118 protein-coding genes and 2 pseudogenes (1 of these 120 cut by a window edge) are annotated in these 115343 nt (G+C 39.3%); 72 read left to right on the forward strand and 48 right to left on the reverse strand.

The window, feature by feature from the left end:
* The 4 genes from rbbA to ahpF all read left to right on the forward strand — a co-directional run.
* Positions 1 to 304: the end of a ribosome-associated ATPase/putative transporter RbbA gene (gene rbbA / locus SJ312_RS04050; RefSeq protein WP_096863711.1), read on the forward strand. Its footprint begins 2453 nt before the window's first position; only the last 304 of its 2757 coding nucleotides appear in the window; its start codon lies off the left edge, out of view; the stop codon is at positions 302 to 304.
* A 5-nt stretch (positions 305 to 309) separates the two neighbouring features.
* Complete coding sequence (locus tag SJ312_RS04055; protein ID WP_164456325.1) at positions 310 to 1434, forward strand: ABC transporter permease; 1125 nt, start codon at positions 310 to 312, stop codon at positions 1432 to 1434.
* A 189-nt stretch (positions 1435 to 1623) separates the two neighbouring features.
* Entirely contained in the window at positions 1624 to 2187 is a 564-nt protein-coding gene (ahpC, locus tag SJ312_RS04060) for an alkyl hydroperoxide reductase subunit C (protein WP_004254784.1), read from the forward strand.
* Between the two features lie 117 nt (positions 2188 to 2304).
* Positions 2305 to 3879, forward strand: a complete 1575-nt coding sequence (gene ahpF / locus SJ312_RS04065) for an alkyl hydroperoxide reductase subunit F (protein ID WP_096863713.1) — start codon at positions 2305 to 2307, stop codon at positions 3877 to 3879.
* A 261-nt stretch (positions 3880 to 4140) separates the two neighbouring features.
* Here the strand turns inward: ahpF and SJ312_RS04070 are convergent, their stop codons facing one another.
* Together SJ312_RS04070 and SJ312_RS04075 are read right to left on the reverse strand one after the other, a co-directional pair.
* The gene (locus SJ312_RS04070; RefSeq protein ID WP_272514545.1) at positions 4141 to 5127 is read right to left on the reverse strand and encodes a tyrosine-type recombinase/integrase; all 987 of its coding nucleotides are present in this window, start codon (positions 5125 to 5127) and stop codon (positions 4141 to 4143) included.
* Between the two features lie 63 nt (positions 5128 to 5190).
* Complete coding sequence (locus SJ312_RS04075) at positions 5191 to 5490, reverse strand: helix-turn-helix transcriptional regulator (protein ID WP_198861374.1); 300 nt, start codon at positions 5488 to 5490, stop codon at positions 5191 to 5193.
* Between the two features lie 102 nt (positions 5491 to 5592).
* Between SJ312_RS04075 and SJ312_RS04080 the strand changes: the two genes are divergently transcribed.
* Together SJ312_RS04080 and SJ312_RS04085 are read left to right on the forward strand one after the other, a co-directional pair.
* Positions 5593 to 5859, forward strand: a complete 267-nt coding sequence (locus SJ312_RS04080) for a Cox family DNA-binding protein (RefSeq protein WP_076913935.1) — start codon at positions 5593 to 5595, stop codon at positions 5857 to 5859.
* Entirely contained in the window at positions 5856 to 6053 is a 198-nt protein-coding gene (locus SJ312_RS04085) for a hypothetical protein (protein ID WP_076913936.1), read from the forward strand. The genes SJ312_RS04080 and SJ312_RS04085 overlap by 4 nt, the downstream gene beginning before the upstream one ends.
* Before the next feature lie 178 nt (positions 6054 to 6231).
* Here SJ312_RS04085 and SJ312_RS04090 read toward each other — a convergent pair whose 3' ends face one another.
* Positions 6232 to 6666: a hypothetical protein gene (locus SJ312_RS04090; protein ID WP_181469267.1), complete on the reverse strand. Its 435-nt coding sequence runs from the start codon at positions 6664 to 6666 to the stop codon at positions 6232 to 6234.
* Between SJ312_RS04090 and SJ312_RS04095 the strand changes: the two genes are divergently transcribed.
* From SJ312_RS04095 to SJ312_RS04115, 5 genes are all read left to right on the forward strand, one after another.
* Positions 6665 to 6898, forward strand: a complete 234-nt coding sequence (locus SJ312_RS04095) for a hypothetical protein (RefSeq protein ID WP_181469268.1) — start codon at positions 6665 to 6667, stop codon at positions 6896 to 6898. The two genes, SJ312_RS04090 and SJ312_RS04095, sit on opposite strands and share 2 nt — an antisense overlap.
* Positions 6899 to 7120: 222 nt before the next feature.
* On the forward strand, positions 7121 to 7342 hold the full coding sequence (locus tag SJ312_RS04100) for a DUF2732 family protein (protein WP_076913939.1): 222 nt from the start codon (positions 7121 to 7123) through the stop codon (positions 7340 to 7342).
* On the forward strand, positions 7335 to 7556 hold the full coding sequence (locus SJ312_RS04105) for a TraR/DksA family transcriptional regulator (RefSeq protein WP_319867002.1): 222 nt from the start codon (positions 7335 to 7337) through the stop codon (positions 7554 to 7556). The genes SJ312_RS04100 and SJ312_RS04105 overlap by 8 nt, the downstream gene beginning before the upstream one ends.
* A 77-nt stretch (positions 7557 to 7633) precedes the next feature.
* Positions 7634 to 10294 carry a toprim domain-containing protein gene (locus tag SJ312_RS04110; protein ID WP_319867003.1) on the forward strand — a complete coding sequence of 887 codons (2661 nt, stop codon included), beginning with the start codon at positions 7634 to 7636 and terminating at the stop codon, positions 10292 to 10294.
* A 1434-nt stretch (positions 10295 to 11728) separates the two neighbouring features.
* The gene (locus tag SJ312_RS04115) at positions 11729 to 12223 is read left to right on the forward strand and encodes a DUF2971 domain-containing protein (RefSeq protein ID WP_319867005.1); all 495 of its coding nucleotides are present in this window, start codon (positions 11729 to 11731) and stop codon (positions 12221 to 12223) included.
* Positions 12224 to 12343: 120 nt separating this feature from the next.
* Here SJ312_RS04115 and SJ312_RS04120 read toward each other — a convergent pair whose 3' ends face one another.
* The gene (locus tag SJ312_RS04120) at positions 12344 to 14119 is read right to left on the reverse strand and encodes a P-loop NTPase fold protein (RefSeq protein WP_319867007.1); all 1776 of its coding nucleotides are present in this window, start codon (positions 14117 to 14119) and stop codon (positions 12344 to 12346) included.
* A gap of 520 nt (positions 14120 to 14639) precedes the next feature.
* Here SJ312_RS04120 and SJ312_RS04125 point away from each other — a divergent pair.
* Positions 14640 to 16073 carry a hypothetical protein gene (locus tag SJ312_RS04125; protein ID WP_319867008.1) on the forward strand — a complete coding sequence of 478 codons (1434 nt, stop codon included), beginning with the start codon at positions 14640 to 14642 and terminating at the stop codon, positions 16071 to 16073.
* Positions 16074 to 16129: 56 nt separating this feature from the next.
* Here SJ312_RS04125 and SJ312_RS04130 read toward each other — a convergent pair whose 3' ends face one another.
* Positions 16130 to 17185, reverse strand: a complete 1056-nt coding sequence (locus SJ312_RS04130; RefSeq protein WP_319867010.1) for a phage portal protein — start codon at positions 17183 to 17185, stop codon at positions 16130 to 16132.
* 2 nt (positions 17186 to 17187) lie between these two features.
* Positions 17188 to 18890: pseudogene (locus tag SJ312_RS04135) on the reverse strand (terminase large subunit domain-containing protein).
* 151 nt (positions 18891 to 19041) lie between these two features.
* On the opposite strand from SJ312_RS04135, the gene SJ312_RS04140 reads away from it, so the two are divergent.
* The 16 genes from SJ312_RS04140 (at position 19042) to SJ312_RS04215 (ending at position 29708) form a co-directional block, all read left to right on the forward strand.
* Positions 19042 to 19863 (forward strand): GPO family capsid scaffolding protein, encoded by an 822-nt coding sequence (locus tag SJ312_RS04140; protein ID WP_272686759.1) that lies wholly within the window; start codon positions 19042 to 19044, stop codon positions 19861 to 19863.
* Between the two features lie 55 nt (positions 19864 to 19918).
* Positions 19919 to 20956 (forward strand): phage major capsid protein, P2 family, encoded by a 1038-nt coding sequence (locus SJ312_RS04145; protein ID WP_272686758.1) that lies wholly within the window; start codon positions 19919 to 19921, stop codon positions 20954 to 20956.
* Between the two features lie 63 nt (positions 20957 to 21019).
* Entirely contained in the window at positions 21020 to 21796 is a 777-nt protein-coding gene (gpM, locus tag SJ312_RS04150; protein ID WP_272686757.1) for a phage terminase small subunit, read from the forward strand.
* A 109-nt stretch (positions 21797 to 21905) separates the two neighbouring features.
* Positions 21906 to 22394, forward strand: a complete 489-nt coding sequence (locus tag SJ312_RS04155; protein ID WP_272675061.1) for a head completion/stabilization protein — start codon at positions 21906 to 21908, stop codon at positions 22392 to 22394.
* On the forward strand, positions 22394 to 22597 hold the full coding sequence (locus SJ312_RS04160; protein WP_123381977.1) for a tail protein X: 204 nt from the start codon (positions 22394 to 22396) through the stop codon (positions 22595 to 22597). Before SJ312_RS04155 ends, SJ312_RS04160 begins: the two co-directional genes overlap by 1 nt.
* Before the next feature lie 18 nt (positions 22598 to 22615).
* Positions 22616 to 22903, forward strand: coding sequence for a potassium channel protein (locus SJ312_RS04165; RefSeq protein WP_153673430.1), 288 nt, complete (start codon positions 22616 to 22618; stop codon positions 22901 to 22903).
* Between the two features lies 1 nt (position 22904).
* A complete protein-coding gene (locus SJ312_RS04170; protein WP_319867014.1) occupies positions 22905 to 23441 on the forward strand; it encodes a lysozyme in 537 nt (178 codons plus the stop codon).
* Positions 23441 to 23974: a lysis system i-spanin subunit Rz gene (locus tag SJ312_RS04175; protein ID WP_272686755.1), complete on the forward strand. Its 534-nt coding sequence runs from the start codon at positions 23441 to 23443 to the stop codon at positions 23972 to 23974. Before SJ312_RS04170 ends, SJ312_RS04175 begins: the two co-directional genes overlap by 1 nt.
* On the forward strand, positions 23971 to 24141 hold the full coding sequence (locus SJ312_RS04180) for a hypothetical protein (RefSeq protein WP_004254667.1): 171 nt from the start codon (positions 23971 to 23973) through the stop codon (positions 24139 to 24141). The genes SJ312_RS04175 and SJ312_RS04180 overlap by 4 nt, the downstream gene beginning before the upstream one ends.
* Positions 24141 to 24593: a phage tail protein gene (locus SJ312_RS04185; RefSeq protein ID WP_004254663.1), complete on the forward strand. Its 453-nt coding sequence runs from the start codon at positions 24141 to 24143 to the stop codon at positions 24591 to 24593. The genes SJ312_RS04180 and SJ312_RS04185 overlap by 1 nt, the downstream gene beginning before the upstream one ends.
* Positions 24586 to 25224: a phage virion morphogenesis protein gene (locus SJ312_RS04190; RefSeq protein ID WP_272686754.1), complete on the forward strand. Its 639-nt coding sequence runs from the start codon at positions 24586 to 24588 to the stop codon at positions 25222 to 25224. The genes SJ312_RS04185 and SJ312_RS04190 overlap by 8 nt, the downstream gene beginning before the upstream one ends.
* The gene (locus SJ312_RS04195) at positions 25221 to 25850 is read left to right on the forward strand and encodes a phage baseplate assembly protein V (protein ID WP_272686753.1); all 630 of its coding nucleotides are present in this window, start codon (positions 25221 to 25223) and stop codon (positions 25848 to 25850) included. The genes SJ312_RS04190 and SJ312_RS04195 overlap by 4 nt, the downstream gene beginning before the upstream one ends.
* On the forward strand, positions 25847 to 26188 hold the full coding sequence (locus SJ312_RS04200; protein WP_141173610.1) for a GPW/gp25 family protein: 342 nt from the start codon (positions 25847 to 25849) through the stop codon (positions 26186 to 26188). The genes SJ312_RS04195 and SJ312_RS04200 overlap by 4 nt, the downstream gene beginning before the upstream one ends.
* Positions 26189 to 26190: 2 nt before the next feature.
* Positions 26191 to 27102, forward strand: coding sequence for a baseplate J/gp47 family protein (locus tag SJ312_RS04205; protein WP_319867018.1), 912 nt, complete (start codon positions 26191 to 26193; stop codon positions 27100 to 27102).
* Positions 27095 to 27790, forward strand: a complete 696-nt coding sequence (locus tag SJ312_RS04210) for a phage tail protein I (protein WP_319867019.1) — start codon at positions 27095 to 27097, stop codon at positions 27788 to 27790. Before SJ312_RS04205 ends, SJ312_RS04210 begins: the two co-directional genes overlap by 8 nt.
* Positions 27783 to 29708, forward strand: coding sequence for a phage tail protein (locus SJ312_RS04215; protein WP_319867243.1), 1926 nt, complete (start codon positions 27783 to 27785; stop codon positions 29706 to 29708). The genes SJ312_RS04210 and SJ312_RS04215 overlap by 8 nt, the downstream gene beginning before the upstream one ends.
* Positions 29709 to 29771: 63 nt before the next feature.
* Here the strand turns inward: SJ312_RS04215 and SJ312_RS04220 are convergent, their stop codons facing one another.
* The 6 genes from SJ312_RS04220 to SJ312_RS04245 are packed head-to-tail and all read right to left on the reverse strand — an operon-like array spanning position 29772 to position 35277.
* Complete coding sequence (locus SJ312_RS04220; RefSeq protein WP_272675365.1) at positions 29772 to 30203, reverse strand: phage tail protein; 432 nt, start codon at positions 30201 to 30203, stop codon at positions 29772 to 29774.
* Positions 30204 to 30206: 3 nt separating this feature from the next.
* Positions 30207 to 33077, reverse strand: coding sequence for a phage tail tape measure protein (locus tag SJ312_RS04225; RefSeq protein ID WP_319867021.1), 2871 nt, complete (start codon positions 33075 to 33077; stop codon positions 30207 to 30209).
* Positions 33074 to 33223, reverse strand: a complete 150-nt coding sequence (locus SJ312_RS04230; RefSeq protein WP_319867245.1) for a GpE family phage tail protein — start codon at positions 33221 to 33223, stop codon at positions 33074 to 33076. The genes SJ312_RS04225 and SJ312_RS04230 overlap by 4 nt, the downstream gene beginning before the upstream one ends.
* Complete coding sequence (locus SJ312_RS04235; RefSeq protein WP_123381962.1) at positions 33223 to 33525, reverse strand: phage tail assembly protein; 303 nt, start codon at positions 33523 to 33525, stop codon at positions 33223 to 33225. The genes SJ312_RS04230 and SJ312_RS04235 overlap by 1 nt, the downstream gene beginning before the upstream one ends.
* Positions 33526 to 33585: 60 nt before the next feature.
* Positions 33586 to 34098, reverse strand: a complete 513-nt coding sequence (locus SJ312_RS04240) for a phage major tail tube protein (protein ID WP_004254594.1) — start codon at positions 34096 to 34098, stop codon at positions 33586 to 33588.
* 12 nt (positions 34099 to 34110) lie between these two features.
* On the reverse strand, positions 34111 to 35277 hold the full coding sequence (locus tag SJ312_RS04245) for a phage tail sheath subtilisin-like domain-containing protein (protein ID WP_319867023.1): 1167 nt from the start codon (positions 35275 to 35277) through the stop codon (positions 34111 to 34113).
* Positions 35278 to 35435: 158 nt separating this feature from the next.
* Between SJ312_RS04245 and SJ312_RS04250 the strand changes: the two genes are divergently transcribed.
* Positions 35436 to 36542, forward strand: coding sequence for a phage late control D family protein (locus SJ312_RS04250; protein ID WP_319867025.1), 1107 nt, complete (start codon positions 35436 to 35438; stop codon positions 36540 to 36542).
* A gap of 45 nt (positions 36543 to 36587) precedes the next feature.
* Positions 36588 to 36836, forward strand: a complete 249-nt coding sequence (locus SJ312_RS04255) for an ogr/Delta-like zinc finger family protein (RefSeq protein ID WP_196715945.1) — start codon at positions 36588 to 36590, stop codon at positions 36834 to 36836.
* A gap of 23 nt (positions 36837 to 36859) precedes the next feature.
* On the opposite strand, the gene SJ312_RS04260 is transcribed toward SJ312_RS04255, so the two are convergent.
* Positions 36860 to 37873 (reverse strand): restriction endonuclease, encoded by a 1014-nt coding sequence (locus SJ312_RS04260; protein WP_272530821.1) that lies wholly within the window; start codon positions 37871 to 37873, stop codon positions 36860 to 36862.
* 181 nt (positions 37874 to 38054) lie between these two features.
* Here SJ312_RS04260 and SJ312_RS04265 point away from each other — a divergent pair, with 181 nt between their 5' ends.
* Positions 38055 to 39233 carry a phospholipase D-like domain-containing protein gene (locus tag SJ312_RS04265; protein WP_319867026.1) on the forward strand — a complete coding sequence of 393 codons (1179 nt, stop codon included), beginning with the start codon at positions 38055 to 38057 and terminating at the stop codon, positions 39231 to 39233.
* Positions 39234 to 39453: 220 nt separating this feature from the next.
* Here the strand turns inward: SJ312_RS04265 and tnpC are convergent, their stop codons facing one another.
* From tnpC to tnpA, 3 genes are all read right to left on the reverse strand, one after another.
* The gene (gene tnpC / locus SJ312_RS04270; protein ID WP_094961086.1) at positions 39454 to 40977 is read right to left on the reverse strand and encodes an IS66 family transposase; all 1524 of its coding nucleotides are present in this window, start codon (positions 40975 to 40977) and stop codon (positions 39454 to 39456) included.
* A gap of 84 nt (positions 40978 to 41061) precedes the next feature.
* The gene (tnpB, locus tag SJ312_RS04275) at positions 41062 to 41406 is read right to left on the reverse strand and encodes an IS66 family insertion sequence element accessory protein TnpB (protein WP_034167512.1); all 345 of its coding nucleotides are present in this window, start codon (positions 41404 to 41406) and stop codon (positions 41062 to 41064) included.
* Complete coding sequence (gene tnpA, locus SJ312_RS04280) at positions 41403 to 41699, reverse strand: IS66 family insertion sequence element accessory protein TnpA (protein ID WP_094961085.1); 297 nt, start codon at positions 41697 to 41699, stop codon at positions 41403 to 41405. The genes tnpB and tnpA overlap by 4 nt, the downstream gene beginning before the upstream one ends.
* A 796-nt stretch (positions 41700 to 42495) precedes the next feature.
* Between tnpA and SJ312_RS04285 the strand changes: the two genes are divergently transcribed.
* The 3 genes from SJ312_RS04285 to yajD all read left to right on the forward strand — a co-directional run bounded on the left by SJ312_RS04285 (position 42496) and on the right by yajD (position 45053).
* The gene (locus tag SJ312_RS04285; protein WP_110591694.1) at positions 42496 to 43473 is read left to right on the forward strand and encodes a DUF1852 domain-containing protein; all 978 of its coding nucleotides are present in this window, start codon (positions 42496 to 42498) and stop codon (positions 43471 to 43473) included.
* 29 nt (positions 43474 to 43502) lie between these two features.
* A complete protein-coding gene (locus tag SJ312_RS04290; protein WP_110591695.1) occupies positions 43503 to 44534 on the forward strand; it encodes a methionine synthase in 1032 nt (343 codons plus the stop codon).
* A 171-nt stretch (positions 44535 to 44705) separates the two neighbouring features.
* Positions 44706 to 45053: an HNH nuclease YajD gene (gene yajD, locus SJ312_RS04295; protein ID WP_004254555.1), complete on the forward strand. Its 348-nt coding sequence runs from the start codon at positions 44706 to 44708 to the stop codon at positions 45051 to 45053.
* A 197-nt stretch (positions 45054 to 45250) separates the two neighbouring features.
* Here the strand turns inward: yajD and SJ312_RS04300 are convergent, their stop codons facing one another.
* Positions 45251 to 45832: a YebB family permuted papain-like enzyme gene (locus tag SJ312_RS04300; protein ID WP_004254550.1), complete on the reverse strand. Its 582-nt coding sequence runs from the start codon at positions 45830 to 45832 to the stop codon at positions 45251 to 45253.
* A gap of 93 nt (positions 45833 to 45925) precedes the next feature.
* Positions 45926 to 47413 (reverse strand): PLP-dependent aminotransferase family protein, encoded by a 1488-nt coding sequence (locus SJ312_RS04305; protein ID WP_319867031.1) that lies wholly within the window; start codon positions 47411 to 47413, stop codon positions 45926 to 45928.
* Between the two features lie 103 nt (positions 47414 to 47516).
* Here SJ312_RS04305 and SJ312_RS04310 point away from each other — a divergent pair, with 103 nt between their 5' ends.
* Positions 47517 to 47975 carry a GNAT family N-acetyltransferase gene (locus tag SJ312_RS04310; protein WP_319867033.1) on the forward strand — a complete coding sequence of 153 codons (459 nt, stop codon included), beginning with the start codon at positions 47517 to 47519 and terminating at the stop codon, positions 47973 to 47975.
* 105 nt (positions 47976 to 48080) lie between these two features.
* On the opposite strand, the gene SJ312_RS04315 is transcribed toward SJ312_RS04310, so the two are convergent.
* The 4 genes from SJ312_RS04315 to SJ312_RS04330 form a co-directional block, all read right to left on the reverse strand.
* Positions 48081 to 48620, reverse strand: coding sequence for an NADAR family protein (locus SJ312_RS04315; protein WP_319867035.1), 540 nt, complete (start codon positions 48618 to 48620; stop codon positions 48081 to 48083).
* A 99-nt stretch (positions 48621 to 48719) separates the two neighbouring features.
* Entirely contained in the window at positions 48720 to 49442 is a 723-nt protein-coding gene (locus SJ312_RS04320) for an amino acid ABC transporter ATP-binding protein (RefSeq protein WP_004254533.1), read from the reverse strand.
* Positions 49429 to 50193, reverse strand: coding sequence for an amino acid ABC transporter permease (locus tag SJ312_RS04325; protein WP_004254530.1), 765 nt, complete (start codon positions 50191 to 50193; stop codon positions 49429 to 49431). Before SJ312_RS04325 ends, SJ312_RS04320 begins: the two co-directional genes overlap by 14 nt.
* Before the next feature lie 65 nt (positions 50194 to 50258).
* Positions 50259 to 51026 (reverse strand): basic amino acid ABC transporter substrate-binding protein, encoded by a 768-nt coding sequence (locus SJ312_RS04330; protein ID WP_004254527.1) that lies wholly within the window; start codon positions 51024 to 51026, stop codon positions 50259 to 50261.
* 298 nt (positions 51027 to 51324) lie between these two features.
* On the opposite strand from SJ312_RS04330, the gene SJ312_RS04335 reads away from it, so the two are divergent.
* The 6 genes from SJ312_RS04335 to SJ312_RS04360 all read left to right on the forward strand — a co-directional run bounded on the left by SJ312_RS04335 (position 51325) and on the right by SJ312_RS04360 (position 56796).
* Positions 51325 to 52233 carry an AEC family transporter gene (locus SJ312_RS04335; protein WP_094960602.1) on the forward strand — a complete coding sequence of 303 codons (909 nt, stop codon included), beginning with the start codon at positions 51325 to 51327 and terminating at the stop codon, positions 52231 to 52233.
* A 104-nt stretch (positions 52234 to 52337) separates the two neighbouring features.
* Positions 52338 to 53798 carry an AMP nucleosidase gene (locus SJ312_RS04340; protein WP_153673684.1) on the forward strand — a complete coding sequence of 487 codons (1461 nt, stop codon included), beginning with the start codon at positions 52338 to 52340 and terminating at the stop codon, positions 53796 to 53798.
* Positions 53779 to 54342, forward strand: a complete 564-nt coding sequence (locus SJ312_RS04345) for a GNAT family N-acetyltransferase (RefSeq protein WP_004254518.1) — start codon at positions 53779 to 53781, stop codon at positions 54340 to 54342. Before SJ312_RS04340 ends, SJ312_RS04345 begins: the two co-directional genes overlap by 20 nt.
* A 30-nt stretch (positions 54343 to 54372) precedes the next feature.
* The gene (locus SJ312_RS04350) at positions 54373 to 54795 is read left to right on the forward strand and encodes a helix-turn-helix domain-containing protein (RefSeq protein WP_153673411.1); all 423 of its coding nucleotides are present in this window, start codon (positions 54373 to 54375) and stop codon (positions 54793 to 54795) included.
* Positions 54796 to 54900: 105 nt separating this feature from the next.
* Entirely contained in the window at positions 54901 to 55860 is a 960-nt protein-coding gene (accA, locus tag SJ312_RS04355; RefSeq protein ID WP_319867038.1) for an acetyl-CoA carboxylase carboxyl transferase subunit alpha, read from the forward strand.
* Between the two features lie 45 nt (positions 55861 to 55905).
* Positions 55906 to 56796 carry a LysR family transcriptional regulator gene (locus SJ312_RS04360; protein WP_319867040.1) on the forward strand — a complete coding sequence of 297 codons (891 nt, stop codon included), beginning with the start codon at positions 55906 to 55908 and terminating at the stop codon, positions 56794 to 56796.
* On the opposite strand, the gene SJ312_RS04365 is transcribed toward SJ312_RS04360, so the two are convergent.
* From SJ312_RS04365 to SJ312_RS04385, 5 genes are all read right to left on the reverse strand, one after another.
* Positions 56797 to 57255, reverse strand: coding sequence for an RES family NAD+ phosphorylase (locus SJ312_RS04365; protein WP_110591697.1), 459 nt, complete (start codon positions 57253 to 57255; stop codon positions 56797 to 56799).
* The gene (locus SJ312_RS04370) at positions 57252 to 57713 is read right to left on the reverse strand and encodes an antitoxin Xre-like helix-turn-helix domain-containing protein (RefSeq protein WP_004254502.1); all 462 of its coding nucleotides are present in this window, start codon (positions 57711 to 57713) and stop codon (positions 57252 to 57254) included. The genes SJ312_RS04365 and SJ312_RS04370 overlap by 4 nt, the downstream gene beginning before the upstream one ends.
* Positions 57714 to 57801: 88 nt before the next feature.
* Entirely contained in the window at positions 57802 to 58269 is a 468-nt protein-coding gene (locus tag SJ312_RS04375) for a DUF1456 family protein (protein WP_110591698.1), read from the reverse strand.
* A gap of 187 nt (positions 58270 to 58456) precedes the next feature.
* A complete protein-coding gene (locus tag SJ312_RS04380; protein WP_094960595.1) occupies positions 58457 to 58771 on the reverse strand; it encodes an AzlD domain-containing protein in 315 nt (104 codons plus the stop codon).
* Positions 58768 to 59469 (reverse strand): AzlC family ABC transporter permease, encoded by a 702-nt coding sequence (locus SJ312_RS04385; RefSeq protein WP_004254495.1) that lies wholly within the window; start codon positions 59467 to 59469, stop codon positions 58768 to 58770. Before SJ312_RS04385 ends, SJ312_RS04380 begins: the two co-directional genes overlap by 4 nt.
* 473 nt (positions 59470 to 59942) lie before the next feature.
* Between SJ312_RS04385 and leuE the strand changes: the two genes are divergently transcribed.
* Together leuE and SJ312_RS04395 are read left to right on the forward strand one after the other, a co-directional pair.
* Positions 59943 to 60584, forward strand: a complete 642-nt coding sequence (gene leuE / locus SJ312_RS04390) for a leucine efflux protein LeuE (protein WP_004254492.1) — start codon at positions 59943 to 59945, stop codon at positions 60582 to 60584.
* Between the two features lie 351 nt (positions 60585 to 60935).
* On the forward strand, positions 60936 to 61409 hold the full coding sequence (locus SJ312_RS04395; RefSeq protein ID WP_096863737.1) for an NUDIX hydrolase: 474 nt from the start codon (positions 60936 to 60938) through the stop codon (positions 61407 to 61409).
* A 23-nt stretch (positions 61410 to 61432) separates the two neighbouring features.
* On the opposite strand, the gene SJ312_RS04400 is transcribed toward SJ312_RS04395, so the two are convergent.
* On the reverse strand, positions 61433 to 62047 hold the full coding sequence (locus SJ312_RS04400; protein WP_110591700.1) for a LysE family translocator: 615 nt from the start codon (positions 62045 to 62047) through the stop codon (positions 61433 to 61435).
* Between the two features lie 149 nt (positions 62048 to 62196).
* On the opposite strand from SJ312_RS04400, the gene SJ312_RS04405 reads away from it, so the two are divergent.
* Both SJ312_RS04405 and ddlA read left to right on the forward strand, forming a co-directional pair.
* Positions 62197 to 63081 carry a LysR substrate-binding domain-containing protein gene (locus tag SJ312_RS04405; RefSeq protein ID WP_110591701.1) on the forward strand — a complete coding sequence of 295 codons (885 nt, stop codon included), beginning with the start codon at positions 62197 to 62199 and terminating at the stop codon, positions 63079 to 63081.
* Between the two features lie 133 nt (positions 63082 to 63214).
* The gene (ddlA, locus tag SJ312_RS04410; protein WP_036957745.1) at positions 63215 to 64318 is read left to right on the forward strand and encodes a D-alanine--D-alanine ligase; all 1104 of its coding nucleotides are present in this window, start codon (positions 63215 to 63217) and stop codon (positions 64316 to 64318) included.
* Positions 64319 to 64365: 47 nt separating this feature from the next.
* On the opposite strand, the gene SJ312_RS04415 is transcribed toward ddlA, so the two are convergent.
* From SJ312_RS04415 to SJ312_RS04435, 5 genes and pseudogenes are all read right to left on the reverse strand, one after another.
* Complete coding sequence (locus SJ312_RS04415) at positions 64366 to 64917, reverse strand: hypothetical protein (protein ID WP_004254476.1); 552 nt, start codon at positions 64915 to 64917, stop codon at positions 64366 to 64368.
* Between the two features lie 117 nt (positions 64918 to 65034).
* Positions 65035 to 65808: a GNAT family N-acetyltransferase gene (locus tag SJ312_RS04420; protein ID WP_112307091.1), complete on the reverse strand. Its 774-nt coding sequence runs from the start codon at positions 65806 to 65808 to the stop codon at positions 65035 to 65037.
* Positions 65809 to 65811: 3 nt separating this feature from the next.
* A complete protein-coding gene (locus SJ312_RS04425; RefSeq protein ID WP_109912282.1) occupies positions 65812 to 66000 on the reverse strand; it encodes an FAD-binding oxidoreductase in 189 nt (62 codons plus the stop codon).
* 186 nt (positions 66001 to 66186) lie between these two features.
* Positions 66187 to 67347 (reverse strand): MFS transporter, encoded by a 1161-nt coding sequence (locus SJ312_RS04430; RefSeq protein ID WP_110591704.1) that lies wholly within the window; start codon positions 67345 to 67347, stop codon positions 66187 to 66189.
* Between the two features lie 13 nt (positions 67348 to 67360).
* A pseudogene (locus SJ312_RS04435) lies at positions 67361 to 67628 on the reverse strand (inositol monophosphatase family protein); the annotation flags it as partial.
* 145 nt (positions 67629 to 67773) lie between these two features.
* On the opposite strand from SJ312_RS04435, the gene SJ312_RS04440 reads away from it, so the two are divergent.
* Positions 67774 to 68694 (forward strand): alpha/beta hydrolase family protein, encoded by a 921-nt coding sequence (locus SJ312_RS04440; protein WP_144140002.1) that lies wholly within the window; start codon positions 67774 to 67776, stop codon positions 68692 to 68694.
* Between the two features lie 137 nt (positions 68695 to 68831).
* Here the strand turns inward: SJ312_RS04440 and SJ312_RS04445 are convergent, their stop codons facing one another.
* Positions 68832 to 69614, reverse strand: a complete 783-nt coding sequence (locus SJ312_RS04445) for a GNAT family N-acetyltransferase (protein WP_153673406.1) — start codon at positions 69612 to 69614, stop codon at positions 68832 to 68834.
* A gap of 184 nt (positions 69615 to 69798) precedes the next feature.
* Here SJ312_RS04445 and yqfB point away from each other — a divergent pair, with 184 nt between their 5' ends.
* Positions 69799 to 70128, forward strand: a complete 330-nt coding sequence (gene yqfB, locus SJ312_RS04450) for a N(4)-acetylcytidine aminohydrolase (RefSeq protein ID WP_110591707.1) — start codon at positions 69799 to 69801, stop codon at positions 70126 to 70128.
* A gap of 85 nt (positions 70129 to 70213) precedes the next feature.
* Here the strand turns inward: yqfB and SJ312_RS04455 are convergent, their stop codons facing one another.
* The 3 genes from SJ312_RS04455 to SJ312_RS04465 all read right to left on the reverse strand — a co-directional run bounded on the left by SJ312_RS04455 (position 70214) and on the right by SJ312_RS04465 (position 73365).
* Entirely contained in the window at positions 70214 to 71203 is a 990-nt protein-coding gene (locus tag SJ312_RS04455; RefSeq protein ID WP_004254429.1) for a D-cysteine desulfhydrase, read from the reverse strand.
* A 15-nt stretch (positions 71204 to 71218) separates the two neighbouring features.
* On the reverse strand, positions 71219 to 72646 hold the full coding sequence (locus SJ312_RS04460; RefSeq protein ID WP_153673405.1) for a Na+/H+ antiporter NhaC family protein: 1428 nt from the start codon (positions 72644 to 72646) through the stop codon (positions 71219 to 71221).
* 176 nt (positions 72647 to 72822) lie between these two features.
* A complete protein-coding gene (locus SJ312_RS04465; RefSeq protein ID WP_153673404.1) occupies positions 72823 to 73365 on the reverse strand; it encodes a GNAT family N-acetyltransferase in 543 nt (180 codons plus the stop codon).
* A 155-nt stretch (positions 73366 to 73520) separates the two neighbouring features.
* On the opposite strand from SJ312_RS04465, the gene SJ312_RS04470 reads away from it, so the two are divergent.
* Both SJ312_RS04470 and ada read left to right on the forward strand, forming a co-directional pair.
* Positions 73521 to 74375: a helix-turn-helix domain-containing protein gene (locus tag SJ312_RS04470; RefSeq protein ID WP_319867046.1), complete on the forward strand. Its 855-nt coding sequence runs from the start codon at positions 73521 to 73523 to the stop codon at positions 74373 to 74375.
* Positions 74376 to 74552: 177 nt separating this feature from the next.
* Positions 74553 to 75629, forward strand: coding sequence for a bifunctional DNA-binding transcriptional regulator/O6-methylguanine-DNA methyltransferase Ada (gene ada, locus SJ312_RS04475; protein ID WP_110591709.1), 1077 nt, complete (start codon positions 74553 to 74555; stop codon positions 75627 to 75629).
* A gap of 112 nt (positions 75630 to 75741) precedes the next feature.
* Here ada and SJ312_RS04480 read toward each other — a convergent pair whose 3' ends face one another.
* Positions 75742 to 76989 carry an MFS transporter gene (locus tag SJ312_RS04480; RefSeq protein WP_319867048.1) on the reverse strand — a complete coding sequence of 416 codons (1248 nt, stop codon included), beginning with the start codon at positions 76987 to 76989 and terminating at the stop codon, positions 75742 to 75744.
* Positions 76990 to 77516: 527 nt separating this feature from the next.
* On the opposite strand from SJ312_RS04480, the gene SJ312_RS04485 reads away from it, so the two are divergent.
* A complete protein-coding gene (locus SJ312_RS04485; protein WP_110591711.1) occupies positions 77517 to 78668 on the forward strand; it encodes an MFS transporter in 1152 nt (383 codons plus the stop codon).
* A 48-nt stretch (positions 78669 to 78716) separates the two neighbouring features.
* On the opposite strand, the gene ydeE is transcribed toward SJ312_RS04485, so the two are convergent.
* Positions 78717 to 79907 (reverse strand): efflux MFS transporter YdeE, encoded by a 1191-nt coding sequence (gene ydeE, locus SJ312_RS04490; RefSeq protein ID WP_110591712.1) that lies wholly within the window; start codon positions 79905 to 79907, stop codon positions 78717 to 78719.
* Positions 79908 to 80209: 302 nt separating this feature from the next.
* Positions 80210 to 81367, reverse strand: a complete 1158-nt coding sequence (locus tag SJ312_RS04495; RefSeq protein WP_153673397.1) for an iron-containing alcohol dehydrogenase — start codon at positions 81365 to 81367, stop codon at positions 80210 to 80212.
* A gap of 250 nt (positions 81368 to 81617) precedes the next feature.
* Between SJ312_RS04495 and SJ312_RS04500 the strand changes: the two genes are divergently transcribed.
* The 3 genes from SJ312_RS04500 (at position 81618) to SJ312_RS04510 (ending at position 87251) form a co-directional block, all read left to right on the forward strand.
* Complete coding sequence (locus SJ312_RS04500; protein WP_319867050.1) at positions 81618 to 83111, forward strand: C80 family cysteine peptidase; 1494 nt, start codon at positions 81618 to 81620, stop codon at positions 83109 to 83111.
* On the forward strand, positions 83092 to 86175 hold the full coding sequence (locus SJ312_RS04505; protein WP_319867051.1) for a calcium-binding protein: 3084 nt from the start codon (positions 83092 to 83094) through the stop codon (positions 86173 to 86175). Before SJ312_RS04500 ends, SJ312_RS04505 begins: the two co-directional genes overlap by 20 nt.
* 191 nt (positions 86176 to 86366) lie before the next feature.
* The gene (locus SJ312_RS04510; protein ID WP_153673395.1) at positions 86367 to 87251 is read left to right on the forward strand and encodes a DUF362 domain-containing protein; all 885 of its coding nucleotides are present in this window, start codon (positions 86367 to 86369) and stop codon (positions 87249 to 87251) included.
* Positions 87252 to 87291: 40 nt separating this feature from the next.
* On the opposite strand, the gene SJ312_RS04515 is transcribed toward SJ312_RS04510, so the two are convergent.
* On the reverse strand, positions 87292 to 88173 hold the full coding sequence (locus SJ312_RS04515) for an alpha/beta fold hydrolase (protein WP_153673394.1): 882 nt from the start codon (positions 88171 to 88173) through the stop codon (positions 87292 to 87294).
* Between the two features lie 242 nt (positions 88174 to 88415).
* Between SJ312_RS04515 and SJ312_RS04520 the strand changes: the two genes are divergently transcribed.
* Positions 88416 to 88952 (forward strand): metallophosphoesterase family protein, encoded by a 537-nt coding sequence (locus SJ312_RS04520; protein ID WP_153673393.1) that lies wholly within the window; start codon positions 88416 to 88418, stop codon positions 88950 to 88952.
* On the opposite strand, the gene SJ312_RS04525 is transcribed toward SJ312_RS04520, so the two are convergent.
* The 3 genes from SJ312_RS04525 to SJ312_RS04535 all read right to left on the reverse strand — a co-directional run bounded on the left by SJ312_RS04525 (position 88949) and on the right by SJ312_RS04535 (position 91079).
* The gene (locus SJ312_RS04525; RefSeq protein WP_094960571.1) at positions 88949 to 89578 is read right to left on the reverse strand and encodes a transcriptional regulator; all 630 of its coding nucleotides are present in this window, start codon (positions 89576 to 89578) and stop codon (positions 88949 to 88951) included. The two genes, SJ312_RS04520 and SJ312_RS04525, sit on opposite strands and share 4 nt — an antisense overlap.
* Before the next feature lie 118 nt (positions 89579 to 89696).
* Positions 89697 to 90662, reverse strand: a complete 966-nt coding sequence (locus tag SJ312_RS04530) for a threo-3-hydroxy-L-aspartate ammonia-lyase (RefSeq protein ID WP_153673392.1) — start codon at positions 90660 to 90662, stop codon at positions 89697 to 89699.
* Between the two features lie 27 nt (positions 90663 to 90689).
* Positions 90690 to 91079, reverse strand: a complete 390-nt coding sequence (locus SJ312_RS04535; RefSeq protein ID WP_165119723.1) for a RidA family protein — start codon at positions 91077 to 91079, stop codon at positions 90690 to 90692.
* A gap of 361 nt (positions 91080 to 91440) precedes the next feature.
* Between SJ312_RS04535 and SJ312_RS04540 the strand changes: the two genes are divergently transcribed.
* From SJ312_RS04540 to SJ312_RS04560, 5 genes are all read left to right on the forward strand, one after another.
* Positions 91441 to 95175: a DUF4132 domain-containing protein gene (locus SJ312_RS04540; protein WP_319867055.1), complete on the forward strand. Its 3735-nt coding sequence runs from the start codon at positions 91441 to 91443 to the stop codon at positions 95173 to 95175.
* A 24-nt stretch (positions 95176 to 95199) separates the two neighbouring features.
* Complete coding sequence (locus SJ312_RS04545) at positions 95200 to 96309, forward strand: AAA family ATPase (RefSeq protein ID WP_319867057.1); 1110 nt, start codon at positions 95200 to 95202, stop codon at positions 96307 to 96309.
* Between the two features lie 105 nt (positions 96310 to 96414).
* Positions 96415 to 98961, forward strand: a complete 2547-nt coding sequence (locus tag SJ312_RS04550) for a DUF5682 family protein (RefSeq protein ID WP_319867058.1) — start codon at positions 96415 to 96417, stop codon at positions 98959 to 98961.
* Positions 98961 to 100115: a VWA domain-containing protein gene (locus tag SJ312_RS04555; RefSeq protein ID WP_110591722.1), complete on the forward strand. Its 1155-nt coding sequence runs from the start codon at positions 98961 to 98963 to the stop codon at positions 100113 to 100115. The genes SJ312_RS04550 and SJ312_RS04555 overlap by 1 nt, the downstream gene beginning before the upstream one ends.
* Positions 100112 to 102154, forward strand: a complete 2043-nt coding sequence (locus tag SJ312_RS04560) for an SWIM zinc finger family protein (protein WP_319867061.1) — start codon at positions 100112 to 100114, stop codon at positions 102152 to 102154. The genes SJ312_RS04555 and SJ312_RS04560 overlap by 4 nt, the downstream gene beginning before the upstream one ends.
* A 47-nt stretch (positions 102155 to 102201) precedes the next feature.
* Here the strand turns inward: SJ312_RS04560 and SJ312_RS04565 are convergent, their stop codons facing one another.
* Positions 102202 to 102696 (reverse strand): MarR family winged helix-turn-helix transcriptional regulator, encoded by a 495-nt coding sequence (locus SJ312_RS04565; RefSeq protein ID WP_004254353.1) that lies wholly within the window; start codon positions 102694 to 102696, stop codon positions 102202 to 102204.
* 84 nt (positions 102697 to 102780) lie between these two features.
* Here SJ312_RS04565 and SJ312_RS04570 point away from each other — a divergent pair, with 84 nt between their 5' ends.
* From SJ312_RS04570 to SJ312_RS04585, 4 genes are all read left to right on the forward strand, one after another.
* Positions 102781 to 103653, forward strand: a complete 873-nt coding sequence (locus SJ312_RS04570; RefSeq protein WP_319867062.1) for an EamA family transporter — start codon at positions 102781 to 102783, stop codon at positions 103651 to 103653.
* Between the two features lie 106 nt (positions 103654 to 103759).
* Positions 103760 to 104395, forward strand: coding sequence for a DNA oxidative demethylase AlkB (gene alkB / locus SJ312_RS04575; protein ID WP_110591726.1), 636 nt, complete (start codon positions 103760 to 103762; stop codon positions 104393 to 104395).
* A 194-nt stretch (positions 104396 to 104589) separates the two neighbouring features.
* The gene (locus tag SJ312_RS04580) at positions 104590 to 105615 is read left to right on the forward strand and encodes a threonine aldolase family protein (RefSeq protein ID WP_165879337.1); all 1026 of its coding nucleotides are present in this window, start codon (positions 104590 to 104592) and stop codon (positions 105613 to 105615) included.
* Between the two features lie 102 nt (positions 105616 to 105717).
* Positions 105718 to 106473, forward strand: coding sequence for a DUF4184 family protein (locus SJ312_RS04585; protein WP_165879336.1), 756 nt, complete (start codon positions 105718 to 105720; stop codon positions 106471 to 106473).
* On the opposite strand, the gene SJ312_RS04590 is transcribed toward SJ312_RS04585, so the two are convergent.
* Positions 106470 to 107057: a TetR/AcrR family transcriptional regulator gene (locus tag SJ312_RS04590; protein ID WP_110591728.1), complete on the reverse strand. Its 588-nt coding sequence runs from the start codon at positions 107055 to 107057 to the stop codon at positions 106470 to 106472. The two genes, SJ312_RS04585 and SJ312_RS04590, sit on opposite strands and share 4 nt — an antisense overlap.
* A 111-nt stretch (positions 107058 to 107168) precedes the next feature.
* On the opposite strand from SJ312_RS04590, the gene SJ312_RS04595 reads away from it, so the two are divergent.
* The 4 genes from SJ312_RS04595 to SJ312_RS04610 all read left to right on the forward strand — a co-directional run bounded on the left by SJ312_RS04595 (position 107169) and on the right by SJ312_RS04610 (position 110244).
* A complete protein-coding gene (locus tag SJ312_RS04595) occupies positions 107169 to 108386 on the forward strand; it encodes an MFS transporter (RefSeq protein WP_110591729.1) in 1218 nt (405 codons plus the stop codon).
* Positions 108387 to 108450: 64 nt separating this feature from the next.
* Positions 108451 to 108942, forward strand: coding sequence for a GNAT family N-acetyltransferase (locus SJ312_RS04600; RefSeq protein WP_164561011.1), 492 nt, complete (start codon positions 108451 to 108453; stop codon positions 108940 to 108942).
* A 78-nt stretch (positions 108943 to 109020) separates the two neighbouring features.
* Positions 109021 to 109485, forward strand: a complete 465-nt coding sequence (locus tag SJ312_RS04605; protein ID WP_004254330.1) for a YaiI/YqxD family protein — start codon at positions 109021 to 109023, stop codon at positions 109483 to 109485.
* A gap of 105 nt (positions 109486 to 109590) precedes the next feature.
* A complete protein-coding gene (locus SJ312_RS04610) occupies positions 109591 to 110244 on the forward strand; it encodes a LysE family transporter (protein ID WP_094960558.1) in 654 nt (217 codons plus the stop codon).
* A gap of 85 nt (positions 110245 to 110329) precedes the next feature.
* On the opposite strand, the gene mnmH is transcribed toward SJ312_RS04610, so the two are convergent.
* Positions 110330 to 111421: a tRNA 2-selenouridine(34) synthase MnmH gene (mnmH, locus tag SJ312_RS04615; RefSeq protein ID WP_319867063.1), complete on the reverse strand. Its 1092-nt coding sequence runs from the start codon at positions 111419 to 111421 to the stop codon at positions 110330 to 110332.
* A gap of 156 nt (positions 111422 to 111577) precedes the next feature.
* On the opposite strand from mnmH, the gene SJ312_RS04620 reads away from it, so the two are divergent.
* Together SJ312_RS04620 and SJ312_RS04625 are read left to right on the forward strand one after the other, a co-directional pair.
* Positions 111578 to 111841: a DUF3811 domain-containing protein gene (locus SJ312_RS04620; RefSeq protein ID WP_004254327.1), complete on the forward strand. Its 264-nt coding sequence runs from the start codon at positions 111578 to 111580 to the stop codon at positions 111839 to 111841.
* An 82-nt stretch (positions 111842 to 111923) separates the two neighbouring features.
* Positions 111924 to 112457: a beta/gamma crystallin-related protein gene (locus SJ312_RS04625; protein ID WP_094960555.1), complete on the forward strand. Its 534-nt coding sequence runs from the start codon at positions 111924 to 111926 to the stop codon at positions 112455 to 112457.
* 30 nt (positions 112458 to 112487) lie between these two features.
* On the opposite strand, the gene SJ312_RS04630 is transcribed toward SJ312_RS04625, so the two are convergent.
* On the reverse strand, positions 112488 to 113201 hold the full coding sequence (locus tag SJ312_RS04630; protein ID WP_319867246.1) for a GntR family transcriptional regulator: 714 nt from the start codon (positions 113199 to 113201) through the stop codon (positions 112488 to 112490).
* Between SJ312_RS04630 and SJ312_RS04635 the strand changes: the two genes are divergently transcribed.
* Genes SJ312_RS04635 through SJ312_RS04645 form a run of 3 tightly spaced genes read left to right on the forward strand, consistent with a single transcriptional unit; the run spans position 113166 to position 114720 of the window.
* A complete protein-coding gene (locus SJ312_RS04635; protein ID WP_319867065.1) occupies positions 113166 to 113819 on the forward strand; it encodes an enolase C-terminal domain-like protein in 654 nt (217 codons plus the stop codon). The genes SJ312_RS04630 and SJ312_RS04635 overlap by 36 nt on opposite strands.
* A gap of 14 nt (positions 113820 to 113833) precedes the next feature.
* Positions 113834 to 114346 (forward strand): MFS transporter, encoded by a 513-nt coding sequence (locus tag SJ312_RS04640; RefSeq protein WP_319867066.1) that lies wholly within the window; start codon positions 113834 to 113836, stop codon positions 114344 to 114346.
* A 44-nt stretch (positions 114347 to 114390) separates the two neighbouring features.
* Positions 114391 to 114720, forward strand: coding sequence for a cupin domain-containing protein (locus tag SJ312_RS04645; protein ID WP_319867067.1), 330 nt, complete (start codon positions 114391 to 114393; stop codon positions 114718 to 114720).
* Positions 114721 to 115343 lie beyond the last annotated feature (623 nt).

Genomic DNA, 115343 nt, shown 5'->3' on the forward strand with positions numbered 1-115343 from the left:
AATGGGGTTATTAATTTCATGCTTTATGAAAAGCCAAATTGCAGCAATTTTTGGTACTTCTATCATCACTCTGATACCAGCAACACAATTTTCAGGAATGATTGACCCAGTTTCATCATTGGAAGGTATTGGCCGCTGGGTTGGGATGGTTTATCCAACATCACACTTTTTAACTATCACGCGAGGAACCTTCTCTAAGGGACTAAATTTATTCGATTTACAGTCATCGTTTATCCCATTACTGATCACTGTTCCATTGGTTATTGGGCTCAGTGTTTTATTCCTGAAAAAGCAGGAGGCATAGCGATGATACGTAAAATTCAGAATATTTTTAACCTAGGAGTCAAAGAGTTACGCAGTTTAGGCCGCGATAAAGCAATGCTAGCGTTGATTGTCTTTGCTTTTACGGTATCGATCTATTCGTCCGCAACGGTAACTCCTGGCTCTTTACATAATGCGCCCATTGCGATTGCTGACCAAGATAAGTCACAGTTATCAAATCGGATAATCAATAGCTTTTATGCGCCTTATTTCTTACCACCCGCGGATATCACGCCAGATCAAATTGATGGTTTGTTAAATCGTGGTTCATATACTTTTGCGCTAGATATTCCGCCTAATTTTCAACGTGATGTGCTTGCAGGACGGCATCCTGAAATTCAGGTAAATATTGATGCAACAAGGATGAGCCAAGCCTTCTTAGGAAATAGTTATATTCAAAATATTACCTTAGGGGAAGTGAATGAATTTTTAGCAAAATACCGTAGTAATGCAAGTTTACCTGTTGATTTGGAAGTGAGGATGCGCTTTAACCCTAACTTGACACAGTCATGGTTTGGTTCTGTTATGGCAATCATTAATAATATTACGATGTTATCGATTGTTTTAACGGGCGCTGCACTAATCCGCGAACGGGAACACGGCACCGTCGAACATTTGATGGTCATGCCACTAACGCCATTTGAAATTATGATGTCGAAAATATGGTCAATGGGGCTGGTGGTATTGATTGCATCTGGTGTTTCCTTAATTTTGGTTGTAAAAACATTGCTACAAGTACCAATCGAAGGCTCTATCTTATTGTTTATGTGTGGGGTGGCCTTGAGTTTATTTGCGACAACGTCGATTGGTATTTTTATGGGGACGATTGCACGCTCCATGCCTCAGTTTGGTTTGTTGATGATCTTAGTGTTATTGCCATTAAATATGCTTTCTGGCGGAATGACAGCGCGAGAAAGTATGCCTCAGCTTGTTCAAGACATTATGTTAACCATGCCGACAACGCACTTTGTTAGCCTTGCTCAAGCGATTTTATATCGCGGAGCTGGCTTCCAAATTGTTTGGCCTCAATTTGCGGTTCTTGTTGTTATTGGTGCTGTATTCTTTTCTCTCGCACTCATTCGTTTTCGCAAAACGATTGCCACCATGGCATAACCTACTGTACATAAAATATCCATTAATGCATAAAACGCTTGCTGAATTTTTCAGTAAGCGTTCTAATGCTTCACCTATTAATTATTGGTGCATGATTAGGTTGTACCTATCAAATCAATAGTGGGTAATGATTGGATTAAGCTGCTGTAAAACAGTAACTTAATAGGCAACCAAACAGGAGAACATCATATGTCATTAATTAATACTCAAATCAAACCATTTACTAACCAAGCATTTAAAGATGGCCAATTTATCGAAGTTTCTGAAAAAGATGTTGCAGGTAAATGGAGCGTTTTCTTCTTCTATCCAGCTGACTTTACCTTTGTTTGCCCAACTGAACTGGGTGACATTGCTGACCATTATGAAGAATTCCAAAAATTAGGTGTTGAAATTTTCTCTGTTTCTACTGACACACATTTTACCCATAAAGCATGGCATGCAAGTTCAGAAACTATCGGTAAAATCAAATATGCCATGATCGGTGACCCAACTGGCGCATTAACACGTAACTTTGAAAATATGCGTGAAAACGAAGGCTTAGCAGACCGCGGCACTTTCGTTGTTGACCCACAAGGTATCATTCAGGCAATCGAAATTACTGCTGAAGGTATCGGTCGTGATGCAGCTGACCTGTTACGTAAAGTTAAAGCAGCACAATATGTTGCAAGTCACCCAGGTGAAGTTTGCCCAGCTAAATGGAAAGAAGGTGATGCAACACTGTCTCCATCTTTGGACTTAGTCGGCAAAATCTAATTAATCTAACTCAATTGATTAATACTGAATAATTCAGGTTGCAGGTGTTTAGGCCTGCAACTTGGATCACGACGGGTATATGTACCCGATTTTATGATAAAAATTAAAGGGGATTACATGCTCGACAATAATTTACAGGCACAGTTGAAAGCCTACTTAGAACGTTTAACTAAACCCGTTGAATTAGTTGCTAATATAGATGACAGCGAAAAATCAAATGAAATCAAGCAGCTGTTAGAACAAATTGCATCTCTGTCAGATAAAGTCACTGTACGTGAAGAGCGCAATAGCGCACTAAGAACACCGTCTTTTTTAATTACTAACCCAGGTACAGATAGTGGTTTGCGTTTTGCAGGCTCACCTTTGGGGCATGAATTTACCTCTCTTGTGCTGGCATTATTGCAAATCGGTGGTCATCCATCTAAAGAAGCGCAAGAGTTATTAGAGCAGGTTAAAGGTCTTGAAGGCGAATTCCACTTTGAGACTTATTACTCTTTATCTTGCCATAACTGCCCAGATGTTGTTCAGGCGTTGAACTTAATGGCAGTTTTAAATCCAAATATTAGCCATACGGCTATTGATGGTGCACTTTTCCAAAATGAGATTGATGAACGTAATGTGATGGGCGTTCCTGCGGTTTTCCTGAATGGAAAAGAGTTTGGCCAAGGGCGTATGACGTTAAGTGAAATTGTTAGCAAAGTTGATACCAACGCAGATGCGCGTGCAGCGAAATCACTCACAGAGCGTGAGCCTTTTGAAGTCCTTGTTATTGGTAGTGGCCCAGCAGGGGCTTCAGCGGCAATCTATACCGCACGTAAAGGGATCCGTACTGGCGTAATTGGCGAGCGTTTTGGTGGCCAAGTTATGGATACGGTTGATATTGAAAACTATATTTCAGTTATCAAAACGGAAGGGGCTATTTTTGCAGGCGCATTGAAGAACCACGTGGACAGCTATGATGTTGATGTCATTGATGGCCAATCAGTTGCAAAACTGATCCCTGCGGCAGAAGAAGGTGGATTACACCAAATCGAAACTGCATCGGGTGGGATCTTAAAATCACGCAGTATTATTATTTCAACAGGTGCTCGCTGGAGAAATATGGGTGTTCCGGGGGAACAAGAATATCGTACTAAGGGTGTAACATTCTGCCCACACTGTGATGGTCCGTTATTTAAAGGTAAACGTGTTGCCGTTATTGGTGGCGGTAACTCAGGTATTGAAGCGGCTATTGACTTAGCCGGTGTCGTTGAGCATGTGACCGTACTGGAGTTTGCTCCGGAACTGAAAGCAGATTCTGTATTACAGCAAAAAGCACGTAGCCTGAAAAATGTCGATATTATCGTCAATGCACAAACCTTAGAAGTAAAAGGTGATGGCAGTAAAATGACGGGTCTCGAATATAAAGACCGTACTGATGATAGCGTACATTTATTAGAAGTGGCGGGAGCATTCGTGCAAATCGGTTTATTGCCTAATACTAATTGGCTAGGCGACACAGTTGCTAGAAACCGTATGGGCGAAATCGAGATCGATGCACGTAACGAAACCAGTATTAAAGGTATTTTTGCTGCCGGTGACTGTACAACGGTACCATACAAACAAATTATTATTTCAGCTGGAGAAGGGGCAAAAGCCGCACTTAGCGCCTTTGATTACCTAATCCGCACAAGTACCAGAACCGCTGAATAGGTGTAATTTACTTTATATTCAGTGAGTTGTAGTCAAAAGGCACTCGGGGGCGAGTGCCTTTTTTTTGTGCATAATCTGTACAAAAAAGGCTCAAAAGTGCCTAAAAGTGTTCAAGTGTGGACAACTTGTGGACGATCTAAACGCTGATTTGATGGTACTTACAGCGGAGAAATGCATCCCAGTGTGGACAATTTGTGGACATGCAAAAGTTAAATTTGCCTCGGTTTTCGTCGTCAAAATCATCCTAAAACGAACAATCATTTAAGCTAACTCTGTTCCTCCTTTTAATGGATTATACGTAATCGCATCTTGAAGAAAGTCCGGTGCAAAGTGAGCGTAGGTCAGTGTTTGCTGTAATGTTGAGTGACCTAAGATCCTCTGCAAAGTAATAATGCTACCGCCATTCATCATAAAATGGGTTGCGAAAGTATGCCGTAATGCGTGCGTGGCTTGGCCCTGCGGCATATCAGGCTTAATGGTCTTTATGTGCTTTCTAAACATATCGTAAGAGGTGTTTGGAAAAAGCAAACCGGATTTTCGCGTACACACAGCATCTGCGACTTCTTGGGAAATCGGTACAATGCGCGCTTTGCCCGTTTTGGTAAAAGTGAAACGGATTTTATTTTGGATCACGTGCTCGCGTTTTAATTTAACTGCTTCCCCCCAACGCGCACCGGTGCTTAAACATAAAATCGCCACTTTTTTATTATCACCTTTTAATATATTCAGCAGCAGTCCGATTTCTTCATGTGTTAAATAGGACATCTCAGTCGCTTTTTGCTTTAACCGTGATAGCCCTCGTATTGGGTGCTTACCCATGAATAAATCCGTGCGCTTTAAGGCGGTAAATATGCCGCTTATCGCTGAAAAATCACGGTTTATCGTGGAGGGCTTGATACCCGCAGCGAGCCGGAGTTCGCGGTAAAGTGCTAATTGCTTATCGGTTAATAAGCACATTGGCGGGTTATCGAGTGCGGTTGCAATGCGTGTTGCCCTTAATAACGTGTCCTGCGCATAGTCGCTACTTTTGCCAAAGGTGTTCCACCACAAATCAATTAAGTCTTGTAGCGGCCGAATATCATTGGATTTATCTAACCAATCTTTGTGCATTTTGTTTGATAGGGCGTAACGTTCAAACAAAACGGCTTCGTGTTTTGTCTCAAATCGACGTCTGACGCGTTTTCCTTGACGGCCAGCCGGTCTAATGTCCACTTCATATTGACCATCTTCGAGTTTCTTAATTGCCATAAGAAAGCCCTCCGAGGGTCGATTGGCCTTGCGAGTTAATCTCACAAAATGCCTGATAAATTGTTAACCAGTTTTCTTGTCTGAGTGGGGTGAGCCTGAATTTTCGTGCCCAGTGTGCGCTAAAGCCGGTGCGATTTGGCCAGCTTCAGGGTTTATTTCGTCGAACATAAACCAATCGCGGTATTTTCTGAATCGTTTAACTGCAAATATTTTCACGCCAGATTCAAAGGTCATTTTAGATTTATCACTCTCATAACCGTGATAAGTGGCATAGTTTAGCCCCGTCAAATCAGCCAACTCTCTTTTTGTCATCTGTTCGGAATTGCGAATAAGCCGCAATTTCTCTCCTTGCGTTCTTGACATTATGTTGAGAACTCCATATTGTATCGAGTAATTGATATGTCCTTTGCATTGATGCAAAGAGTCCTAAAGCGCTAGAAAGCGCCTGACATAAGAGGGTAGCAGATGAGAGAGAAAATCGTAAGTCTGTCAGATGTTGTGACTGAGGAAAAATTCGCTGAGTTGATTGGTAAGCCAGCAAGCGCAGTGGCAGATATGCGTAAAGCAGGTAAGTTACCGATTGTTCAGATGAAAAGACCCGGCTCTAGTCGTGCGGAGAATTATGTGTATTTGCCTGCATGGAATAATGGTTTAAGGCTTGCGTATGAGTCGTTACCCGCGGAAATGCGTGACGGTTGGTTGGTGTGGCTGGGTTTAGGTAAGCCACAATGAGTCAGGTTATTTGTGTGAGCCATCATTGTGCGGTGTATCGTGGGTTTACGATTATTACGTTACCACGTAAGAAACAGACGCCAATCACACGTTATCACGTTTGGCATTTAGGGGAGTCGTTCGGTAAGTTTGATGCAATGGCTGAAGCGACAAAATATATCGATGGGTTGTGGAGGATGAAAGGTGGAAAGTAATTTAACTTTAAATCAAAAATCTAATTTAATGACTTCATCAATTGATAATTTAATTATTAACGATAATCAAAATAAGCATTTTCAAAACATTATTGTTTCTAATTCTATTATCTCTGGGGAGTGTAGATTGTACAAAGACAATGTTCATATAGCGAACATCGTCTTTAAAAAATAACTTTCACTTTATTGTATTGTACAAAACGCTGATACCACTAGTTAACAAGCTAGAAGCTACATTTACTAAGACTTCTTTTGTACCTGTTTTAGTCGCTTTAACTAACTCGTCACCAAATGATGATGAGCCATCAATTGAATTAGGGATTAGCTTTAATAATTCTAATCCTTTGGATGTTAAAACAAGATTTTTAGCTTGTCTCGGGTCAATTTGACCTGTGATATAACCCGTTTCAATTAACCAGTCTATGGCTGATGAAACAAAGATAGAATTTAAGTTTACTTGTGGAGTGCCTGTATTTTCAGCTGAAATTATTTGGGTATCAGGAAATAAAGTGGATAGTAAAAAAGATGTTTTTACTGGAAACTTTTCATATAAATGAGCAAGTGTAATACCAGTAACCTCATTAAATTTAACAATATTTTCAGGAGTAGACATGGATAATCCTTTGTTATCGAAACAGGCCAAAAGCAATGATGAATTATACAATAAAATCAGTGAATTAATTGATTATCAGCTTGGACTAGTTTTTGATGCTTATACTAGCAAAAAACAATGGAATGATCTTCTTGCAAGTGCCGATTTAAACCAAATAGCGGAAGCGCTAGCTAATAACTTGCACAGTGCGGGACTTGATGTTGTTACAGCCAGAAGAATTCTAAATAAGTAATGTTAGGTGGCTGTTATGCCTGATTCCGGTCAAGAAATTGCAGGCATAGCAAATATACCACACACGATGTTGCCGATCATGGTTAAAAAATCGGATTAGATATCGTAAGGTGATTATTAATATAGAAAATAATTAGAGTTAGATAGCAATTAAATAATCAAATTAATAAACAATGACCTTTATCGGTCAGGGCTTTTTATTACCTAAAAATGAGGTTTTAAAATGAGACATATTCCAGACCCTATATTTACCCCCGTCGCTGAAAATATAAAAGCGAATAGGGAAGATGAGCGTAAATCATTAATGAATCGTTTTGCTGATCGTCAACGTCAATTAGCCGACAAAGTGTTAACAGAGAAATTAGATTACGCGCAAATACACCAATTATTAGTCGATGAAGCGGATAAATTCGAATCGCAAGCGGGAGATCTTAACTATGTCTGATGTTATCGACCGCGCTAATGAACATGCTGCATTAGTGTTGGAACAATATATTAAAGCTGCGAGGAAACCGGCGAATAGGGTATCTGCGTTTGAATGTGAGAATTGTGATCACCCGATACCAGAAGCCCGCCGACAAGCGGTGATTGGCTGCACCTTGTGTATTGACTGCCAAATTTTGTTTGAACTGAAAGAAAAACATTACCACAGCGTATGAGAAATCATTTTCTGTAAGCAAATAAAAAGCACACAACCTGCGGGATGGACGCTGATTGTGTGCTCTAAGGTTATCACATGAAATCATATCATATTCAGGCGTTATTGCCTCGCCTTATACACGACTTTCAATTTAAAGAGCAAAATGGCTATTTGCGCCAAGGTGTGTGCCCAAATTGTAAGAAAAAAGAGCTATTTACCTCAATTGAAATGCCGTTTGTGTTGCGTTGTGGCCGTGAAAATAAATGTGGTGCTGAGTTGATTGTAAAAGAGATTTACCCCGATATATTTGATGACTGGTCAGCACACTATCCCAAAACGCAACAAGCCCCAAATGCAGCCGCAGATGCCTATTTACAGCACGCCAGAGGGCTTGATATCGCCCCGTTGAAAGGGTTGTATTCCGAGTCTAGTTATCATGCCAATGGGTTAGGTGCAGCAACGGTGAAATTTGCTTTACCCGAGGGGGCATATTGGGAGCGCATTATTGATAGACCCTCACGGTTTGATCGCAAAGCTAACTTTTTTGGTTCGTATAAAGGGTATTGGTGGACATTGCCACAACAGGATTTAACCCAAGCCAAAGAGATTTGGCTAACGGAAGGTATTTTTGATGCCCTTAGCTTGATTCAAAATGGTATTGCGGCTGTATCGTTAATGACTTGCCATAATTACCCTGAAGTTGCTTTGAATGCGTTGAGAATTGCGCTAGGGAACAATAAAAAACCGTTGTTGGTTTGGGCGTTAGATAACGGTGCAGCTGGCGAACGTGCCATGAAAAAGTTTGTTGCCCGCAGTATCGATGATGGCTGGAAAGCCACGGCCGCGAGACCCGCTGAAAAAGAGTGTGGCAACGATTGGAATGACTTGCATATGAAAGGCAAGTTAACGGAGCGTGATATTGCCCGTTATCGCTATTACGGCAAGTTATTGCTAGCCTCAACCGCGTTTGAAAAGGCGCGTTTAATGTTTAACTGGACAGAGCGTTCAGAGTTCGATTTTCAACATGATAACCGCTTGTATTGGTTTAAGTTGGATATCGATAAAATGATGAAAACCATTGAGCGTATTCATGATGCCGAACCCGATTTAGATGAAGATGAAGCCAGACAAAAAGCGGTAAAAGAGTCCGGTACGGTAGTTGAAATCGCCAATTGTTATCCCACTCCGCTATATTTCCAAAAGTCCGTTGAAACTGACGAATCATGGTATTACATGCGCGTCGATTTCCCTCGCCAGCCGCAAGTTAAAGCCACTTTTACCGCCTCACAGTTAACCAGTGCCAGTGAATTTAAAAAGCGTTTATTGCATGTGGCCAAAGGGGCGGTTTATACCGGCACAACTTTGCAATTGGACCGCATTTGCAAGCAAGCTTTGCCGGATATCAAAGAGGTGATCACGCAAAATTATGTGGGTTATAACAAAGAGTATGGTGTGTATGTGTTTAATGATGTTGCGGTGCAGGATGGTAAGTGTTTTACGTTAAATGAGGAAGATTATTTCTCTCTCAATAAGTTGGATATCAAGACGTTAAGCCTGAGCCCATCATTGGCCATTAATACCGATTTTGGCGAATTTGATACCAGTTGGTTAAGTTCCCTTTGGGATGCGTTTGGCGCAAAAGGTTATGTGGTATTGGCGTTCTGGTTGGGTTCGTTCTTTGCGGAGCAGATACGCAAGACCCATAAAAGCTACCCATTTTTAGAAATTTGCGGTGAGCCTGGTTCAGGTAAAAGTACGTTGATTGAGTTTTTATGGCGCTTATGCGGCCGCGCAGATTATGAGGGGTTCGATGCATCAAAATCTAGCGCAGCCGCTCGAGGACGAAACTTTTCACAGATAAGTAATTTGCCAGTGTGTTTAATTGAAAGTGATCGCGTGCAAGATAACGCAAAACTAAAAGCGTTTGATTGGGAAGAACTTAAATCACTGTATAACGGCCGTGCCACGCGTTCGTTAGGGGTGAAAAATAGCGGTAATGAGACTTACGAGCCTTTATTTAAAGGCAGTATTGTGATTGCACAGAACGCAGAGATAAATGCGTCACGCGCCGTTTTAGAACGGATTATTCATCTTTATACCGATAAAGCAGAGCAAAGTGTTGAAACCCGTTATGCCGCCATTGCCCTTGAGCGTTATCCCATTGAAAAACTGTCCGGTTTTTTACCTACTGTATTGATGAAAGAAACGGCGATTTTAAAGCAATACAATGAGCGCGTAGATGGCTTACAGGCGCAGTTATTTGCGGATAAGGCGATTAACCATGAGCGGATCGCCAAGAATCACGCACAATTAATTGCCTTGCTAGAAACGTTAGCGTTAGTTCTTCCTGTAAAAGCGGCTCATATTCGCCAAACTCGCGATTTTATTATTAAGTTGGCCAAACAACGTGTTCAAGCGATCCAACTCGACCAGCCACAAGTGATGGAGTTTTGGGAGCTATTTGATTATTTACACGATAACGAGGCCTTTGGTGTGAATCATAGTAGTGAAAAGGGCGTTTATGCAGTGAATTTTAACCATATTGCACAGGTAGCCAGTGAATACCGTCAGTCTATGCAATTGAATACGGATATTAAGAATTTATTGAAAGCGGGGCGTATGCGTAAGTTTGTAGGCGTTAAGACGGTGAGGAGTGTGGTAAACAGCCAATTTAATAGCACGCTTGCGGTGGGGAGTACGTTGTCGAAACCAGATGTGCTTAGATGTTGGGTATTCCAAGAAAACAGTGAAAGTTAGTTATCGTCTATTTCCTTTCTATCGGCTGCCTTGTGCAGCCTTTCTTTTATCTAAAAATATCCCTCCTTCTGCAAGTCTGCTTAGCTGCAAACGCGTTGATTTATTATGGTGTAACCTTTTGGGCTCGCTCTGTAACCTGTTGTAACCGGAAAAAAGTCACATCGGAGTTTTTTATTATCAATAAGTTATAAGCCTTTTTTGTGTATGTAACCATTGTAACCGTTTTCCGAAGGGGTCAGGGAAATTGACAGCTTTGCATGATCGTGAATACAGAGCGGATAGATTTATAAACAGTAAAGTTATAATTGGCTATTATTTAAACTATTTAATAAATATAGAGAATTTGTGGGAGGGGTTCGGAAAGGCGTTACAAACGTTACAAATTCAGTATTTCCATATAATGTATTGATTATTAATATAAATATAGATATCTAAAAACATTACAAAAGCGTTACTTTGCCGTTACGTGTAACGGTTTTAAAAGGTTACAAGTTAGAAATATAACTTATTGTTTTATAAGGATGTAACGTTTAGCACTCTATTTTGTGATGCTTTGTAACGGTTCAAACGTTACATGAGAATCATTTATTATCAATAGGTTATGGCTGGTTTTTGGATGGTGTAACGGTTGTAACGCTTTTCCGAACACGTCACCGCTATTTGTGATAAGAATTTCGTTTGCTACGAGTGAAGTAAGAATGGACTATTATTTGATCTTTTTGACAACTAATCAGAATTCGTGGGAGGGGTTCGGAAACTGGTTACAATGGTTACATACATAAAATAGTCTTGTATCTTATTGATAATATATATAAAATATATTAAAGGTAAAAGGTTACAAATGGGTTACTTCGTGGTTACGGGTAACTGTTTTAAGAGGCTTTAAATTAAAAACATAACTGATTATTTTATAAGGAAGTAACATTTTAACCTTTGTATTGTATCCCATTATAACCAGCTTCCGGAACGGGGGAGGTTAAATAAATAGCTAGCTAGATTGCTGATTGACTTGATGGTATTTTTATTTGAAATATTTATTGATAATTAATGTCTTAGGAAACAGTAAAAATGGAAATACCTTCTGAACTATTTAAATATAGAAACTTTGAAAAATATACAATCCTAAGTCTTTTAAATAAAGGACTATGGTTACCTAAGCCATCACAACTAAACGATCCATTCGATGTACAGTTTAAGTTGAATGATGCTGATGTGTCTTTTCAGCAATTTAAGGATTCATTTGTGCATTTTCAAAGTTGATATTTTGATAAATATAAAAAAAGAATAAAATATAATACTTTTGATTTGTTATTTGAAAATAATAAGCCGACATATGAATTAAAAAATAAGGTGAGATTATTTCAGAATTATTGGAATTCTAATTGTGAGAAATACGGTATTTTTTCGTTATCAGAGACCTCCACAAATAGCACTATGTGGTCACATTATGCTGATAACCACTCAGGAATATGTATAGGTTATGATCCCAAAAAACTGTTCTATCAATCGCCTAATAATGCTATCGAATGGTTAAAAAAAGTAACATATGAAGATGAACTAAATATTATTAGGAATGCCTATTTACTTTATGCACAAATTGGAATGGGGATTGATAAAAATGCTTTTAATGATTTCTTTAGAAATATGTTGTCAATAAAATCAAAAGATTGGAGTTATGAACAAGAATGGAGATTCTACTTTCCCAATAGCGGAGGACAAATTTTTAACCTTAATATTGACGCTATCACGAGTATAACTTTTGGACTAAAAACTCCAGAAGAAACAAAGGCTGCTATATCTCATATTCTAAGATACCATCAGAAAAAAACATGTTTTTATCAAGTGAAACGTGCTCAAAATGTAATTGGTATTATAAGAGAACCACTAAAAGATAAAGATGATAAATATTGGTTTTGTTCATATGAATAATTTCCAATATAACTAGTTTATTATTCAATGTACTATGTACTATATGAATAGTTCGGTTTTCTAGAGGAAAAAGCAATGCTATGATTTCTATAGATTGCTTTTTGACAATATGTTAATATGTTAATATGTTAATATGTTATTGAATTCTTTAATGAAAATTTCTAAATAATGCTTTGTGATCTTGTTTATATTTTTATTTGTTAGTTTTAACTTGAATGTTTCAATTACTTGATGCAACCATTTCTTCTCATCTTCTATATACTGTGTGTTTTTTGAATTATGAAATCTAAATTGAATGGCAGATAGAATATTTAGTCTATTAGGTTGAGTATGTTTAATAAAAACATTACTAAAATTATTGGGGTTTATATTTGAAAGTACTGGTAAATTTAGATGGTTTTTATTGTGATTTGATGTAATTGTATTTTTAAAGCTAAAGGGATCATTTTTTAATTCATTTTTGATTTGTTTTATAATATCCATTGAAATATTATTATCGATTTTTCTAATTTCTGACTTTAGAAATTTGAAGCAACTTTGTATACCATCAAGTTTTTCGCCAATGACACCATGCCCAAAAAATGTAATTGTAGATACTCCTGGTATAGAAGAAAAAGAGATTGTTTTACCAGATCTTAGTATACTACTTATATTTTTTTTGATTTTATTAACTAACTTGTCTTCATTTAAATTTAGCACTTCTTCATTGTTCATAAATAGCAAAAATGCGGAAATATGGAATAGTTCTCCCATATCATCAAACTGACACTCTCTTATTTTTTTCAATTGCTGACTCATTAAATTATATATGTTATTAATTTCAATGTGTTTATAACTCCATAGCTTATACCATACAGGTGGTTCTGATTCGGTACTTAATAAATAGTTTTGGATGGCATTATTTAGTTCATCTCTATCTATAATGTCATTATTTAATATGTTATACCATAATGATGGGTTTAATATTAAATCATTTGAATATAAAGAATGATTGATTAATTTTTTTTTCAAATCATTATTGTCTGATGAAAGTACCTCGTATGTTAGTAGGTTATCTATATTTAGATTGTTATTTTTAACTTCTAAATAAATCATCATGTGTGTGTAAATTAAATCAGATAGTAATGAATTTTTTGAGAGAAATTTATTCTCAATTAAATTAAATAAGGTTTGTGATTCATACAAAAATGACCTGACAGTTCTGAAATTGTCTGTTTTTGATGTGCTTAAGCAATAAGCAAGTTTTTCTATATTATCGCTAATTGTTTTTTTTAGTGTTTTGTTTTCTAGTTCGTCGTTAAACACTACTAACGATTCTGATATTTTGCTATGAAACTCTATGGTCTTTCCTATAGATTTCTCTTTGATCTTTAAGTATTCTTCTTTGTTTCTTATTTCACATTCATTACCAATTATTATTACCTTTGCATCAGAATGCTCAGATAGATTATTAATATAACCAAGAAGCATCTCAATTGGTAATGTACACCTTTCTATATCATCGAAAATAAAAACTTTTTCATTTATTTTATTAAATTCCTTAGCATCTAATTCTTTTTTTAGATTTGTTGTTAACTCATTAGTATCTATATCAATACTTGCACTTTTTAAAGCAATTGTAACGGTTTTTTTTACTATGTTTTGTAGATGTTTGATACTGTCATTTTCCATGATAGGGTGTGCAGCATTGTAGAATATACGATTTAGATCTTCGTTTGTTGAGATATTATATAAACTATTATATATGAACTTATTCTTGCTTTTGTTTTCGTGCATATATTTTTTTATAAAAAATGTTTTTCCTGTTCCCCACGCTCCGTTTATAAGTAGAGCATAACCTAAATTGTTATTGCAGAACTGATTCAAATAATAAATTAAGCTATTATCGTTTTTCATAATTATCACTTTAAAATTAAGTTGAGCTGATATAATAACTAATCTAGAAAACTATTCATAGATTAGAATCAGTTTAGTTGCAAATATTGATAATACTTCACAAACCTGCACAATTCTCATCTAAACTTATTTCCTACTCAAGTTCATATCCAGCCTAACTTTCAGCGCTCCGCACACCTGCACAAAATCCCACCCCTTTTGTGTGCGGGCGAGGCGGGGGAGCAAGCGCGCGCAAAGGGGTAAAGATGGTCCGCGCTGGCTATGGTGTGATTAGCCTATAAGTGGGGTTATTTGAGAGTCTGTAGCCCGTAGCAGTGAGATTGAGTAAAAAACAAGTATTGCTATGTGGAAATTATGAAATAGCACTGAGATTGTTTTAATCGCTTTTGTGGGTAATATATTAATCTAATAAGCATCAAAGATAAGGAATAGTACGTGAGTGAGATTTATCTTATGTACCTAAGGTAAATTTAACATTAAGACTATGCACTGATATTTGTTAATGATAAATGGAATTGTTATGTTTGATGGTCTTGGTTATGTTGTTGCGATCGGTGCGGTAGTCTTAATTACTTTATGTATAACCTACTTGATTTCGATTGGAAATGCTTTCAACGATACAATACCAAAGGATAAAACCTCAGAATGTAATTCTGAAAAATTTCTTGCTAAGGATGATGAAGAGAATAGTTTTAAAAGTAAATTAAAAAATAATAACAAGGTTTATAAATGGAGAAGTCTGATTATTGCCTCTGTTTTCATTCCATTTTTAAATTTTATATACTATTGTGATGTTGAAATTTATTTTGTTAAAGATAAAGGTGAAATTTTTTTTGGTATTTTCACATTTTTCATATTTACATTTTTGAATTTTTTTCTGGTTGTTTTTAGATTCAATAAATCAAGTGAATTTGTTGGTGCATTCTTAATATCTTTTGTTGCATACAATATTATTTATTTTCCTCAGAAATTAAATGTTGATTTTGAAAATAAAATATATTCATTTATTGCTAATGGAGACACTAACTCTTTAGAAAAAGAATTAGGAAAAAATTGCAGTTTAGTTGAGCATGAATTAGAGGATTATATATGGTATGCATTATTTCGGTCTGAAGCGCCCATTGACTCTTTAGAGTTTTTATTTGGCTGCCAATTTCATGAAGATAACTTTGATGTTAATAGAATAGAAGAGGGTAGACACTACCTCCGGTCTTTTTTTGATAAAAAAATATCAAAGAATATGACTATAAATCATAATCTTGAGGCTCTTTTTGCTGAAAAGTATTTCACTTTACTAGATGAAGAATCAAAACAAAAATTAATATGGGAATTAGTATATAAAATTGCAACTGAAAGTAAGAAGGAATACAGTGATATATATATTAGTAGATTAGATAAGTTAATTGATTTAAATCCAAACATTGCTAGTTATGTTAATCTTCGAGACATTGATTATCATAAAATGATAGAGTATAGAGAAGTTAATGCGGCAAATTATTTTTTAACAAGATTGCCGCCTAGTAATGATGATTACAAATTAGCAATGAACATATTAACGAATAACTTACCTTTCGCAATTGAAAAAGTTAAGAATGATAGAGGTATTTTAGAAAATACAACCATCAATGATATTGATTCCTACTTTTATAAAAAGAAAAATATAAATCTAATTTTTTATGCATTTTATGTTGGTAATGCAGAAATGATTAATTATTTGATTGAAAATAAATTGTTTAAAATCGAAGATTATAACTATGAAATGAAAACGACTGGCAGTTATGAAGCAGGTTGCAACAACTACTTAGTTACAGGTATCGCTGAGAGTTGGACTCTTAATGAAGATGAGAAAAAAGCATTATTACAAAAATTAAAAGGTTTACCAAATATTTGTGATCGAATGATTGAAGTGGAATTAAATAAAATTAATGAGATGTTAGCCAAGTACAAGTCTTAATCGCTGCCTAGATAAGCAAACTGAGTTAATGGACCACTCAGTTTGCTTATCTTTAGTTATTTATAATTCGGCTCTTTACCTTTCGCCTGTGTCAAAAAATCTAGCAACGCATATTGTTTAAAGCGGATCACCTCAACACCTAGCATGTCATTAATTGATTTCATGCTTTCCATCAGCGGTAATAACTCATTGAACCAAAACACCATTGCGGCCTTTTCGATATCGCCAAGGCTACCAGAGCCTTGCGGAATGATACCCATTAGTTGTGGTGGTATACGGTGCATAGCTAACAAATCATCGCGCGTGGTGTCCTTGATGCCGACAAACTCGTCTTTGGCGCTGATTTGGGAGAAAGGTAAAATTTGAATCCCATCTTTGCCACCATTGGCGGCATACACAAAGATATTCTTAAACGCCTTACCTTTACGGGCTTCTGTGAGTGATTTCTTTAATGACTCAACAGCCTTGTCGTCAGCCAAAGCCGCGGAAAGATACACCATGACACCGGCGTGACTGCCATTTTCATAATAGTTGGTCCGAAATAGGGTGGCTGAATGATTCAAGTTAGCGGAAATAAGCCCTGCCAAATAATCGGGAGTGCCATATATCTCTTGGTGAATACACGGATTTTTCAAATGAATAATGCTATTTTTGCGAAATTCGTAGGCATCTTGGTAATTCTTCACTTGCCAGTATTGCCCCTCATTCACACCGGCGCGGGTGTACTTAGCCAATGAGGGTTTTAATGTCAGCATATCGCCGAGCCGGTTAATGCGTTTTTCAAGGTAACCATTACCAAAAACCACAAAATCCTGCGCTAAGGTAGTGAAGTCAGGGCGTGATAAATACGGCGTTGGTTCAAAACAACTGGTGATCACATTACGCTTAAACACTAAGGGTGATTGATGGTAGGCCGCTGACGAGGTAAACGAGCGTGCAATACCAGTAAAATCAATTGGGGTTTCATACCAGCGGCCATTGTGGTTGCACTCCATGCAGTCCAGCAAATCACCGCCGCCAGAGACAATTGATGGCGGGTCAAAAGTAAATGAGCAAAATTCAGGGCTTTGTATTTGTTCTTCGGTTGCTGCTAATTCTGTTGCTTGTTCCATGGTTAAAACTCCATAACTTGTGCGCCAGCGCCGCCAGTTTCACTGGATATCGCTTCGTTAGAGAAAATATTCATTGCCGCCCACGCTAAATCGCCATGGTCTAAGCCGCGAACACGGCTTGATTCATAGGTGATAATCCCGCTTTGGGTTTGCACTTTCTTGATGGTCATAAATGAGGTAATCAGGGGCTTATGTAACCCTGCATCGTATTCAAAACGACCATTACGAATGAGCATGAGCATTTTCATGATCATCATGCGTTTGATAGGAGCCGAATAGTTGAGTAAATTGGCGGCAGGAAAGAATTTAACGACCAGCTCGTGCACGGCGGCACCAGTACCCCCTGTGCCATCAATAGTGATGGATTGCACGTTATAACGTTGAGTAATGCGTTTGATTTCTTCGGCTTGTTTTTCAAAGGCCATCCCGCGTAACTGGATAGTTTCAATAATGCGGAATTTCCCGCCACTGACTGCCGGTGGTGAGGCAACGACTAACCCCAAACCATCGCCATTATCACCGGTACCGGTTGGGTCTGCGCCAACCCAAACAGGGCGATTACCTAGCGGGCGGGGTGCGTAAGGTTTCCAGTCGGGCCAAACATCACTGTTATAGCCATCGACGCCACAATTGATTAAGGCATCATAACTGAATGCTCGTTCACCCGTTTTAACGAACTCACACTCGTATAAATTACGAAAATCATCGGGCGGGTTTTCATCTTTGATTTCTTCCAAATTAACGCGGTTCAGCCCGCGAGCGATGGCATCATGAATATTCACGATTTGCCGCCACATGCTATCCCCGCAGTAATGGCCAAGCTTTAACACCTTGTGGGATAGCTCTATGATTTTGCGCTCTTTCTCCGGCTTGCCTTTGTTATAAAAATCCCCTGTCCAAAATTCATAGGCTTCGTGATCTTCACTGGATGGCGTGGAAAAGTAGGTACGGCGCAATCCCGTTTGTGTGGCCATCGCTGAAGCCACTTTCCGTAATTCCAAGAAACGCGATACCCAAAACACCTCATCAAAATAGAGGTCACCGGTATATGACTGCGCTGTCGCCGCGGCGGTACCCAAGAAAAACAGTATCGCGCCATTCGATAAGATAATTTCATCGCCGCCTTTGAGCTCAACACCCACTTGACGAGCCAATAGTTGAATAAAACGTTTGAATTGAAAAGCCTGTGCACGACTAGCAGATAGAAATATTTGGTTATTGCCAGTTTCCAATGCGGTCAATAGGGCTTCGCGGGCAAAATACCATGTCGCCCCAATTTGCCGCGATTTAAGAATAAAGCGGTTTCGCTGCGTACGTTCTTCCCACCATTGGCGCTGATACTCAAATAAGCTGTCCAGTACCAAGGTTTTCAATTTTTCGATTTGTTCAGGTGTAAAGTGGTTTTTAGGGGCTTTTGTTTTGGTGTTGACCGCCATTTGTTTTTTAAGTTCTAGGCGCTCAAAGCGGTCTAACTGGCGGTAAAGTCATGGGCGGTCATGGTCTCTTTGGCCATGAGGCGTAATACTTTTACGTGAATTTGTTCAGCAACACGATGAATCGGGGAGACTTCATCCCATTTATCGCGCCGGCGCCATGAATAAATGGTGTGAATACTTAAGCCCAGCCGTTTTGCAATCTGCGAAACGCTGTAAGCCTGCCAATAAAGTTCTTTGGCCTCTTGCCGTGGGTCAATGTCTGTTTTCATCATGCTGTCACTTTGTCACGCCCGCGCGTAACCCTCTATGAATATGGGTTCTCATAGCCGTATGAGAACCGTAACTCTTTGAGCAAAAAGAAGATGATTGAGATAGTGGCGTTATCGAAATGACAGTTACGTCAGAAGTGGAGATTGATTTATGTCGCAAGGTAAAAAAACGCGCCAGATAAAGCTGATCGCTTGTGCAGAGGGGATGACACTCAATGGTTTTCCAGTTGAACGCGAGCATATCGAACAGATGGCACAGGATTACGATCCTAAATTCTATTGTGGCCGCGTGAATTTAGACCACATTAAAAGTTTGTTTCCTGATAGCCAATTTCGCAGCTATAGCCTGATTTCAGCAGTGAATACCGTTGAGCTGACCGAGGGTGAATTAGCCGGTAAGTTGGGTTTAGAAGTGACCATCGATATTGATGATTTAAAAGATGAATACATCGTTAATTTGAATAAGTCCGGTCAAAAGATTTTTTCCAGTATTGAGTATTTCCCCTCGTTCCCACAAACCAAGCGCGCCTATTTAACCGGTGTGGCGTTGACTGATTACCCCGCGGCTATTGGTTCCCGTCCTATTGAACTAAGCGCGGTTTCTCGCGGCTTACCGGATAGCGGCAATTACTTTACTGCTTCATTAGAAACACAATGCCATTTGTTAAGTGAGCAACACACCGAACACCAAGAGGAAAAGGAAGCCGGTAAGAAGTTTTTATCGACGGTGAAACAGTGGCTAGGGCTTGAGCGTAATCACAACTCAGAAGAAACCACCAACCTAAAAACAGCCATTGAGTTGACTGCACAGCAATGCGGCACGTTATTAACAGAACAAGCGGCGCATAAGCAAGAGTTAACAAAGCTGGCCAATGATTTTAGTGAGCTCAAGAAAAAGTTAGAGCTCACGGATGGTTCTGGAGAAAGTCGCCCGCCAGTGACAGGCGGCTCGGTCAAGCTGGCCGACTATTAAGTCTGATCTGCGTTCTTACGCGTTCTTAAATTTCAATAAATAAAAGGTTTTTACTATGGGTATCAGTAATGAATCAATGGGGAGTTATCTCTCATGGCTTGACCAGCAAGCCCGATTAAATGGGGTACGCCGCGAGGGTTCATCATTAAATTTTAGTGTTGATCCCGCGGTTCAGCAGCGCTTAGAAAAAGCGAAAATGGAAAATAGCCCATTTCTAAAAGAGGTCAATTCATTTGGGGTGACAGACCAGGAAGGGCAAAAAGTGTTTGGCTCAGTGAGTAAGCCCATCGCAAGTACGAACACCTCGACTACAGACCGTCGCAACCCTGAACAGGTGCATGATGAAAGTAGCGATGATTACCGTTGCGATCAAACCAACTGGGATACTTACATCCCGTATTCATGGTTAGACGCATGGGCGGGACACCCTGAGTTTCAGCCAATGATTAGCCAATTGATTGCACAGCAAGAAGCTAATGACCGTTTAATGATTGGGTTCAACGGTGTGAAACGGGTAAAAAAATCCAATAAATCGGATAACCCATTGTTACAGGACGTCAATATTGGTTGGCTGCAAAAAATCCGTAATGCTGCGCCACAACGCGTGATGAAAGATGTCACGTTAACCAGCCGTGATGAAAGCGGGAAAATCATTGCCAAAGGGATGTATGCCAATGTGGATGCGATGGTATTCGATGCGGTGAATTCATTGTTAGACCCGTGGCACCGCCGTGCGCAGGGCTTAGTGGCGATCACCGGTTATCAGCTCTATACCGATAAAAACTTCAAAATCATGAACCAGCACAGTGAGCAAAACCCAAACATGGAAATGCTCGCGGGTAATGAACTGTTGAAATTGAGTTCAATGGGTAACTTACCGACCTTACAAGTGCCGTTTTTCCCCGATGGCGCAACCTTGATAACGACCTTTAAAAACCTGTCTGTGTACTGGCAAAAAGGTAAATATCGCCGAGTGATCAAAGATGAGCCGGAATATAACCGCGTAGCGACTTACTCGTCGGGCAATGAGGGCTATGTGATTGAAGATTATGGCCTGTCTTGTCTGATTGAAGGCATTAATTACGCGCAGTAATCATTAAATCAGCGCTGCAATTCGTTGTGGCGCTGTATTGACCAATTAACGCGGGGAAACGCAATGGAACATTTAACACCAGCCCAGCAACACTGGCAAAAAACCATGGCATCGCGCCGAGGTGATTTAGATGGCGAGCTGTCACGAGCAGATATGACAGCGTATGAAAATATTTTACACCGCTTACGTGCTGACCAAGCGCAGTTAGGCAATATTCGCGGTAATGACCGTAAAGCCGAGTATAAGCGGGAAGTATTGCCTAATTATCGCAGCTGGATTGATGGGGTGCTGGAAAGCCAAAGCGGTGTGGCTGATGAAGTTTTTACACGCACTTTGATTTGGCATATTGATGCCGGTTTGTATGCCGAAGCCTTAAAGATGGCCGAGTATGCCATTCAGTTCAATTTACCGTTACCAGACAGCTATAACCGAAATTTAGCAACGGCTTTAGTGGATGAAATCTGCGACTGGTCACTCGCCGTTAAAGCGAGTGGGAAAGAGGATGAATTGGTTGCGTCATTAGAGGAATTATTTGAATTAGAACGCATTACCAGTCAGGCAGATATGCCTGATGGGGCGCGAGCCAAACTGTATAAAGTCATTGGTTTAACGTTAAAAGCCGATGAAAAACAGCAAGAAAAGTCACTTGAATACCTGCAAAAAGCCATTTTAGCCGACAAAGAAATCGGCGTGAAAAAAGACATTGAGCAGTTATTACGGGCAGTCAATAAAAAGGCTGAAGCCGAAAAAGAGCCGGCCAGTTCTGATAATGGGGGCGAGGTTGAGCCGCCAAAAGCTAAAAAAACACAAAAGAAATCAACGGCTACTAAGAAAAAATAATTAGTAGCATTAACCGAGTTGCACCCGCGTGCCACGGAGGCACAGCAATAATAAAGGGTTAACCCTCTGTATTGTCGCTGTCCACCTCCGTTTTTTCAAAGGGGTAATCATGGGCTTAGTGGCATCAAAACAGATTCATAGCGTGCAAGACGAAAGCATCAGTGATGGTGATGAAAAAATCACGTCAGGTGAATTTTGGCCAGATATTGGCTTAGACCAGTTACGTCAATCCATGCGTTTGACAGGTAATGTCACCACAAGCCGCTTAAAGCATATGGCCACTGAAGCGGTGTTGTATGTCAATCAGCTATTGGATGAATGGCGGCAGGAACAGAACGCCAAAGGGCTTAACCAGTTATCTGCGGTGCCATCACCGCAAATTAACGATACCACGGCCGTTGTTTTTCGGTATCACCATGCGGTGTATAGCTTTACCAAAGCCTTATTGATTGAAAACTACCGCGACATTGACACCACGCGCGAGGGTGAAAAACACGCCCAAGCCTTGAGCACGCAAATTGATGATCTGCGCCGCGATGGCCAAAACGCCGTGCGGGATATTCTCGGCAAGTTACGCATGTTTGCGGAGCTCGTCTAATGAAAGTGCAAGCGCTGCAAGGTGACACCGTTGACCTGTTGTGTTGGCGGCATTATGGGCGTACTCAGGGCATCGTTGAGCAAGTATTACAAGCCAATCCGAATTTGGTTGAGGGCGGCATACAGCTAGCCGCGGGGCAATGGGTGGAATTACCCGAACTCGCACCGGTGGCAAAACAAGAAATGATCCAACTTTGGGATTAACAAAACAGGATTAATAGCATGAATGATTGGTGGAGCCGCCTAACTTACGCACTTTCTGGATTTGGCGGTTTATTCAGTGGGTCGGGCATTTTAGGGTTTTTTGGTGATTTCTCCGTGTATGAGTGGGGTTTTTTAATCGGGTTAATTGCCAGTGTTTCATTGGGCGTAATGACCTACCGGTTAAACCGCCGTGAGCAAATGAAACGCACACGCATATTAGAACGTTATTTCTCTCGCCACCCCATCAGTGAACGCGATATTGAAAACATTGTGAAAGTGACCGAGCAATCACCAAAGGATTTATGAAATGAACACCAAATCACGATTAAGTCAGGCTGTTATTGCGTTGATTATTTCCGGTGCCAGTGGCGGTGCGATCCTCTCCGGCTTTTTGGATGAAAAAGAGGGGAATTCGCTCAAGGCGTATCGTGACGGGGGCGGCGTGGTCAGTATTTGTCGTGGTGTGACACGCATTGATGGTAAACCGGTAAAAATGGGTACCCAATTATCCCCAGCGGAATGTGACCGGCTAAACCAGATTGAAGCTGACAAAGCAATTGCATGGGTTAAGCGCCATGTGCATGTCCCGCTGACCGAACCGCAAATCGCCGGTATTGCGTCATTTTGCCCTTACAACATAGGACCATATAAATGTTTTTCATCCACGTTCTACCGCAAGTTAAATGCGGGCGATATCAAGGGCGCTTGTGCGGAGCTACCTAAATGGACGCGGGATGGTGGTAAAGATTGCCGACAAACCAAAGGCCAGCCAAACGGCTGTTATGGCCAAGTGATCCGCCGTGACCAAGAGGCCGAATTACTGTGCGGCGAATGGGGGCGGTAATGGTGAATTATCGTCAGGTTTTTGGGGGATATTTCGCGGTTGCTTGTATTGCAGCATTAGTGAGCGGCGGTGCGGTGTTTGGCATTGCACGTTTGGACTTCAAAGCCAAGTTAAGTGTGAGCGAACTGGGGCACCAAATGGCACTCAGTGCGATAAGCGCCCAAGCCTTTATTGATGCAAATGAAAAACTCGCTCAACTAAAAAAAGCACAAGAGACCTTGCACCAGCTTGATGTGACCTATAGCCAGAGGTTGTTAAATGAACAAAATGAATCTCAACGTTTGCGTGATGATTTGCTCACTGAGCGTCGTCGCGTGCAGTTCGCCAGCGCCGACCTTGCAACCTGTGAGCTCACCATCAATCACACTGCCCGCGCCGGCAGCGTGGGCGATGCTGCCACCGTCGGACTCACTCGAAAAGGTGGACTTATTGTTCACGATATCCGAACCGGAATTAAACAAGACAGAGCCAAAATAAGTTATTTACAGGGCTATATCCGTGACGTGGTAGACCAGTGCAAGGGGGCGAAATGAAAATATTATTCAATATCTTGATGTTTATCGTGTTTATTCTCCTGTTAACCGTGGTTTTGCTTCGCGGTGTGGTGTTACTGCAAGAACCCAAATGCGCCACGGCACCACTACAAGAACGCATTGAAATGCGTTGCCAAAAAGCACTCTATGACACTCGGGGGAGATAATGTTAAAGCCAAATCTATTACGACAAACTATTGTTGAGCAGATACCCCAGTTTAAACAAAACCCTGATTTATTAGAGGTCTATATCACAGAGGGTGGGATACAAGCCACGGGCACACAATCCGCATCTTACTTGAATGAGTACCAAATTCAGGTATTGGCCATGGATTACGCCGGCGAATTGAGCGCATTGTCATTGGCCATCCTGACTTTTGCCCGAAAACATCAGCCGGATTTGTTATTTAACCCTGATAAACGGGCGAATGGAATTCGCTATAAGGCCGACATTCTCGACAATGAAAAAATCGACGTGCTGTATACCATCAAGGCCACCGAGCGCGTGATTGTTAAAAAAGTGAATGGAAAAATTGTTCAAGAGCATATTTCCGAGCCTGAAATCGCCTTACCTGCATGGGATATCGTGATCGATGAGGGGGTGATGGTTCATGAGTGATAACAGCCTATTTATGCAACTTGAAAATGAGCTTAATGGCTTGTTATCGACAACCTCAGCGGCTTACCGGCGAAAACTGACGGGCAAATTAGCGCGGGCAATTCGTGCTGACCAGCAAAAGCGCATTCGCAGCCAAAAAAATGCGGACGGCTCGGCCTATGAACCCCGTAAGCGCAAAGTGTTACGCGCACAGCAGCAAATCCGATTTATTCACCGTGGTGATGTTCGCACCCTGCGAAATTGGCAGGGGTCAAAAGGTCGTCGCGGTAAAACCATCACCGGTTTTGATGAAGATAGAGGCGCGGTAAGAACCTTTTATCGCCAAGATATTACCCGTTTTTTAGATATTAATTTTTCCTCGGTCAAGCGCAGTACCAAACGTAATGTGCCGATGTTCAGGCGGCTTAGGGCGGCACGTTTTCTTCATGCCCGCAATACACAAGATAGCGCCATTGTTGGATTTCAGGGCAAAGCTGCAGCAATTGCGCGGGAACATCAATACGGGCTTGAAGGGACAGTAAATGAGCTGGCGCGGGCACGCTACCCCAAACGGGAGTTATTGGGGCTATCAGAGCATGAACGCTTAGGTTTATTGGAAATGATTTATCTCGACTTGGTGGGGCAGTTATGAATTTACAAGAGCTATACCGTTTACTCAGTAACCTTTTTCGACAAGGCGTGGTCACTGAGGTGGATTTAGACAATAACTGTTGCCGTGTCCAAGTCGGGGAGTTAGTCACAGATTGGATTCGATGGTTAGTGCATCGCGCCGGTGAATCTCGGAGTTACTGGGCGCCAACGGTAGGTGAACAAGTGTTAATTGGTGCGATAGGTGGTGAGCTAACAACCGGTTTTGTTTTGGGCTCCCTGTATAGCAATGCGAACCCCGCGCCAACACATTCAGCTAATGCATTACACCACACTTTTCCCGATGGTGCAGTGATTGAGTATGAGCCAGAAAACGGAACATTAAAGGCCGTCGGTATTAAAAAAGCGGTGATAGAGGCTAGCGATGAAATTAGTGCTACAACCCAAAAAGTGATTTGCAAAGCCTCTGTCGAAATCAAGCTCGATACACCGAACGTGATTTGTACTAACAACCTCACTACAGCCACATTGAATGTGGAAAAGGGCGGTGAAATGACGGGTAATTTTAACCATAACGGCGGTGCGATAACGTCTAATGGTGTGGTTATTCATACTCACCAACATGGCGGTGTGCGTTCGGGTGGGGATACATCAGGGGAACCGGTATGAAATATTGCGGCATGAATGCGAAAACAGGGCAAAGCCTTACTGATAATGAGCATATTCGCCAAAGTATCGCTGATATTTTGCGAACGCCCATTGGTTCGCGGGTGATGCGCCGGCAATACGGCTCACTGTTGTATGACTTGATTGACCAGCCACAAAACCCTGCACTGAGACTCAAAATTATGAGTGCGTGTTATATGGCGTTAATGCAGTGGGAGCCCCGCGTTAGGCTGCAAACCATTGATTATATTCGTTCAGATGTTGGCGAGATGGGCGTGAGTTTATCCGGTGTCATTATGCAAACGGGTGAACCGATTTCGATTTCTATTCCAGTGAGGTAGGTATGGCAGCCAGTATTGATTTAAGTTTGTTACCCGCGCCGGATGTGGTCGAAACGTTAGATTATGAGGTGCTATTAGCCGAGCGAAAAACCGCGCTAATTAATGCTATGCCAGCAGAGCTACAGGAAGCGATAGCCCGTACCTTGGAATTAGAATCTGATCCCCTAACAAAGTTATTGGAAGAAAGCTGTTACCGTGAATTGATACTACGTCAGCGTATCAATGAAGCCGCACGCGCAAGTATGGTGGCCTTTGCCAACGGTGCCGACCTTGACCAACTCGCGGCCAATAACAACGTGAAACGCCTGATGTTATCAGCCGGCGACGAAAGCGCCATCCCACCGATTGCGCCGGTGTATGAGTCGGATTCCAATTTACGCATGCGTATACCGGCCGCTTTCGAAGCGTTAAGCGTAGCAGGCCCTATTGGCAGTTATGAATATCATGCACGCTCTGCCGATGGTCGGGTTTCTGATGCCTCGGTAATTAGTCCGCTACCGGCTCATGTCACGGTCACTGTTTTATCTCGTGAGGGGAACGGCAGCGCACCGGCTGATTTAATTGAGAAAGTCGATATGGCGTTAAACGATGAAGATGTTAGGCCGGTGGCTGACCGTGTGACTGTGCAATCAGCCAAGATTATCAATTATGAAATCGACGCGGTGATTTACTGTTATCCCTCCCCTGAATACGAACCGATTATGGCGGCGGCAGAGGAACAAGTGAAACGCTATGCGACACAGCAACACCGGTTAGGCCGTGACATTGTGCTCAGTGCGATTTATGCCGCGCTGCATGTTCAAGGCGTGCAACGTGTCGAACTGAAAAAGCCCACAGCAGATATCAAATTGGATAAAACACAGGCCAGCTTCTGCACACAAATTAACGTGGCACTAGGGGGCTCAGATGAATAATCGTTTATTACCTGTCGGCTCATCACCGTTAGAGCTCGCGGCGGCTGAGTCATTGGCACAGATTGAGTGTGTGCCTATTCCGATCCGCATTCTATGGAACCCTGATTTATGCCCCGTGCATTTGCTGCCGTATTTGGCGTGGGCGTTTAGTGTTGACCGGTGGGATAAAAACTGGACGGAAAAATCCAAGCGGGATGCCGTGAAAGCCGCCATGTTTATTCATAAGCACAAGGGCACCATTGGTGCATTGCGCCGCGTGGTTGCTCCTATTGGTACGTTAATTAATGTTGATGAATGGTTTGAAGATGCCTCAGAGGTGGGGACATTCAAACTTGATATTGCATTAAGAGACACGGGTATTGATGAAGAAACACATATTGAGTTGACTAACGTCATTAATGACACCAAGCCAGTGAGCCGAAAACTCACCAATATCACACTGCACTTAGAAACTGAAAGTGTGATTAATGTGGGTGCCTTGGTCGAGGATGGTAGCTTAACAACCATTTACCCCTATTCACCAGAGTGTATTTATTTAGATGCCGCTCAAGTTATCGCGGTTTCCTTATTCGGTGGTGATATTTTATCGATTTATCCACCTCAACCACCAGAAATTATTGTCTCAACGCATTCGCATAGTGCTGTTGCTTTATATCATGCTGACGTTATGGAGATTTCTAATGTCTAAACCGTATTATTCTATTTTAACTAACATAGGCGAGAACTTAGTCGCTAAAGCAACCGCATTAGGCACTAAGTTAGATTTAACAACAATGGCCGTAGGGGATGGAAATGGAAAATTACCTGCGCCAGACCCTGCACAAATAAAACTAGTCAATGAAAAGCGCCGCGCCGCAGTTAATTCATTGGAAATCGACAAAAATAATCCAAATATCATTATTGTTGAACATATTATCCCCGAAACCGAGGGCGGTTGGTGGGTGCGCGAAATTGGGTTATTTGATTCCGAGGGTAATTTAATTGCTGTTGGGAATTGCCCTGAAACTTATAAGCCTAAAATGATTGAAGGCTCTGGACGTACTCAAATTATTCGAATGATGATTGTTGTTAAATCGACAGAGTGTATAGAGTTAAAATCTGATCCGTCTATTGTACTGGCAACACGTGAATATGTAGATGGAAAAAATGAAGGGTTAAATGAGGATAAGTTTGATAAAGGGAATGTCACTGGTGAGCTTGGAGCTTCAAAAGATAAAGTTATCAACCAAGAGGTTGTTACAAAGTTATTTGGGGAAAAAGATACGCAAATAGCCAAAGTAAATAATTTTATTCCCGCATCAGCAATATCGACAACCAATAAAAAAATTGTAGTAGAGGTGGTCGATTCAGATCCAAGTAAAGGGAATGGATATATTAATACCTATCGTCACACAAAATCGGGGTTTTGGATAAGAGAACGAATAGTGACGGGAGGTTACTCGGGTGATGGAAGCTTAAAAGATAACAACTGTCCAGTTTGGCGATTAGGTCAGCTTTTTATTGTTCCTCATTTACTGACATTAAAGCAGGCTCTTTCTGATAAGAGTGAAAATGTAAGTACATGGAAATTTTTGCCTGACCAGTTCATAAAGGGCGATGGAAAGAATCAAGTTTCGTTTTATCAGATATCTGGGAACGAGGGGGAGTTTGTTGAGTTCACCACATCAACAAAAGAAAAAGAAATAAATATTCTTTTTGCTGCAACAAGTACAACTGACGCTGTTATGACCGTTGAAGTTTATTTAGGTAATACTCTCATCTCAACGGAGAAAATAAATACTCTAGGCACGGGCAAGGAAAGTAATTTCAATACCTATATTGGAAGTATTAGAAACCCTCGACCAAGTAGTTTAGTGAGAGTCAAAGTCATTAAAGGAAGTGATAGGTTTGCTTATATAGCAGGTATTAATGCTAACTTTGATAACCATGTTGCAGACGATATTGATAAATTATATTGGTCTATCTTTAACAAGACGCAATTAATTAGACCGACACAAACAGGGGCGATGTGTTACGTTTTTAAGGAGTCAACAACAGGGTTATTTGGCGGGGAGTCTCACGGCGGGGAAACTCCATTATTACAAAAAATTTATGTCGATAATGTTGATGTGTCATTGGTGAATGATACGATTTTTTCATGCGAATCATTCCGCGTAGTTCAAGAAACTAAAATAGACTGGAATAAAGAAAATAGTATCAAATGTTTTACTGAGCACCGGTTTAATGGTGATGGGACTCATGAGTTTATAGGCTCATTTTTACCGTCTGATAATTTTTATGCATCTGCTGCTTATTGCCCTATGCTGACAGTAGATAGTAACTATTTCCGACGAGTTACATTTCCAGAGTCTATAAAAATGGATAACTATCCAGACAAATCGTCAGTAACATTTAATTACGCAATCAATAAGTTTGAAATTCAAGGAAAAGATAATGCATTTACAACCGGTTTAGTTTGGAGTTCTTCATTGAATAACAATAAAATATCAAATTTGCTAGTAAAACCTTACGGCGATAATTCGACTAAGTTATATGCAGGGCCTGTTGTTAGTGAAGCATTGCTTTTAAAACCGTTTTCAATTCATCAGTTTCGGTATTATTTTTAATGTATTAATTTTATTGTGTATAAAAAAAGGGGCTTTTGCCCCTTAATTATGTATAAGTTAAAGCTAAAACGTACCAAGCAAATCCCCCATCGTAATATTCGCCAGCCTTTCCCTCACATCCTCATTTACCCGACTTAACGACAGGGTAAAATCAATTTTTTTCGCTTTACCATCGGTAAAAAACTCTGTTCTATCGGTGACTAAATTGGTGATCACATACATCCCATAAATGGTACCAGTGCCCTCAATCAGCGGTAGTGGGCGGGCAACATAGGCAGAGGTTTTTAGTAATTCCAGCGATACATCACCGCCGGTCACTTCGGGGTAAAGGGTGCCGGCCAGCGTGATCTTATCTTCACCGGCGCCCACATACTGCCATTTGGCACTGCGGCCAACACGATCATTTTTAACATGGCGCCAGTCAAGGGAATGGTTAAAAGTTTGATAAGGTGCGGTACGTAGCTCAAACACAAACATGCCATAAATCATCATCATAATTTAGTCCTGATCTTTTAAGCTGGAACGGCGGCGGCTATCGCGTTCACGTAACAAGGTGGTTAATTGCTGTTTCACAATATCGGCAATTTCTTTTTTATTGCTCATATCAACCCCGTAAAAATTCAACTCAAAGGTATTGTATTCCGGCTGCATGATTTGCCGTTCTGGCCGTGTCGGCGATACTGCCACCGGTACCGCATTTAATTTGGGTTGAATAGGGGCTAAGGTATTAATCAACGTATCATTGAATTGTGGAAATAATGAGGTTTTTCTCGCGGCTATACGGGGCTCTTGATATAACCCATTAACGGCCGTTACTGCCGGAAAGTTTTTAAACACAATATCGCCGAGTTTATTTCTATCGACACTTTCCGCAGCGTCACTTAACGCGGATTTACTGCCTTTGGCTTTACTCTTTTTCTCTGCGCCGTCATACACCAAGGTACCGTATTTTTCCGCATTTTCTAGCGGATTTACGTCATTGGCTTTTTTCTGTAGTTCGCTACTTTTCTCAAGCTGTTTACCGGCAACGGTGACGCTACTGGTGATTTTACTGGTTGCCTCGGCTTGTTGTTTTTGTGCCTGCTCGTTGGCCTTAGCGGTTTTCCCTGCATAAGCGGAAACGGAGTTCAGCACTTTGAATGGGTCTTTTTCGTTCGGGTCAACGCCCATGGCACGCGCCGCATCGGCGGCAGCTTCGGCCGCGGAGGGAATAACGCCGAGTTTTTCTAATATCCAGCCTAAGCCTTTGGCAACTTGTTGAATGGGAAAGAATAGGGCGCTGATAGCTTTACCCACTACCTCGCCGAACACTTGGCCGGCTTCAGTACACGATTTCAATTCTTCCGTAGATAATTGAACCGGTGACAGTAATTCTTTAAACCAATTCCACACCTTGCTGACGGCATTTGAAATGCCATCAAATATCGGGGCAAATGGTGCAAAGGTAGCGCTGAAAGCCAAACCAATTGGCGCAAGGGTAGATGTGAAACCATCCCAAAAACCGCTAAAAAAGGCTTTAATCGGTTCCCAATATTGATAAATTAATACCCCAGCGGCCACGATGGCGGCAACAAATAAACCCACAGGGCTCAATAACAAAGAAAACCCACCGCCAATAAGGTTAATGGCATTACTGCCCGCGGCCATTAAGCCCCCAAAACCTTGACTGCCAGTAAGCATAAATAGACTAAGTCGCATCGCGGCAAACGGCACAATCACCGCCGCCGCGGCAAGGGCTAACGCGCCAAGGGCAGTGACTAAGGTGGCAATTGCTATTGCCCCAACCGCAAGGGCTTGCGTGGTTTTGGGGTGCTCTTTCATCCACTGGCCAACTTTGCCAATAAAGCCTGTTAATGATTGGGTGACACGGCGTAAAGGGGAATCGACATTTTCTTGAATTTCAATGCCGAGATCTTCCCATGCTGATTGTAATTGTTTCAGGTCACCTTTTAAGTTATCAATCTTAACTTTGGCGTTTTTATCGGCTTCACCCTCGGCGCCCATGTTGGCGGTTTTCAGTGCGTCATAGCGCCCATTCATGACGGCATCAATCACGGCGCCCATACCGACCATTGCTTCCTCGCCGAAAATGTCTTTTTTCATGCGAATTTGGCTGGCTTGATCAAACTTACGCATGCTTTTGCCTACGTCTTTTAAGATTTCGTCAGCGTCACGGAGTTTGCCGCTAGCGTCTTTAACACTAACGCCTAGCTTATCAAGGGCGGCTTGGCCTTTGCCGACAGGGGCAACCATACGGGATAAGCCCGCGCGAAGTGACGTACCGGCCATACTGCCTCGAATACCGTTATCTGCCATGGTTCCCGCCATTGCGGCCATGCTTTCAAGGCTGACGCCAAGTTGTGCGGCAATCGGGCCTGCATACGTCATGGTTTCACCGAGTTGGCGTAAATCGGTATTACTGCGGGTAAAGGTGGCTGTGAGCACGTCAGAAACGCGGTTCATGTCTTCCGCTTTCAATTGAAATTGTGTCAGAACGTTTGAACCAATGTCGGACGCTTCACCGAGATCCATATCACCGGCCAATCCCATGTTTAACACGCCACCCAATGCGGCCTTAATGGCATCCGGTGTAAAACCGGCCATCGCCAAAAACTTTTGGCCGGCTGCAACGTCGGTGGAGGTATACGCCGTACTGGCGCCCAGCTCTCGCGCTTGTTGACGTAACATGGCCAGTTGTGGCGAGTTTTTATCTAATCGGGTGAGGGCTTGAACCGTTGACATACCCTCATCAAAGTCTCGACCAGGAGCAGTGATCCGCGCGCCGGCATACAACGCACCCGCACCGCTTGCGGTAGCAATCGCACCTCCAGTGGCTAATTTATTGCGTAGCTCTTTTGATTTTGCATATTGGCCTTGTGCCCGAGTGACCGCATTAAGCCGGCGGTGTTGTTCGTCTAACTGCCGGTTATAGATTTCAGTGCGTCGTGTCACTTGTGCCGTGGCATCACCGCTTTGTCGTGCGGATATGCCGTGGCGGTATAATGTGGCCGTTACGGTATTGAGTTTTTGTTTTTCTTTGTCAAGCGTGCGGCCGTAACGGTCACGCTCTAACCGTGCAGCGGCCAAGGCTTTCTTTTGTTCTTCGGTTTGCTGGGTCAGCGGGGGGTATTGGTCACGTAACGCCTTAACCTTATTTTTGGCCGTTTCGTAGGCTTGTGAGTTTTTATTGACGGAATTAGAAAGCCGTTCGAAGGTTTTCGACTGGCTTTGTAAATTACGGATTGAGGCGTGTGTGGCTTTGATTTGAGTTGCTAACCCTGCCGCGCTGCGCTGTGCAGCACTGACAGGGGATGATAACTTGTTCGCAGCACTTAACGACACTTTGATATTTAAATTACGGTCACTCATGATTCATTTCCTGTTCTGGCGGCTGCGCGTTTATGCCATAACAGGATTTCGCCAACCGTCATGGCGTCATATTCAGACGGCGCCCAGTGGAAAACGGTGGCGATATCAGCGATTAACTCATCCGTTTCAATGTTCGGGCACTCAATTACTCGTCCGCGCTGTCTGTCGTCTCTTGCGGGGAGTTCGGTACTAAAAAATTAGCAATACCGGTGGCAAGTGCATTAAATGCAGGGATAGGCAGCAGTGAAACGTCACGCTCAGTCATGCGGGGTGAGGTCACCCGCGGCAGTAACTTAATCAGTGAATCCACATCAGAGGTCATCACGTCATACAGTTTTAAGCCACGTAATGCGCCGACTTGCTTCATGGTGTCGGTGATGGTGATTTCAGTGACTTCTTGCCCTGACTCTAATTTGATAGGTGCGTCGAATTGAATAACTTCAGCCATGGTTACTATTCCTATTAAAATAAACGTGAAATGGGTGGGTGATGAAACCCACTGTGTTAATTAGTGGCCAATGTTGGCACGGTGTTTTTCCAGCATGTCTTTGCCGTTGACTTTCCACACCATATTGAGCAAATCCACTTCAAATGATTCTTTGTTATTGATGGTGATTTTGCAGTACGTATTTTTGATGGTGTATTTGTGTTGCGTGTTATCACCGGCTTTCGCACTGCCTAAATCCAATTCAGTGAAACGCCCGCGAGTTTGAATTTCACACGGAACAGATTCACCGGTTGAATCATTGTAGTAAGAGCCCGCAAAGCGGAATTGCTTACCGTCAATGGTGGCGCCCCAGCTTTCCAGCAATTCAGACATTAAGCCCCCCATAGAGGCCTCCATATCTAATGCACCAGAATCAAAGCCCATCATGACAGCCACAGAGCCCACCATACCGGCACCCTGATAATCCTCTGTTTTTAATGACAGCTTTGGTGGGGTGACTTCTTCTACTTGTCCAAGGTAGGTTTGGCCATCAATAAACAGGTCAAACATAAAAAGTTTTTTAGGCATACCCATAATTCAATTTCCTTAGCCCAGTTGGTCAAAAACAGCGAAATACTCGTCAGTGAATTCCTGCGTTAAAGACAGGTTTTCCAGTGGCGGTATTGGGGTGTACTTGTAGCGAATGTGCGCCTTACCATCGCGTAAATTTTCTTTCGGGTTATCCGATGGGTCATACCAACATTGGAACCCTAATAAACGGCCTTGTGTGACGAGTTGTGCGCCTTTGCGGTTGATCCCATCAACAATATCTTTCACCAATGAGGGGGTGAGTGTTTTGTCGATATAGCTAAAATGCGCCTCGGCGATCATTTCAGCCAAGATTTGCGCGGTGCGGGTATACACTTCAAAGGTATAGATTTCTTTATCGCCGGTGCGATTACCCCAAATACGAAAGCCATCACGCTTAATTAGCGTGGTGATTTGGTGGCTGTTTAAATCGTTGGCGTCGGTGTCTTTACCTTGTAATGTCCAGTAAATATCCGCGCTAATACCCAAAACACCATTAACCGGCACGTTAGAAATCGACTTATGCCAGCCTTGTTCCGCATCAATCTTGGCACGCAAGCCAATGGCGTAAGCGGTGGCGGGGATAACTTCGTTTTGGCCACTTTCTTTGTTGTACGCGATAAACTCAGGGTAGATGATCATCACTTCGTGCTGATTGAAATCCTCGCGGTATTTCTTGGCTTCGGCGATAGTTTTACAGCCGTTGGCGCTAATATAGGCAAAGGCTTTGATTTGCTCGGCAAAAATCGCAAGCTGCATAGCAACCGGTTTAGTGTCCAACTTTGGTACCGCTAAAATGCGCGGACGCTCACCGATATTCGCTTCAGCGGTCAGCAGGGCATAAAGGCCGGTATAGCGGCCGTCGTCACCGGTACCGCCAATGACTAGCTGGTCTTGGGTCTTTTCGCTGTCTTCTTTCGCTTCGGCAACGCGCACAACCACTATTTTTGGGCTGCATTGGTCATCAATGGCTTTCAATGTGGTGTAAAGCGTACCGGTTTTACCAGCTTTGTTGAGTACCGTTTTAATGCGTGTGACTAATACGGGGGTGTCGAGTGGGAACGCCTCGGGGTCGGCATCTTCTGCGGTGCAGACAATACCAATTACAGAGGTGTCGATATCTCGAATAAGGGTGCTGAGGTCGGTTGTCTCATGGACTTCAACACCGTGATGATATACGGCCATCGTTATTATCTCCTGATGTCTATTTATCTTTATTCTCAGGGATGTTTGATAACAAATCATGTACTTAGGGTTCTCATAGGCACATGAGAACCACGGATGATTGCTCACCTACGCGCGCGACGACAATCTAGGCATATTGAATTGGCTAGGTGGTGAATATGTCTTTTACGGATTGGACAGAGGGGAATTTAGTCAAAGTTCCTGCCTTTGATTTAACGGTCGGTGGCATGCAGCTCCTCGGCGTCAATGACCGGCTTATGTCATTAACATTAACGGATAATCGGGGTTTTGAGGCTGATACCTTAGAGCTCACTATCGATGATACCGACGGTAAAGTTGCGTTACCAGCGCGTGGGGCTGAGATTTCCGTTTCCCTTGGGTGGCAGGGGGAAGCCTTGGTACATAAAGGGATATATACCGTTGATGAAATTAGCCATTCAGGCCCACCTGACCAAATTACGGTAACTGCCCGTAGTGCGGACTTTCGGCAAGACTTTAACGTCAAACGGGAATACAGCTGGCACGATATCAAAGTTTCTGATGTGGTGAGCGCGATAGCAGGGCGTTATAACCTCAAGCCAGCGGTGAGTAAACAATTGATGCACATTGAGATTGACCACGCCGACCAGACCAATGAAAGCGATATTAGCTTTTTAACGCGCATGGCTGAAATGCTCGGCGCGATAGCCACCATTAAAAATGGCAGTTTATTATTTATCGTGCCTAATCAGGTAGTCACGCAAAGCGGCAAACCATTGCCCGTCATTACCATCATGCGCGAAAGTGGAGATAAGCATTATTTCCGATTGGCTGACCGGCAAGCGTACACCGGCGTACAAGCTTATTGGCTTGATTTGAACTACGGCAAACAAAAGAAAACCAATCTTAAACGCAAGCAAAAGCCCAAAAAAGAGAAGTCGAGCAAAAAAGAGGGCGATTACATCGAGGGTGCCGAGGGGAACGTTTTTGTGATGCGGCAAACCTTTAAAAACGAGCAATCCGCTAAACGCGCCGCTGCGGCCAAGTGGTCAAAATTACAAAGGGGTGTGGCAGAATTTAATATTACGTTGGCCGAGGGGCGCGCAGACCTTTACCCTGAAATGCCCGTCACGGTAACCGGTTTTAAACCGACCATTGACAGTCACCAGTGGGTGATTAGCCGAGTGACACACACCATTGATGGGAACGGATTTATTACCCATTTGGAACTGGAAATAAAAATCAAAGACATTGACATGACGGATGACGAGCAAAACGACGGTTAATTGATTATAATAACGGCAGGCATACCCATAATCCAAGGTTATAAAATGGCGTTCAATTGTCCCCAGTGTGGCGCTGTGACTTATACCAAAACCAGTAAATCCATGAGCAGTGAAACCCGTAGAAGTTACCACCAATGCCAAAATATTTTGTGCGGTTGTTCTTTTACGACAATAACCTCAGTGGAAATTTATCTAACTAAAACAATCCCACAAGAGTTGCCAGAAGGGTTTGAGATCCCGATGGATGAGCTACCTAGATCACATCGGGGAGAGAAACAGATGGAGATGTTTTGATATGTGGGGAAATAGTTAATGCATTACACTCGTACAATACCAGTTCCTGGTGTTCTGAGTTTTTTTAGCCATTGAGCTATGTTATCCCTATTTACCTCTTCAATTGGATAACTTCTTGCTTCTATGGTTGAACGGGCTCCAACACTAAATTCAGACGAAGTCACTAAAATGCCTAGTTCGCTTCCTTCATGAAGTATGTCGGTGTATAGTCCTTTAACAGTTACTTTATCTATCTTTTTATTAATTCTTTTGCATTGAATAATATAATTAGGAGCACCTATGCTTGTTTTGTTCCATACTCTTAAGTCGACACCATCATCATTACTACCAGGACCAAGCTCAACAGTATAGCCAAATCGTTGAAAACATTCCGCAGTTAATTCTTCAAATTTTCTCCAGTGGATTTCACCTAATTTTTCTATATTATTTGATAAGAAATCTATAAAGCGTTGATCAAGAAAAGCTCCACTATTAGCGATAGGGTTATATTGTTTAAATAAATCAGATAAATTAATAATATCTCTATATTGATGAAATTTTATTTTAGTATTTGGGCTATGCTTCATCATATTATCATAACTTATAAGCAACTGAACTATTGCATCTAGCCCTGCTTTTCCAAAAGTTTTAGATGCTTCTGTCATCATACCTTCTGGATTTAAAGACTTCGCCCCTTCTGTAATTGCTTTTTTGATCTCAAGGTCTATATGCTTATAAAAAATTTGATTAATTGAATGTGCAAAATCAGCTCCATTTTTATGTTCTATTTCTCTCATAGTTTTAAATGTTTCAAATATTCCACCAAATGGCTTATCTGTAACTCCTATTTTATGTAGAAGGGTATAATAAAGTGAGTCATATTCCTCTGACCTAATCCGAATTGGATGGGATTCTGAAGAATGTACATACTTATCAAACCCGCTACCTTGTAGAAGGTCACAGATCTCTTCAATTGAAGCTGCAAGCCCTGATTTATAGCCAATAATTTCATGGAGATGATTTGCAAGTTCATGTTTTTTAAACAAAATAGCTCCCATAAGAACTCCTTTTTTAAACTAATTAACTAAATGTACTTTTTAGGGATTAACATACATCATGATGAAATAAAATTGTAATATCCGTAGTATAATACATTTTTTAGGACTATTAAAAATCAAAAAATATATTTTATATAGGTAGTGTTATAATCTCAGAATTATTAAACAAGAGGCTTTAGTTATGAAAATAATAAATAATAATGAGTTGAAATTTATTTTTAAAAAAATGATTTTAAGTTATAAGTATATTTCTTTTGGTGTTGCATGGGCCTCGTCAAAAATGGATTTATATACGTTACTTGTTTCTTATAAAGAAAAGATAAAAACAGGCATCATTGGAACTCATTTTTACCAAACTCATCCAGATGTTTTAGATGATTTTTGTATGTCTAAAAAGGTTAAATTTATCTTACAGCCTAATGGGGTTTTTCACCCTAAAATATATCTTTTTTGGAATGATGAGAATGATTGGAGTGTAATTATCGGAAGTGCGAATTTTACATATGGTGCCATGGAAAAAAACACAGAGTTATGTGTATTAATCCAGCAAGAAGATTCGAATTATGATCTTACATATTTTATTGAGCTAATAAGTAATTATGAAAAAAATGCCCAAAGTATCACTATAGATGAGGCGAGGAAGTATAGAAATATCTGGAATATTAGATCTCGATCCTTGCTGAAGATTGCAGAAGTCTATAATAAGAGCAAAAATACTAACATATTACATAGTAAAGTATTAACAATGGATTGGAAGGAACTATATAAAGAAATACAAAATGACCCATATCATGGGTTTAAAGATAGAATACATCTTTTAGAAAAAATAAAGTCTTATTTTGAAAGGAATACACATTTCTCAAATATGGATAAAGGTGTTAGATGTGGTATAGCAGGGCTTAGAAGTAATGAAATAAAAAATTGGGCTTGGTTTGGTTCCATGATCGGTGCTGGAAAGTATTATAGTGCCATTAACTCAAATAATATAAATATATCTAATGCGCTGGATGAAATATCGTTAAGTGGAACAATAACGAAAGATTCTTATTTAGAATATATTGGGTTGTTTAAGCTAGCATTCCCAGAAGGGAGGGATGGCGTTGGTATTGCAACACGGCTACTATCCATGAAACGACCAGATCAGTTTATTTGTTATAATGAACAGAATAAAAAAGAGCTTGCGGAAGAGTTCTGTTTATCTAAGCGTAACTTAAACTATGATGAGTATTGGGATTTGATTATTGAACGAATAATGGATACTCCTTGGTGGAATTCTGAACTGCCATCCTCTGGAATTGAACGAAGTGCATGGCAAGGTCGAGTAGCGATGCTTGATGTTCTATTTTATAAAGAAAAATAATTATATCCAATGATTATACTGAATACGAATTCTCAAGAGATAGCGACATAGTTATAGATGGCATGTTTCTTGAATTAACTGTTGCAAATACTAACCCAATACTACAACTTGCAGAGGTTTTTTACTTGGATGTTACTCATCAATTTACATTGACTTGCTTTGAGCCAAATATCCCTGTCGCAGTTATTGAAAAGTAAGCGCTTAATGAACCAGTAAAGCTTTACTCAACCTCACTGATTTCTACGTTCCATGGCATGAGATCCGACACATCATCTTTCGGACTTCGTTTTGGTAACTCGGTAAACAGGTGTTGGAAGTAATAATAAGGGTTCATGTCATTAGCGCGGCAAGTCATCACGAGGCTATACAAGTTTGCACTCGCCTTTGCTCCGCCTACCGACGTTGAGAACATCCAATTTTTGCGACCTGTCGTGAACGGCCTTATATCTCGTTCGGTCACATTGTTGTCGATACTTATATCGCCGTCTTCAAGGTAGGTAAGCAGCTTAGGCCACTGGTTTTGCGTATAAGTGATGGCTTTGCCAAGTAATCCTTTAGGGAGAACGTTTTGACTGTCAAGCCATTGCTTGAACTCATCTAAAATAGGTTTGGCTTCTTCTTGTCGTAGTTGGTGTCGAGATTTTGCGTCAAGCCCTTTGGCTTTCTTTTCAATACCGTATAGTTTGCTAATAAAGTTCAGTGCTTTTTCTGGCTTGCCCGCTTTTTTTGATGGTGAAGCTTTTTGAGCATCAGTGAACTTTCTGCGTACATGCGCCATGCAAGCAGCTTGAGTCACGTCCTCAAGTTTGTCGTATGCACTGTAGCCATCCGATAGCAAGTAACCAGAGTAACCACCTAAAAAGTCTTGTACGCACTCTGCTCTGCGGCTGGCTTGATAGTCGTAGATAACCACTGGGTTATTGACGAACTCACCGCTACGATAGACCCACATATATGACTTAGATTGTGCTTTCTTATCTTCTTCACGTAATACTTGAACAGTGGTTTCGTCCGCGCAGATGAGCTTTTCTTTCAATAACTCACTTTTCATTGCATCAATAATGACTTGCACTTTGCTTCCTAACTGAACGCACCAGTTGGCCAGTGTAGCGCGGCTAATATCTATACCAGAGCGATTGAGAATATCCACTTGGCGATAGAGTGGCAGAGCATCAACGTATTTTGCTGTGACTACAGCGGCGAATGCATCTGCACTCCCTAGGCTTTTAGGGATCATACTTGCGGGTTTTGGGGCTGTGATAATCTTTGTTTCAGTCTGTGTTTTTTCACACTGCCGGCAAGCGTACTTGGTTCGCTCGTGACGTATAACACTAACCTTCTGTGGGATGATTTTCAGCTCTTCAGAAGTTTCAACACCACATTGATGTAAAGGCTCGTCGCAGCAGTCGCAATAAGGGGCATTGAGTTCATGTTTATGAACTTCACGCTCGAGCTCTTTTGGAAAAGGCTTACGGCCTGTTTTTTTCTTGTCGTCGTCGGATTTAGCCGTACTCTTTTGTTGCTCCGCTTCGTTAAACGTACCTTTGGGTATTTTTTCACTTTGTGATGAGAAGCGCTTTGACTTACTTAAATTGAGCTGTTCAATCAACAACTCAATTTTGGTTTTGAGCTCGGCAACCTCCTCTTGCTTTGCCGCAAGGAGTTTATCTTTTGCTTCGTTCTGTTGGTGAAGCTCAAGCAGCATAGCTTTTAGCTGGTCGATATCATCAGGGAGGTCGGTCATGTCTGGGCTCTGGTCATCTCAATGACTTAAGTATGACAGCAAAAAAGGATCGTTCAAGCCCAACGTGACGATCAGTATCAGCGGTCACACTTCTAGATTATGAAGTGGACGATGAGCTTTGGCATGTTCGAGCGTTAACCCCGAAAGAAGCCAACCCAGTTGTTGCTTAGTAATATGAATGGCTCCGTCCTCACTGGGTCTTGGCCACTTGAAGGTCCCTTTTTCTAAGCGACGATAGTACAGCCAGAAGCCATTAGTATCCCAAAACAAGATTTTCAATTTATCTCGGGTACGATTGCAGAAAATGAACCAAGACTCACTAAACGGATCCATCTCAAGAGTCTCCGCGACAATCAACGATAGTCCATCAATGGACTTACGCATGTCCGTGACTCCAGAGATGAGGAAAACCTTACCTGTTGGTATCATTGTAGCGCTTCAAACCAAGTCTTAATTTGTTGCGAGCTAAGCGTTGCCGGCAGTTCTGCTCGAATGCCATTATTGAGAATTAACACAACACAACTTGTGCTCACGGTAGGCTCTGTCACCACGATAGGTTGAACCCTGGTTTCAGGCTCGGATTGCGTGAGCTTTTTCGACCAATAGTGAAAAGTCTGATAGCTTATGTTTTGCTCCGAGCAAAACTGCTTAATGCCTAAATTACTTTGTCGTTGCTGCTCTAGAATTGCAGTCCAGTATTCTCGTTTACTTTGTTGTTCCATAGTCCCTCCAATGAAAAAGCTACTATGGCAAATGACGAGTTTGTTTAGTATGTGTGGTTCATTAACCGCTTACATTGAAAACTTGATTGAACAGGCTAAAGAACTCCTCCCACCCATTGAAAAATAAGAAAAATAAAAAGCCTCTCGTCAAAAGAGGCTTTATAAGTGTGGTCAATATGTGGACATTAACCATTGACTAAATCCATTTAAATCAATTGTTTAACTCACTTTTAGAACGCCGCACTTAGCGCCTTTGATTACCTAATTCGCACAAGTACCAGAACCGCTGAATAGGTGTAATTTACTTTATATTCAGTGAGTTGTAGTCAAAAGGCACTCGGGGGCGAGTGCCTTTTTTTGTGCATAATACTGTGCCACCTTTTATTATTGTAGTTAATTTTAGTTAGTAACTTAGACTGTATGGCCTAAGTGTTTTCTATATGTACTAAATAAATTTATTTCACTAACCAATGTTTAAGTCTTCGAGTCGAATATTCATCCCCTCTAGGAAATTGTCCATATAATACACTTAACATCATGAATTATAATGAAAAATAATATTTCTTAGTTCTTCGTCACATAATTAAAATAAGTGAAATAGATGATCATGAAAATCGTTCATGTTCGAAATGAAATTAAGTCGCTTTCACTCAATCAACAGCTCTGGCATAAATTAGCTAACGAGGAAAATTAACTTATCTACAACATAAAGATTGATCAATGAGAGACAAAAACTTCTAAAAAAATCAAGAAGTCAATTGAGTTTCCATTTTGGAATTTAGGGTGCGACGAGACGATGAACAAAAATTTTACATTTACGATTAAAAGTAGTCTTTTTGATGAAAATTATAATCCTTCTGAAAATACACGTATCACAACTAACTTTGCTAATTTAGCCAGAGGGGAAAATCGCCAAGAAAATTTGCGTAACACGCTTGTCATGATGAACAACCGTTTCAATACATTAGCCTATTGGGACAACCCTAAAAGCGACCGTTATTCAATCGAGTTGGAAATTATTTCTGTCGAGATGAGTATTGAGGAAAATAGTAATAGGTTCCCTGTGATTGAAATATTAAAAACCAATATTATTGATCATAAAACAGGTGAACGAACTGAGGGTATTGTCGGAAATAACTTTTCATCTTATGTGCGTGATTATGATTTTAGTGTTTTATTGTTAGACCACAATAAGGACCAAGCAAGCTTTAGTATTCCAGAAAACTTTGGTGACTTGCATGGGAATATCTTTAAATATTTTGTAAATTCTAGTGAATATAAAGCGCATTTTAGTAAGGCGCCAGTGATATGTTTAAGTGTCTCAAATAAAGATATCTACCATAGAACTGGGAATCAACATCCTATATTGGGGATTGAATATCAGCAAAATGGGGCTTCATTAACAGATCAATATTTTAAAAAGATGGGGTTACAGGTTCGTTATTTTATGCCTCAAAATAGTGTTGCGCCGTTAGCATTTTATTTTACGGGAGATTTGCTGAGCGATTACAGCAATATTGAATTGATTAGCACAATTAGCACGATGGAAACATTCCAGAAGATTTATCGGCCAGAGATTTACAATGCGAACTCTGTTGCGGGGCAATGCTATCAACCGAGTTTGACGAATCAAGATTATTCGCTAACAAAAATTGTTTATGACCGCGAAGAACGTAGCCGATTGGCTATTGAGCAGGGAAAATATACAGAAGAACATTTTATTGAGCCCTATAAGCATATTCTAGAGCAATGGTCTGCTAACTACGCGCTTTGATTAATTATAAAAATTTAAGGTCAATTATTATGAAAACATTATTACCAACATCTACCGCGGGCAGCTTACCAAAACCTTCTTGGCTTGCTGAACCTGAGACGCTTTGGTCTCCTTGGAAGCTGCAAAATGAAGAACTCATCGAGGGAAAACAAGACGCATTGCGCTTATCCCTTGAAGATCAACTACGTGCTGGGATTGATATTGTTAGCGATGGCGAGCAATCACGCCAGCATTTTGTGACGACATTTATTGAACACCTCAGTGGTGTTGATTTTGCAAAGCGTGAAGTGGTTAAAATTCGTGATCGTTATGATGCGAGCGTGCCGACGGTAGTTGGAGCGGTTGAACGCCAAAAACCTGTTTTTGTGGAAGATGCTAAATTTTTACGTAAGCTAACAAAACAGCCGATTAAATGGGCGCTTCCTGGGCCGATGACGATGATTGATACACTGTATGATAACCATTATAAAAGTCGTGAAAAACTGGCATGGGAGTTCGCTAAAATATTGAATCAAGAAGCAAAAGAGCTTGAAGCTGCGGGCGTTGATATTATTCAGTTTGATGAGCCGGCTTTTAATGTGTTTTTTGATGAAGTAAACGATTGGGGGGTGGCTGCGTTAGAAAGAGCCATTGAAGGGCTGAAATGTGAGACAGCAGTTCACATTTGTTATGGATACGGCATCAAAGCTAATACTGACTGGAAAAAGACACTGGGTTCTGAGTGGCGGCAATATGAAGAGGCTTTCCCAAAACTGCAAACCTCAAATATTGATATTATCTCCTTAGAATGCCATAACTCCCATGTTCCTATGGATTTAATTGAGCTTATTCGCGGTAAAAAAGTGATGGTGGGGGCGATTGATGTGGCTAGCAATATCATCGAAACACCAGAAGAAGTCGCCAATACGTTACGTAAAGCGCTGCAATTTGTGGATGCTGATAAACTTTATCCATCAACAAACTGTGGTATGGCACCATTATCTCGACGGGTCTCAACGGGTAAACTTAATGCATTAAGTGCAGGGGCTGAGATTATCCGTAGAGAATTGTTGAATAGGTAATCTAAGTAAAAACTAACTAATAAATGAGCCCGGAGTTGATGACATGCCCTATAAAGTTGGCGAGTCATCATATCTGGGTTTTTTGTTGCCTTGAGTTTCTTTTTTTGCTCTGAATTGAGGTATATTAGGCGTATTATCTCAAAATTACTATTTTTAATAGGAATATCGGCAATGGCTTTGATCCCTAAAAACTATGCGCGATTAGAAAGTGGCTATCGTGAAAAAGCACTTAAAATTTACCCATGGGTTTGTGGACGCTGTACTCGTGAGTTTGTGTATTCAAATTTACGTGAATTAACTGTGCATCATATCGACCATGATCATACCAATAACCCTGAAGATGGCAGCAATTGGGAACTATTGTGTTTATTTTGCCATGATCATGAGCATTCGAAGTACACAGAAGCTGAAATGTATGGCACTAATGTCGTGGCAGGGGAAGATGCACAAAATGATATTGAAGCAGCAACTTATAACCCGTTTGCTGACTTGAAATCGATGCTAAATAAGAAAAAATAATCGCGATAACCCACGCAATTCCAGTACAGGTAGGCAAAGTAAAGTCTCTAATAGAAGAGGCTTTACTATAATAACTGGCTATTACAGCAAATTTGTTTAATGGCGATGCAATGCTTATTGATTGATAAAGATTAAGGCATCATGTTAAGCCACTCTTATATACGTTGAGTGGCTTAGTCAAATATCAATATCGCTAATTAATGAATGTCATCATGGCTGCGATAAATTAATGATAATTCAGGGTGATGCCATAAACTTGCAGGAGTAACAGTTTTACGTTCCCATGGAATTTGCCCAATAAACCATAACTTCCAAAAATTTAATTTTGCATTCGGGTTTTTAGTTAATAATTCCTTGAAGGTTTCTAATTCCCCTATTTGAACTGATAACGCAGATTGATAAATATCGAAAACAAACTTTGAACAAAACTGCCTAGAAGACTCATAATTAAATCCCGTGTGATAAAACTTATTTAAACGAGCAGGAACTTCGGCGACTAATGCGGATTTTTGTTCACTTGTTAATGTATGGGAAAATCGGCGTACACTGTAACGATTGTCAGACGAACGGGCAATAAACCGCGATAAGGTCGTGGTTGTTGAAAGGGGAACGCGACTTTCTGCAATTAAATAATCTTCACCATTATGACCTACAATCATGCCAACATGGTTACTCCAACATAAAGATGCCGAGGCTATTTGGCGAAATAGCTCAGTCCCAATACTGGTAAAGACAACATCGCCAACTTCGTACTCATGGGGATAATTTATTTTTGTCATAAAAGTACCTCAATATAAACAATGCTATTAAGGTACAGTTATAAAGATTAGAAAAATTCTAGCTATCGGATAAACGCTGAAAATCATTTTTGTTTAACTAGGGTATATATTACTCAATTGTTCACTGAGTAATTTTATATTGCTAATTATCTCGTTTTCACAATGGGCAGCATAGCCAAATAGAATTGCATTTTGGTGAGTACTTTGAATACAGTAGCGTGATAGCGGTTGTGCGCCAAAGCCCAAGAGACGGCATTGGTTAAGGATCACGTTAATATCATAACCGTCTTTCACCCAACAAACAGTATGAATGCCTGAATCTGTCATCTGTACATTAAATAGGTGAGGGAGATAGTGATTGATGGCATTGATAAAAGTATTTTGCCTCTCGTAACATATCTTCCGTATTTTTCTGACATGGCGTGCATAGTGGCCTTCTTGGATAAACTGAGCTAAAGCGGCCTGTTCTAAATAACCACAGTGGCTATCACTATAATATTTCATCATGGTGAATGCCTCACTCAGAATTTCTGGCACTATTAAAAAACCTAAACGAAAGCCGGGGTACATCATTTTAGAAAATGTCCCTGCATAAATAACACGTTGATGATTATCTAAGCCTTGCAATGCTTGAATTGGCTTTGATAAAAAGCGAAATTCACTATTGTAGTCATCCTCAAAAATCCATGCGTTGTTTTGTTGTGCCCAATCCAATAATGCTAAACGCCGAGGTAAGCTGAGAGTTGTGCCCAGAGGGAACTGGTGAGAAGGCGTGGTATAAATTAATTTTGCTGTTTTATGGTGTTTCGCACCATATATAATATCCATTCCTTCTTTGTCTGATGGAATAGCGTCAATATCAGCACCAGCAGCGGTTAAAATAGCTCTCGCACTATCATAGCCAGGGTCATCTAACCATACTTTATCCCCTTGCTGTAATAAGACTTTTGCCGCTAAATTAATGGCTTGCTGTGTTCCATTAACAATAATAATTTGTTGCTGTTTACAATGAACCCCACGAGTCGAACGGACGTAATCTACCAATAAATCTTTTAGTGGTGCATACCCATCAGGGTGATTAAAATGCGTAATAATTTGTTTGGACTTACGCCAAACTCGACCCAATAATCTTCCCCATAATTCATGCGGGAATTGGTCCACACAACCAATACCGATATTAAACATTTGGTGTTTGTTGGTATTTGGACGCGATTTTTCCCATAAATTCGATAAAGTGGAAACTCTAGGATTCAGATTTAATGCAGGATATCCAGATTGGTCACCCTGTTTAGTGCTACTTATGGCACCAATTAATTCATCAGGAATATGGGGGGAAACATAAGTCCCTGAGCCTTTTTGGGAATAAAGGTATCCTTCATCAATTAGTCGTTCAAACCCAGCAATTACCGAATTTCGTGAGATCGCCATCATTTCTGCTAATGCTCTAGAGGAAGGAAGTTTAATTCCAGCAGCAATACGTCCATCTAAGATGGCATCACGTATTGTGTGATAAACATTTTCTTTAATGTAACCTTTTTCAAGTAATAGTAATGGGAATTGGGCATGCTGTTGGCGTCGCATAAAGTGGATCCTAAATAAATAACAAAAGTGTCTCTTATATAGAGCCAGATTGCTAGGTACTATAGCGCCATTATGTAATATGTCTACAAATGGAAGGGTTATTATGAGTAAAACATCATTACCAGTTACAGTGGAATTTGTTGCGCCGGAACATTACCCAGAGTGGTTAGTGTATTGGTTAGAGTATCAGAAATTTTATAAGGTAGATTTAAGTGAAGAAATTACCTTAAAAGTATGGGAGCGCTTTTTTGATGAGAGTGAGCCGATGTACTGTGCTGTTGCGTTGGAAAATGGAAAAGTTGTTGGTTTTGTGAATTATTTATTTCACCGCTCAACATGGGCTGAAAATGATTTTTGCTACCTTGAAGATTTATATGTGACGCCAGAAATGAGAGGGCGTCATGTAGGAAAACAATTAATTGAATTTGTACACGCACAAGCGCAAGAGAAACAATGTGGCCGTCTATATTGGCATACACAAGAAACCAATTTGCGAGGCCAAAAATTGTATAACTGGGTGGCAGAAAAGCCTGGGGTAATTGAATACAGAATGCCTTTATAATAAAGCTCAGTAGTATATTCTATATTTTGATAAAATAATGACGGGCCCGCTGTTTAATAACAACGGGTTTTTCGTTTTATCAGAAAATAGGCAAAAATTAGAGAGTTAATTGGCTAGCTGACTTCTAACATCCATTAATGCGAAACCGAGAAGGTTTAACCCTTTCCATGTTAATGGGTTTTCAATATTTTCAGTATCTTCGGCAAGGCCTATTCCCCAAATTTTATCGACGGGGCTAGCTTCAACTAGAACACGTTCGTTTGTGGAGAGTAAAAACTGTTTTAATTCTTCATGTTGAGAGAATTTTGCCATATTAGCGCTGACAACAATAGCAAAACGGTTTTCATCCCAAACATCTTGCTTAAACCCACGAACTTCACGACCAAATGCTTTAGCCGCTCCGGGATTTGGTGCATGAATGATTTTATCCAATGTTTCTAAATCACCAAATAAGCGTGCTTTTTCGGCCATCATGAAATGTTCTGCACTGGTAAAGCGGTGGTTATTAACAATAAATGGGGAAGGGTACCATTGGCTGAAGCAGCTTTTTGTAATTTGATTTTGTTTGGTTTGGTGGCCCCAGAAGAAAACATATTTAAATTTTTTCCCTGAGCGGTATTGTTTGCAGAGGCTTTTGATATCCATAAATTAATCTTTATTAAGAGCGAATATTCTTAGCGTATCGATAATAAAAAGACCTGGCTATCAGAAAAACCTGCTTAGCATACTAAGCAGGCTATAAAATTAAAGTACTTTACTTAGAAACTCCGCAGTCCGTGGGTTTTTAGGTGCAGTAAAGAGTTGTTCTGGCGTGCCTTCTTCTTGAATTATACCTTGGTCAATAAACAAGACTCGGTCGGCAACTTCACGTGCAAATCCCATTTCATGGGTGACGATAACCATTGTCATACCTTCATTTGCAAGGGTTTTCATCACTGAAAGAACCTCACCAACTAATTCGGGGTCAAGTGCAGAAGTCGGCTCATCAAATAACAAAATGGATGGTTGCATGGCTAACGCTCTAGCAATAGCGACTCGTTGTTGCTGCCCACCGGATAAACTGGCTGGCCATGCATCAATTTTATCTAACAACCCTACCTTGATCAGAAGTTGTTCTGCTTGTTTAAGTGCCAATTCCTTTTTTATTCCTTTCACTAAGGTTGGCGCCATCATCAAGTTTTCTAACACGGTCATATGGGGGAATAGGTTAAAACGCTGAAACACCATCCCCACATTTTCTCTCATTTTATTTAAATCAGTTTTAGGATCATGAACGTTAAAACCATTGACTTGAATTTCTCCCCCGTCAGGGCGTTCTAGCGCATTCAAACAGCGTAAAAAGGTACTTTTTCCTGAACCAGAAGGGCCAATGACACAAATAACTTCTTGAGGTTTAACTTCACAAGAAATACCTCTAAGTACATGAGCATCACCAAATTTTTTTTGTAAATTATTAACGTAAATCACTTCTGCCCAACCTTCTTTCCATATATTGCACCAACTGAGCAAGTATAAATGTCAGCATCCAATAAATCACAGATATTGTTAAGTAGGGTTCCCAGTAAGTTGCGTAAGCTCCGGAGACCGTTCTTGCAGCATAGGCGAGATCGGCCAAACCGATTGCGGAAGCGAGGGATGAGTCCTTGACAATTGCGATGGCATTATTTCCCAGTGGGGGAAGAATGCGCCGAAAAGCTTGCGGAAGAATCACCTTGCGCATTGTTTTTGCCCAACTCATACCAAGCGCACGCGAAGCTTCCATTTGCCCTTTATCAATGGATTGAATACCCGCACGGAATATTTCAGAGACATAAGCTCCTGAGTTTAAAGTAATTGCAATGACGCAAGATAGAAATGCACCGTAATCGGAGCGGAGCATTTTAGCGGTATCAACAGACATTAACCCTGATGTAACAAATAAGCCATCACGAGGGTTAATAAACAGTGGCACTAAGGCAAAGTGAACAACCATTATTTGAACAAATAGTGGAGTACCACGAAAGGCACTGACATAGAAGCGAACTGGCCACTGTACAAAATAGTGTAAAATAGGTTTCCAAATCCCTTGTTCAGCTTTGGCCGTTCTGCCTAAACCGAGGGTTAATCCCCATAGTGAGCCTAAAATAACGCAAATGATGGTTGCTTTTATCGTCATCATTGCGCCTTCAGCAAATAATGGAGCATACTCTTCAATTATTTCCCAACGAAACGCAGACATCTTAATTTTCACCCTGATTTAAAACGTGAAAAAGCCATCCATAGATGGCTTTAAGTTAAATTTAATTATTGTTTTGGTAATTGAGGAACATTTTCATCAAACCATTTTTGGTAAATTTTATTGTATGTACCGTCTGCAATAATCTTATCTAAGCCATTATTTATTTTTTGCTGTAATTCACTATTCCCTTTAGCGACAGCAATACCAAAATATTGTTTTTCGAAATGGTTATCGTAAATCAGTTTAAATTTTTTCTCAGGGTGCGTTTTTATATAATATTTAATTACGCCGACATCACCAACTGCAGCGTCAATGCCATCTTCGAATAGTTCTTGTAATAAAAGAGGAGTATTGTCAAAACGTTTGATTGCTGTACTGTTTTTACCTATTACATCAGAAACAACAATATCACCAGTGCTGGAGTTCACAACACCTACATTCAGGTCTTTTAAGCTATTTAAGTCTTTAACATCAGATGTTTCACTGATGACGATCGCTTGCTCAGCCGGGAAATAGGGGTTAGAGAAATCAACCATATTTTTGCGTTTATCTGTAATTGTGATCCCCGAAATTAAAATATCTCTATCACCAGACGATAAGGTCGCAAAAATCCCTTCCCAAGGGGTATTGACAAGTTTAACGTCAAAACCTTCTGCTTCTGCAATTGCTTTAATGATGTCAATATCAAAGCCTTCGAGCTGTTTTTGGCTATTTTCATATTCAAACGGACGGTAAGTCCCACCAGCACCAACGGTATAGCTTTCTTTTGCGTAAACATTCCCGGCGAAGGCTGCCAATGACATACAGCCAGCAAAAACTAATTTTTTAAACATACTAACCTCTTTAATTATGCATTTATAATGAATAAAAATACATAATATTGAACTCCTAAGCAAATGATTTTTATATGTCGAAGTGAGATAAGTTTAGGAGCTTGTGTTTTAAGGGCGGAAAAATATATTATTTAAATATAAATAAGAGAAAGTCGATACAATCTCGATTTAATCGAAAATAAGCTAAGAAAAGCAAAACATAGGAATAGCGCTTTTTTTACCTATCAGCTACAAAAATTTAACGATAGACTGATTAACAAACTCACTTAGTGCTCAAATAAAAACAGATTACGTTCTCATGGATAAGATTCTATTAGTTTTGTGGCCATTATTTGCTCTGATTGCAATGGGATTTGTATTGCGTCGCTCGACAATATTCACCACTGATTTTTGGCCGAGTGCTGAAAAATTAAACTATTTTATTTTGTTTCCTGCATTATTAATTAACAGTCTCGCAACTGCACCTTTGGACAACCCTAAATTACCCTATTTAGCGAGCGCCATCCTTTGTGTTTTAGCAATTAGTTCTGTGCTAGTTCTAGGTTGTAAATATTTATTCAAAATACCTATCCCGAGATTTGGCGCGCATATCCAAGGAATCACGCGTTTTAATACTTATTTAGGGTTGGCTATTGTTGCTGATTTATTTGGCAAAGAAGGGATCGCTATTGCTGCGGTAATTATGGCTGTTTTAGTACCAAGCTGTAATGTCATTGCTGTGCTTTCGTTATCTTCAGGACAAAAGGTTTCAGCTAAGCAAATTTTATTACCAATCATAAAAAACCCATTGATCATTTCCTGTGTCGTTGGCGTGTTATTGAATATATCCCCAGTGGGATTACCCTTTGGCTCGGACCAATTTTTAAAACTACTCGCAGCTGCCAGCTTACCATTAGGCTTAATCTGTATTGGAGCCGCATTACAAACCTCAACACTAAGAAATGAATTTAAGCCTATTATGGCGTCAACATTGTTACGTTTACTTCTTATGCCTATTTTAGCATTAACAGTGGCGGGCTTATTTTCTTTGCCAAACCTTGAAACAATTCTATTAGTACTATTTTTTGCTATTCCTACTGCGCCAACCGCTTATATTTTAACGCGTCAGTTAAATGGGGACAGCCAACTAATGGCAGGTATAATTACATTACAAACCGTGGCTGCGGTATTCACATTACCAATTGTTTTATCCTTTGTAGTACATTAACTGTGATATAAGTACGTTAATCGCGATATATTTTGCAACTGTCACATTGATACTCTATGTTATCGGAGATAATTTTATCTGATGATAAGGAGTTGTGTGTGTCTTTGGAAAAATGCCAGAAATATGAAAACTTATCTATTGAAGATGTTTTAGATAAACTTTCGTTGTTATATAGCAATGCGATTGATTCATTAAGAGATGCTATCGCTATTTATGTAAAAGAAGGCCGCATACCCGATATTACAGAAAGGGAAAATGGGTTATTTGCTTATCCCGAACTGTGTGTTACATGGGAAGGCAAAGTTGATCATTGCGAAAAAACCCGTGCTTATGCACGTTTTGTTAAACGGGGTGATTATACTATTACGGTGACTCAGCCAGAACTATTCCGTGCTTATTTAGTTGAGCAATTATCTATCCTACAACAGGATTATGATGTCACTTTTTCCGTTCGCCCTTCAAAAATTGAAATTCCTTACCCTTTTGTCATTGATGGTTCAGATTTAGCATTAGATAGGAGTATGAGCAGTAATTTAGCTGCACATTTTCCGATAACCGATTTATCTCATATCAGTGATGATATTACAGATGGTTTGAACACTGCTACGGATGAAATGCCGCTGTCTCATTTTGATGCATTACGTGTGGATTTTTCATTAGCGCGATTAAAGCATTATACAGGAACCCCACCTGAACATGTTCAACCGTACATTCTTTTCACTAATTATAACCGTTATGTCGATGAATTTGTGAATTGGGCATGTGAACAGGTACGTGATCCTGAAAGTCGTTATATTGCATTATCTTGTGTTGGACATAATTATTTAACCGCTGAGAATGCAGATCCACAAATTGCGACTTCTGATTTAACATGGAAAAAATTTCAAATGCCTGCATATCATCTAATCGCTAGAGATGGGGCAGGAATTACTTTAGTAAATATCGGTGTTGGTCCTTCAAATGCAAAGAATATTTGCGATCATTTAGCCGTTTTACGACCACATGCTTGGTTGATGATTGGCCATTGTGGCGGGTTAAGAGAAAGCCAAAAAATTGGCGATTATGTTTTGGCTCATGCTTATTTGCGTGATGACCATATTCTTGATGATGTATTACCGCCAGATATTCCTATTCCAAGTATTGCGGAAGTCCAGCGTGCGCTATATGACGCTACAAAACAAGTTAGCAATATGCCTGGGGAATTGGTAAAACAACGTCTACGAACTGGAACCGTTGTTACAACAGATGACAGAAATTGGGAATTACGTTTTTTTGCAACAGCTCGCCGTTTTAGTTTAAGCCGCGCGGTTGCCGTGGATATGGAAAGTGCCACAATTGCAGCTCAGGGGTATCGCTTCAGGGTTCCTTATGGCACGCTGTTATGTGTTTCTGATAAGCCTCTGCATGGTGAAATTAAATTGCCCGGTCAAGCAAACAGTTTTTATGAAGGTGCAATCTCAGAACATTTGCAAATAGGTATTCGTGCTATTGATTTATTGAGGAAAGAAGGGGATAAATTGCATTCAAGGAAATTAAGAACGTTCGATGAACCCCCATTTAGATAGCAAGGAGAAGCAATCAATGGCTGTAATACCTGAACTTGAAACAGATAGACTGATATTAAATAAACACCAAGTAAGTGATTTTCCTGCACTTGCGAAGTTATGGGCGACTGAGTCAATGGTTCGTTACATTGGTGGTATGCCTTCTAGTGAGCGCGAATCATGGATGAGAATGTTAGCTTATGGTGGTTTATGGCCATTATTAGGCTTTGGCTATTGGGCTGTCCGTGAAAAAGCGAGTGGTCAATATATTGGTGATTTAGGTTTCGCGGATTTTCATCGTATGGTCGAACCCCATGTTAAAGGCATTCCAGAAGCGGGTTGGGTCATTGCACCTGAACATCAAGGAAAAGGCTATGCAACGGAAGCTATGCAGGCTGCACTGTCTTGGCTGACGAAAGAAAATAAGTATCGGCAATCTATTTGTTTTATTGAACCGAGGAACTTAGCTTCTTTACGTGTGGCTGAAAAGTTAGGTTACGTTGTTGACCGTGAAATTTTTATGAATGGCACGATTACGGTGTTACTGCGCCAACAATTAGCCTGATTAGCGAGTATTATAGCGGGTTAGTATTTCATGTATGATGAGTTAGATATTTCTCAAGTTAGCCAATTATCAGGTTTAGCAGCATCAACCCTACGTTATTATGAAGAGAGAGGGCTGATTAAGCCGATAGGGCGTAAAGGGTTAAAACGGATTTATCACGGGAAAGACGTAATAACCCGTTTGTCTTTAATTGCATTGGGGCAAGAAGCTAAATTTTCACTCGATGAAATTGCTAGCATGCTCAACCATAAGGATGGCCCTAATATTGAACGTGAGAGCCTACTTGAAAAAGCAGAAGAAATTGAGCAAACCATACAGGGGTTATTAGCCTTAAAAAAGGGTATTTTGCATATTGCGAATTGCCCTGAAGAAAATCACTTTTTATGCCCTAATTTTCAAAAGATTATGGAAAACAGCTTAAAATCAAATTCGCTAAAGAAAAGTCAGCGTTAAAACATTATTCCATTCCTGATAACAATCAATCCTATTTTTAAGCATAGAATGGGATTGATTCTCTGATTACACTCCTAAGATTGCTGTTACCATTTTAGGAACGTTATGACTAACCATTTTCTTGCATTCGAGAAACCTATCGTTGAACTCAATGACAAAATTGAGGCGCTTATTGCCTTCAAGCTAAAAGGACATCCTTCAGAAATTAAATTAGAAGAAGAGATCCAGCTCTTGAAAAAAAAGAGTCATTCGCTTACGAAAACCATATTTGCATCTCTTGGGGCATGGGAGATTGTCCAATTAGCGAGACACCCATTGAGGCCTTATCCCCTTGATTATATTCCATTAATATTTACTGAGTTTCAGGAACTAGCGGGTGACCGCGCTTTTGCTGATGACAAAGCGCTGGTGGGGGGCCTTGCTCGTTTAGATGGTAGGCCGGTTATGGTGCTTGGGCAACAAAAAGGGCGGACAACAAAAGAGAAAGTTATGCGTAATTTTGGGATGCCATCGCCAGAAGGCTACCGTAAAGCACTTCGTTTAATGAAAATGGCGGAACGTTTCCACTTACCAGTGATGGTATTTATTGATTCTGCTGGGGCTTACCCCGGTGTTGGTGCTGAAGAGCGCGGGCAAGCAGAAGCTATTGCACGCAATGTTATAGAAATGTCTCATTTAAAAACCCCTATTATTTGTGTCATTACAGGTGAAGGTTGTTCTGGTGGTGCATTAGGGATTGGTGTGGGGGATTGTATTAATATGTTGGAATACAGTACTTATGCGGCGATATCTCCAGAAGGTTGTGCCTCTATTTTATGGAAAGATTCCCAGAAGGCACAAATTGCAGCGGAAGTAATGGGAATGACCGCTTCACGGTTAAAAGAGTTAGGTATTATCGATACTATTATTTCTGAGCCTTTGGGTGGGGCTCACCGCGACTATCAGTTAGCTGCACAACAATTAAAACAACAGTTACTCACTGATTTAAATGAGCTAACTCAATTAGACATAGACGTATTACTGGCACAGCGGTATCAAAAAATAATGGATTTTGGTTATTGCTAATGCTATTAGTGCAAATTAATAGCGCGTGAACTGTAGGAATTAGAAATGGCTGTTGACCTGAATTTATTGAAAGTGTTTATTGCCGTCGCGACACAAGGAAATTTTGTTAATGCGGCAAAGTTACTTTCAATGCCAACATCGAATGTGAGTCGTTATATTAAACAGTTGGAACAACAACTTAACAGCCAGTTAATTGAACGTACAACCCGGCAAATGCGGCTAACGGAAACAGGAAATATTTTATTTGAACAAAGCCAAAAACTAGTCAGTGAATTAGAGCAAGTTGTAGTGCAAATATGTCATCCACAACAAATTACAGGTACGTTAAGGCTAACTATTCCCAGTGAATCCGGTAGTTTATTATTAGCAGATTTATTAGCGAAGTTTGCATTATCTCACCCACAATTGAATATTCACTGTGATACACAACTAATACCTCAAGATGTTATTAGTGATGATATTGATTTATTACTCACTTTTCATCGTGGTCATCTTGAAGACAGTAGCTATCACTCACGTCTGATCAAATCATGGCAAAGCGTTGTGGTTGCATCACCCCAATTAATTGAAAAAGTAGGAAAACCGTGTTCATACTCTGACTTAGCCAATATGCCGTGCATTTCGAGCTTGAGTGCATTACAGGGGCAACCGTGGATATTTATTGATTCATCTGGCTTACAGAAAAAAGTGATAATTGACAGCAGCTACCGAGTGAATAGTGGTATTTTGGCTCATGCTGCTGCAGTGAATGGGGTAGGTTATGCTATTTTGGCGTTAGATGCATGCGAAGAACAGATTAAACAGAAGAAATTAGTGCGGATAGCATTCGATGAAGTATCGCCAGCGCCTATAGAACTTCGTGCGGTTTATGCGAGCCGTAGTGCATTATCACCGAAAATAGATGCTTTTTTACAGTATTTAATAGCAAATATCTAATTATGCTAAGCGCGGGTCAACACTAAAATCTAGTGGTTTAACGGTATGTAAAGCTTTTTGAAATTGCGGATGTAACGGGTTAATAATTGCGTTGTATTCATAGGGAACAATACAAGAGGGAATTAATAATGCTAGACTATCTTGGTTATTAAGCCATATAGTGCCAATATCCATGGTGGAGGTTGGTGCGGGGTCTTGTTGCCAATCTGTCGGAAGGTGATCTAACGACAATTTCATCACGTACTTATCATTGATATCTATGGATAGTAAGCTGAACTGGCTCAATAGTATGTCTTGATTGATGTGAACGAGTACTTCAAGGGTCGCTAATGAAATACTCGTTGAAGTATAAACAGCAGGAGTCCCTTTATGATTCCAACGCCCGCCGTAGAGCATAGCTCCTTGGCCCGACCATGCATCATGCGCAAAATTGGATTTAACCAATCGATATAAAATCATGAGAATACGCCATGTTCAATACGGCCAATCAAATCAATCACTTCAATGGCTCCGCTTTCTGTCGCAATAAGCTCAATAGGGCGTAAATGTCCTAACCCTTTAACTGGGTGGTTAAGCCAATCACTTGCCGCGTGCTTATCTCCATTAAATAAACGCACCGCAGCATCGAATACCCGCACTAGACGAGCAATTCTCTCACTTTCATCAGCATTAAGGGGCTGGCCAGCATTTTTACGTCGAGCAATATTGCGCTCATTAATGCCGGATATTCGCAATAATTCAGTTTTGCTCATTCCTGACCATTCTTGGATATTGTCTAAGACAGAGACAGATAGGCCTTGACGCAAGAAATGAGTTAACTCAATACCACGTTCTGCGGGTAACCCTACATGGCGCCACAGTGGTTTAAAGGATGAAGCAGTCGGTTGAAGTGGGGTTGTGGGGATATAGTTTCTCATTTGAACCTCCTGACATTTGTCGCTTCTATTATAGACAAATGTCAGGAGAATGCAAAATTAATGAATAAAAAACAAACAAAAATAACGGTTATTTATCACCACGTAGGCGAATTGTCAGGCCTTTTAGAAAGTAACGCAGTAATTGGTCTCCACATTCGCGATAGTTTTTATGCCCAGGTTTACGGAAAACTGCGTTAAGCTCAGGCTTGGATACACGAAAATCAACAAGCTGATAAATTTCAATCATATCCGTATCTTTTAATTCAAAAGCCACGCGTAATTTTTTGAGCATAATATTGTTATTAAGTCGGCTATCGACTTCGGGAGCGGGGTGGTTTTCATCTTTACCACGGCGGTGATAGATTAAGCCATTTAGAAAATGCCCCATTATATTATCGTTACATTCAACATATTCAAGTTCATTATCTTTTTTTAACCAAGCCACCATTTCTTCTTTTGTTACAGCCAAATCTGCGAGTTTTACGATTTTAACCATTTGGGCGTCGCTTAAGTCCAACATATAGCGAACGCTGCGTAAAACATAATTATTAAGCATGGTATTGTATTATCCATTATCTATAAAGGTTAATTGGCTATTTATTGAGTAAGGCCAATAAAGTATTCACTATGACAATCAATGACAGGGTGAAATTGAAAAGGAATGTATTTTGAGAGGGCCATATTATGAGGGATTAACCAAGATAAAGCAAAGCGCTGAACGATGCTTTATCTTAAATAATAAGTTAACCGATAAAATAAATAAGAGAATAGAAAAATACTAAGGTAAGGCCGACAGTTAGCAGCATGTTTTTTAATACAGAAGCCACGATGACACAGAATAGCGCTCCCCATAAATAAGGATTATCAGGGAAGGTTCGCAATTCATGGTTTTCTAATAGGATAACAGGGGCACAAATTGCGGTTAATAAACAAGGTGCTGAATACCCTAGTGCTTGACGAACCACAAGAGGAAGGCGTATTGGCAACTGTGGTATTAGAAAAATATAACGTAGAGTAAAAACAACCGCTGTTAAGGTAATAATTAAAAGCCAAATCATTTTTCCTCCTTCAATAAACGTGAAACGGCTACCGAAACAAACATCCCACCCACACCTGCGATAACAATAGCACTACTGAAGGAGTACATTGAAAGTACGATAGCGACAACGAGTGAAAAGATCACGCCACACAACGTACTTATTTTTTTTGTTAATGGAACGACGATTGCAAGCAAAGTTGCCACGACAGAAAAGTCGAGATGTAAGCGGCTCAAATCGCCCACAATATTGGCCATTGCAATCCCACAAAGACTAGTAATTAACCAAACGAGATAAAAACTAAACCCCGCACCAAACAAATAAGGAAAGCTTAAACTCTGACGTTTAGCAGCGCTAATCGCAAATAATTCATCTGTTAATAAGAAACCGATACTAAGGCGCTGAGGAGTTGTAAAGTCTTTAACTTGGGGGCGTAATGTCAGTCCATAAAGTAAATGCTGGGAAGTGATAAAAAAAACAGAAATAACAATCGTGATATAGCCAGCACCCGAGTTAAGCAACCCAAGAGTGACTAATTGTGCCGCACCTGCAAATACCATCGCGGACATCGCTACGCTTTGCCAGAAATCGAGACCAGTTTCGACCGCCATTGAACCTGCTAAAACTCCCCAAGGAATAACAGCAAGATTAAGAGGAGCGGTATGAACAGCGCCTGCCATCATTGCTTTTTGCCATTGATTACTTTGTTGTGACACCATTTAAGCTAACCTTATTGTAATTTTGAACACTTATATAACTTGATTGATTTTAAAGAGATGAAATATTAGTAATGGGCTATTTTAGTTTTATACTGGCTTGATCCAATTTTACTTTTAAATAGCACGAACTTTTATGTTATAACGCGAAACCTTAATCAAATCACTACTACTACTTTTATTTATTCTGTAAAATTAAATGCTAATTTAATTACCTGTTCTAGCATTTACAACTACTTGATTGGCTATTTATAGTTAGCTTCTAACTAAGGTTCTTGTTTTGGGTTGTTATTCTGTTTTTTGATCTTAATTCATTGTTGTTTGTCTAGTATTTTAATATTATTTGGATTTATATTTTATATTGACATTATTATGTGGTGATATCTTTTATAAGTAATGTAAAGCCTGTATCATATAGTCATAAATAAATGATGTGAATTTTTTGTTATAACTTTTATTGAGTTAGCGGGTTTCCTATGCTTGAAAATCTCGGTATTACAAACTTATGGACTTATCTTATCGGTGTTATTTTTATTACATTGGTACCAGGCCCTAATTCTTTATTTGTTTTAACTAGCAGTGCAAAATATGGTGTGAAAAATGGTTATAAAGCCGCATTAGGTGTCTTTACAGGAGATGCTGTGCTCATTTTTCTATCATTTTTAGGCGTTGCATCTTTAGTAAAAACATCACCTATCTTTTTTAGTGTTATAAAATACGCAGGGGCGGCTTATTTATTTTATTTAGGGATTAAAACCCTGTATAGCGTATTGCATAAGAAAGAAAATACAGGTGATGTTGATTCAATTATCTTAGAAACCAAGGGCACCTATAAAAAAGCCGTTTTTTTAAGTTTACTAAATCCTAAGATGATTATTTTCTATGTTTCATTTTTTATCCAATTTATTGACCCAGCTTACCCAAGTGCAGGTGTGCCATTTTTCATACTTGGCCTAATTTTAGAAACTTGTAGCATGATTTATTTATCACTGCTGATTTTTGGTGCTGTTGCCGTAACGAATATGGTTAAACATAATAAAAAGCTTTCGAAGTTCTCTAATAGCTGTATTGGTGCTGTATTCTTGATGTTTGGAGCAAAACTGGCACTAACCGCTTAATAGTTTTATCAGAAATAGCCGGTCTATGTGCTGGCTATTCCTCTAATTTGTTCAATTTATTGCGCATCTTTATGATGAACAATAACAAATCTCATGGGTTTTTATTTTTTTCCCATTCTCAAAGTTCATAGCTTGTTGCTTATAAAAATCAAATTCTTTTTTCAATTTAACCACCCCGAGTTAATAATCAATCGCCATTAGCTAAGCATATGATAATTTCTTTCCGCTGACTGCGCTTTGAATGCCTCATGTAAGTTGAAATGGTTACCGTGACTGGAAGGCAACAAGGTGTTAGGCTCAACACCAGAAATACAATGTAAGAATAACAAAATAAAAAAGGGATGTGGCGAGATGAGAGAGGAAGTTAAACATTTTACGGCAACAGCAATGATCCGTAATGAGCATGGTGAGTTTTTATTACACGAACATCAAAAACTTGGTTTTTGGTTACCGCCAGGTGGCCATATTGAAGCAAACGAAGAACCACAACATGCTGTTTTCCGAGAGGTTCTTGAAGAAACTGGATTAGAGTGCCAAGTGGTCAGTTGCGGTTTCCCCTTTGTATCGCAAGTGCAGGATTCATCCCATACACAAGTATTACCGTTGCCCATCGCTATCTTGAAAGAATTTATTGCGGATAAAAAGAAAGGGAACCATTGGCATATTGATATGATTTACTTATGTGAGTTATTGCCCTCATCACAACCGCCTTTTGCCCCATTTGAATGGGTGCCATTTGACCAACTCGCCAAACTTAATATTCCAACCGATGTTGTTGAGTTGGCGAAAGTGGTCAATGAATATTATCGGTTGCAGGGTAAATAACTACCATGAATGTGAATGTGGGGTTAGTTTATATTAAAGAATAGTAGAGATAATCCCAATAAAATCAGTAGGATTCCAATCGTTCGGTCCATAATAAATTGGTAGTTAAGAATTTTGTTTCTGACTGCGGGCATTGCAAAAAAAATTGCAATTAGGCTAAACCATAGCCAATGGGCAAAGGAAATAAACAAACCATAACTTAAATTTAACCAAATTGAATTTTGTGTACTAATAACTTGGCTATACACAGAAATCACAAAAAACATGGTTTTTGGGTTTAATGCATTTGTCAGAAAACCATTTTTAAACGCATTTAGGGCCGATAATGGCTTTGATACGGCTTTATCTGAGGATATTTTTACTTTATTTGTTAATGATTTAAATCCGATGTATACCAAGTAAAACACCCCAATAAGTTTAACGATTAAGAATAATGCGGGTGAACTCATAATGACCAAAGTGATGCCAAATATGGTATAAAACACATGAACCTGCACACCAATAGCAATACCTAGCGCACACAGTAAGCCTGTTTTAATGCCATAGGTATAACTATTACGAGTTACCATAGCAAAGTCTGGCCCCGGACTAATGACTGCTAAAATGGTAATAGTTGCAACTGCAATAATTTCATTCATATTAATTTCCTAAAAGGTAATAAAAACAGACCAAAAACAGATTTATTCTGAAATTGTTTGTTCATTTATTGTTTTTATTATCAATAGATTGAATAAAACTAAAAAGCGATTTATCCTGACATAAATCTGTCAGTTTTTATTACCTATATATGAAACTACCACCGTTAACGTCATTACGTTTTTTTGACACTGCTGCGAAAGCAGGTAGCTTTGTGCAAGCGGCTCAAGAGCTGAATGTGACTCATAGTGCGATTAGCCGACAAATTCGTTTATTAGAAGAATACCTTGGTGTTGAGCTATTCGAACGAAGGAACCGTGCTGTTTTTTTAACGGCTAATGGACGAATATTGTTACAAACAACTAGTGCAATATTTGAACAGCTTAAGGAGGGGGTTGAAAAGATAAAAAACAATACCTTTCCTGATGTTGTTAGTTTGTCTTGTGAACCTACAATCGCAATGAAGTGGTTAATTCCTCGGCTTACACATTTTTATCAACAATATCCCCATATTACAGTGCATTTAGTGGCGGCAGGTGGTGTTATCGATTTCACAAAAACGAATGTTGATTTAGCATTGAGGCGTAATGATTTCAAATGGAATGACAACCTTTGCGCGGTGAAAGTGTGCTCAGAATGTATGGGCGTCGTGGTTCGGCCTGAACTTGATTTTAAAGAAAACTTTAGTCATATAACGCTACTGTCAACTCTATCTAGGCCAACTGCATGGGAAACTTGGCAAAATATAAAAGAAATAGCGCTTCAAAATAATAAAACTATTACATATGAACACTTTTATTTGTGTATACAAGCGGCTTTGGCTGGGCAAGGGGCGGCGCTTGCGTCATTTTTGATGGTTGCAGATGAAGTAAAATCGAAACAATTAACCGCGCCATATGGCTTTATTGAAGATAATTCAGCATATTATTTATTGTCATCTAAACCTGTAGAGCAAGGCAGTGCAGCGGCTATTTTTACGCAGTGGCTAATTGAACAGGTGAATATCAGTATTGAAACTCTGATAGATAAAAGATAATTAGCTATCAAAAAAAGAAGGTTTGGTCATAAAGCCAGCTAATCTTAATGAAAAATAAATAATTTATGCCATAACCTTTTCTTTGCGTGCTATATTTCTCGGCTAGGTTTGGTGTTTTATGTCGGAGCAAATAATGAGCAAAATACGAGTCGGTGTTATTTTTGGTGGCCGATCAACAGAACATGAAGTTTCACTACAGTCTGCTAAAAATATTATCAATGGGTTAGATCGCAATAAATTTGATGTATGCCTTTTAGGGATTAATAAAGAAGGGCAATGGCATGAATATAACGAATCTGATTTTTTATTGCATGGTGATGATCCCTCTCGTATTGCGTTGAATACGCCTAAGCGAGCTATCGCACTTGTTCCAGGTAAAACAAGCGAACAGTTTATTTCGTTAGAAGATGCTAAGCCATTGCCACAAATCGATGTTATTTTCCCTATTGTTCACGGTAACTTAGGTGAAGACGGCTCGTTACAAGGTTTATTGCGCATGGCGAATTTACCATTTGTCGGTCCGGGGGTTTTAGGTTCCTCTGCCTGTATGGATAAAGACGTTACCAAAAGATTACTTAGAGATGCAGGCTTAAATATTGCTCCGTTTATAACAGTGCTCAAAAATGAGCGCGCAACAACTGAATATGAAGCGACCGTGGCGCAATTAGGTTTACCACTTTTTATTAAACCAGCAAATCAAGGTTCATCTGTCGGGATCAGTAAAGTCAGCACTGAATCGGAATTTTACGCAGCACTGGACTTTGCTTTCTTATTTGATATGAAAGTCCTTATTGAAAGTGCAGTAAAAGGGCGTGAGATTGAATGCGCCGTACTGGGCAATGAAGAACCTCTTGCCAGCCCTTGTGGTGAAATCGTATTACACGATAGTTTCTATGCGTACCACACTAAGTATATTGATGAAAATGGCGCCTCTGTCGTGGCTCCTGCACAGTTAGATGCTGCGGTGAGTGATAAAATACGCGAGATTGCCTTATCCGCGTATCGCGCATTAAATTGCAGTGGAATGTCCCGTGTGGATGTTTTTTTAACGGAAAACAACGACGTAGTTATCAATGAAATCAACACATTGCCTGGCTTTACGAACATCAGTATGTACCCCAAATTGTGGCAACAAGCGGGTATGACATACCCGCAATTAATCAGCCGCTTGATTGAGTTAGGAATTGAAAAATTCCAACAAACTGCGATGTTGAAAACGGCATGTGATGAGCTTTAATTGCTGAAAAAATACTATCTCGGTAGTTTTTATGGCTACCGAGATGTTTATTTACCCTGAACTTGAGCTTTCATTTGTTGTAAAAATAAGTTTGTTTCTTTTGGTGAGGTGAGTCGAACAAACTGAATATGGCGTAAGTTGATATTTGCCATATGACTTAGATTTCTTTTCTTATTTGGATAGTAAGTCTTTAGTAGCCACAGAATTATCGAATCACGGCTGAAAAAAGCATTTTTCCAACGTTCTTTATTACCTGTATTTGCCCACAACTCTTGCCCTGAACGAATGCGCGACAATGTGCGCGTAATCGACTGATAAAGCGTTCTTGGTAAGGAGTAATCCAGCCATACCACCATATCAACCTCTTTCCATTTAATGGGTTGGGTTCGCGTATAGTTTCCATCAAGAACCCATCCAGATACCGCTTTATCTAATGCAGCGGTGAGTTTCTGGTTAAGCGCATCATCCGAAGAACCTTGCCAATTCGCTAACCAATATAAGCTATCCAATTCGATAGAAGGGACGTTTAACAACAGCGAAAGTTGTTGGCAAAGGGTACTTTTACCGCTACCACTAGTGCCAATAATATTAATTTTCATATGTAAATATTAGATAATTTTGTCATTATGATTAATCTGGAATGACTGAGCTTGGAACCATTGTGTGAACAATGATCCCACTTCAGATAGCTCTACAAATAACATTATGGTTATAAATTATTTGCACCAAACATAATTGATATAGCGAAAGAGAGGTTCAAATCCAAATTTTTTATACAAATCAAATCCCGCTTCAGACGCATCTAGGAAACAGTGTTCTACACCTTGTTGGCGGCAAAATGCTAACGCATAATCAATAAGTTGTGAAGCGTAACCATTACCTTGATGGCTTGGCTCGGTACCAATATCATCAAAACGCGCTAACGTACCTTCGATCGTCACAGTCATGGAGGTCGCTGGTTCACCATTAACGAGTAACACAAGGTGAAACTGCGGGGCGCCTTGTTGTAATGCATCCTCATGATAACGCACATATTCCTGAATAACCTGATCGTGCTCTTCAGACAGGTAAAACGCAGAAACCAGTGGCTTTGCCCACAAAGACAAATCGTGATTGGCTAAGACGATATCGACTTGGTTATCAGGCAGTTCAACTTCATTTTGCTTTACTAAGGTCAGTGCCATTGCAGTCGTGACACTGTCACGTTTATACCCTAATGACTCAGCCTCAGTTACCACCTGCTGGAGCATCTCTTCGGGGATCACTAAGGTATGGTTTTTCTTCTGTGAAACAAACAGGTTGTGAGCCTGCATAAAGGCGTGACTGGTTGAGTCAGGCTGCAAATAAATGAAGTTAAACGCTGGCGAATTAAGGGGCGTTAAATAGCAAATTGTGTGTTGTGCAATCTGGATACTATGTTCACAAATAGATGTCCAGAATGTTTTTTCAATCGATTGATAATGTCTTAAATAGTACAACGGAATATTCATTTGTCAGTTACCTGATACAAAACGAGTTAATCGATATGGACCTAATGCGGCTTGTTCTATCCCATGCAAGATTTCATCTTGAGCCAATTGGCATATCAAAGGCGCTAGCGTAATCGCAGCGTGCATACTGATAATATATAAACCTTCGAAATCAGCAACTTTTCCGACAATTGGCATCTCATCTTTAGGCATAGGTCGCATTCCTGTGAAAGCGTTTTCAAGATTTAGCGTGTTACTACCTATAAATGAATTTTTAATTGTTGTAAGGGCGTTTTGTGCGATAGCTAACGCGTTGTGTTCAGGCTTATCATCAATATAATCTTCAACACAGAGTATTTTACCTGAACCTGCAAGGGCTGCCTTATGAGATTCAAAAAATCACACACGGATAAAACGAGTCACAAAAGCAATAATAACTAATAATGCAGAAATTAATAATAATGCAGTTGCCAGGGACAGTTGAAAAGCAACAAAACCAATAGCTGCAGGTCCCGCCAAAATACCTAAATAGCCTAAAGTTGAAATTGCAGGTACGGCAAGGGCCTCTGGCATCGTTTTTTGCTTCCCTACAGCCGAAAACATCACCGGTACTATATTAGATGAACCTGCACCGACTAATGCAAAACCCATGATGGCAAATATGAGATGAGGAGATAAAACAGCAATAACAAAACCGAGGCAAGCGAGTAAAGCACCTAAAAATACGACGCGAGAGGAACCGACTCGCATAACAATTTTGTCGCCCAGTAAGCGGCCAATCGTCATAGTTGTGGCAAAAGCAGCAAACCCTAAGCCGCCTAAAGTTTCTTCTAATCCATGGTGTTCAATTAAAAATACAGCTCCCCAGTCAAGAACTGCACCTTCAGCAAGAAAAACGGCAAAACAAACAACCCCAATAACCAAAACAATGCCTTTCGGTATAGCGATAAGAGGGCCTGTTGGGGCGTTAGCGTAAGGGATTAAACCGTTATAGCAAATAGCTAATAAAACTACGGCAATAACTGAAACGATGATTGATGCCATTGTCGCGGAAACACCAAGTAACAAGATCAAACTCATGGTACCTGCACCAGCTATCCCCCCGACACTATAAAAACCATGAAAGCCGGACATAATTGGCTTATCAGATGATTTTTCAACAATCACCGCTTGAACATTCATCGCGCAATCTGTTAAGCCAATGAAAATTCCAAATAATAATAAGGCAATGATAATAAAGTTAATTTGCGATAAAGAGGATAAAATGGGGAATAACAAACTAAAGGCGATGGTAGAAAACACCATTAAACGGCGGCAACCAAATTTGGCAGCTAATGCACCAGTTACTGGCATAGCAATAAGTGCTCCTCCACCGAAACATAATAGTAGCATGCCAAGGGTGGCATCATTTGCCCCTGTGTTAAGTTTGACATAAGGAACAATGGCTGCCCAGGCCGCGGTAACAAAACCGGCAATAAAAAAAATAATTCGAGTAGAAACTTGTTCCCTTTTCGCAGGCATAAAGGAAACATGACTATTAACTTGTTGAGTAGATTGCATTTTATAATACTTCTTAAAAGATAAAATTAACTACCTGTATTAAGATAGCCAGAATTTGTTTATGAAGGTTTGGGTAGCCTGTTGCTACAACCGTACCACCAATTTCAGCTCAGCAACCATCTAATGTAGTCACTTTGCCAATAGCACGTTCTATAATAGGGATTAATGGAACAATATCATAAGGTTCCAGTGCGAATTCGACACAAATATCGATTTTACCCGCTGCTAACATTGCCATTGCATAGCATTCTCCCCCCATAGCGAGTCATTAATACTTGTTTCTCAAGCGCCATAAAAAAATTGTACAGGTCTAAACCGTATATCTATATTTAATCTTGTTTTACGAGGGCATTTTAGGCGCTATTTGTTATAAAAAACTCAATATAATATCGTCGAAAGGTCCTTATAGAACATGATGAGTGTGCAATGAAACTAAAAATTACGCCTTTGTTGTTTTCAATTTATCCATTAAGTGTATTTGCACAGAATTTACCTGTGAGTATGCAAACTATGCACTTTGCAGGCAAAGATATAAATTATTATTTAATCCAAAAACAAGCCAAAAAATCAAAGGATTTATTAGTTTTATTACAAGGCTCAGATTGTAAAAGCGTCATTAATAACCCCAATATGTTGAAAAATTTCGGGGTTGTATTTCCTCATAATGATATTTTATTAGTTGAAAAAACAGGATTAAACAGCCAAGTGGGGGTTAATGGCGAAGAAGCTTCAGAAGAAGAATGTCCTGTTGACTACATGTCGAAAGACTCGCCATTAGAACGCGCCAATAATTATGTAACAGTATTAAAGCAATTAAAAAATGATTACCAACACATAGTGCTATTAGGCGGAAGTGAAGGTGCGCTGGTAACTAATTTAATTGTTGCACAAGAAAACTTTATTACCGCATCCGTTGCATTGAATGTTGGCGGCCAATACTTCATTAATGATGTTCTATATAGTATTGAAAATAATACACCTAAAGAAGAAATTGCTAACTCAAAGGAAGGTTTTAAACAATTTGCAGAAGCGGTAAAACAAAAGCAATTAAATAACGACCAATTTGTCAGCGGCCATGGCTCGAAATGGTGGTATGAGATGCTCACCATTGACAATTTAAAACTTATCCAGTCAGTTAAAACCCCACATTTGGTGATACAAACGATGGCGGATACCAACGTGGATGCTCATGGTACAGATAATATGATGAAACAAGTTCGTAATACCCATGTTAGTTACCGTTCTTATCAAGATTTAGACCATTATTTCAAAGATAAAGATGGGCAGTTGCACACTGAACAAATTGTGACAGATATTCAACATTGGTACCAAACGGTGACAAAATAAATATACTGGGAGTTATCATTATATTAATCCCCATGATTGTGTCACTAGGTGCAGTTTTGCGATTAGTGATTACATTAAACCTTATTTTTTTAGGTAAAGTAAAATGCATCTTGATTATTAAGATGCATTCAATAAAATCACGCCGAAATATAGCTGTAGTAATTAAAAATAGGTTCAAAACCCAGTTTTTTGTAGATAGATAACCCTTCACTGGATGACTCCAATACACACTGTTTAATCCCTTGTTGATGGCAAAGGTATAGCGCATGTTTAATAAGTGAAGTCGCGAGCCCTTTACCTTGGTATTGAATATCAGTACCAATATCATCAAGTCGAGCTGTTTCATTATTAAATGTCATAGTTAAGGTTGAGACTGGTTGCTGATCTGCAAATAAGACTAAATGCACCATATTAGTTTGTTTATCAAGCGCTCTTTGGTGATAACGAATATACTCGTCAGTAACAGTTGAGTCACTTTCATCTGTATCAGAATCGACAGGGAATGCTGTAATTAACGGCTGAGCCCAATCTTCGAGTCGATCATTACTCTGTATTATCTGAAAATCAGTATTAAGCGGTGGTGGTGAATTGTATTGAGACAAAGCCCCTTGTGGCAAAATCATTGCGGTTGATTCACCATCAAAGACTAATCTCCGTGTTATTATTTCTGACTCAAATAGTGAAAGTATTTGGTCATGAACAACCAGTACATAAGGCTTAGTTTGTTTTTTGAACAGCGCTTCGGCCTTCTCGTAATCTGAAATGAGTGCGCCTTGGTGGAGGTAAATATAATTAAATATAGGCAATGGTAGCTCAGAAAAATAAGCACTAGTTTGGTTGCTGATTTTCACCGTATTTGCACATATTGCAGACCAAAAATAGTGTTCTTGTTGATAGAACAAATTTTCATTGTTATCCATTATGTATACTCAGTTTATAGTAGTAGATAATATTTTTATGGCTTGATTGTATATAAAACGCAATGATCGCTATAGTGTTCGTATAATTGAAAGCACAAAAAGAACCATTTTATTGCAATTTATTGGATTTATAAGAAAATAGGTCTTCCTAGAAAAGAGATTGTATAAAAATAAGAGAATTATTATGAATAACGCACCAGACACGATAACCTTTTTTGAGCGTTTACTTCCATTGGTGGTTTCCGGTAAAAAAATTATCACTATTCGTGATAAAAGCGAGAGCGATTATGTTCCTGGGAGTATTGTGAAGGTATATGCGTTAGAAACAGGGAAATATTATACTGATATTAAAATATTGTCGGTAGAGCCCATTTCTTATGATGACATTTCTGAATACCACGCTAAGCAAGAAGCCATGGGTCTAGAGACGTTGAAAGCACTTATCAAAGAGATTTACCCAAACGAGCAATATTTATATGTGATCACTTACCGATTATTGGATAGTACAGACTAATCAACAATAATAAAGAAGGAAGTCGAGTATTTTAGCTTTACAATGGAAGATAAAAGGGCAATCTGGCCCTTTTATCTGATGATGATTACTTAATTGTTTGGCTAATATCTGAGTAAGCAAATAATGCTTGGGCTCCACCCGTATGAATAAACAGAACGGGAGTTTTTTCTTCAGAGCTTTCCAAGTAGTCAATTAACCCAGCCATGGCTTTACCGGTATAAACTGGGTCTAATAAAATACCTTCTTGCCGCGCTAATAAGTTGATTGCGGCGAGGCCTTTTTGGTTTGGCATTCCATACATGGGAGCAAAAAAGTTATCCCATAATTGTACTTCAGGTGTTTTAGCTAGACCCAACCATTGAGCCAGTTCGGATTGCAATTTTTCAACTTTAGGGGCTTGGTCTTGTTGCTTTCGTGACACTGTCACGCCAATGACTTGGCTCTGTGGTAGTAATTCTTGTAAACCAATGGCAAGCCCTGCATGGGTTCCAGCACTTCCTGAAGCAACAATAATTTTATCAAATTCAATATGTTCTGGCTTCTGTTGAGCTATCTCAATAGCGCATTGGACATAGCCTAAAGCACCTAATGTATTTGACCCACCCACAGGGACAATATAGGCATCTTTAAGAGAAAGTGTTTTAATTAGCGCTTCCATTTGGGATTGTGGGTCGGTTAATTCATCACACATCACACAACGAGTGGCAAATAAATCAGTTAATAATTTATTACCATTATGCAGAAAGTTAGGGTTATCACTTTTAATTGGATTTTCTAATAACGCAACGCATTCAAGCCCATACATGGCAGCAACAGCTGCAGTTTGGCGGACATGGTTTGATTGAATTGCCCCTGCGGTAACAATAATTTTTGCTTTTTTGGCTAATGCATCAGCCATTAAAAATTCTAGTTTACGCAGTTTATTTCCCCCCATAGCAAGGGGAGTCATATCATCACGTTTTATATAAATCTCACGACCAAACTTATGCGATAAATTATTCAATCGATTAAGTGGAGTCGACGAGTTAAGTAAATCTATTTTTGCGTACTGTGTTAGTTGTTGTTGGATAGACATCTAGACTCCCAATAATTAATAAGAAAAACCAAGGTAAAGGTAAATAGCAAGAACAATACTGGCAGTTACTAACGCATAAGGCATTTGAGTACGAATATGCTCAATATGTTCGCAGTCTGTCGCCATTGAAGCAACAATAGCATCCGCAGAAATTGGGGAGGTCATATCGCCAAATATTGAGCCAGAAATTGCTGCACCAATCATATATTCAACAGGCATTCCTACAGATAAACCTAATTGAACCCCGATAGGTATCATTATCGCGAAAGTTCCCCAAGAGGTGCCTGTTGCTAAAGACATAATGGCGCTAATTATAAAGATAAATCCAATAGAAAAACCTGGGGCCATAACTCCTTGAGTGACTTCAGCAATATAGGCTCCCGTGTTTAACTCAGCAGAGACATTTCCCATCAAGAACGCTAAGATCATAATTGAGCTGATTTTTAGCATATTGGCGTAGCCGATAAATAATTCTTTAAAGAATTCATCAATATTTAGTAACCGTCGACTGATAAACCAACAGAAAGATACCACAGTACCAAACATGACTCCCCAATATACGGATGTCGAACCACTTCCTTTGCTAAAATCACCGTCACCAGTGATATATAGTGCGATAGGGACCATTAACACCGTAGATAAAATAGGAATAAAGAAGTTTAATGAAGAATGAGCGTTAGGGTGATCAATAATCTCTTCTTCATTATCTTGGCTTTGTAACTGGGAAATATTCCCCTCAATAAAATTTTGTTGATATTTATCTTCAGCTTTTTTCATGGGCCCCCATGAAATATTGGTAAATACATAGAATAGGATAGTTATAATAGATAACCATGCCATTAAATTGTAACCAATCGAAGTAATTAAAATATCAAAGGGCTCGCCTTGAATCAGACCTTGGGAAATTTGTACCCCGATTAACCCCATTATTACTGCACCCCAACCATTGATGATGGCGGAGGAACAAACAGAAACACATGCTGTTTGGATAATATAGGACATTTTTTCAGGAGCAACACCATATTGTCGTGCTAGATTTTTAGTTGAGGCGCCAGCGACTAATTGGTTAATTGAGCTTTCAATAAAAATAAGAGAAGTAATGATAATGGCAAGAAACTGGGTAGATTTACGGTTTTTAATCAGTTTTGTCTTATTGGTTAGTAGCTGAACTAATGCTCGAACTCCGCCTGTCACAACAACAAGCCTCATTATCCCTCCGATCATGACCATAAAGACAATTGTTCGCGTATTCCCTGCAGATGAAAATGTATCAATAATACCATCAACGGTACCTTGCACACCTAATAATAGGTTGTGATCGTTAATGACAGTAAAACCAACGAATATTCCTAGCATTAATGAAAGCATGACTTGGCGAGTTAATATCGCCAAAATTATAGTCACAATGGGAGTGATAACGGTCCAAATACCATAGTCCTGCATGTGTTTACCTGTGATCCTAGTGAAAGTATGAATTTTATAATTATTGAAAAATCATAGCATTAATAGGAACACGGTAGAATAATTTTATTCATCATTGAAATGAGTTGTGACAATAAATTAATAAGAAAAAGGCCAAACAGATAAATGCTGGCCACATGTATAGATAGAATCAAATATTACTGTCGAGCTTGCCACTCTTTAGCGGTTATTTTACTAATATCTTCTGTCTTAGTTTCACCAATTAATTCAATAAATTGTGGTTCAAGAGTTGCATAGTATTTGAAGCCGCATTTTTCTTGGGCAATTTTAGATTGCTCGTTACCTTGAAAGTAACCACACCATAAATTATCTAATTTCAAATTAGTGAATGCATGGTGCATTATGGCGTTAATTGACTCTGGTATAAGGCCTTTACCCCAGAATGGTACACCAATCCAATAACTGACTTCTGCATCATTTTCCCCAATGGGAAAATTACTTTCATGGCTAAATGATAATCCAATCAGGCCAATAGCTTGGTTTTCATTTTTTAACGTTACCGCGTAAATTTCATCTCGCATAAAAATATTCTTGATGATAGAAAGACTCTCTTCTTCATTTTTGTGAGCAGGCCAACCTGCGATAGGGCCAATTCTTTCATCTTTTGCATAGAAATATAAATCAGCGGCATCTGTTTCTTGCCAAGGACGCAATACTAACCTATTTGTTGCAAGTACCATTTTCTAATCTCCCCCGTTATGGTATCCCTTAATTTGAAGGCTATTTTAGGTATTTATGAAAATAAAATAAGGGCATAACTTGTACATTATGGGTACTTATGACAACTTTTTTGTTATGATATGCGTTATATGAAGTAAATCAAAACACAACAATCATGCAGCATTTAAATAATTATCAAATTGATTTACCTGAAGCCATTCGGATTGGTGAAAGTAATATGGAAGAGATGCAATTTAAACCGATTAAAACATCTTATGTGGCGGTTTGTATATGCAAGCAAGGATATGGAGTCTTCAATATTAATTTCAAACGGCATCTGATACGCAAAAACGATATTATCATTTTATACGATGATTCTTTTGCAATGCTGCAAGCCAAATCACGTAAATTTCGTTTGGAATATTGGTTGATTGATAAAAAGCTAGCAACAGAAATTGCCTATGTATTACCAAATCAATTATTTGCTTTTTTTAATGATTTTCCTGTTATTTCAATTCCATTAGAAAAAATTGCACTGTTTGAAAGCTGGAGATATATTCTTTTAGCTATAGTGTCTAATTGGGGTAAATATGGGGTATTACAATTAAAAAACCATTTACAAAATTTATTTTTAGAAATCAGTAATCATGCACAACACATTTCTATAAAACCAGAAAATAAAAGCCGCCAAGAGCAGCTGTGTTGGCGTTTTTGGGACTTAATTACAACTCACTGTAAGCAGCATAAAGAAGTGAAATTTTATGCTGAACAATTGTCTATTACACCATTCTACTTGTCCAAAATTAGTCAAAATTTTTTTAATGACCCACCAAAAGTATTAATAGATAGGCAAGTTATTTTAGAAATAAAAGCATTATTAGAAATTGGTAATTTATCCATTAAGCAAATTGCTGATGAATTAAATTTTGAAGATACATCTTATTTATGCCGTTACTTTAAACGGCATACAGGAATGACGTTAACAGGATTTAAAAAACGCATTGCACAAAAAGAGCTGAAAAACAAATAATACTAATGCGATTCAATTTTTGTTGAGTACTTTTTATAAACGCAATAACACATTGGAATTCATGTAATTATGGCATTGTGCTGGACGGATAAAGCTAGAATTAAAAAGCAATGTTCGGAGTTTTTTAGGACTGAAGTTTGTCATAATTAATGTAATTAACCAGCGAAGGGCGACATGATGATAACTAAAAATTTGTGGAAAACGCCAGAACAGAGGTGGCAAGCGGTGGTTGAAAGGAATAAATCCGCAGATGGTCATTTTGTTTACGGTGTAAGAACCTCTGCTATTTATTGCCATCCATCTGCGGCGGGGCGTTTACCAAATAGAGATAATGTTGAGTTTTTCGATAATGAACAGCAAGCTATTGAACAAGGCTACTGTGCTGGAAAACGCTTTCGGACAGAAACGTCACAATTAACCCAATTTTATCAAGAACAAATTGAAAAGGCTTGTCGTTATATTGAGCAGCAGGAACAAACGGTGAGCTTGGCAGAGTTAGCTGATTATATTGGTATGAGTCGCTATCATTTACACCGTTTATTTAAAGCACAGACAGGGTTAACACCAAAGGCATATGCGGATGCATTTCGCCATAAAACATTGCAGCAACAGCTTCAAGAAAAAAAACGAATTACGGATGCTATTTATGATGCAGGTTATCAATCAAATAGTCGATTTTATGAAGCCTCATCTCAACGACTAGGCATGACGCCGAGTGTATGGAAATCAGGAGGAGGAGGCAGTAAAATTTATTTTGCTCTTGCGGTTTGCTCGTTGGGAACATTATTAGTTGCACAAAGTCCGATAGGGGTTTGCGCCATTTTGTTAGGGGATGACGCTGAGCAGTTATTGAATAATTTACAGGATAAATTCCCGAACGCAGAGCTCATTGGAGGAAATGACGACTTTGAACAACTAGTCGCTCAAGTGGTGGGTTTTATTGAGGCGCCTGAAATTGGTTTAAATTTACCATTAGACATTCAAGGGACTGCATTTCAACAACGCGTCTGGCAAGCTTTACGTAATATCCCAGTTGGGGAAACAAAGAGTTACAGTGATATTGCAGAAAAAATTGGCCAGCCTAGTGCAGTCAGAGCGGTAGCTAATGCCTGTGGTGCAAATATGTTAGCGGTAGCAATACCGTGCCACCGTGTTGTTAGGAGTAATGGTGATCTTTCTGGTTACCGTTGGGGTATTGACCGAAAACAAGCGTTATTGCTAAAAGAGGCGAAGTATAAGGCAGATAATAATTAAATTGCACTAAAAATGAAGAGTAACCCTAATATGACTATTTCAAAATCACACATTTGAAATAATATAACCCCCTTATTCTGGATATATGACTCATGAATAAGGGGAATACGAGTCATTGAATGGCAGTTTTCGGTTGACTATTTTTAGTATAGAACAAGTAAATGACATAGAGAAGTGTAAAACTCGCAGTGTAGCCGGTAAAGATCATCCAGAAAGTTTTCCAATCCACCACGCCATTGACCGTATTAAGTTCGATAACCCATCCACATAATACCGCGCCTAGAAATGTACCAAAACCGTTCACTAATGTGGTGAATACACCTTGTGCTGTTGAGCGAAACTCAGGAGCAATTTCTTTTTCCAAAAATAATGCTCCAGCGATATTAAAGAAATCAAAAGCGCAGCCGTATACAACCATGGATAAAAATAAAGCGATAGTACCAATCACAGTGAAATCACCGTAAGAAAATAAACCTAATCGTAAAATCCATGCAATCATACTCATAAATAGGATAGCTTCAATTTTGAATTTTTTGAGTAATAGCGGTAAAAGCAAAATAAATATAATTTCTGAAAATTGCGATATTGATAAAAAGATTGTGGGATATTCAGAAAAAACCGAGCCTCTAGCTTCAGGCATTAATGCCATATCTTGTAAAAAGGGAACGCCAAAGGTATTGGTAATTTGTAAAACAGAGCCTAATAACATGGCAAAGAATAGAAATACTGCAACTCGTCCTTTTTTAAATAGTAAAATAATATTTTGGCAACTAAAACTGGGTTTTTCTTCTTTTCTCTCAATTTTACAGCTCTGTGTTGAAATAAAGAAAATAGAAAAAATACTGAGTACAATCGATGCAATAGCACCAATATATAATTGATAAAAACTCATTTCCAATTTTAATAAGCTAATTGTCCACATAGCGACAATAAAGCCTAAGGTACCGTAAACGCGTATTTTAGGAAAATAAACATCAGAATCGAGCTTTTCAGCGCTCAACATTTCAAAAACAATACTATTACAAATAGAAATAGTTGGAATATAAAACATTAGATGAACTAATGTCACAATAAATAGTAGGGTTATTGAATCACTATGAGCCATTACGATTAGAAATACAGCAGAAATGATATGTGATGTAGTGTATACAAGTTTTCTGTTATCAATTTTATCTGCAATAAATCCGATGATAATCGGTGAGCATAAGGCTGAGATACCTAATGTACTAAAAATTAAGCCGATTTCACCGCCTTTGAAATGTAATGTATTGAATAGGTAAGATGCAAAAGTAACTAGCCATGATCCCCAGATAAAAAATTGTAGAAATGAAACGAATTTAAGCCGAGTGATAATATTCATGTTTATATACCTTCCGTTAGCCTAAACATGCTTTAATGTGATTATTAAATAAACTATTCTATTGATTTAATAACCAAATATGGAAGCAACTATCATGTTATTGTTTGTACATTATAAAATAGATAATGAGAGTTTTTTTTGACATAGAAGTGGCTAATAGTCGATTAATCGCAGGAATTAGTGTATTTGAATGGGTAATATTACGTATTAAATGCATAGGAACAAGGAAATCAGATAGTAATTATTTTTGCTAAATTTAAGAAGATGGAATATTTGTTAATATATATTTAACTTTGCAGGAATCTCTTGAATTTAATTAAAGTTTAAGATTTAATAGACCTCTATTCGCTCTTATCTTTCAGTTTGTTACCTTAATTAATCATCTCAATACTTCCAGTATTTAAACGTTACTTACAACTAGCTACTCACTGCCAAAAAACTCCCCTAATTTTTTTTAAATAAAACCATATCGATACCAATCATAAGCACTGATTGGATAATGCAATATATATCAAAACGAGAAAACTATGACTTCTACTCATTACTTACTGCTTTTGTCGGCAGTAGCGGTATACCTTGTTGGTACCGCAGAATTTATGTTATCGGCTATTTTATCGCCGTTAGCAACGGTATTTCATGTTCAACCTGACCAAATTACGTGGTTGGTATCGGCTTATGCGTTGGCCTATACCTTGGCAGCTCCTATTATTGGTTTTTTATCAGATAGAATTGATAGACGAAAAATTGTGCTTATGGCTCTTTTGCTATTATCACTCGATAGTTTAGTCATTATTTTTTCACCTAATCTATTGACTGCACTTGTTTTAAGGGGCTTCGGAGGATTGGCTTCTGCTGCACTTGTTCCCGTTATCTTCGCACTTATTGCTGATGTAATTAGTGAAAGTAAACAAGCTACAGCAATGGGGAGTATTATGGTGGGAATGACTGTCGGTATTATTACGGGGCCAATCATTGCAGGGATATTAGTCCAGTATTTTGCTTGGTACGCCCCTTTTATTTATACCGCGATAGGGTGCTTAGTCGTATTCATTATAGGGCTATTTACACTGCCGCACTCTCAAAAAACTGTCGGAAAAAAATTATCTTTTAAAGTGATTAAACATGTAGGTATTACCAGACTCATATTAGCGAAAGGTTTATGGAATGGGGTATCAGTTTGTATATTCTTGCTTGCAGGTGAAATATTAAGGCAACGATCCCACTTAGAAAGTGCGGAGGTTGGTAGCTTAATGGGATTATTTGGGATGGGATTATTATTTGGTAATGGCTTAGTTGCAAAAATTGAAAAAATTAAAGTATCAAATAATACAAAACTCGTGGTCATTATTTTAATAATCATAGTAACGATTATCTTATTTCTTAGTGGATGGCTTTCGTTAATTGGTCATGGATTATGCTTAACTGTTATTGGTGGGATGTTAGGATTGGCCTCTCCGATAAGCACCGCAATGTTAGCAAGGCAAAGTGCAGAGAATAAAGGTTTTGTCTTATCTATATCCGAGAGTGTTAACAACTTGATTTTATTATCTGCATTACCAATATTTTCTTTACTCATTTCGAAAAATCATCTTAAGGTTTCTATAATCATGACTATTGTATTATTGAGTTCAGCTATTTGTTTAGTTTTACCGATAAGACAGAGAATAAAAAGGCAGTAGATTGGTCATTTTTCTCCACCTGAAATGTTTTTCAGTGGAGAAAAAATGCTATTGGGTAACTAATAATTGTTTTTTTCTTAGACGCATTCCATTTAGCATTGATAGCCAGGCTAAAAATGTAATAAACATAAGAATAATGAAAATAAAATAGGGGGGAAGTTCAGTTAATACAACTCCTGTTAACATCGGATTAAATGCACCGCCAAGTAGCCCTAAAGATTGAGCCGAAAAATAACTGGCCTTCATTCCGTCTGGAGCAATACTATCAATTAACATGTATTCGCCAGGGGCGTAGATTAACTCACCTAAAGTGAAAATAAAGGCGCCAAGAGCCCATAGGTATAAGTTTTCATGGGCATACATAAAGGTTGCCAACCCTAAAATAAAAAATAGACTACCTAATGTCATCAATTTTCTTAAGTTATCTGGAGTGATATGTTTGCCGACTGTATATTGTAACGTCACTACGACAATAGCATTTACGGGCAAAATAACACCGATAACCACTTGGGCAAAATCACTGTTAGCAACGGTGATGGCATATTGGGATATCCAAGTGGTAAAAGTTCCAAAAACTAATGAACCTAAGAAAGTTGATAAAATAAACCATGCCAGCACTTGGTCTCGTAGCATAGAGACAGGGTTCCATTTGCGGGTCTGGCCTTCTTCTAATGGTATCGGTTTTATGCTCTGTACAAACCGTTGTATAAAAAAGATTGGAAAAGCGGCTGAAATTGCAGCTAAATAGAATGGTAAGTTAATACTATACATTAATAACCAGGTGCCAATGGGAGGGCCAATAGTCCAGCCTATATTAATGAAGGTATAATTTAAGGAAAATATTTTTGCTTTTAATGCAACCGTAAGGGTATCTGCAAAATAGGCTTTTAGTACCGTTGAGAATACGGAATAAGAGCAATTTATTAACGAAAAGAAAATAATGACTAAAATAGCATTATTCACGATAGGTATCGCAATAAACCCACAAATAAAGGCGATAACTGCGAATAGCATACAGCGTTTTTTATCAACGCGGTCTGCTAACATACCAAAGCCCATACTAAATAAAACACCAACCACCATAGCCATTGACATTGCAACACCGACAATATCAATAGCCATTTCATATTCACGGGTTAGGTAAATAGCCATGAAGGGCAATGTTGCACCACGCCCAATCGTTAAGAGCAGAGACGATGCAAGTAATGCACTGTTTGATATATTAAATCTAGATAACATGGCTCACAACCTAACTTATTAATTGTTGTTATATATTTGTTTCGGACTATCTGTAAGCTATAAAATACCTAAATTTACAGTGGTGAGATATGGTGATTAATGCTCAAAATTGAAAACAATATTTTGCTGATGCTAATGTGCCATTCTCAATTAAAAATCTGGCAATATGAAATACAATCTAGCCAATTAAACGTTATATGCTGTTGTAATAACCGATAAATTTAAATGACTTATAAGGAAAAGGGCTTTCGGTGATAAAAAAGAAAAAGGTGCAAGTTTGCACCTTTTCGAGTGGGAGGAAATTATAAAGCGGCCGTATATACGCGGCGGCTAACCTCTAAGTTAATATCTTGGTGCTCACCTAATTTCACCATATTGTGTGCAGCTAAGCTATTAACTAATGGTTCAATAACCTCTTGGGTCAATTGGTAGTCACTAAAACGAGTACCTACTTGCATTTTTTCAAAGAACTCTCGAGTTAACTCAATGGCATTTAATGCTTTCTCTTGGTCAGAACCTGACGTAATTCCCCAAACTCGTTCTGCATATTGCACTAATTTGGCCTGTTTTTGGGCTAATTTTTCCGTCAGCATGGATGGTAGAACAATAGCGAGTGTTTGTGCATGATCCAAACCATACAGCACAGTGATTTCATGGCCTAACATGTGAGTAGACCAGTCTTGTGGTACCCCAACACCAATTAAACCATTTAAAGCCAAGGTGGCTGTCCACATTAAATTGGCTCTAATATCATAATCTTTTGGAGTTTCAAGCGCTTTAGGTCCAATCTCTATTAATGTTTTCAATAAGCCTTCTGCGAATGCATCTTGTACGTAAGCATTCACTGGGTAAGTCAAATATTGTTCAATAACATGAACGAAAGCGTCAACAACACCATTACTTATTTGGCGAGTCGGTAAAGTATAGGTTTTTACTGGGTCAAGAATAGAGAATTGAGGAAATACATGGTCGCTCATAAAAGCAAGTTTAGAATGCAGTTCTTCACGAGTAATTACAGAGCCCTTGTTCATTTCGGAACCAGTAGCAGGTAATGTTAACACTGTACCGAAGGGCAGCGCAGTTTTTATAGTCGAGCCTCTATTTGTGACCACCTCCCATTTATCACCTGGGTAATTTACCGCGGCTGCGATAAATTTAACACCATCAATGACGGAGCCACCACCCACCGCCAGCAAGAAATCGAAACCTTCTTTTTCAATTTTATCGACAGCTTTTATCAATGTTTCATAGCGAGGATTGGCCTCAATTCCACCAAAATGATCGAATGTTCGAGATCCTAAAGCTTGCTCAACTTCATTTAAGGTTCCTGTTTTTCTTGCACTTTCACCGCCAAATAAAATAAGAACCTTAGCATTTTTAGGGACAACTCGGTCAAGTTCACTGATTTTACCTTCACCAAACATGATACGAGTGGGGTTATAAAATTCGAAATTGTTCATATATGGCCTTCGTAGAAAGTAGAAATGAATCCAAATAATTACATGCATATAATATAATTACAAGTAAACATAATATAATCTTAAAATGATTGTGTATCATATCGATTTGATGGTTTATATTTTAATAGTGAAATTATCTTGAGCGTTGTTAATTGTAGTTAATCTTAATTGTTTTTTTATATATTTTACTGATGTGGCAATCTTGTTAAGTTGAAGGTGGGCTTTAATTTGACATGGAAATAAAATTCAGATGATAAATGTAAATGATAAAAAAACTAATGATAAAATAATTAATAAAGATGATGATTTGATACTTTTAACGGAACACATAGATGGCAGTCCATTAGTAGGGGAGCAGTCTTCCGAACTTAAAAATATATCTAATTGGTTTAATCCTATAGATGAATTCACAAGGCTTACAATTTTTCATCATTTAATGAGTCGGCCTACAAGTGACTCGACATATAATTATCATGTTTTAATCCAAATAGGAGGTGATGACACAGCAGCTAAATCAACGGGGAGATTATTAGCAAAATTTCCTAGTAATTCGCTTGTTATACAGTTTGATATTAAAAATGAACAGTGGAAAGTACTACATGGTGATTTACAAACTCAAGTTAACGGGAAAATACGTTGGGCGGTGATTGGCCATGGTCAATATACTGGACGTAACCAGCAAAGTCACTTTGAAGGGTACCAAGCTTACCAAGTTATTTTAGGGTTGAAGTATCTTAAAAAGCATGTGCTGAAAGCATATCCACCCAATAAGATTGTTTTGGCAGGCTGCCAATTAGGGCGTGGGGGCGTAAATGAAAACTTTGTGTTTAGGGCAAGTGTAGAATTAGCTAAACATGGAATATACTTTCCAGTTGTGGGTTATAATCGAATAATCAGTATTACGCAAAACAGTAATAAAATAACTTGGCCATATGGTTTAACGAGAGAAATGCAATCAACTGAAAATTGGCGGTTAGAAATTAATATTAACCAAACTAATCAACAAGCTTATATTAATGGAAAGCATGCCAGTTTATATTTTATCGATGAGCTAAGAAGTGGTGAGCTAGAAGTTTTTCAATTAATAAAAGATGACCATTCTACTGCTATGGATATTTTTAGGGATCCAAATAATGAGTATAAAATCGACATTGATTTAATTAAAAAAGTAGCTTTTAATCATGATGCATACGCTATTTTTAAACAGAAGTTAAATGCGAAAGATACTCAATTTAATAGTGATTTTAGAAGTGAACTAATTCGTGAACATGAAAATGTTGGAATATTAGAAACACCATTATGGTTAATGATTAATAAAAACGATGTCAATGCTAATCCACAGAAATTTAATGATACTGTCAAAATTATTATTCGTTCAGGGAGAGGCACTATAGGCAAAAAATATGCAGAAGAACTAGTAAAATATTCCCCCGATAATACATTAGTGTTTCAGGTAAACCCGAATTCGATGGAATTTTTTTCAGAGTATGGAGATATAGAATATTTACTAAAAGCATCTAAACAACAGTGGATATTAATAGATAATCTTCATTCTGAACCTGGTTTCATTCAAAACTATGCTAACTCATTGAATGTATTAAAAACAAGATATGCTTTTAAAATGCCAGAAAATATTATTCTATATTTAACCGATAAAAAGGCACTTTTGACAAAAGAAGAAAAGGTGATTTTTGGCGAGGAGTTGACGAGTAAGCTAAAAACAAATGGGATATATTGTACTTAATCCTGAGTATGATAGCTTATTACTAAAACAATTTTTACATAAAAACGAACTAATTACTTTTTATAACATAAAGAAAAAACAGTCGGTTGCTACACAACTAAGTTCATTATCAGCATCAGAGCTACGGCTATTCCAGGCCAGAAATAATTATACCAATACGATTCACCCTGATATAAATAATGATATCAGAGTGAATAGACTAGGGAATGAATTTTTAAACCAGCCTATTGATATTGCAAGAGAATTATTAAGTGAGAAGCCTAGGGTTATTTATGAAGGCATGCAAAATATTGGTTACCGATATGAAAATGAAGCAAAGCAAAAAAACATTAGTTTTAACCCAGGGAATGGAACAGATATTATCGTTGGGAAAAAAAATTCAAAAAATTTATTTAACATCAATGCAGGGAGTAAATTTCTCGTAGGCGGCGAAAAAGATGATATTATAAACTTATCATTATTATTTGATAATAACATTGAAGAAAGTAACGAAATTTATTTTGATGGCAATGGGGGGGATAATAGTATAATCATTAAAGACATTCCATCCAACAGTAAAATAGATATCGATTTGAACAATATAACGTCAGAGGTGACCTTCATTAATCATAAAGTTAAGAAGATTCATTTACGCAATGTTAATGATGTGATGCTAATTGGAGATAGCTCTACGATAGCAGAATTATTAGGTAATAAAGAATCCAACACATTAGATGTAGGGGCAATGACTGCATTTATTCAAGGTATGGAGGGGGATGATCAATTAATATTTGAATCAGGGATAGTCAATGGTGGAGAAGGTAATGATAGTTATTTTCTACGTCGTGTTGATTGGCACAATAATCAAGATGAATTAAATGATAATTTATTAGAATTATCAGCTGTAATTATTGAAAATACACAAGGCCAAAGCCGAGTAAATTTAGGGTATATGTTAAGCGAAATAAAGGATGCCAGTATTTCTGGTAATGATCTCATATTAAATATTGAAATAAAATCGGCAGAGTCAGAAACGAAAATTTTAACACTGAATGTTACTTTAAAAAACACGTATAAAATAGATAATAATGGTAGGGAAATATTTCATAGATATCAATTATATACAAAGGACGGATTTGTATTAAATACTAAGCTAAACCATTTGGATTCAAGTGCTTCACACATTATAAGTGAAAATATTTTTAATATTACTTATCAGGGAGGCGCTAGCTCTACAATAAGTATCGATGAGAGTGAAAAAACAATTTCAGTTGATAATAAAATATATGGTCAACCTTTATGGGGAGATTTTAAATTTCATGGTTTAGCGAGTAAGTTAGAATATAAAGGAAAGAGTAATGATGACCACCTTTTAATGGTCAGTAGAAACAGTCATATTATGGTTACTAAAGGAAGAGATGTTTATCAAGTTAACCCAGATCAGATTTTTCAAGGTAAAATAATTTTTGATTTTTCAAATATTAAACCAGAAATGGAAGATGAGTTTGATATGACCATTTTATTACCTTATGAGAATGGGTTTGATATCAAGACATTGGGAACATCAATGTTTTTATATGATAAATTCAGTAATAAAAAAATTGAAATTAGCTTCATTAATTTATCATATCCAATAAGTAAAGAAATTTATATTAAAGACGGCCATGCGAATTTGTTTAGGATAAAAATGGGACAGGATTCTCATAACATTGAACCAATTGAGTGTTTGGAATTACCCACAGAAAATGATGATTACATAAAAATTCCTAAGGGATATAATTTTCGTTATCCTATTCTAGATGCAAATAATGGTGATGACTTAATTGAAGACAACAGTATGATAGGAAATATCATAAATTCAGGGGAAGGTAATGATATTATTATTACAAATGGAGGAGGGAATGTTTTGTATGGAGGTAACGGTGATGATTATGTATATGGTGGTGAAAATAGTGATTTAATTCTATCTGACTTGGGTAATGACAAACTTGATGGACAAGGAGGGGATGACCACTATTTAATTGATGGAAGTAAAGGGGGCGGTAATACAGAAATATTAGATCAAGTTGGATTTAATAATATTCATTTATTTAATTTTAAAACACAGTATGAAGTCATAGAGGAACGGGAAGATACTTATCATCTTTACACATCGCAATCTAATTTGCGTACAGTCAAAGTAAAAATGCCCCAAAATAATAAAAATAGCAATAATCAAGTTTATCATCATCAGCGGTTACCCTCCCATATGCCCGCCCATATTCATAATGATGGTATGGCACATCTAGTTCGCTACCTTGCTGAACAGCGTCAATATAAAAAAAAATTAGCGCCAGAACAGATTTGGCACCCTATGGATGAGTTTAAAAATTTTTCTAACGAGTTAAGCTTTTCATCAATTCTTGATACAAAGACAAAAAATATACATATTAGTGAAAATACACCATTTAGGCGCTTATTTATTCGGACAAGAGGGCCAGAACAAAAAGTTTGGGATAAAAGCGGGATTGGGCGGGTATTTAAAGCGCAAGCGGTAATTGGAGCCATTTCAATTCCAGATGGTATTTACGGAAATAATGTTCTTTATGCATCAACAAGTGATACCAATTTATATGGTGGTGAAGGGAATGATGTCTTCATCTCTAATGGTTCAAATGGGTTGTTAACAGACGCTAGCGGGAAAAATAGTTTTATTATCAATGGGGAAATTGTAGGCTGGAATTCGTTGTATAGCCTTGGCGGTGAAAACACGGTTTACCTTATTAATTTTAATAAGGACGTTATTCGAGAAGAGCCTGATCACCGAAGTAATGCAACTCGATATATTTATACTTCAGACCAGGGACGTAGCGTGAAAATATTTCAGTATCCGAATACAATAGCTCCTACTGTAGTTCATGTGCAGTCTTTAGAGGGACAAAATGAGCATTCCACTCAACAAAAATTGGATCATTTAGTGGAAACGTTAGCGACGCTACGTCTACAAGATGAAGAAAACTGTATTGGTATTCAGGATATTGAACATTTACAGCTGAATTGGGAGCCCGCCAATCTTATTGATAATTATATGAAAAAAGCGAGTTAGAGAGAAGGCGCAAATCACAAGGCTCCAAAATACAGTGAGTTTTGTGGTTTTTAAGTAATTATTTAGCCCAAATCATCTTTATCTACAGAGCGTTGTACTAAAATAGTGTAAAAATTAATGCTAGAATTTAACTATTAAATATAACAATTTTTAAATAAGTTATTTTTGTTGTAACGGGAGAGTGTAGAGCAATGAGACGTTTTATTAGTTTAGATCTGCCTCCTGAACCCATAATTAACGGTCAGTGCGTAAGAAAACGCCTGAAAAATAGCATCTGTGATAATTGTGCCACCAGCTGTCCTGTGGGTGCGGTATCGTTTAGCCATATGGATGCAGAAATTAATAATGAACTATGTTTTCAATGTGGTAATTGTTTATTTGCTTGCCCTGTCGATGCCATTGAAAATATCAAACCCCATGAACGTAGTTATCAAGGGGAATTTTTGATAGTAAACCATGATGAGCCGATTGCTAATGCGGACGAACTGATTGTTTGGCATCGGCAATATGGTATTCGTGGTATGCAAATTGCTGAACCTTGGGTTGATAAATGGTTGCCAACGATTGCGACATTAAATTTAAAACTCAAAACATTACAAGAACCTATTTGGCAATTACGTATTGTTCAGCCTGAACAAGTCGATAGCGGTCGTCGGATGATGCTATTTCGTCAAAAATTGGATTCAAAGCCGTTAGATAAGGGGCAGGTGAAAACAGGATTAAATGCAAGAAAACAATTTTACCCTGAAGATAGCTGGTTTAAGGTCGAACTAGACACGGAAAAATGCATTCTTTGTGGCGCTTGTGCCAAGATGTGTGATGAGCATGCGATAGAAATTGAAAATAACCAATTTTTGATAGATGAAAAACGTTGTACTGGTTGTATGAGTTGCCAAGTTGTTTGTTTTCCTAAATCTATTCATGTACAAAGCTATACAGCTAAAAATAACGTGCCGAAAATCTTCCATTATTATGATGCGCAGTGTAATACCTGCCATTTACCTTTTTCTTCTTGGGAAGAAAATACCCATACTTGCCCAATTTGTGCACAGCATAAGAAACAAGGTTGGTTATAAGGGTGACTAAGGCTCATTTTTAGAGCCTTAGTACGTTAATTTATTGATTTAAGTGATTAATTATCAATTTAGCGATTAGTGGATTAATCATTGGTGGCGTTTCATGGCCCATACCTTCAATAACTTCCAATTTTGCATTAGGAATATTGTCAGCAATATCTTGCCCTGCGGCTAATGGGAAGAGCGGATCAATTGAACCGTGAATAACCAATGCAGGGACGTTGATTTGCTGAATATAAGGACGCAGATCTCCGGTGACGGCAACAGCAACAATTTGGCGCTTAGTGCCTTCCGGTGAATGATTGCGTGCGAGTGATTGCAGTATATATTCACGGTAATAACTTTCATCAAATGGGCCAAACGTTGAGCTGATCCGGCGATAAAACGCAAGCTGTCCTGATAAATACCCTTCTAAATCTTCTTTTGGGTTAGCACTTGGGCTCATCAGCATTTGCATAACATCGGGAGCGCTTTGTGGCAGTACTGGGTTTCCTGTTGATGACATGATCGCGCAAAGAGAGAGTGTACGCTCAGGAAACTTTGCAGCCACTATTTGTGCTATCATTCCGCCCATGGAACGGCCTATAACGTGGGCTTTATCAATAGATAATGAATCCAAGAGGTGGATAATATCCTCAGCCATATCGAATAAAGTATAAGGAATAGCGAAAGGTTCACCTTTTTGCATTTTTTCAATCAATACCTCTAAATCAATAGGTGGGGACTCATTGATATGATGAGATAAACCCGCATCTCGATTATCTATACGTAACAGGTAAAAACCGGCATCTGCAATTTCCTGACAAAAGTCTGACGTCCAACTAATGTTATGGCCACCTAAGCCAGGGATCAGAACAATAGTGGGGTTATTTGGTGTACCAAATGAATCGTAAAAAAGCGGAACTGAATTGGTTTTAGTCATTTTTCTTCCGGAATCGTTATTAATGAATAGTACTATTTATATGCCGTAATTTCGTTGCAATTGCGAGCCATAAAAATTAGCAATGATTACCTATGATATAATTGAAATATACCATGGCAACGCAATATAAGTCTGTTTTTCAGTCAATTCTGTAAAGCAATTAAAAAGCATTGAGATATGATAACTAGCAAGCAAATCGTTTGCTTGAGTAGAATAATTATTAATATATTTTTAGGTTTTATATGATTTACTTTATTTCAGATACCCATTTTTGCCATTCGAACATTATTAACCTATGTGATCGCCCGTTTAAAAGCACTAGTCACATGAATGATACATTAGTTCATAACTGGAATACGTATATTACTGATCATGATGAGATTTATATACTCGGTGATTTTTTATACAAGGGTAACGGTGCGGATGCCAATAAAATATTACGCCGTTTAGCAGGGAAAAAATATTTGATCCGCGGCAATCATGATAAATTTTTAGACGACCCTGAATTCGATCAATCATTGTTTGAATGGGTTAAAAGCTATTATGAGTTGGAATATCAAAAACAAAAATTAGTGTTATTCCATTACCCAATACTAGAGTGGCAAGGTTTCTTCCGTGATGCGATTCATTTATATGGACATGTTCATAATTCAGGTAAAGACCCCGAGCAGTTTAAGCGTTTAGCGGTATTAGGGCCCCGAGCCATTAATGTTGGCGTGGATGTGAATGATTTTTTCCCTATCAGCATTAAACAGATATTAAAAAAAGCCAATCGTTAACTTTCTTTTTTGGCATACAAATAAACTGAAGCCCTTGATATCCCTAAGTGCTGTGCCACTGTTTCCATGGATTTTTTCACATCTAACAGGCCTTCATTGCGGAGCACTTCAATTAAGTTTTTTCTTTCATCCGCTTTCAATGTGCGTGGGGTTGCGGCTAAGGCTGCTGCGTATTGGTCAATACGTATGCGAATCGCTTCGGTCCCATTAGGCTCAATATGCTCTTTTATTGGGCTATTTCCTACATCAATAAATTGCGATAACAGACTTTGCATACTTCTAAATAACGTCATATCCAGATTTAAGCACAATGCTGCGATATATTTCCCTGACTCGTCTTTAATACCAATCGAAGTACTTTTTACTGGACGCCCATCGGAAAATTGGTTGGTATAATTGGCTATGATGTTCGGAAAATCTGCAGATTCAATTCTTGCATGGCCGAGTTCGGTAGTCGGCTCACCAACTTGGCGACCAGATAAGTTATTGTGAATCGACAGGATTGAATGCTCTGGATTTTTAAGGTCGTGTACAACAACTTCACAAAAAGGGGCGAATGTTTCACTAAGACCTTTTGCAATAATTTCAACTTGAGCCAGTAATGAATTATTTTTTTGATCTGACATGCAATTTCCCTTCATCTATCAAGCGTTAATCCCTAATTTTAACCTATTTTTTGTGTTGCTAATAGATGAAGGGCGGTGATCATTGTGAAACTAATTCTTTATAAAACTAGCGAGTTACTTATGAAACTAATTGTGCAAAGTGCCGAATATCAACATTGCCACCGCTGACAATGATCCCCACTCGCTTACCTTGGAACTGTTCTTTGTGGGCAAGGGCAGCAGCATAGGACAAGCAACCTGTCGGCTCAACGATAATTTTCATGCGTTCTGCATAAAATTTCATGCGGTCAATTAGCTGTTCATCGGTTACAGTGAAAATATCATCAACCTTATTTTTGATAACTGCAAAAGTGTAGTTACCTAGATGTTGGGTTTGGGCACCATCTGCGATAGTTTTTGGCGTGTCTATATGTACAATTTCCCCTCGACGAAATGATTGTTGTGCATCATTGCCCGCTAAAGGTTCAACCCCATAAATTTGGCAATTAGGCGATAATTGTCTGGTTGCAATGGCACACCCTGAGAGTAAGCCTCCTCCACCTAAGCAAACGAATAGGGCATCTAATTCACCCACTTCTTCAATCAGTTCTTTGGCTGCTGTGCCTTGGCCAGAGATGATATCAGGGTGATCATACGGTGGAATAATGGTTAACCCCTGTTGGGCTGCGAGTTGCTGGCAAAGTACTTCTCTATCTTCTTTATAACGATCAAAGCGGATAATGGTGGCCCCGTAACCTTGCGTAGCTGCAACTTTAACGGCAGGTGCATCATTGGGCATCAGAATGGTGGCCGGAATGTGTAGAAGTTGCGCCGCTAAAGCAATACCTTGCGCATGGTTACCAGAAGAAAATGCAATAACGCCTGCTTTTTTCTGCTCGGGACTCAACAAACTCAACGCATTAAAGGCTCCGCGAAATTTAAAAGCCCCCATACGCTGGAAGTTTTCGCATTTAAAAAACAGTTCGGCCCCAAATTCTTTATTTGCGGTTGTTGAGGTAAGAACAGGGGTTTTATGCGCAAAACCCGCGATGCGTCGTGCAGCTGCTTCCACATCTTGATAAGTAGGTAATATTAATTCTGACATGATATAACCCCAATGAATAGTAAGTGATTAAGCAGACACTGCAACGGCTTCAATTTCTAAGGCTGCACCAAAATGCAGTTCAGCAACACCTGCGACAGCACGAGCTGGGCGATGGTCACCCATCCAATTAGCATAAATTTGGTTAAATAACGGCCAATTTTCCATATCTGCGATATAAACTCGGACTTGAACCAACTGTGCTTTACTACAGTTAACGGCATCTAAACATGCTTGTAAATTATCAAGCACAAGCGAGGCTTGCTTTTGGAATGACACGTCAATCACCGCATTCCCGAGCTTATCAACCGGTAATTGTCCTGAGATAAAAACCAAACCATTGGCAGTAACACAGTGTGAATAATGCCCTTTGGGGGCAATGAGTGTCGGTGCATTCACACACTCAATCCGTTGACTCATATTTACCTCATTATGCATAAAATACCTTGATTGGATTTTTAGTCTAATATTAGATTATGTGTTTAGTCAACGCTTTTCTTCGCGAAATAAATTCGATGTAAATAACAACAAACTGTTATCAGAATTGCCATCAACATAATAAAAAGAAAAATAGAGATATAAGACAGTTAATTAAATTATTTACTGGGCAAAAGTTAATTATCAAGAGTAAATCTACTGGGATATTCCTATAGGCAGAATTTAAATTGGCAGGGCAGATTGAGCGATATATCTTAATTAAAAATGATTAAGAATAATCAAATTGTGACGATATCATTAAAATGATAAGAAGTTGTTATATAAATACTTTTAGGGATATCACATGGCGAAGTTCACATTTAATCTTCTTTCAATTTTTGGGAAAAAAGAATCACCTGTTGCAGAACAATATTTACAAGAAGCGCTTTTGCCTTTGTCAGTATTAGATGAAGCATTGCCTAAAGCTGTTTTAGAGTATGTGCTAGATGGAAAATCGCCAGAAGTATTGGTTCAACTAAGCCAATTAGATAACGAAAAAGCGGTTATTTTACTCGATAAACCTGGCACCGTAGATTGGTGGTGGGGGGGAAATAACTTTAACTCGAGCCAATATAATAAATTAATTCGCCAAGGGGCAAACGCAAGGCATAAATTATATTCAAAAGTGGGTGATGGCATTACTGCATCACAGATAGCCCGTTTTGCTAAAGTGTTAGCGGCGGCATGCCAAGATATCAATATCAAAGTATTAACACCTGAATTACCGTCATGGATGAGTTATTTAATGGGCGATGCTTTTGCAAAAACCTATGATAATTCGCGAGATACTAAGTTAGAACATCGAAAACATTGGCATTTTGACCTATTAACGGAAATCATCGCAAAAGAGACTGATAAACCGGCTAACACTATTTTATATATTATTTTCGACCGTCATCATTTATCCGATTATCATTGTGATAACTTAAATCGGCTATTTTCCATTCCAGGTTTCAAAGCGTATTTAATCGCAGAGCAAGCATTTATTAAGCATACATTAGCCAATCATTTATCCGCTGCTGGGCAAATTCAATTAATCAACACTTTGAAGAAAGATGTTGAGCTTTATACGCTTTTCGCAGATATATTAGTTGCTTTTGCTACTAGTTCTTTAAAAACAGTACGTGCGGCTGCGGAACCGACAATGGCAATTTTACCTGCGCAATCGGTCACACAACATTTAACAAAAATTCTAACAGAGGGAACACCAAAACAGCGTACCCAAGCCGCGGATTTATTTGCCCGTATAGGGGAACACCGTGAGATATTAGAAGCTGCACTAACAACTGAAACCAATAAAACGGTACTTAAAAGTATTGAAAGTGCGATTTCGAGATTCTCAGTCATGGATACTGCCAGCCAAGTTGAAGAGACTGAGTTACCTGAACTCGTTGAATTAGAATATACACCACTGCCTGAAAGTGCAAAAGAAATTTTAGTTAATAATTTCAATGAAATGCTGCAAAAAGCAAAAGAAAATGCAGAAAATGAAATTGAAGAAAATAAGAAACAGAAGCACAGCTACAATTGGGCGCAACGCCATTACAAAGAATTCCAAAAACTCAATGCGCAAGCTTGTTGCAAAGTGATTGATAAACTGAATTCAGGTAAAGAAATTATTACTGACCATGAATATAGCGTGGTGAAATTTAAAGAACGTATTACTAACTTGCCTGAGTTTACGTTATTCCATGCATTACGTCTGATTAGCCATAACCGAACAAATGAAGAACATTTATCCCATTATCATCTTACTCGGGAAGTTCCACCAAGAATTCTTGGGCAAATAGAATTGCGCCAATTAGAAAAAACGTTAACACAATGTCATTTTAAAAATGCAACACGGTTGATTGCAGACCTTTGCTTACGCTCATATGCCAATGGGTTAGCCATTTTTAACCAGCCAGCACAAGTTTGGCCGTTTTTCATTCAACATCCAGATTTTATTGCAGAAGCATTGGGTTTAATCCCTCAACAAGAAACTCAGCGCTATTACCAAGAATATGATGCGGCGAGTGGAATTGATGTGCTTACAATGTTGCCGACCATTCCTGCGCGATTTATTCCACGTATTATGGAGTTGGCACTAGGGGAAAATAAAACCCATCGTCTGAGTGCGCAGAAACTACTAGAGACATTACCGAATATTCATCTTAATGCAGCAGAAGGGTTAGAATCAGGCAAACAAGAAATTCGTGTCACTGCCATTGAATGGCTGGCACGCTTAAATAATCCAGATTCATTAAAACCACTCTACGCCTTATTAAAGAAAGAAAAACGGGAAGTTGTGCGGGCGGCCTTATTAACCGCTTTGGAACAATTTGGGGAAGATATTTCTGGTTACCTTGCACCTAAAGTGTTATTAGCTGAAGCGCAAAAAGGGCTAAAAGCGAAAGCGCCTGCCAGTATGGCATGGTTTAACCTAGATTCTTTGCCGGCATTAACTTGGCAAAATAATAAACCCGTAGAAGCAGATATTATTCGCTGGTGGGTGATCCTAGCGGTTAAATTAAAAATGCCAGCAGGGAATGGGCTGCTACAACGTTATATTGGTTTGCTTTCGGTGGAGAGCCAAAAGAAACTAGGCAGTTTTATTTTAAATAGCTTTATCGGCCAAGATATTGCTGGGCCGTCATTAGAAATGGCAATGGCGGAAGCAGAACGTGATGCGCCAAAACGCTTAGCTAATTATCAAGATTGGGTGAAACGCTGGCCTGAATATTATAGTCAGTATGAAAACTATACTTTAGAACAGACATTTAATGAGATAAAAAATGAAGTTCTGCGCCGTTATTTAGGTTCCGCTATTAGTGATAAAGGAATGTTAGCCCTGATCTGTGGCATTGAAGGGCACCTTGCCGTGACCACATTGCGTAACTATATGCGTGATCACTACCAGCGCCGTGCACAAATTGAAGCCATGATTGATGCGGTTGCAACGAGTAATGACCCACTGATTATCCAACTATTATTGTCTCTTTCTCGTCGTTATCGTACCGCGTCAGTTCAGGAAAAAGCACGCGGGCTTGTTGCTCAAATTGCTGAACGTAATTGTTGGAGCGCAGATGAACTCGCAGATAGAACGATACCGACAGCCGGAATGGATGAAACAGGTATCTTGGCACTTGAATACGGTGACCGCACGTTTACCGCGAAACTGGACGCACAGCAAAAACTCGTTTTGTTTAATCCTGAAGGTAAAGAAATCAAAGCATTACCTGCTGCACGCAAAACAGACAATGAAGAATTAGCTAAAGAATCTAAAAAACTATTTACTGCGAGTAAAAAAGAGCTCAAGCAAGTGATTGAACTACAAACTGCACGTTTGTACGAAGCGATGTGTGCAGAGCGCCTTTGGACAACGGCAGACTGGCAGGAATATATTCAAGCACACCCAGTGATGCGTGGGCTTATCGAAAAATTAGTTTGGATAGAAACGAAAGACAACAACATTCTAAATGTATTTCGTCCATCAGACGATGGCAGTTTATTAAATTTAGATGACGATGAAATCACGTTATCCACTGATTCTTATATCAAATTAGCCCATGCTGCATTGGTCAGTGAAGATGAGCGAAAAGCGTGGATAACGCACTTTAAAGATTACAAAGTGAAATTTTTATTTTCACAAATGGAACATAAAGTCCCTGATCTGGATCTGAAATTAACTGAAATTGAAGACCGTAAAGGGTGGTTAACCGACACCTATACCTTGCGTGGCGTCTTGACGAAAATGGGTTACCAACGTGGGCAAGCGGAAGATGGTGGAAGCTTTACCCATTATGCAAAACATTTCGCTAGTTTAGGTTTTTATGTCTATATCGAGTTTAGTGGTAGCTATGTGCCAGAGGAAAATATCCCAGCCGTCTTATTTTCACTAAGCTTTGAAAAATCACAACAAAGCTCATGGAACCGCAGCTATATCGAGTTAAAAGATATCCCGCCTATTTTATTAGCTGAAAGCTATGCGGATTATTTAAAAGTTGCGGATGCGTGTGCAGGTTTTGACCCTGAGTGGGAAAAGAAAACACCTTGGTAAGCGGGTTTAACGTAGGATTTTGGAATGACTAAAAATAAAACAACACAAGGGAATGTTCTGCGTGAAAGCGCAGAAATTCGTTTTGCCGATGAATTGGCACGTTTAACCGAAGCGGATAAACAAAACCCGAAACCACAAGGGTGGCTGCGTTCACCTCGTGCCGTTAGGCAATTTATTTTAGGTGATGAATCACTCAATATTTCTGCAAAGTTTTTCGGTGATGATGCTTTGGTTGACCGTGCAATTGTGACGTTATTAGGTAAGCAAGGACTAATGCTAGTAGGGGAACCCGGGACGGCAAAATCCATGTTATCTGAATTATTAGCTGCTGCAATTAGTGGTGATTCAGGTTTAACCATTCAAGGAACCGCGGGCACAACAGAAGATCACATTAAGTACTCATGGAATTATGCATTGCTATTGGCGGAAGGCCCGACGGAGAAAGCACTGGTTAGTTCGCCGTTATACCAAGGTATGCAAGAAGGTAAAATTGTGTGTTTTGAAGAGATCACACGATGCCCCCCTGAAATACAAGATGTGCTGGTTAGCTTGATGTCAGAAAAGCAAATGATGATCCCTGAAATGAAAGACAATGCACGGATCAGCGCGAAACAAGGCTTTAATTTAATTGGTACAGCAAACTTGCGTGATCGCGGTGTTCATGAGATGTCATCAGCACTAAAACGCCGATTTAATTTTGAAACCGTGCGGCCAATCCAAGACCCTGCATTTGAAATTGAACTGATTAATAAGCAATTAGCCACAGAGTTAGCTGACCTGAACGGCCAAGTGACGATCCCAAGCAACGTGATCGAACTGTTGGTTACGACATTTCAAGAATTGCGCTCAGGAAATACTAAAGATGGGGGCAATATTAAAACGCCAGACGCGGTTATGTCGACAGCCGAGGCCGTTAATATTGCTTATGCATGTGCTCTTGAAGCCCATTACTTAGGTGATGGTACGCTCAATGCAGGAGCAGTTGCACGGCAGCTCATTGGCGTGGTTTTAAAAGATAACCCTGATGATATTAAACGGATGCGTTATTACATTGATAATGTCGCGAGAGAAAGGGCAAAACATAGCCAAGACTGGAAAGCCTTTTTTGATGCATCGAGGGCATTTTGGCAATAAGTTTTCATAACAAGGGTAGAACCGCTATGGTTCTACCCATTTATTGTCACGATGATTAAATCAGCAAAGGCCATTCAAGGCGAATAACCCTTAGGGAAATCAGCGGTGAGCTTGCTATCTATACCTTTACCAGAACGCATTGAAAATGCATTACACGACAGGCAACAACTTGAATCAGCCGGTATCTACTTTGCACCTATTCGGCATCATAGTCCCGCATGTGCATACAGCACGTTGTCTTTGATTGAACAAATCAAACCTGACTATGTTTTAATCGAGGGACCCGATAGTTTTAATGAGCTACTGACGAGCTTATTACATCATGATACCCAGCCCCCCGTCGCCATTATGGCGCAAACAGAATTAAAACCGACACAGACAGATGATGAAAGTGACACTGTCACTCGTTCTGCCTATTTCCCATTCTGTGAGTATTCCCCTGAATGGCAGGCTTTACAAATAGGTCAGCAATACCAAGCCCAGCTACGTTTTATTGACTTACCATGGACAGCGCAAGTTAATGAAGACGAAGCTAATGATATGCAATCTCAAAGTTTGCAGAAAGAGCGTTACTTAGTACATAGCTTATTTATTAGCCAGCTTGCGAAGAAAAGTGGTTGCCGTGACCATGATGAATTATGGGAACAAATTTTTGAATTAAGAACGATTGAACAACTGGCAGATTGGCCTGTATTTTTTATGGACAGCTTTATATGGTGTGCATTGGCACGACTTGATTATGAACCCCAAGTCCTTGAGTTAGAAGGTTCTATACAGCGTGAGCAATATATGCAAGCGCATATCCAAACCATTAAAGCCCAACATCCACAGGCTAAAATTGTGGTGGTAACGGGGGGCTTTCATACCCTTGCTCTTCTTGAAGGGTTGGAAGTGGCTCACAAACAACAATTTAAGCTTTCTGCGGCACAACAAAAAACGTTTATCCAACAGCAAAAACTGGGTGAACAAGACAAGGCTTGGTTCATTCGCTATAGCTATGACAAACTCGATGCATTAAATGGCTATGCATCAGGAATGCCGTCCCCCGCATTTTACCAACAATCATGGTTGTCATTGTTACAACAACGCCAAGCGCAGATAACAGGAGATAACCAGCCTACGCAAGCTTATCGAAATCGTCTAGGTGTTGCCTATCTTTCTAAAGTTGCGGATGTTTTACGTGAAAAGCAATTTGAAGCTGCTCCTGGTTTTTTATCGGTTAAACTAGCCGCAGAGCAAAGCATTCGTCTTGCCGCCTTTCGTGGGCATGCAGGCCCTGGGCGCTATGATCTGTTAGATGGGTTACAAAGTGTTTTTATCAAAGGTAGCTTAGATGAAAGCCAAATTGAGCTTTGGCAGGAAATAAAAACCTGTTTCTCTGGCTTTTTACTCGGGAAAATCCCCAAAGGGACAGCAACGCCTCCGTTGGTCACTGAAACTTATGAAATAGCAAAAAGTTTTCGTTTCAAGCTTGATGACACCTTAAGTAAGGTGAGTCGCTTAGATGTCTATCGTAATCAACAACATCGTGCGCGTAGCCGATTCCTACATTTATTAGCATTTCTTGATATCCATTTTGCTAAGCATCTGTCTGGGCCAAACTTTTTGTCTGGTAACCAAATGGATTTATTGTTTGAAGAGTGGCAATACGCGTGGACGCCCAATGTTGAAGGGGAATTGATTGCCTTATCGGAACAAGGAACACAATTAAAAACTATCGCGCTAAACCGTTTGTTTGAAATGGAAAGAAACCTAGAACAGCAAGGCGTTAGTCGTTCAAGCCAAAGTGCGGTCGCATTACTTATGCAGGCTGCATTAATTGGGCTGCATCAACGGATGCCTGCATTGTTTTCTTTGTTGGATGGCTATATTCAACAGGATGCAAAGTTTGAATCCTTGATAGCTTGTGGTCATAAGCTTGTTCATCTGTGGCGAGGGCGCCAATTCTTTGATATTGAAGATGGTTTTGCTATCGAAGCACGTTTAGATACCCTGTTGCAACAAGTGTTTTATTGCTTTGCACAAATTACACAAGGGGATGAACAGCAGCAGGAACACCATTTTTCAGCATTACTTGCTTGCCGTGAATTAATCACTTTTATGCCTGAAATTAATAAAAATCATGATTATAGCATCGATTTTTATCATGAATTAGACCGCTGTGAAGGGCAGTTAAACCATGCGCCTCTTTTAAAAGGTGCCGTGGATGCTTTGCGTTACCTTGGGGCGAAAATTGATGAAACCATCTTGATAGAGGAAATTAAACGCGCGTTCAGCACCGGTAGTGATCCCGAAATGGCAATTGGCTATTTTATTGGTGTAATGCGAACTGCACCCGAGTTGATCTTACGTATACCATTACTCATTGATATGTTAAATCAGTTGCTTAGTGAATGGGATGAAGGGCGTTTTATTCAGGTTTTACCTGATTTACGGTTTGCGTTTAGCCAGCTAACACCTAAACAAAATGCACAAATGGCACAATATGTGGCACAAGACTTAGCGATTGAGGCAAAAGAGCTCACACTGCACCAAACAGAATTTAATGAACAACAAATGATGCAAGTGATTCAACTCGAACAACAATTACAAAGCCAGCTCACTGAATTAGGGTTACAAAATTGGCTTATTAGCACTCAGGAAGGCAAATAATGAGTCAGAGAAATGTCACATTAACCCCTGAACAGCTTCAATTGGCTAAGCGCTGGCGTTTAATACTTGGGCAATATGCCGATAACGCACTTGGTCAGGCCGCCTTTAGTGCTGAAGAGTTAAAAATAGAACGCTCTTTGGACTTTTTATATCGTCGGGAATACCAACGCCGAGGTTTAAAGCAAGAAGCTGGGCGCCATGGTTCCTTAGATGCTTCTCAATTAACGGCGGTTAATTGGTTAAACCAAGCGCGTAAATTGTTCCCCAATAGTACCTTTGAGCGAATGCAATCCCAAGCATTAGAGCGTTATGAGATCAGTAGCTTATTAAAGGACCCACAAGCGCTAAATGCCATGGAGCCAACAAAATCTCTCGCAAAAGCGTTGTTAAGCCTACGCGGGAAGATGAACGAAGAAACCCGTGATGCCGTCAAAAATATTATACGCAAAGTGGTGGATGATATTTTGAGTCAAATGCGTAACCAATTTCGTCATGCATTAACAGGGCGGCGTAACCGTTTTCGACGCTCACTGGTACCAAACAGCCGTAATTTTGATTGGCGAGGAACTATTGCCGCCAACTTAAAGAATTATGATAAACAAAATCAACGATTAGTGATAAAAACGCCTCATTTTAATTCTCGTCAACAACAACACTTACCGTGGGATGTGATCCTGTGTGTGGACCAGAGTGGCTCGATGGCGAGTTCTATTATGTATGCGGCTGTATGCGCGAGTATACTCGCGGCATTACCGACAGTGCGTGTATCTTTAGTAATTTTTGATACTCAAGTGGTTGATTTAAGCCACCTTGCTCATGATCCTGTTGAAGTGTTAATGACAGTGCAATTGGGGGGCGGAACGGATATCGCTAAAGCCATGCAATATTGCGAAAGTTTAATCCGCAACCCAAAACGTACCGTGATTAGCTTAATCAGTGATTTTGAAGAGGGGGGCTCACTGAATCATTTACTCAATTGCACGCAACGCCTACATAGCCAACAAGTGAAGTTATTGGGTCTAGCGGCGTTGGATGATGAGGCACTGCCCGTTTATGATCCAGACATTGCCCAAAAACTCGCAGATAGAGGGATGCATGTTGCGGCATTAACACCGGAACATTTTGCACAATGGTTAGCAGAGGTCATGCAATGAGTTGGCAAAACAGTTACTTACAGTATGACGACGATGCATTAGCCGTATTTGCGAATGTGGGGTTACTTCGACGTGCACGTAAAGACGTTGAAAACCAAAAAGTTAACCCAACAGACTTAGAGGCTGGAACATTCACGAGTGATGGGCAACGTGTTTCTTTAGATGCACAAGGGATCCAAAAAGCCACTTGTGATTGCCCAGCAACAGGGTGCTGTAAACACATTTTAGCGGCCGTTTTGTGGGTACAATCGAATGCAACCACAGAAATTGATTCAGCGGAGCCGATAGCCAGTGAAACGGTGCTAAGCGAATTATTAGCATTGTTACCAGAAAGCCTAATCAAGCAAGCTTCTAAGCCTGATATGCGTTTAGCGTTTAGATTTATACAGGAGTGGCAAGAAAAAGAATTAGTTTATGAAGCGCAATCGAACCAGTTAAAAATCATTCTACCAGAATATGATGAGCCAATTATTTATATGCGTGGTAGTGGTTTGCAGGGTATGATTTCGTCACTACCCGAAAAACAAAAAAATGCGGTTCATCTCGCTATTATTGCAAAATTAATGCTTCAGCATGGCCAAAAATGGCATTGGCCAGAGGAATTAACCGCAAGTCAAACTCATCAACAGGCGCTTAGTCAAGATGATAAAATGGTGATGAGTTCAATCGAACAATTCATTCAGGATATGTTACGACAAGGGCTATCGCATATTAGCCAAAGCAGTGCTAGCCAGTTGCAATTACTGAATATGTCAGCGCGTGCGGAAGGGTTGCCTCGCTTAGCCAATTATATGAGACGCCTTAGCCAGCAAGTCAGGCGGTTAGCTGATAAGCACTTTACAATGGATGAAGGGCAAGTTTTAAGGTTGATAGCTGAAATATCAGCTTATTTGCATCAATTATCAGCAGCAAATGAACATCAGCTTATTGAACTCAAAGGGTTGCAAAGGCGGCAGTATAGCGATCAACCCATAGAATTTGATTTATTGCCTATCGATGCAAATTGGTGGAAAACTGAAAGTGGTGCGATTGGTGCTACATTGAGTTTTTGGGATCGACAAAATAAAAAAATCATTCAATGCACGCAAGGTCGTAGTAATAGCCTTGACCCAACGTTTAATCGACAAAATGTTTGGCAAACTCTGGCGCTATGGAAACATACCGCCGAGAGTTTGATGAAAGTCTCCTTTAAATTGCATTCGCCACGGGTATCAGAGGAAGGTAAATTATCTGCCAGTGGTGAAAGCTATGCCGTTAGCAGTCAGGAAAAAGGGATAATAACCAATGATTACCTTAACATTAAAGCTGAATTTGGTTATACCGATTGGCAGTTAGCGGCGAATGAGTTGCCAACACTCACACAAGACAATAGGTTTTCCCCCGTTTTATTGCATATTGATGACTATGAGCCGCTTTATTGGGATGAAACAGAACAATGTGTCTTATGGGCGGTGACTGACTCACAAAAAAACCGAGCATTTTTACGGTTAAACTGGCAAGGGAGTGATGACCATAAAATTGAAGAATTGCGTTTTATTACAAAACAGCAATGGCCAATTTGTGCTGTTACGGTGCAGGTAAATCATTCGCAAGAGGCGATTCAGTTGGTACCTAAAACGCTATGGTTAAAAAAAGAACACAGCATTGAGTTGTTCTACTTAGACTTTGAAAGTACACCACGTAAGAAGCAACGTTCCGGTTTTTTTAATAAAATTATCGAATATATGGCGAAAAAACAGCAAAAAAGCCAAGCTTTTGTGCCTGAATTAACGTTAGCTAGCCAGCTTGTTCGGCCGATACTTTCAGTACTAGAAACGCAAGCGTGTACAGGAAGGCAATGTTTATCCCAAACTCAACAAAATGAAATCGCGTATGTCATTAGAACGCTTGAGGATTTGGGGGCTCTTTGGTTGGCTAATCAGTTTAAGCCATTGATTACCTCCAGTGACTTACAACCCCAAGTACTATTACAGTTAGTTTATTTATGTGACCGTTTTGAAAGGTTACAAATGCCATTGCCTTTTCAATTCAATGAATAATACGAGGGGGAGATATTTCCCCCTCGTATTATGCTCAAGACAGCGTGTTATTTTTCATTAGGCTCAAATGACGCTAAGAATGTTCGCAATAACTGATTCAATGCTTGTTGCTCTTGTGGTGACAATTTAGCAACGAGGCGAGCTTGGTTTTGTGTATGTACTTCAATAAGTTGGTTGATTAGCGTTAAGCCTTCAGTTGTTAATGAAACCAAAAAACCGCGGCCATCATCCGGGTTGGTATGGCGGATGACTAACCCCGCTTTTTCTAATTGGTCTATTCGGTTAGTCATTGTCCCCGATGTAACCATCAACGTTGAGAGCATTTCCCCTGGGCTTAGCGTATAGGGGGCTCCTGCACGGCGCAAAGTTGCAAGCACATCAAAACTTGAACGGTTAAGACCAAACTGAGCGAAGACCTTTTCCATTTCCCGAGTTAAGTGGTACGCGACATTACCCAACCGACCAATTAATCCCATTGGGCTAATATCGAGGTCAGGGCGTTCTCTTTCCCACTGTTGAGTGATTTTATCTATTCTATCCATAGGTAAATAATGGCGGTTATTTATCTTGACGTCAAGGTAAAATGCACATATCTTGAGGTCAAGATAAATTAAGAGAGTAGAAATATGGGTCGTATAACAGTTTTAGGATTGACTGCATTGGCACCGATTGTATGGGGGAGCACATACTTAGTGACAACAGAAATGTTACCCGCAGGGATACCATTAACATTGGCGGTATTGCGCGCTTTACCCGCAGGGTTACTATTGATACTCGTGCTGCGAAAACTTCCCGAGGGTATTTGGTGGTTACGTGTGGTGATATTAGGTGTTTTAAATTTTTCTTTATTTTGGTGGTTACTGTTTATTGCTGCGTATCGCTTATCTGGTGGTGTAGCTGCAACGGTTGGCGCCGTACAGCCATTAATTGTACTATTTCTAAGCTACTGGTTGTTAAATAATCGGTTATCAGCGGTATCCATTATCGCATCAATAGCGGGGGTATTCGGGGTAGCAATATTACTTTTAACACCTAATGCCGCCTTAGACTCTCTAGGCATTGTTGCAGGGTTAGCAGGCGCATTTTCAATGGCCGCAGGGACGGTTTTGAGTCGCCGCTGGCAGCCACCAGTGAGCGCTTTAACCTTTACTTCATGGCAATTAACTGCGGGAGGCTTAGTTTTATTACCATTTGCCATTGTGTTTGAGCCGGCTTTGCCACCGTTAAGTTCATTAAATTTAATCGGATTGGGGTATCTAACGCTTATTGGGGGAGCATTGACTTACGCTTTATGGTTCCGTGGGCTTGCAATATTAGGCCCAAGCTCAGTTGCGTCACTGGGTTTTTTAAGTCCTGTGAGTGCAGTGATTTTGGGGTGGTTTTATCTCAATCAACAACTTAGCACCTTGCAATTTATTGGCATGGTTGTCATTTTACTCAGTGTGTGGGCGAGCCAACGAGCGGAAACAAAAAAAGTCACTTTAGCTTATCAACGTTAAAGGTATTTTTATGGTTGCTTATTTGTTGTGCTAAGCAACCTTTTTTCCTGTGTTAATATCCATTAGAGTATTCACTTGGATTATAAAAAAGTGACTAGTGACTAATATGTTATTTCCTGATGAAGATAATATCGTACAAATTGCACCAGAGGCTTTTTTACTCAAAGGTTTTTTACTGGGGCAAAGTGATGCATTATTGCAGTCATTAAGCAACGTTATTACTGCTAATCCATTAAGGCATATGGCAACACCCAATGGTTATCAAATGTCGGCAGCAATGACTAACTGCGGCGACTGGGGTTGGGTGACAGATAAAAAGGGTTATCGTTACAGTCAGCGTGACCCTGTCACGAATCAGCCGTGGCAACCTATGCCTATTTCGTTTGTTCAATTGGCAACTTCAGCAGCGAGTACCGCTGGCTTCGATCATTTTATCCCTGATGCTTGCTTAATTAACCGGTATGCAGTTGGCGCTGCAATGTCATTGCACCAAGACAAAGACGAAGCCGATTTCACTCATCCAATTGTTTCTTTTTCTTTAGGGCTACCCACAATATTTGATTTTGGTGGGGCAACCCGTGATGCGCCTAAAATCGCTGTTTATTTAGAACATGGGGATGTCTTGGTATGGGGCGGTCGGTCACGGTTAAATTATCATGGAGTACGTCGTATTAAATCAGGTGTACACCCGTTGTTAGGGCCTTACCGCTATAACTTGACGTTTAGGTGTTCTCAACCTTAAATTTGCCTTTTACAATATTCCAATTTATCAATTAAATAGACCATGAATGACTTAATATTTCATCTCAGTAGATTAAATAATACTAATCGTTAAATTTAGTATTTATATAGAAAAAATATCATTGAATAATAAATTAGATGCACCTATAAATGATGGTTATAAATTAATATAACTAGGTATTGGTAGGTAAGTGAATGTATAGCTTTTTAAATGATTATAATGAAATAGCTCACCCTGCAGTTATGCAGACTTTAAATGATTTATCAGGGAAACGTTTCAAAGGTTATGGCACTGATGAGGTTTGTAGCAGGGTTGCAGCTCAAATTAGATTAAGAATTGGCCAATCTGGTGCTCATGTTCATTTCTTTAATGGCGGTACAATTACTAACCTGACAACGATTTCCCATGTATTACGACCTCACCAAGCGGTGATCACCGTGGAGAGTGGCCATATCGCAGTCCACGAAACGGGGGCAATTGAAGCGACAGGCCATAAAGTCATTACCATTGACTCACCATCAGGTAAATTAACCCCCGCACATATTACTAAAGTGTTATCTGAGCATGGTGATGAACATACTGTCCAGCCTAAGCTTGTTTATATCAGTAATTCAACCGAAATTGGCACTGTTTACCGTAAACAAGAGCTAGTTGCGCTACGCGAGATTTGTGACGCTCATAACTTACTGTTATTTATGGATGGTGCTCGCTTGTCTTCTGGTTTAATGTCGAAATATAGTGATTTAACCATTGAAGATGTCGCGAAATTGACCGATATTTTTTATATCGGTGGAACGAAAATAGGCGCATTAACTGGGGAGATCTTAGTAATTGTAAACCCTGCATTGCAATCAGATTTCCGTTTTAGTATTAAGCAAAAAGGTGGGTTACAAGCAAAAGGTTGGCTACTCGCTGCTCAGTTCGAACCACTGTTTAATGATGATTTGTATTTTAAGTTGGGAAGCCACCTTAATGAGATGGCATCACAACTCGCTTCATTTTTTGCTGAAAAGGGATTCCAATTTCTTGCGCCCGTAGAGTCAAACCAAGTTTTCGTTATTTTCCCAAATGCACTGGCGAATAAATTATTAACACACTATCAGTTAAGCTTAATTTGTAAGCCGACACCGGAAACCACGTGTATTCGTTTTTGTACCTCGTGGTCAACAACTCAGCAAGATGTAGACAAATTAAAGCAGACTTTCCAAGCTTTACTTTAGGTAATTATCATCCCAGTAAATATTTCCGATATTTCGCCTATATTTATTGGGTTTTATTTATCATGATAGTGGCTTATTGATGACGTTAATGAGCAATTTACCATGCCTTGGACTTTTTCCCATCCTGCAGTCGTTTTTCCGATAAAACAAAGTCGATTTGGGCATTTTTTAAGCTTACCTGCCTTAATTTTAGGTAGCCTAAGCCCAGATCTATTTTATTCAATGATGTGGTACTCGGCAGCCACTACGGCTCATGACTTGATAGGCTGGTTATATACTGGCTTACCATTATGTTTACTCATCACTATTTTTGTACAAAAAAGTGTTTTTTATCTCCACTATGCTGTGCCATTTCCCTTTAAAAACAGGAGTGTAGGCTCATTTCGACAATTTTGTATTGTCGTGCTTTCCTTTTATATTGGTGCGGCAAGCCATATTATCTGGGATGCTTTTACTCATCAGTCAGGGGCTTTTGTTCGGCACGCTGAGTTTTTGCAGCTTGTCGTATTTAACATGACGGATAGCCAAGAAATTGCTATTTATAAATTACTGCAACACCTTGGCTCTTTATTGGGAGCGTTGTACTTGTTGATAAAATACACGCAGTACTACCGTCGGCAATCTGCAATTCAGCAGCAAGAGTATGCTAAAAAGTTAATGGCATTACTCAAGATTGCCATTGTTTCAGGATGTATTTCCTTACCATTTGCCTATAAATTAGCCATGAAAGGGGATGTATTTAGTTTCAATCGCTTTGTATATTTAGAACTAACACTACTAGTTCCTGTTTTTTTTACAGCAAGTATATTGTTTGCACTGATAAAATATCAGCGCCAGCGAAAGGCCACGCAAAGTTAGCCTTTTGTGAGTAATAACCCTGATAACATGATATCGATGGCAGCGATACTTTTCTTTAATCGCTGTTGACTATCACCTTGTGAAATCCAATATGCTGCTTCTGCGAGACCGCCATTAATTAAAAAAGCCAATGCATGGGTATCAATATCTTTAATAATGCCTTTTTTGGCAAGATCATAAAGTAAGCGTTCAATCTGTTCGGTACACTGTAAGTTTGATTTAGCTAAAAAATCGCCTAATACAGCTTTCGCGTCACGCAAAATAATTTGTTGGTATTCGGGCTCTAATGCCATTTCTAAGTAAGCATGACAGCGTTGACAGAAACTGTTCCATAAGTCTTCAGTATGGCGAGTAATTCCTTGTAACCGTGCGTTCATTTGTGAGTCGATTTGCTCAACAACGGCAGTAAATAAGCCTTGTTTGTCGCCAAAGTGGTGGTAAAGGGCACCGCGTGTGAGATTAACGCTTGCTGCAATTTCATCCATTGAAGTTTCTGCATAGCCGAGTCGGCTAAAGTGCTCTCGTGCTGTAGTTAGCAAATTTGCACGTGTTTCCGCCATTTGCGCTTGTGTTCTTCTTGCCATTAAAAACCTCTTACATACATGGCGTATAATTATTTACATTCAATGTGTATGATTATATCATAATTATACATACGCATCGTATGTATAATTAAATTTCATTTTGGAGTTCATATGATAGGTCGCTATCAGCAGTTATTTCAGGCAAAAGAAAACCAGCACTTTGTGATAGCAGGGTTATTGGCACGTTTAGCGTTACCAATGATGGGGATCGGGATCATTACCCTGTTAGCACAATTGAAAGGGAGCTATACCTTGGCAGGGCTTGTTTCTGCCACCTTTGTATTAACTTATGCGTTGCTATCTCCGCAAGTCTCCCGCTTAGTGGATAAATTTGGTCAATTTCGCGTCTTGCCGGTGGTAACTGCTGTCAGTGTACTCGGTGTTTTTATTATCATCATCACTACGTGGTTATCATTACCCGATATCGGCTTATTTATCGGGGCACTGTTAACGGGAGCAATGCCAAGTATGTCTGCCATGGTAAGGGCAAGGTGGACAGCACAGTATAAAGATCAGCCCGTATTACAAACGGCGTATTCATTAGAAACCGTATTTGATGATGCGACTTTTATTGTTGGCCCACCGTTATCTGTCGGGATCAGTGTTGCTTTATTTCCTCAAGCGGGTTTACTGGTTGCAGCGATTCTACTCGCTGTGGGGATGGCATTGTTTATTTCACAACGCAGCACTGAACCTAAAGTAGTTGTATCTGATCATCTTGTAATGCCGAATAAATCAATTATTTCAATGGTTGGATTGCAGTTATTGATTGTGTTGATGGTTGCTTTAGGTGTAATTGTTGGCAGTGTGGATATCTTGAGTGTCACTTTGGCTCAATTACAACAGCAACCGGCGATGGCCAGTTTAGTGTTATCGGCCTATGCAGTCGGTTCATGTGCAATGGGGATCGTATTTGGAGGGTTAACCTTTAACACACCTTTGCCACGCTTACTCTTCCTCAGCGGCTTAATGACGTTTCTTTCTATTGTACCAATGTGGTGGGTCGTAGGGGTTTATTCTTTATCTGTGGTGGTGTTTATTTCCGGGTTGTTCTTTGCACCGACGATGATCATTGCAATGACATTAGTTGAGAAAATTGTTCCGCAAAATAAATTAACAGAAGGAATGACCTGGTTACTTGCTGGGTTAAATATCGGTGTTGCAATTGGTGCAATGTTAACGGGTAAAATGGTGGATACCTACGGCCCTTACGCAGGTTACGCCGTTGCTATCTCTAGCGGTGTTTTAGTTTTAATTTCAACATGGTTGAGTTACTTACGCGATAAAACCCAACAAAAAGTAGCAGTTGAATGCGAAAATGGCCATTAAAAACAACGAAAAAATAAACCATGTAGTGATAAAATCATAAAAAATTATTTAATGAGGTAACCTAATGCACTCTCCAGTATTTCGAGCGGCCACACTCGGTGATGTTGACTCCTGTTATGCGATTGAAGTCGAATCCTATGAAGGGGATGAAGCGGCGACAAGAGAAAAAATAGCCACGCGTATCCAACAATATCCAGACGGTTTTTTATGTATGGAATTAGCTGGAGAAGTAGTTGGTTTTATTAATGCGGGTTGTGCATGGGATGTTGTGATGTCTGATGAGGAATTTAAAGAACTCATTGGACATGACCCAAAAGCACCGAATGTCGTTATTATGTCAGTGGTCGTGCATCCCAAATATCAAGGTAAAGGTTATTCGTCTTTACTGATGAAAACATTTATTAACTCCATGAAGGAGAAGAGTAAAGAAACAATTCATCTTATGTGCAAAGAACGCCATATTGACCTGTATAAGCATTTTGGCTACCAATATGTTAAACCGTCAGAATCCGATCATGGTGGAATGACGTGGCATGAAATGGTGATGAAATTGTAAAATGTATTTTATTAAGCCTGTGATTTTGTTGTCTGGTATCATATCTCATTATATATAATCACTATTTGGGAAATCATAATGATAATTTGGGTAGATGCGGATGCATGTCCAAAAGTAATTAAAGAGGTTTTATACCGCGCGGCAGATAGAGAAAAAGTGCAAATAACATTTGTTGCAAACCAGCGTTTAACGGTACCTCCTTCACCTTTTTTAAAAACTTTACAGGTACCTGCAGGGTTTGATGTGGCTGATAATGAAATTGTGTTGCGAGCCCAAAAAGATGATTTAGTGATCACAGCAGATATTCCATTAGCCGCAGAGGTTATAGAAAAGGGCGCGAATGCATTAAACCCTCGAGGAGAACGCTATAGCGAAGCTACCATTCGTGAGCGCCTTAATATTCGTGATTTTATGGATACCATGAGAGCCAGTGGCATCCAAACGGGTGGGCCTGCAAGTTTAAACCAGAAAGACAGGCAGCAATTTGCTAATGAATTAGATAAATGGTTGTTGCAACGTAAAAAATCATTAGCGTCATCATAAGCCAGCACATTTTCTGATTTAAGCTCAGAAAATGTGCATAGTAAAACAGAATTACTCTCTATGCCGTGACTATAATGGTTAACCTTAAATTTTTGAAGAAAAATAATGGATCCATTACACAGCATTATCATCACGCTATTCTTATTTATACTGACCTTTTTTAATCCTGGGGCAAATTTGTTTATTGTGGTGCAAACCACATTAAGCTCAGGTAAAAAAGCGGGGTTAACCTGTGGCTATGGCGTGGTATTAGGCAATGCCATTTATTCAGGTCTCGGTTTATTTGGTTTGGTCACATTAATGGCGGAGTTCGGCTCATTATTCTCACTCATTAAGATTCTGGGTGGTTTATATTTACTTTATTACGCAGTGAGTGTTTTCAATAACAAAACACAACTCAATCTGTCCACCGAAAATACCATGGAAAGTTTTCCATCAGGTGTCTACTTTAGGCGGGGTTTGATTTCTGATTTATCAAACCCACAAACCGTTTTATTTTTTATGAGTATTTTTTCAACGACTATTTCCCCATCAACACCATTATGGACTAAGTTAGTTATTTGGATGGGAATTGTTGTTGCATCACTAATTTGGCGGATAATTTTATGCCAAACATTCTCTTTAACCTCTGTGCGTAGAACTTATTCACGCGTTCATAAAGTTGTCGGCAAAGGCGTCGGGCTAATTCTTGGAGGATTGGCTACAAGGTTGATTTACCAAGGGGTTAGCGAGCTGGTAGTAAAAAAATCACCATTCTAGGTTTTATGATCATGTTCAAGCCATTACGATATAAAATAGCCTCAGACTCCATACGATGAGGCTATTTGTGGTGAAAGAAAATGCATCATTGTTGATCAGTTAGCCAATGTTCAACTTCTTTATAATTACCACGGAAAATGATGCGATGCTGCTTTTTACTTAATTGATAGCAATACATTGGGTCATAGTATTCATTCAACAATGGAATTAACCACGAAAAATGTGTTTGGGTATCACCGGTTGTTTTTTGGTCTGCTAAAGCAAGATCAAGTAAATGGGTTAATTCGATTGTCCGCTGTGAGCCTAAACGTTTGCGAATGGCTAATAGGCCATGGTGCAGATAGTCACTATATTCCTGCCAGCCTCGCTCAAAACCAAAAGTTGCTAAAAAATCTTGCGTCATACGATCAAAATATTCATATTTTAAACGCTCAAGACGTAGCTCAAAGGGGTCTTCAATAATAGCGATTGGCGCTTTTTCCATTTGTGTGCGTAGTTCAAGAGGTAGGCTATTTGCACCAATGGCACGTCCCTCATCTTCCAGTACCCAATGTTGACAGTATTGGGCTTTCTTCAATAAAGCGACCGCTAAGTAATTTTCAAACGTGGCTTGGGAGTGTTGTTGTTGTAATGTACGGCCAAAAGAAGAACCTCGGTGATGTGCGAGACCTTCTAAATCAATTCCGTTCGCGAGTTGATGGACTAAAGTGGTTTTACCATTACCGGTACAGCCGCCCACTAAAATGATAGGGCGCTGGACCAGTTCATTGATGGCATCAATTGCGGTTTGTCGTAAAGCTTTATATCCACCGTTAATAAGAGGGTATTCAATTCCCACCTCTTTTAGCCACGATTGCACGATATGGGAGCGCATTCCACCACGCGCACAGCAAATATAACCATGGGTATTTTGTTGGCAGGCTTCTTTCCACGCTGTGATCCGCGCAATTTTAATATCACCACTGACAAGTTGGTGGCCTAACTCAACGGCTTTAGTAGAACCTTGTTGTTTATAGCATGTACCAACGGCAGCACGTTCATCATCATTCATCAACGGAAGGTTAATCGCATTAGGCATCGACCCTTGTTGAAATTCGATAGGAGCTCTGACATCGATGAGTGGTGTGTCAGTAGTTAAGATTTGGCGAATATTTTGCGAAGACGAGGTTAATTCCATAATAACAGCGAGATTCTTTAAAGTTGCAATGAGGTTACTATACTCTTAATCCTATTGCTTGGCATTAATGTTAGGCTTAAAACAATGGTTAGTGTTTTATTGCCTAATAATGATATATTGTTGTTAGGTATTTTAATATGAGTAAGGGGTAATACAATGAAGATGTTAACGATTCAAGAAATGACCGAAACTCAAAAAATCCAAGTGCGTACAAGGCTTGCTCAAGAAAGGAAAAAACTTGGCCGTGAATTAACAAATTCCGAGCAGAGCAAAGTAAGAAAACAAATCATTACCGAAATATCTCAAGAAGTCGAAAAGCAAACGAAAAAATTACGTGCAGAAAAGAAAAAAGATAAGTTAGTTCCCAGCGATGCAAGTTACAGTTGGTCTTCTCAAAATCATAAAAGAGGGTATCGCTAATTTTTAATCAGAGTGTTCCGCTAGTGATTTGCATTAAGTAATTGTAATTTTACGCTATTCAAATCATTAAAAGACCTCAAAAATGAAAAAGATTGCGTTATTATTATTGTTATTCAGTAGTTTTACTGTCGCAAAATCTAATTATCATGGGAAACCATCCCGTAATGATTCTGTTGTTGTGCATGTTTGCGCTTTATCTCCTTTTTCTAATTTCTATGCAGAAGCTGCAATGTCTGAACAAACAGCGCGACACAAAACCTCTCGACGCTGTGAATTAGGGCAAGGGCAAGGTAGTATTTTTTGTAAAGCTCAAGATGCGAAATGCAGCACCAGTAAATTATCGTTTGGTGATCAATATATTGAAGAAAGCCTAATTGTTTACGCTAAATCCTGGCAAAAGGGCGATTATATTGAAGTATTTGACGATATTCCGTATCTTTCCCGTCACCATTTCTCAGATAAAATAGCCTCTTATACTATCCCTGACGGCTGGATTGTCCGTTTTTACGAAGGCGATAATTATACAGGAAAATACCATACGGAGATGGGCGGTTCGCACAATACGCTAGGATATAGCCAAAAAACTCGCTCAATAAAAATTATGAAACGACCTTAAAAAAGTCGTCGACTATTATTGCTGGTGGCTCTATTGTTCTCTTTTTTTATCGACGGCTAGATTAAAATTAACTTTTTTATTTTGATTACGGATATGTTCTTTAATTTCTTTTTCTAATAGCGGTAAATCACCCGTACGAATTTTGTCTAATAGCACATGGTGTTCTTGGATAATTTCTTCCATTGGCTTAGTGAATGTTGATATTCCAATAATAATAGTGAGTTGTTTTGCCACATTTTCCCATAAAGACGTTAATGTCTTATTACCGCTTAGTTCACATAATGTACGATGAAAATGGACATCGCTTAGAGAAAAAAGATAGCTATCTTCGAGTGTTGCCGCTTTGGTCATTTGATTAATGCATTCTGTTAATTCAGTAATACATTGCGTATCTAAATGTTTTTCCTGAGAAATAAATCGCCTGACGGCATGTAATTCTAATAGAACTCTTACCTCTATAAGCTCATCAAGACGTGCTTCAGAAACGGGTGCCATGCGAATGCCTTTAAAAGGCTCATTGATAACAATACCTTGGCTTTCGAGAACGCGAAGAGCTTCTCTAACAGGAACGCGGCTTACGTTCATTTTTTCCGCTATTTCTTTTTCAACAATACGATCACCGGGCAAAATATAACCACGAGTGGCGGCCTCAACCAATCTGTCAACTACATCGTCAGTCAGTGTTCTCGCTTTAATAGGCTGCCAGTAATGGGTATTACAGGCTATGGTAGTGTATTTACTGATGGTCGTTTGGTTGAAGCTGCTATCCCAGTGTTAGCTTCTTTATGTATTGGTGAAAGTGCGTTACAGCCGGAGCGAGTATCTGAAAAGTTAAGACAAAATACTTTTTGGATGGGACGTGGAGGTACACTAACACACACAATTAGTGGGATCGACATTGCACTGTGGGATATTCTAGGTAAAGCAACAGGGCTACCAGTAAGCACTCTATTAGGAGGGAACTACCGGTCAAAAGTTCAACCTTATTGTTCGTTGCTGATGGAAAAGCCAGATGTTATGCACAAGGTGATCCTAGAATATAAGTCATTAGGATTTAAAGCATTCAAAATTGGTTGGGGACCTTTTGGCCGCTGTAATGACCAACAATTAGACCGCGCAATTGTTGAAGCTGCAAGGGATGCAGCAGGGCAAGATTCCCAACTATTTGTTGATGCAGGAGCGAGCGATGCATATTGGCCGAATGGCTTAAAATGGGCAATCCAAACCTCACACATGTTAGCTGAATATCAGGTAGGTTGGTTTGAAGAAGCTTTACGACCTGATGATATTGAAGACTTCAAAGTGCTGCGTAAAGAGAGCCCTGTAGCTATTTCTTTATTACTTGGTTTCCTGCTTATTTAATGATGGAGCGGGGGATGAGCCTTGAAGAAATGGGGTTTGCAGCAATGCTCCCTCCACTATGTGGTATTGCTGGGCAGTGGTTGGGCGGTTGGGTTACTGACTATTTGTTTATCAAATATAATAATGTCAGCCTCGCTCGCAAAATCCCGATTGTAGGAGGAATGTTAATTGCTACGAGTATTGCATTTTCAGGCTTAGTTGAATCAGTGACGTTAATGATGACATTATTATGTTTATCTTACGCTGCTCTTGCATTTGCCGCATCTGCTATTTGGTCTTTACCGGGAGATGTCGCCCCACGCAATATGACTTCAGTATTAGGTGGCATGCAAAGTGCTGTATCTAACTGCGGTGGAATATTAGGCCCAATAGTAACAGGGTATATTATTGCAGCAACGGGATCATTTATATGGGCTTTAATTGTTTCAGGAATTGCTTGTGCTATAGGCGCATTGGTTTATTTAATTATGTTAAGAGATATTAAGCCAATTGTACCCATCGAAAACAATGAAGAACAAGTGCGTTAATATAAAATAAATAACCGCAGAACAAAAATATTGGATTTTAAATAATGTTTATTTTCGATAAGACTATAAATGCCAAGAATATTTCGCCTGGAACATTACGGAAGGTATTTTTTGGTAGTGAAAACATGATGATAGCAAAGGTGTCATTAACTACAGGAACAATTGGTGAACTTCACGAACATCCACACGAACAGATGAGTTATATCATATCCGGCTCATTTAATTATCGTGTTGGTTTAATAGAAAATAGAGTTAATAGTGGTGATGTTATTTATATTCCATCTAATGAAAAACACCAATGTGAATGTTTAGAAAGTGGGGAAATATTAGATATATTTGTCCCGATGAGAAAAGACTTTCTTATAGAGAATTAAAGATTTTTATATGACCAAGCGGCAACAATTTTGTTAGCCGCTTTTATCTATTTTTGAGTCTAATAAGCCACGTTCCATATTAGTAGATAAGGAGACGCATTCAGAAATTGGATTGATATTACCAGTAAGTAAAGATGGAAAGGTTTTAGATGCCAAGGATACATTTGTGAAGATTAAGTTATTCAATTTTTAAAATAGGCTATCGGACCGATAGGGATGAAGATGTGTACTTGGAGTAAGCCATGTTATGGCATTTATTGAGTCACTATATTCTATTTAACATAATATGCATTATACGAACCTAAGTGTGAAATGAAAAAATCCAGTGTTCTGGTTGGTTAATCGTGTTGGCTTGTTTAGGCTCTAAATCGATGTTATTTCCATCATCTGCATAACCCGCTACACGTTGGCGAGTTCATCAGCGAAACCTTAGCGTAATCAAAGCTTGAAGGTCTTAACAAAAAATTAATTATCTTTTTTTATGTTGAGTTTTTTACAAATAACATTTTTTATGTGAAATAATCCTATAAATGATATTAAGAATAAAATTAATGCTGTTCCAGCGCTGTCGAAACCAAGATTCTGAAGGGAAAAATATATTGATATTGATATGAAGACTGAAA

This window comes from Providencia sp. CIM-Carb-044 (genome assembly GCF_033901115.1).
Lineage (GTDB): Bacteria > Pseudomonadota > Gammaproteobacteria > Enterobacterales > Enterobacteriaceae > Providencia > Providencia hangzhouensis.

What these genes read in the sequence shown, in the direction of transcription:
- ahpC (WP_004254784.1), top strand. Translation starts at nt 1,624, where the DNA reads ATGTCATTAATTAATACTCAAATCAAACCATTTACTAACCAAGCATTT.
- ahpF (WP_096863713.1), top strand. Translation starts at nt 2,305, where the DNA reads ATGCTCGACAATAATTTACAGGCACAGTTGAAAGCCTACTTAGAACGT.
- SJ312_RS04070 (WP_272514545.1), bottom strand. Translation starts at nt 5,127, where the DNA reads ATGGCAATTAAGAAACTCGAAGATGGTCAATATGAAGTGGACATTAGA.
- SJ312_RS04075 (WP_198861374.1), bottom strand. Translation starts at nt 5,490, where the DNA reads ATGTCAAGAACGCAAGGAGAGAAATTGCGGCTTATTCGCAATTCCGAA.
- SJ312_RS04080 (WP_076913935.1), top strand. Translation starts at nt 5,593, where the DNA reads ATGAGAGAGAAAATCGTAAGTCTGTCAGATGTTGTGACTGAGGAAAAA.
- SJ312_RS04085 (WP_076913936.1), top strand. Translation starts at nt 5,856, where the DNA reads ATGAGTCAGGTTATTTGTGTGAGCCATCATTGTGCGGTGTATCGTGGG.
- SJ312_RS04095 (WP_181469268.1), top strand. Translation starts at nt 6,665, where the DNA reads ATGGATAATCCTTTGTTATCGAAACAGGCCAAAAGCAATGATGAATTA.
- SJ312_RS04090 (WP_181469267.1), bottom strand. Translation starts at nt 6,666, where the DNA reads ATGTCTACTCCTGAAAATATTGTTAAATTTAATGAGGTTACTGGTATT.
- SJ312_RS04100 (WP_076913939.1), top strand. Translation starts at nt 7,121, where the DNA reads ATGAGACATATTCCAGACCCTATATTTACCCCCGTCGCTGAAAATATA.
- SJ312_RS04105 (WP_319867002.1), top strand. Translation starts at nt 7,335, where the DNA reads ATGTCTGATGTTATCGACCGCGCTAATGAACATGCTGCATTAGTGTTG.
- SJ312_RS04110 (WP_319867003.1), top strand. Translation starts at nt 7,634, where the DNA reads ATGAAATCATATCATATTCAGGCGTTATTGCCTCGCCTTATACACGAC.
- SJ312_RS04115 (WP_319867005.1), top strand. Translation starts at nt 11,729, where the DNA reads ATGTGGTCACATTATGCTGATAACCACTCAGGAATATGTATAGGTTAT.
- SJ312_RS04120 (WP_319867007.1), bottom strand. Translation starts at nt 14,119, where the DNA reads ATGAAAAACGATAATAGCTTAATTTATTATTTGAATCAGTTCTGCAAT.
- SJ312_RS04125 (WP_319867008.1), top strand. Translation starts at nt 14,640, where the DNA reads ATGTTTGATGGTCTTGGTTATGTTGTTGCGATCGGTGCGGTAGTCTTA.
- SJ312_RS04130 (WP_319867010.1), bottom strand. Translation starts at nt 17,185, where the DNA reads ATGGAACAAGCAACAGAATTAGCAGCAACCGAAGAACAAATACAAAGC.
- SJ312_RS04140 (WP_272686759.1), top strand. Translation starts at nt 19,042, where the DNA reads ATGTCGCAAGGTAAAAAAACGCGCCAGATAAAGCTGATCGCTTGTGCA.
- SJ312_RS04145 (WP_272686758.1), top strand. Translation starts at nt 19,919, where the DNA reads ATGGGTATCAGTAATGAATCAATGGGGAGTTATCTCTCATGGCTTGAC.
- gpM (WP_272686757.1), top strand. Translation starts at nt 21,020, where the DNA reads ATGGAACATTTAACACCAGCCCAGCAACACTGGCAAAAAACCATGGCA.
- SJ312_RS04155 (WP_272675061.1), top strand. Translation starts at nt 21,906, where the DNA reads ATGGGCTTAGTGGCATCAAAACAGATTCATAGCGTGCAAGACGAAAGC.
- SJ312_RS04160 (WP_123381977.1), top strand. Translation starts at nt 22,394, where the DNA reads ATGAAAGTGCAAGCGCTGCAAGGTGACACCGTTGACCTGTTGTGTTGG.
- SJ312_RS04165 (WP_153673430.1), top strand. Translation starts at nt 22,616, where the DNA reads ATGAATGATTGGTGGAGCCGCCTAACTTACGCACTTTCTGGATTTGGC.
- SJ312_RS04170 (WP_319867014.1), top strand. Translation starts at nt 22,905, where the DNA reads ATGAACACCAAATCACGATTAAGTCAGGCTGTTATTGCGTTGATTATT.
- SJ312_RS04175 (WP_272686755.1), top strand. Translation starts at nt 23,441, where the DNA reads ATGGTGAATTATCGTCAGGTTTTTGGGGGATATTTCGCGGTTGCTTGT.
- SJ312_RS04180 (WP_004254667.1), top strand. Translation starts at nt 23,971, where the DNA reads ATGAAAATATTATTCAATATCTTGATGTTTATCGTGTTTATTCTCCTG.
- SJ312_RS04185 (WP_004254663.1), top strand. Translation starts at nt 24,141, where the DNA reads ATGTTAAAGCCAAATCTATTACGACAAACTATTGTTGAGCAGATACCC.
- SJ312_RS04190 (WP_272686754.1), top strand. Translation starts at nt 24,586, where the DNA reads ATGAGTGATAACAGCCTATTTATGCAACTTGAAAATGAGCTTAATGGC.
- SJ312_RS04195 (WP_272686753.1), top strand. Translation starts at nt 25,221, where the DNA reads ATGAATTTACAAGAGCTATACCGTTTACTCAGTAACCTTTTTCGACAA.
- SJ312_RS04200 (WP_141173610.1), top strand. Translation starts at nt 25,847, where the DNA reads ATGAAATATTGCGGCATGAATGCGAAAACAGGGCAAAGCCTTACTGAT.
- SJ312_RS04205 (WP_319867018.1), top strand. Translation starts at nt 26,191, where the DNA reads ATGGCAGCCAGTATTGATTTAAGTTTGTTACCCGCGCCGGATGTGGTC.
- SJ312_RS04210 (WP_319867019.1), top strand. Translation starts at nt 27,095, where the DNA reads ATGAATAATCGTTTATTACCTGTCGGCTCATCACCGTTAGAGCTCGCG.
- SJ312_RS04215 (WP_319867243.1), top strand. Translation starts at nt 27,783, where the DNA reads ATGTCTAAACCGTATTATTCTATTTTAACTAACATAGGCGAGAACTTA.
- SJ312_RS04220 (WP_272675365.1), bottom strand. Translation starts at nt 30,203, where the DNA reads ATGATGATGATTTATGGCATGTTTGTGTTTGAGCTACGTACCGCACCT.
- SJ312_RS04225 (WP_319867021.1), bottom strand. Translation starts at nt 33,077, where the DNA reads ATGAGTGACCGTAATTTAAATATCAAAGTGTCGTTAAGTGCTGCGAAC.
- SJ312_RS04235 (WP_123381962.1), bottom strand. Translation starts at nt 33,525, where the DNA reads ATGGCTGAAGTTATTCAATTCGACGCACCTATCAAATTAGAGTCAGGG.
- SJ312_RS04240 (WP_004254594.1), bottom strand. Translation starts at nt 34,098, where the DNA reads ATGGGTATGCCTAAAAAACTTTTTATGTTTGACCTGTTTATTGATGGC.
- SJ312_RS04245 (WP_319867023.1), bottom strand. Translation starts at nt 35,277, where the DNA reads ATGGCCGTATATCATCACGGTGTTGAAGTCCATGAGACAACCGACCTC.
- SJ312_RS04250 (WP_319867025.1), top strand. Translation starts at nt 35,436, where the DNA reads ATGTCTTTTACGGATTGGACAGAGGGGAATTTAGTCAAAGTTCCTGCC.
- SJ312_RS04255 (WP_196715945.1), top strand. Translation starts at nt 36,588, where the DNA reads ATGGCGTTCAATTGTCCCCAGTGTGGCGCTGTGACTTATACCAAAACC.
- SJ312_RS04260 (WP_272530821.1), bottom strand. Translation starts at nt 37,873, where the DNA reads ATGGGAGCTATTTTGTTTAAAAAACATGAACTTGCAAATCATCTCCAT.
- SJ312_RS04265 (WP_319867026.1), top strand. Translation starts at nt 38,055, where the DNA reads ATGAAAATAATAAATAATAATGAGTTGAAATTTATTTTTAAAAAAATG.
- tnpC (WP_094961086.1), bottom strand. Translation starts at nt 40,977, where the DNA reads ATGACCGACCTCCCTGATGATATCGACCAGCTAAAAGCTATGCTGCTT.
- tnpB (WP_034167512.1), bottom strand. Translation starts at nt 41,406, where the DNA reads ATGATACCAACAGGTAAGGTTTTCCTCATCTCTGGAGTCACGGACATG.
- tnpA (WP_094961085.1), bottom strand. Translation starts at nt 41,699, where the DNA reads ATGGAACAACAAAGTAAACGAGAATACTGGACTGCAATTCTAGAGCAG.
- SJ312_RS04285 (WP_110591694.1), top strand. Translation starts at nt 42,496, where the DNA reads ATGAACAAAAATTTTACATTTACGATTAAAAGTAGTCTTTTTGATGAA.
- SJ312_RS04290 (WP_110591695.1), top strand. Translation starts at nt 43,503, where the DNA reads ATGAAAACATTATTACCAACATCTACCGCGGGCAGCTTACCAAAACCT.
- yajD (WP_004254555.1), top strand. Translation starts at nt 44,706, where the DNA reads ATGGCTTTGATCCCTAAAAACTATGCGCGATTAGAAAGTGGCTATCGT.
- SJ312_RS04300 (WP_004254550.1), bottom strand. Translation starts at nt 45,832, where the DNA reads ATGACAAAAATAAATTATCCCCATGAGTACGAAGTTGGCGATGTTGTC.
- SJ312_RS04305 (WP_319867031.1), bottom strand. Translation starts at nt 47,413, where the DNA reads ATGCGACGCCAACAGCATGCCCAATTCCCATTACTATTACTTGAAAAA.
- SJ312_RS04310 (WP_319867033.1), top strand. Translation starts at nt 47,517, where the DNA reads ATGAGTAAAACATCATTACCAGTTACAGTGGAATTTGTTGCGCCGGAA.
- SJ312_RS04315 (WP_319867035.1), bottom strand. Translation starts at nt 48,620, where the DNA reads ATGGATATCAAAAGCCTCTGCAAACAATACCGCTCAGGGAAAAAATTT.
- SJ312_RS04325 (WP_004254530.1), bottom strand. Translation starts at nt 50,193, where the DNA reads ATGTCTGCGTTTCGTTGGGAAATAATTGAAGAGTATGCTCCATTATTT.
- SJ312_RS04330 (WP_004254527.1), bottom strand. Translation starts at nt 51,026, where the DNA reads ATGTTTAAAAAATTAGTTTTTGCTGGCTGTATGTCATTGGCAGCCTTC.
- SJ312_RS04335 (WP_094960602.1), top strand. Translation starts at nt 51,325, where the DNA reads ATGGATAAGATTCTATTAGTTTTGTGGCCATTATTTGCTCTGATTGCA.
- SJ312_RS04345 (WP_004254518.1), top strand. Translation starts at nt 53,779, where the DNA reads ATGAACCCCCATTTAGATAGCAAGGAGAAGCAATCAATGGCTGTAATA.
- SJ312_RS04350 (WP_153673411.1), top strand. Translation starts at nt 54,373, where the DNA reads ATGTATGATGAGTTAGATATTTCTCAAGTTAGCCAATTATCAGGTTTA.
- accA (WP_319867038.1), top strand. Translation starts at nt 54,901, where the DNA reads ATGACTAACCATTTTCTTGCATTCGAGAAACCTATCGTTGAACTCAAT.
- SJ312_RS04360 (WP_319867040.1), top strand. Translation starts at nt 55,906, where the DNA reads ATGGCTGTTGACCTGAATTTATTGAAAGTGTTTATTGCCGTCGCGACA.
- SJ312_RS04365 (WP_110591697.1), bottom strand. Translation starts at nt 57,255, where the DNA reads ATGATTTTATATCGATTGGTTAAATCCAATTTTGCGCATGATGCATGG.
- SJ312_RS04370 (WP_004254502.1), bottom strand. Translation starts at nt 57,713, where the DNA reads ATGAGAAACTATATCCCCACAACCCCACTTCAACCGACTGCTTCATCC.
- SJ312_RS04375 (WP_110591698.1), bottom strand. Translation starts at nt 58,269, where the DNA reads ATGCTTAATAATTATGTTTTACGCAGCGTTCGCTATATGTTGGACTTA.
- SJ312_RS04380 (WP_094960595.1), bottom strand. Translation starts at nt 58,771, where the DNA reads ATGATTTGGCTTTTAATTATTACCTTAACAGCGGTTGTTTTTACTCTA.
- SJ312_RS04385 (WP_004254495.1), bottom strand. Translation starts at nt 59,469, where the DNA reads ATGGTGTCACAACAAAGTAATCAATGGCAAAAAGCAATGATGGCAGGC.
- leuE (WP_004254492.1), top strand. Translation starts at nt 59,943, where the DNA reads ATGCTTGAAAATCTCGGTATTACAAACTTATGGACTTATCTTATCGGT.
- SJ312_RS04395 (WP_096863737.1), top strand. Translation starts at nt 60,936, where the DNA reads ATGAGAGAGGAAGTTAAACATTTTACGGCAACAGCAATGATCCGTAAT.
- SJ312_RS04400 (WP_110591700.1), bottom strand. Translation starts at nt 62,047, where the DNA reads ATGAATGAAATTATTGCAGTTGCAACTATTACCATTTTAGCAGTCATT.
- SJ312_RS04405 (WP_110591701.1), top strand. Translation starts at nt 62,197, where the DNA reads ATGAAACTACCACCGTTAACGTCATTACGTTTTTTTGACACTGCTGCG.
- ddlA (WP_036957745.1), top strand. Translation starts at nt 63,215, where the DNA reads ATGAGCAAAATACGAGTCGGTGTTATTTTTGGTGGCCGATCAACAGAA.
- SJ312_RS04415 (WP_004254476.1), bottom strand. Translation starts at nt 64,917, where the DNA reads ATGAAAATTAATATTATTGGCACTAGTGGTAGCGGTAAAAGTACCCTT.
- SJ312_RS04420 (WP_112307091.1), bottom strand. Translation starts at nt 65,808, where the DNA reads ATGAATATTCCGTTGTACTATTTAAGACATTATCAATCGATTGAAAAA.
- SJ312_RS04425 (WP_109912282.1), bottom strand. Translation starts at nt 66,000, where the DNA reads ATGCCTAAAGATGAGATGCCAATTGTCGGAAAAGTTGCTGATTTCGAA.
- SJ312_RS04430 (WP_110591704.1), bottom strand. Translation starts at nt 67,347, where the DNA reads ATGCAATCTACTCAACAAGTTAATAGTCATGTTTCCTTTATGCCTGCG.
- SJ312_RS04440 (WP_144140002.1), top strand. Translation starts at nt 67,774, where the DNA reads ATGAAACTAAAAATTACGCCTTTGTTGTTTTCAATTTATCCATTAAGT.
- SJ312_RS04445 (WP_153673406.1), bottom strand. Translation starts at nt 69,614, where the DNA reads ATGGATAACAATGAAAATTTGTTCTATCAACAAGAACACTATTTTTGG.
- yqfB (WP_110591707.1), top strand. Translation starts at nt 69,799, where the DNA reads ATGAATAACGCACCAGACACGATAACCTTTTTTGAGCGTTTACTTCCA.
- SJ312_RS04455 (WP_004254429.1), bottom strand. Translation starts at nt 71,203, where the DNA reads ATGTCTATCCAACAACAACTAACACAGTACGCAAAAATAGATTTACTT.
- SJ312_RS04460 (WP_153673405.1), bottom strand. Translation starts at nt 72,646, where the DNA reads ATGCAGGACTATGGTATTTGGACCGTTATCACTCCCATTGTGACTATA.
- SJ312_RS04465 (WP_153673404.1), bottom strand. Translation starts at nt 73,365, where the DNA reads ATGGTACTTGCAACAAATAGGTTAGTATTGCGTCCTTGGCAAGAAACA.
- SJ312_RS04470 (WP_319867046.1), top strand. Translation starts at nt 73,521, where the DNA reads ATGCAGCATTTAAATAATTATCAAATTGATTTACCTGAAGCCATTCGG.
- ada (WP_110591709.1), top strand. Translation starts at nt 74,553, where the DNA reads ATGATAACTAAAAATTTGTGGAAAACGCCAGAACAGAGGTGGCAAGCG.
- SJ312_RS04480 (WP_319867048.1), bottom strand. Translation starts at nt 76,989, where the DNA reads ATGAATATTATCACTCGGCTTAAATTCGTTTCATTTCTACAATTTTTT.
- SJ312_RS04485 (WP_110591711.1), top strand. Translation starts at nt 77,517, where the DNA reads ATGACTTCTACTCATTACTTACTGCTTTTGTCGGCAGTAGCGGTATAC.
- ydeE (WP_110591712.1), bottom strand. Translation starts at nt 79,907, where the DNA reads ATGTTATCTAGATTTAATATATCAAACAGTGCATTACTTGCATCGTCT.
- SJ312_RS04495 (WP_153673397.1), bottom strand. Translation starts at nt 81,367, where the DNA reads ATGAACAATTTCGAATTTTATAACCCCACTCGTATCATGTTTGGTGAA.
- SJ312_RS04500 (WP_319867050.1), top strand. Translation starts at nt 81,618, where the DNA reads ATGATAAATGTAAATGATAAAAAAACTAATGATAAAATAATTAATAAA.
- SJ312_RS04505 (WP_319867051.1), top strand. Translation starts at nt 83,092, where the DNA reads ATGGGATATATTGTACTTAATCCTGAGTATGATAGCTTATTACTAAAA.
- SJ312_RS04510 (WP_153673395.1), top strand. Translation starts at nt 86,367, where the DNA reads ATGAGACGTTTTATTAGTTTAGATCTGCCTCCTGAACCCATAATTAAC.
- SJ312_RS04515 (WP_153673394.1), bottom strand. Translation starts at nt 88,173, where the DNA reads ATGACTAAAACCAATTCAGTTCCGCTTTTTTACGATTCATTTGGTACA.
- SJ312_RS04520 (WP_153673393.1), top strand. Translation starts at nt 88,416, where the DNA reads ATGATTTACTTTATTTCAGATACCCATTTTTGCCATTCGAACATTATT.
- SJ312_RS04525 (WP_094960571.1), bottom strand. Translation starts at nt 89,578, where the DNA reads ATGTCAGATCAAAAAAATAATTCATTACTGGCTCAAGTTGAAATTATT.
- SJ312_RS04530 (WP_153673392.1), bottom strand. Translation starts at nt 90,662, where the DNA reads ATGTCAGAATTAATATTACCTACTTATCAAGATGTGGAAGCAGCTGCA.
- SJ312_RS04535 (WP_165119723.1), bottom strand. Translation starts at nt 91,079, where the DNA reads ATGAGTCAACGGATTGAGTGTGTGAATGCACCGACACTCATTGCCCCC.
- SJ312_RS04540 (WP_319867055.1), top strand. Translation starts at nt 91,441, where the DNA reads ATGGCGAAGTTCACATTTAATCTTCTTTCAATTTTTGGGAAAAAAGAA.
- SJ312_RS04545 (WP_319867057.1), top strand. Translation starts at nt 95,200, where the DNA reads ATGACTAAAAATAAAACAACACAAGGGAATGTTCTGCGTGAAAGCGCA.
- SJ312_RS04555 (WP_110591722.1), top strand. Translation starts at nt 98,961, where the DNA reads ATGAGTCAGAGAAATGTCACATTAACCCCTGAACAGCTTCAATTGGCT.
- SJ312_RS04560 (WP_319867061.1), top strand. Translation starts at nt 100,112, where the DNA reads ATGAGTTGGCAAAACAGTTACTTACAGTATGACGACGATGCATTAGCC.
- SJ312_RS04565 (WP_004254353.1), bottom strand. Translation starts at nt 102,696, where the DNA reads ATGGATAGAATAGATAAAATCACTCAACAGTGGGAAAGAGAACGCCCT.
- SJ312_RS04570 (WP_319867062.1), top strand. Translation starts at nt 102,781, where the DNA reads ATGGGTCGTATAACAGTTTTAGGATTGACTGCATTGGCACCGATTGTA.
- alkB (WP_110591726.1), top strand. Translation starts at nt 103,760, where the DNA reads ATGTTATTTCCTGATGAAGATAATATCGTACAAATTGCACCAGAGGCT.
- SJ312_RS04580 (WP_165879337.1), top strand. Translation starts at nt 104,590, where the DNA reads ATGTATAGCTTTTTAAATGATTATAATGAAATAGCTCACCCTGCAGTT.
- SJ312_RS04585 (WP_165879336.1), top strand. Translation starts at nt 105,718, where the DNA reads ATGCCTTGGACTTTTTCCCATCCTGCAGTCGTTTTTCCGATAAAACAA.
- SJ312_RS04590 (WP_110591728.1), bottom strand. Translation starts at nt 107,057, where the DNA reads ATGGCAAGAAGAACACAAGCGCAAATGGCGGAAACACGTGCAAATTTG.
- SJ312_RS04595 (WP_110591729.1), top strand. Translation starts at nt 107,169, where the DNA reads ATGATAGGTCGCTATCAGCAGTTATTTCAGGCAAAAGAAAACCAGCAC.
- SJ312_RS04600 (WP_164561011.1), top strand. Translation starts at nt 108,451, where the DNA reads ATGCACTCTCCAGTATTTCGAGCGGCCACACTCGGTGATGTTGACTCC.
- SJ312_RS04605 (WP_004254330.1), top strand. Translation starts at nt 109,021, where the DNA reads ATGATAATTTGGGTAGATGCGGATGCATGTCCAAAAGTAATTAAAGAG.
- SJ312_RS04610 (WP_094960558.1), top strand. Translation starts at nt 109,591, where the DNA reads ATGGATCCATTACACAGCATTATCATCACGCTATTCTTATTTATACTG.
- mnmH (WP_319867063.1), bottom strand. Translation starts at nt 111,421, where the DNA reads ATGGAATTAACCTCGTCTTCGCAAAATATTCGCCAAATCTTAACTACT.
- SJ312_RS04620 (WP_004254327.1), top strand. Translation starts at nt 111,578, where the DNA reads ATGAAGATGTTAACGATTCAAGAAATGACCGAAACTCAAAAAATCCAA.
- SJ312_RS04625 (WP_094960555.1), top strand. Translation starts at nt 111,924, where the DNA reads ATGAAAAAGATTGCGTTATTATTATTGTTATTCAGTAGTTTTACTGTC.
- SJ312_RS04635 (WP_319867065.1), top strand. Translation starts at nt 113,166, where the DNA reads ATGGGTATTACAGGCTATGGTAGTGTATTTACTGATGGTCGTTTGGTT.
- SJ312_RS04640 (WP_319867066.1), top strand. Translation starts at nt 113,834, where the DNA reads ATGAGCCTTGAAGAAATGGGGTTTGCAGCAATGCTCCCTCCACTATGT.
- SJ312_RS04645 (WP_319867067.1), top strand. Translation starts at nt 114,391, where the DNA reads ATGTTTATTTTCGATAAGACTATAAATGCCAAGAATATTTCGCCTGGA.